The organism is Erwinia sp. QL-Z3 (assembly GCF_004551645.1).
Taxonomy (GTDB): domain Bacteria; phylum Pseudomonadota; class Gammaproteobacteria; order Enterobacterales; family Enterobacteriaceae; genus Erwinia; species Erwinia billingiae.
The window spans coordinates 1,728,507-1,843,849 of record NZ_CP037950.1 but is presented as its reverse complement, the minus strand read 5'-3'; the positions used below and the strand labels follow the sequence as shown (position 1 = coordinate 1,843,849).

Below are 115,343 nucleotides of genomic sequence, written 5' to 3'. Positions count from 1 at the left end.
TTGATGGCGCCATCGACATTGGCCGTCGAGGTGCCGCTTCCCTGTCCTTCAACCCAGATGCCGAAGTTGCGGGTGCCGCTGGCGGGATCGGCGCCGCCCGCCACGTTGATGGTGCCGGTTGAATTGGCGGATGCCTGATTGCCGTTGGTGGCGACGACTTTCACCCCGGTGGAGTTAATGCCGTTGAGGTTAAGCGTGCCGGCGTTATTGATGTTGCCGCCGAGGCCGGCGTTGACGATCGACATGCCGATATTTTCACGCGGCACCGTCGAGGCCGCGCCGTTAACGCTGATGGTCCCGTTGTTGACCATGCGGGTGCTGTTGCCGCCGGTGGCCAGCATCCCGGCCGCATTCTGCACTTTGCTGCCAATCACAATGTTACCGTCATTGGTGGCCGTGCCGCCCGCGCTGACCGAAATACCGCTGGTGGTGCCGCTCTGGTTCATCGCCGTATCGGCCACGCTGTCTGAGGCGCTGTTTTGCGGGCCGCGTCCGATATAAATGGTGCCCTGCGCGTTATTGGTAAACTGCGACGTTGCGCCGACCGCCACGCCGCTGGTGGTGCCGCTGGCGCTGGAACCGTTAACGCCAACGTTGATAATGCCGCTGTTATCGGCGGTGGCGCTGTCGGTCAGGTTTATGGCCGCGGTGTAACCGCCGGCAGGGTTACCGGTGGTGGCAAAGTTAACGATGCCGCCCGGGTTGTTGCTGAAAGTGCCGGTGCCGGCAACGTTCACCCCGTTTGAGTTATAGCCGGTCGAGCCGACGCCCGTGCCGTCAACCCGGTTGAAGAAGCCGCCATTAATCACGCCATTGTTAGTGCCGGTGCTGCTGTTCAGGCTCAGCGCCGCGCTGTCCGATCCCAACGAGCCCTGGCTTGCCACCTTGCCATTATTGACCACGGTGGCACCGTTGGTGGCACGGATAGCGCCGCCGTTGGCCCCCGCCACTTCCAGTCGGGCGGTGGATGCCACGGTGATGGTCGCACCCGCACCCGTCGCATTCAGCACCACGCGGTCGCCAACCGCCTGCGCCACATCATCCAGCGGGTCGTCAGCGGTGATGGCGTAAGCGCTATTCTGATTGGATTTGCTAAAGGCCTTATTGAATTCGGTCAGGTAACTGCTGGTGGCGAGATTACCGGCTTTCAACTCGGTAATCAGCCAGTCGTTGTAGCTTTTTAAGCTGGCCGCATTGGTGACGTTAAATGCCCGGCTGTTGCCATCCAGCGTGGTGACGCTGAACGCGCCGTTGTAAGTTGCCACGTTGGTAACCTGAAATTGCCGGGGCACGGTCGGATCGGCGGCGACGCCGGTGAAAGTAATGCGGTTCTGCGACGTCCAGTTGATTGACGCCGGATCGGCCGTGGAGGTGCTTTCGGCATTGAATAAGGTGGTCTGTTTGGCCGCCATGGTCCAGCTGTTGTTGGCCGAAGTGATGCTGGCACCCGCCTGACCAATATTGACGTCGAGCGCGCCAGCGGTGACGTCAGAGACCCGCGCGTCGATATATTGCCGGTCGCCAACGTTCACCACGTCCGGCACGCTGTTGGCGGCGGTGACCGGAGCCTGATCGACCAGACTGCCGGGATTATACACCTGGAAAGTGGTGTTACCGCCGGTGGTGGGATCGGGAATGGTGATGCCAAAATTCTGCGGGCCGGGATCGAGGCGCGCGGCACCAATCAGCGCCGCCCCCGAGGTAATGCGCGAACTGTTGAGTAAGTCGCCGAGCACCGTCGGCTGCGTCCCGACCAGGCCCGGATCGAATTGCTGAATGCCGGTTAACGATTGCGAAGCGCCATCGGTAATATTCAGCGAACCAACTTTTCCGTCATTCGCCGTCGGATTATAACTATCCAGTACCGCCGCCCAGGCAACGGGCAGTGGAATAAAGACCGCCTGCGCGGCTAATAAACCCATCATTACCGGATTCAGTTTTAACCTCATCGTTTTTCTCCACGCAAAACCCATCACGTGCCTGAAATAAAACAGACACCAGTGTGCTAACCCGGGGAGAAATACTGACAGCAGTAATGCATTTAAAGGTCTTAGCCCCAGCGGTCAACCTGAAATAACAAGGATCGGTCGCCGTCAGGCGACAGAAATACCCCTCACCGCAAGGTGATAACGGGCGTAATTAAATAAGAGAAAGGCTCTTAAAATAAATGGACCTGATGGGTTTCGAAATTAAATTCCCTTTGCGTAGCGCGTCAGATCCAGATATCAGTAGCTATAGATGCAGGCTTTTGTTTACGCAAAAAATAATCCCGTGCGGCCGATTTATTTGACTGAATAAAAACATTGCACGCTAATCATTAACAGGATGAGATTAATTATCACCTGTCGTCTTAAATTTGGATTAAATCGCTATTTTAAAAGCCTTTCGCTTAAAAAATGACTTCTCTGGAATCAGGGAGATGGCGGGCATGGAAAAAAGGAATAACGCATTAATACATTAACGATATGAATTAATCTGCTGCGAAAAAGGGTGTGATTTTTGCGAGGTGGGACAAATCAGATGGATGAAGGCTGGCAGCAGGAAAACCTGCCACCAGCACCAGCGTTAAATCAAGACGTCGAGGCTAAGGTCTTCATTTTAGTCTCGTAGGCAACCGCCTGTTTAGCATCAAACTGGTTCTCCCACTTGGCAATAACCAGCACCGCCAGCGCATTACCGACCACGTTCAGCGCGGTACGCGCCATATCCATGATACGGTCAACACCGGCGATAAAGGCCAGTCCTTCCAGTGGGATACCGACGCTACCCAGCGTGGCCAATAGCACCACAAAGGAGACGCCTGGTACGCCTGCAATGCCCTTTGAGGTCACCATCAGCGTCAGGACCAGCACGATTTCCTGCCCAATCGACAGGTCAATGCCGTACAGCTGGGCGATAAAAATCGCCGCAATGCTCTGGTACAACGTCGAGCCATCGAGGTTAAACGAGTAGCCGGTCGGCACCACAAAACTGGTGATGGATTTCGGCGCGCCGTAGGCTTCCATCTTCTCCATGATGCGCGGCAACACGGTTTCGGAGCTGGAAGTGGAGTATGCCAGGATCAGCTCATCTTTCAGGATGCGCATCAGCGTGGTAATCCGCAGGCCACAGAGTCGGGCCACCGCGCCCAGCACCACAAAGGCGAAGAACAGGATGGCGGCGTACACCAGGATCACCAGCTTCGCCAGCGGCCACAGGGAGGCGAAACCAAAGTTGGCGATGGTCACCGAGATCAGCGCAAACACGCCAATCGGCGCATAACGCATGATCATGTGCGTGACCTTGAACATCGCTTCCGAGGTCGAGCGGAACACCTTCAACAGCGGGTCGCGGTGTTCAGACGGCAGCGAGGAGAGCCCCAGCCCGAACAGCACCGAGAAGAAGATGATCGGCAGCATGTCGCCCTTGGCGATCGCGGCAAAAATATTCTGCGGGATCAACGACAGGATGGTGTTGACCAGGCTGTGCGCCCCGCTCTGCACCTGTGCCGTGGTCGCTTCATATTTAGAGATGTCCACCGTTGCCAGCGTCGACATATCAATGCCGTAGCCAGGTTTAAACACATTCGCCAGGGTAATCCCTACCACGATGGCAATGGTGGTAATCACTTCGAAATAGACGATGGTTTTCACGCCAATGCGTCCGAGTTTTTTTGCATCACCGACGCCAGCAATACCGACAATCAGCGTAGAGATGACGATCGGCACGACGATCATTTTGATCAGGTGAATAAAGATGTCACCGGCCGGGCTGAGAATGTTGGTGATTAACCATTCACGTTCGGATGGCTGATTATGCAATATAGCGCCGACGATGATCCCCAGTACTAACGCCGTCACTATTTGCCAGGCAAGGCTGAATTTTACTTTCATAACTTGTCTTTTTCCTTAACAAAACCCGGTCTCCGCGCGCAGTTGGCGGAATGAATCACTCTCAAGGGGAGTAGGCCGAAGTCGGCTAATTCGCGGATGATGGATGGTTGAAACCTGAATTTCAGGCGCGTGATAAGTACCATTTTCACTGGGTAAATTGCAACCCTCGGCGAGATGTGGCTACTTTATAGCCTGCGGACAGGATAAAGCTCTGAAACAGCCCCACACAAACTAAGCCATTGTTATACTTGGCAATATTTGTTACTGATAAAGCATATCTATGCAATATCGTGCTGTGACCTGAAATAGCCCTGCGGTTCGGTTGTCTACTTTTCACTCAGCCCAGCGGCCTGCGTCGGCGTTTTGACCGACGGAAATAAAGGCAAATTTCGCGTCTCCGGCGGCCGTTTTCGCGCTTTTCATTACCTGTTGTTATGACGTGATCTGTGGCGCAAAAAGCAAACAAAACTCCCCGGCTCGCTTCAATTAACCTTTGATTGACATATCATTAACATCTTCAAGGAGAATAGCCATGAGCCAACAACACCGACATCCTGTTCCCGCCATTATTGCGGAAAACACCCTGATTAATGCCCAGCAGTATGAGTCCATGTACCAGCAGTCCGTGCAGGACCCCGATGCGTTTTGGGGCCAGGAAGGTAAAATTCTCGACTGGATCAAACCCTATACCGCGGTGAAGAACACCTCGTTCGCGCCGGGCAATATCACTATCCGCTGGTTTGAAGACGGCACGCTGAACCTGGCGGCCAACTGTCTGGACCGCCATCTGCACAGTCGCGGTGACCATCCGGCGATTATCTGGGAAGGCGATGATGCCAGCGAAAGCAAAACCCTGACCTTCCGCGAGTTACACCGGGAAGTCTGTCGCTTTGCCAACGTGCTGCTGGAACTCGGCGTGAAGCGCGGCGATGTGGTGGCTATTTATATGCCAATGGTGCCTGAAGCGGCCGTTGCCATGCTCGCCTGCGCCCGCATTGGCGCGGTGCATTCGGTTATTTTTGGCGGCTTCTCACCGGAAGCCGTTGCCGGCCGTATTATCGACTCCAACGCCCGTCTGGTGGTCACCGCCGATGAAGGCGTGCGCGCCGGCCGTTCAATCCCGTTAAAGAAAAATGTCGACGATGCGCTGGCCAATCCTGGGGTGAAATCGATCGCCAACGTGGTGGTGTTCCGCCGCACCGGCAAAGAGGTGGCCTGGGAAAATGGTCGCGATCTCTGGTGGCACGAGCTGGTCAACAAAGCCAGCGCCCACCATCAGCCCGAAGAGATGAACGCGGAAGATCCGCTGTTTATCCTTTATACCTCCGGCTCCACCGGCAAGCCGAAAGGCGTGCTGCATACCACCGGCGGCTATCTGGTGTATGCGGCGACCACCTTCAAATATGTCTTTGATTATCACCCGGATGACGTTTACTGGTGTACCGCTGACGTTGGCTGGATCACCGGCCACAGCTATCTGCTGTATGGCCCGTTAGCCTGTGGTGCGACCACGCTGATGTTTGAAGGGGTGCCAAACTGGCCGAAACCCAGCCGGATGGCCGAAGTGGTCGATAAGCATAAGGTCACCCTGCTGTACACCGCGCCGACCGCCATTCGCGCCCTGATGGCCGAAGGCGACAAGGCGATTGCAGGTACCGATCGCAGCAGCTTGCGCATCATGGGTTCGGTCGGCGAGCCGATTAACCCGGAAGCCTGGGAGTGGTATTACAACAAGATTGGCGACGGCCGTTGCCCGATCGTCGATACCTGGTGGCAGACCGAAACCGGCGGCTTTATGATCACCCCGCTGCCGGGTGCCACCGAGCTGAAAGCCGGTTCGGCGACCAAGCCGTTCTTCGGCGTGCAGCCGGCACTGGTGGACAACGAAGGCAATCCGCAGGAAGGCGCGGGCGAAGGCAATTTGGTAATTGTCGACTCCTGGCCGGGCCAGGCGCGCACGCTGTACGGCGATCACGATCGCTTTGAACAGACCTACTTCTCCACCTTTAAGAACATGTACTTCAGCGGAGACGGTGCCCGTCGCGATGAAGATGGCTACTACTGGATCACCGGTCGCGGGGATGACGTGCTGAACGTCTCAGGCCACCGTCTGGGCACGGCAGAGATTGAGTCGGCGCTGGTGTCGCATCCGAAAATTGCCGAAGCGGCGGTGGTCGGTATTCAGCACAGCATCAAAGGCCAGGCGATTTATGCCTATATCACCCTGAACAGCGGTGAAGAACCGTCAGCAGAGCTGTATGCCGAAGTGCGTAACTGGGTGCGTAAAGAGATTGGCCCAATTGCCACGCCGGACGTGTTGCACTGGACGGATTCACTGCCAAAAACCCGCTCGGGTAAAATTATGCGCCGTATTCTGCGCAAAATTGCCTCCGGCGATACCAGTAATCTTGGCGATACCTCAACCCTGGCCGATCCTGGCGTGGTTGAAAAACTACTTGAAGAGAAACAGTCTATTAAGATGCCTTAAGTCCGGTTAATAGATTTCCTTTATTGATGGGCAGCGTAATAAAAAGTCGTTAATAACGCTGCCCATTATTCCTTTCACTGACCATTACCCTTTTTAAAAAAATAAACCCTGTACTTATACCTCTGGAGACTCTGTGATGAATGAACTTATTTATCAACGGATAGAAAAGAGTGCACGCTTTAAAGAACTGGTGAGAAAACGCCAGGCCTTTGCCACTCTGCTCTCCGTCATCATGCTCATCCTGTACGTCGGTTTTATTCTGTTAATTGCCTTTGCGCCTGGATGGCTGGGCGCGCCTCTGCATGCCGGTACCAACGTGACCCGTGGTATTCCGATTGGTATTGGCCTGATCGTGATCTCTTTCCTGCTGACCGGCGTCTACGTCTGGCGCGCCAACGGTGAATTCGACCGCTTAACCCGTGAACTGCTGAAAGAGGTGAAAGGATGAAGCGCCCTCGTTTATTGCTCTGTCTGGCGGCGCTACTGCCGTTCTCTGCCCTGGCGGCGGATGCGATCACCGGTGCGGTGCAAAAGCAGCCCACCAATTACGAAGCGATCGTGATGTTCCTGATTTTTGTCGCCTTTACGCTGGGGATTACCTACTGGGCGTCGAAACGTACCCGCTCGCGCAGCGATTATTATACCGCCGGCGGTAATATTACCGGCTTCCAGAACGGTCTTGCGATGGCCGGTGACTTTATGTCCGCCGCATCATTTTTGGGTATTTCCGCGCTAGTTTATACCTCCGGGTATGACGGGCTGATCTATTCGCTGGGATTCCTCGTCGGCTGGCCGATCATCCTGTTCCTGATTGCCGAGCGTCTGCGTAACCTGGGGCGCTATACCTTCGCGGACGTGGCGTCCTATCGTCTGAAACAGATGCCAATCCGCACGCTGTCCGCCTGTGGTTCACTGGTGGTGGTGGCGCTGTATCTGATTGCGCAGATGGTGGGCGCTGGCAAGCTGATCCAGCTGCTGTTCGGCCTGGATTATCATGTCGCGGTGGTGCTGGTCGGGATTTTGATGGTGATGTATGTGTTGTTCGGCGGCATGCTGGCCACCACCTGGGTGCAGATTATCAAAGCCGTGCTGCTGCTGTTCGGCGCGTCGTTTATGGCGTTTATGGTAATGAAAACCGTCGGCTTCAGCTTCAATAACCTGTTTACTCAGGCGATGGCGGTGCACCCGAAAGGCGTTGAAATTATGCGTCCTGGCGGGCTGGTTCACGACCCCATCTCCGCGCTGTCGTTGGGGCTGGGACTGATGTTTGGTACCGCTGGCCTGCCGCACATTTTGATGCGTTTCTTCACTGTCAGCGATGCCCGTGAAGCGCGCAAAAGCGTGTTCTATGCCACCGGTTTTATGGGCTATTTCTACTTCCTGACCTTTATTATCGGCTTTGGTGCGATCCTGCTGGTCGGCGCGAATCCGGCGTTTAAGGATGCCAGCGGCGTGCTGATCGGCGGTAACAATATGGCGGCGGTGCATCTGGCTGATGCGGTCGGCGGCAGTCTGTTCCTCGGCTTTATCTCTGCCGTGGCCTTCGCCACCATTCTGGCGGTGGTCGCCGGTCTGACCCTGGCGGGCGCTTCGGCGGTCTCTCATGACCTGTATGCCAGCGTGTTCCGCAAAGGTCAGGCCACCGAGTTGCAGGAGCTGCGGGTGTCGAAAATTACCGTGGTGCTGCTGGGCTTTGTCGCCATCGCGCTGGGGATTATGTTCGAGAAGCAGAACATCGCCTTTATGGTCGGGCTGGCGTTCTCTATCGCGGCGAGCTGTAACTTCCCGATTATCCTGCTGTCGATGTACTGGTCGAAACTGACCACGCGTGGCGCGATGATTGGCGGCTGGCTGGGACTGATTACGGCGGTAATGCTGATGGTGCTGGGTCCGACAATCTGGGTTCAGGTGCTGGGCAATGCCAAAGCGATCTTCCCGTATGAGTATCCGGCGCTATTCTCAATGTTAGCGGCCTTTATCGGCACCTGGCTGTTCTCGATCACCGACAGTTCGGAATCGGGCGCAGAGGAGCGTAAGCGCTTCCAGGCACAGTTTGTACGTTCACAGACGGGTGTCGGGATTGAAGGCGGGAAATCACACTAAACGGGCGTTGAGGGGCGGATCGAACGATCCGCCCTTGCGCATCAGAAGTGAACTGACGCACCGACATAAGGACCATCAGCAATGACGTTGTCTTTACGACCGTCTTTGCCGTTCATGGTCATGTACTTATAGCCCACGCGCACGTCAACCAGCGAGATTGGCTGGAAGCTCACGCCGCCAGAGGCTTCCTGGTAGTTGTCGATATGGCTGGAGAACGCGTCCGGCGAGTAGTAGTACTCACCAAATACGTTGAACATGTGGGTGACCGGCACCTTCACGCCAGCACCGACGGCAACGGCATAGCCATCTTTGCTGTCAGTTGGGTTGGTCGACATCACTTTCGCGGCAGGCGACAGGAACACATCGCCAATCGCGACGTTATAACCCAGACCCAGGCTCTCAACGTTGCCATCATGATCGCTACGCAGCCAGTCACCTGAAAGCGCAAATCCTGGGGAATCGGTGCCCAGACCCAGGTGCAGGTTGGTGTAATCACGACCGACGTCAACGCCGCCATCGATTGCCTGCGCGGATCCTGCCAGCGCCAGAAGCGCCAGTGCGCCTGCGGTAGTTGCCACTGCTTTCATTTTTTATTCTCCTGATGAATTTACTCACACCCTGTACGGGCGGCCTCGCAGAGTAAACCAACTGCCAGCGTATTCCTATGAGACATCACTGACAGAACGCAGAATTTAGTTAACATTACAAAACAGCAGTAACAGGATGTGTCTGTCAGACCGTGGCCCACAGTAAATGGCCAATCGCCGGGGCGATAATCACCGTCACTACGCCAGACAGCATCATCACCAGGCTTGATACCACGCCCTCTTCCTGGCCGATTTCATAGGCGCGGGCGGTGCCGGCACCGTGCGACGCTGCGCCAAATCCGGCCCCTTTCGCCATGCCCTGTTTCACCGCCAGACGGATAAACAGCACGTCGCCCACCGCCATGCCAAACACCCCGGTGATCACCACAAACAGCGCCACCAGGTCCGGCTGCCCACCGAGCTGTTTCGCGGCGGCCAGCGCAAAAGGCGTGGTGATCGATCGCACTGCCAGGCTGCGCTGGATGGCTTCCGGCAGCGTTAACATGCGCGCCAGCCACACCGAGCTGAACACGGCAACTGAGGTGGCGGTGATCACCCCGGCGCTCAGCGACATCCAGTGGCGGCGGATGATCGCCAGGTTTTCATATACCGGTACGGCAAAGGCCAGCGTCGCCGGGCCGAGCAGCCACAGCAGCCAGTGGCTTTCGCCGATATAGTTCTGCCAGGAGATATGGGTGATCACCAGCAGCGCCACCAGCACCATCGGCGTCATCACCAGCGGCATCATCAGCAGTTTATGCCAGCGGCGATACAGCCGTTTGTTGAGGAAGTAGATCGCCAGCGTGGCGATCAGACAGAGTACGCTGACCCGCAGATCATTCATGGTTGCGCGCCTGTTTGCGTTCCGCCAGCCAGATTTCGAAGCGATAAACGCGATCGACCACCAGCGCGGTAGTTGCCAGCACCAGCAGCGTACTGATGCCGATCACCAGCATGATGCGCCAGCCTTCGACGCGCAGCAGTTGCGAGTAGTTGACCACCGCCACCACCGCCGGCACAAAGAACAGCAGCATTTCCGCCAGCAGCCAGCGGGATCCGGCTTTAACCCAGTCCAGCGGCAGCACGCGCAGCATAATCAGCGCCAGCAACAGCAGCATGCCGACGATATTGGCCGGCAGCGGCAGGTGGAGCCAGTCCACCAGTTGCTCAGCCACTAAAAAGAATCCGATATACAGCGCCACCTGTAATGGCACCTGAACACGTTGCAGCCAGCCCGTTCTTTGCGGATGTAATGCTAACGCCATAATGACCTCTCCCCGAGATTGCGAGTGGGTAGTATAAATCGGTAACAAAGAGTGAAAAAAATGACTTAATATTATTCAAACTATGCCATTCAGGAATGTTTATGGACGTCCGAGCCCTGCGTTATTTTGTCGAAGTGGTCCGCCAGCAAAGCTTTACCCGCGCGGCGGAGCAGCTGTTTGTCACCCAGCCGACCATCAGTAAGATGCTGCGCCAGCTGGAAGATGAGTTGGGCTGCACGTTGCTGATCCGCGAAGGTCGCAAGCTGCATCTGACCGATACCGGGCAGGCGGTTTATCAGCGCGGGCTGACCATCCTGCAGGAGTTTAAGCAGCTGGAAGCGGAAATCACCGATATCAATGATTTAAAAACCGGCGAGCTGAGGCTGGGGATCCCGCCGATGGTCGGGATGCAGATTGCCGGTTCGATTTCGGCCTTCCGTCACCGTTATCCCGGCGTGGAGCTGAAGATTTCCGAATTTGGCGGCCTCACCGTGCAGCAGGCGGTGTTGTCCGGCACGTTGGATATCGCGTTGACCGCATTGCCGGTGGCCGATGATTTGCCGCTCAATTCGCTGCCGTTGATGAGTCATCCGTTATGCGTATTGGTGCCGCGCACCAGCGAATGGTTGCGGCGCACGCATATTCCGATTGCGGAGTTAGCCGGGCATCCGATCCTGATTTATAACGAGGAGTTTTCGTTAAACCGGCAGTTAATGAAGGCGTTTCAAAACAGCGGTTTTGCGCCACAGATCGCGGTGCGCAGCGGCCAGTGGGATTTCCTGGCGGCGATGGTGCAGGCGGGCATGGGCGTGGCGATCCTGCCCGAGCCGATTTGCCAGCGTCTGGATAAGAAGCATCTGCTGTGGCTACCGTTAGAGTCGGATTTGGTGTGGAAGCTGGGGTTAATCTGGCGGGAAGGCAGCTATCTGTCGAAAAGCGCGCAGGCATGGATTGCCTGTTGTCGCGAGTTCTGGCCGGGCCAGGCCCCGACGCTGTCGGTTGGGAGATTGAAAGAGTGAAGGGCTAAAGGCTGAAGGGCTTAGGGTCAAAGGCGGTTCGGGGTAAGGCGTCAGCATAGAGCACGTTTTCCGGGACGCCGTAAATCCATCCCTGGAGGCTTGGCTGCGGCATCCCTGCTGCAGACACCCGGCTAACGTGCTCTATGCCGCCACCCACTAACACTGACGTTTTGGATTGGGCCGGTGGACACACAGGTCAAAAAAAATGGGTTTGACGTGTGTGTCCACAATCGACCATTCAACGCTGAAGCTTGAGGGGAAGGGTGAGAGGGGTGATAAGCAAAGCATCGGCGACAGGGATGTCGCCGCTGAGCCCCCAGGGATGGGTTTACGGCGTCTTTGCGTTCACCCCTCTCTCCCTGAGCAAATCACCAGCACACCCAGACGACCTACGCGCTAACAGCAAAAACCCACACTCACCCTACCACCAGCACATCCAGACGACTCACGCTACCAGGCGAAAGCCACCAGCACATCCAGACGACCTGCGCTATTTACTCTTCTTTCTCGATCAGCAGCGTTTCCAGCAGGTCGAGATCGTGCAGTAATTTCTGCATGGTTTCGTTGCTGATTTTCTGCGTGGCGCGCAGGTGATACAGCTCGCCTCGCTCAGCCCGCAGTGCCGTCAGGCGGAAGCGGCGCTCCAGATTCTCGGCGTACAGCGCGCGCTCCAAATCCTCTTTGCCGTCGACGCGGCGGCGCAGATTGCCGGTGACGCGCGAACTGACCTCTTTTACCAGCTCCGGATCGATGTTCTCTTCGGTATCGGCGGCCAGACGCTCTTCCATCTTGTGCAGACTTTCAATCGCCGTGCCGGCCATCACTGCCCGCGCCATCTGCACTTCATGACGATGGGCGGTTTTATCCATGCCTTCAATGCCGCGCAGCAATAATGGCAGCAGAATCACACCCACCAGCAGCGAGAACAGAATCACGCCCGTCGCCAGGAACACCAGCTCGTAACGTGCCGGGAAGGCATCGCCATTGGTCAGGAACAGCGGAATCGACAGCACACCGGCCAGAGTGATCGCTCCGCGCACGCCGGCAAACGAGGCAATCAGCAGCTCACGCGTTGAGTAACTGGTAAACTCCATCGGCTTCTTCTTCAGCAGGCGCTTGCTGATCTGCTGCATCGCCCACAACCAGCTAAAGCGCACGATCATCAGCGCGGCGTAAATCAGCACCACCGACAGCGCCAGCATCCAGAAATCGACGTTAGGATCGGCTTCGGCCAGATTCATCGAGTTGGTGAGGATGTCCGGCAGCTGCAGGCCCAACATCAGGAACACCATGCCGTTAAACACGAATTCCAGCATCTGCCAGACGCTGTTAGCACGCAGACGCATCGCCAGCGGTGCCTGACGGATAATGCCGGAACGGGAAATGGTCATCCCCGCCGCCACCGCCGCGAGGATCCCGGACACGCCGATATGTTCGGCAATCAGGTAAGAGGCAAACGGCAACAGCAACAGCAGCACGGTTTGCGTCGCCGGGTCATCACCGCTCCAGCGGCTGAGCAGACGCAGCGATTTACCGTACAGCCAGCAGATGGCGATACCGGCTAACAGCCCGCCAATCGCGACCTTGAGGAACTCGATGGTGGCCCCGGAGACGGTAAACACCATGGTGCCCATCGCTACCGCGACGGCAAACTTCAGCGACACCAGGCCAGAGGCATCGTTCATCAACGCCTCGCCCTGCAAAATCGCCATGATTTTCTTCGGGATGCGCCCTTCCCCGACAATGCCGGACAACGCCACGGCATCGGTCGGTGACAGCACCGCTGCCAGCGCAAAGGCCGCCAGCAAAGGAATGCCCGGCACCAGCCAGTAAATCAGATAGCCAATCCCGACCACGGTGATCAACACCAGCACCAGCGCCAGCCCGATAATTTCGCGGCCGTGGTTCAGAAACTCACTGGTCGGGGTTTTCCAGCCATCGGCAAACAGCAGCGGCGGGATAAACAGCACCAGGAACAGCTCGGGATCGAAGTCGACGTGCAAACCAAACGTCGGCCAGGCGAGCAAGGCACCCATGGCGATCTGCACCAGCGGCAGTGGGATTTGAAACGGAATGATGCGGGCAGCGACGCCTGAGAGCGACACCATCAGCGTCAAAATGAGGATGGTAAAGAAGATTTCCATGTTGTCCTTATCTGTCTTCCTGCGAAATACACAAATGCCAGTCGGAACGATCGACCTGAGAGAATAGTAAAACAAAAATGCGGTGGGTTTAAAAACAGGAAGTGCGCTATCGGGGGATTAATGCATTTAAAGGCTAAAATCAGGGGCCGACGGGCGGCCCCTGACGGTTTAGATCGCCCAGCCGCCGGCATAGAATGCCACCAGCGCCACCGCGATAATCACCGTGCCGGCGTTCAGCTTGCGCCATTCGCCCGCAAAAATACGGCCAATCACCAGTGAACCGAAGCCCAGCATGATGCCGGTCACGATATTACAGGTCAGCACGATAAACACCGCTGCCAGCAGGCCGGACATCGCATCAACAAAATCGTCAAAATTGATTTTTGATACGTTGCTCAACATCAGCAGGCCGACATACATCAGCGCCGGTGCCGTGGCATAACCCGGCACCAGATAGGCCAGCGGCGACAGGAACAGGATCACCAGGAACAGCAGGCCGACGACGATTGCCGTCAGGCCGGTTTTGCCGCCCGCCGCCGTACCGGCCGCCGATTCGATATACACCGCCGCAGGCGATGCGCCCACCAGACCGGCAAAGATGCTGCTGACCGAGTCGGTGGTCAGTGCCTTGCCGCCGTTGATGATCTGATTGTCTTTGTCCAGCAGGTTAGCCTGCCCGGCAACGGCACGGATGGTGCCGGTGGCGTCGAACACCGCAGTCATCACCAGCGCCAGCACGCTTGGCAGTACCGCAGGCTTCAGCGCACCCAGAATGTCCAGGCTGAACACCAGCGAATGACCATTGGCATCATTCAGGCTTGGCATGGCAAACAGCCCCTGGTACTTCACCGCCGGATCAAAAATCAGCCCGAGAATGGAAATGGCGATAATGGTCAGCAGAATGCCGCCCGGCACGCGCAGCTTTTCCAGACCGAAAATTGCCGCCAGGCCAATCATCGACATCATTACCGGGAACGAGGCGAAATCACCGAGCGCCACAGGCAAGCCCGGCGCAGGGTTTTTGACCACCAGGCCCACGCCGTCCGCGGCGATCAGCAGCAGGAACAGGCCAATCCCAACGCCCGTGCCGTGCGCCACGCCCATCGGCAGATTACGCAGGATCCACGAACGGATGCCGGTGGCGGAGATGATGGTGAACAGGATCCCCATCAGGAACACCGCACCCAGCGCCACCGGCACGCTGATATGCTGTCCCAATACCAGGCTGAAGGCGGTAAAGGCAGTCAGTGAGATCGCGCAACCAATTGCCATCGGCAGATTGGCCCACAGGCCCATGATCAGCGATCCGAAGCCCGCTACCAGACAGGTGGAGACGAAGACCGCCGTCGGCGGAAAACCGGCTTTGCCGAGCATAGACGGCACCACGATCACCGAATAAACCATGGCAAGGAAGGTGGTCAGGCCCGCCAGAATTTCCTGACGGACCGAACTGCCGCGCGCAGAAATGTTAAACCAGCTGTCCAGCGAACCGCCGGGCTGATGAGAAGGAGTCGACATAGTGAAAAATCCCCTGAGATTTCTTATGAGTTATTGATGCGTGACGCATGAAGCTGACTGATTCAACGTTTCACCATCCCAGGACGCACTGTTCACAGACCGCGAAAACCCGTTAGCCGGGCAACGGTCGGAAAAAAGGCAAACGTTTACTACGTCACGCATTAAGCCGCACTATTTTAAAGGCAAACGATTATCCAGCCTTTATCAGTGCATTATCAACTCCTGATCGCACCTATATTTGCAGCAACCTGAAACGCAGGGGCATTTCAGGCAGAAATCCATTCAGTCGAGCTTCACTTCACCACCCTGTTGCAGGGCACGCTGCCAGGCGGCACGGTTTTGCACTTTCGCAAGCCAGGCCTGGATGGCCGGGGAGTTGGCGGCACCGCCTCGCGCGGTCAGCGCCTGGATCGGGAAGCTCATCTGCACGTCGGCAATGCTGAACTGCTTGCCGGCAAACCACGCGTTGCTGGCCAGATGCTGTTCGATAAATTCGCGATGGGTCGCCAGCTGTTTATCCAGATAGCCTTTCTGCACGCCCTTGCCAAAGGCATTGCCAATGGGACGCAGCAGCCACGGCACCGGCGGCTTGCCCATCCGGCTGAAGATCAGCTTCATCACCAGCAGCGGCATTAACGACCCTTCGGCATAATGCAGCCAGTAACGAGACTGCAGGCGCTCGTCCTCATCATTTAGTTTCAGGCGATTTTCTGCGTCATAACGCTCGGCGAGGTATTCAAGGATCGCGCCGGATTCGGCAATCACGCGATTTTCATCGGTGATGACCGGGGATTTACCCAGCGGATGCACTTTTTTCAGCGCGTCCGGGGCCAGCATGGTGCTCTCACGCTGATAGCGTTTGATCTGGTAAGGCACTTCCAGCTCTTCCAGCATCCAGAGCACACGCTGCGATCGGGAGTTATTCAGATGGTGAACGGTGATCATGCTCTAACCTTGTGTTATACGAAGAGTTATCAGTATAGACCTTCCGCCACAGCCTGATGCCGCTCACTCCCGCTAAGACTCCAGCAGGATTGCGCCGGTGCCGCGCTCGCTCAGCCTGTCGTCCGGGTTGCGCAGCGGGCAATCCTGCATTGACAAACAGCCGCAGCCAATGCAACCGTCCAGATCGTCACGCAGCCGGGTTAAGGTTTCGATGCGCCGATCCAACTCCTCGCGCCATTTCTCGGTCAGCACCTTCCACTCTTTCGGCGACATGCGGTTTCCCGCCGGCAGCTGCATCAGATGGTCACCAATGGTGGCCAACGGAATACCGATGCGCTGCGCAATTTTCACGATCGCTACCCGGCGCAGCACGTCGCGGTGATAGCGCCGCTGGTTACCGGCATTGCGGAAGCTGGTGATTAACCCTTTGCTTTCATAGAAGTGCAGCGCAGAGACCGCCACGCCGCAGCGTTGCGCTACGTCGCCTGGGGTCAGTTCTCGCTTGTTGGGGCAGTTGCGACTTTTTTTCATTTAGCTCTTTACCTCAAGTTAACTTGAGGAATTATACTCAGCAGCCATTGAGAAGACGACCAGAAATTATTTCGCCAGGGAGAAGAGCAGCATGCATGACGACATCATCCACACCCTTACCGACTGGATTGAAACCAACCTGGATAAAACCCTGTCGATTGATGAAGTGGCCGCGAAATCGGGCTATTCGAAGTGGCATTTGCAGCGGATGTTCCGCACCGTCACCAAACAGACGTTGGGCGGCTATATTCGTGAGCGTCGGCTGACGCTGGCGGCCGAAGCGCTGAGTCAGACCCAGCGCCCGGTATTTGATATTGCCATGCAGTACGGTTACGACTCGCAGCAGACCTTCTCCCGCGTGTTCCGCCGCCAGTTCTCGCAGACGCCGACCGCCTACCGTCACACCATGCGCCGTCAGTCGCTGACCCGCCAGGTGAGCTACAGCTTCGACTGCAGCGACTTTGCCAGCTCCGCTTACGGCAAAGTGCAGCAGGACAGCAACAGCCCGGCCTGTAACTAGGCCCGGTTACGCATCTTTGGCGCGGCCTGCGGATCCTGTCCCCAGAATGACGGGGAGAAGTACCAGCCGCCGCCCAGTTCCTTGATGTGGTACATCGCCGCATCGGCCTGGGCAATCATCGCCTCACCGGTGCGGTGATTTTTGGCCAGCGCCACGCCAATACTCAGCGATTGCGCCACCGTCTTACCGTCGGTCAACCTGATCGGTTCGCGCATCGCTTCGATGACGTTTTCAGCCATTCTGGCCGCCTGCTCGCCGTTTTCGATGCCCGACAACAGCACCGCAAACTCATCACCGCCCAGACGCGCCACTAAATCATCTTTCCTCAACCTGCCACGCAGGCGATGTGCCGTTTCCGTCAGCACGTTGTCCCCGGCAGCGTGACCATAGGTATCGTTCACCTCTTTAAAGCGGTCAACATCGATAAACAGCACCGCCACCCGATCGGCGGTTTGCGGGTTGTTCATCAGCGTGTGCAACGCCTGCTCAAACGCTGTCCGGTTGGGCAAGCCGGTCAGCGCATCATGCCGTGCCTGATGGGCCAGCGAGTCGTTTTCGCGCTGCAGATGGGTCTGCCAGTCTGACAGCTCATCCAGCAGGCTGTTGAAATCCCCGCTCAGCTTGTTCAGCTCGGCAATCGACGATGACGGCACCCGCAGCGAGAAGGCGCGCCGTCGGCGAACGTCGTGCGCCACCGAGGCAATATTTTGCAGTCCGCTGAGGATCCCCGCGTGCATGCGGTTGGACAGGCACGAGGCCAGCAGCGCGGTCACCAGCAGGCTGCCGCTCAGCCATTTCAACGCCTGGCTTAGATAATGCAGCACCCGGCTGGCATCACCGCTCAACCACACCTGACCAATCACCTTGCCGTTGTGCACGATCGGCACGTTGGCAGGCTGCGGGAAAATCCAGTGGGTGACCAGCTCCCCGGCGCCCTGATGATGTTGCGCCCCGGATGGAGGCCAGTTCACCAGCAGGCGATTACTGGCATCGACAATTCTGGCGTGGCCAAACTCCGCCTTCGCCCCGATTTGCCGCACGATGTCGTTAGCCGCATCCGCATCGCCCGCCAGCACCGCCGGCTGCACGCTGTAGCCGAGGGTGGTGGCCACCAGCTGGAGATTGTTTTCCGCATAGCTGCGCAGGGCAAACATCGACAGCACCGACAGCGAGATACCGCTGAACAACAGCGACACCACGATGATCACCAGATGAATGCGTTGCAGACTTTTTCGTAAGGTCAGCAGCGGTTTTTTAGCCGTTGAATTAGCCTTGTGCACGGAGTGCTTCCACAGAGGTAATGTGGCCCTGTTGGTTGTGCTGGACCCGTAACACGTAGTGGCTACTCAGGATCGCCACGTCATCAGGCGTCAGCGGGCGCTGTTTTGCGTCAGTCGAAAACACAAAGCCTCCTTTATTGTTTTTATTGCTCCGTTACCGCATTTCGCTTTAGCGAATATGGCGTGAGCTGTATTTGAGGTGTAGAGATCCCGCCCTGTGGCAATGGAAGGGAATGAGTTATAAGGATTTTTACCATGAAAAATCCTACAACCCATTGGCGGGTTGTACAACTTTTAAGAGGTCGGATTCATCTCAAAGAGGAAATTTGACTTGAGTCGCGTCAAATAAAAGCTAAGTAAGGTTTAAGTATGGAAAAACCCCGCTAATTGCTAGCAATATCAAGCACCTGTTTTTGCTGAGTTTTCATCAGTGCCGTTGAAAATAAGAGGTGGAACCGGACGATCGGGCTAATCATTTATAATGAGTTTAATTGTCATTTGTCGTCTCAAAATAAAGCTAACTGCTTTAAATTAAAAATAAAATTGATATCGGAGAGTAATTATTTTCCAAAATATAAGGAATTAGGCGCAGTAATATAGCCTGTAAGACGGTTTTCATTCTTTCCCTATACGGATTATTCCCCATATTTTGGAATTAAATTGGTAAACCTCAGTTAATAAAAGGCTTAATGTTCCACTGACAAAAAACTACCATACCAGGCCTAAATTTTGTTCAAATTTTAAAATCGAGTGATATAATGTGACCGTCATCACACTTCTGTGACCTGTTATGTCCGTTCAAGTGAAAAGCAACCTGGCAACTTTTCGTCTGGATCGGTGATGACACCGCCTCTTGTCAGGGCAGTAAATCTCGGAGTTTGAACGATATGGGTACCTTAACCGCTAGCCTGGTATTGATGAGATGGGAACTGGTTAGTGCAGTAATGATGTTTATTGCCAGCACCTTTAACGTGAAGTGCCGTCAGGCCAGCCATAAAGGCATTGCCTTTGTCTTCACCGGCGTGGGTATTGGCATGTCATGCTGGTTCGTTACCGGGCTGTTAGGTATCACTCTGAGTATGGATAACCTGCATAACTTCTGGCACATCACCAAAGATGTGTTTATCGACGTGATGAGCCACACCCCAACTGATTATCCTATGCCCTGAAAACAAACGAGCCGCTGACTCAGAGAGTCAGCGGCTCGTTATTGTATTCGGCGCAATCAAAACTTCTTAAAGGCCACCGGCAGCGGCGTAACGCTTCCTGACGTTGCTGGCAATACGGCTGCTTTGTGTTCCTGCAACCACATATCACCCATCATCTTATCCAGGCCCATATCCAGCCCGGTCACCATGCCTGCACCCGGCGTAAAGGTCAGCTCACCAAAGAAGATTTGCCCTTCGCTGATGTACCAGTCAACGCGAACATAGTCGAAGTCACTGGCCAGCTTTTTGCTCAACTCCAGCGCCTTCTTCAACGTTTCCATATCCCCGCTGATATCCAGTCCGGTATCGCGGATCTTGTAGAAGCACTGCTCCAGGTTGTTGACGTAGAAGTTCATCGACAGCGGTGAGTTGCCACAGCGGTTGTAGATGATCTGCAGCACGTACTCAAAGTTGCCGTCTTTCTTGTTGAACATGTGGAATTTGTAATCGATGGCGGCAAACTTGCCATCACCAACATACTCTTCCACCAGAATGCGCGGCTTAATGTAGCGATAATGAATTTCCCGCGACTGATGCGAGAAATCACAGCGCAACCACTCTTCACACCGGCGCACCAGCAACTGTTTTTGAATACAGTCTGGTTCTTCAAGAAAGATTTCTACCATACCAGAACCGTGGTTCGGTTTAATAACGGTGTTTTTTAAGGATTTAAGCCCCAGCAATGAAATCGGATCGGCCGTTTCATGCAGCAAAGGAATTAAATACTCTTCACCAATTGTTTTTGCTATGTAATCGCGCACTAAAACTTTATCCGAAAGATTCCCATAACGAACATAGTCGCCAGTGACGAATTTGCGGTACAGAATTTTCTCATTAAACAGTTTCGGCTGGCGAATGTTAGGTAACCGCTTAAAAGTGTGAAAATAGTAAACTCGGTCCTGATAAGACCACGGCATTTTCTTGAGCAGGTATAAGACGCCTTTTCTCAATTCTGCTTTGAGTTTTAACATTTTTTACCTCATTTGTATGTTTTGTAGTTAAGTGAGGAAAGCTGTATTTTAAGAATGACGGCATTCTTAAAGAAATAATTCATTACGGTCAGGGAGAGCAGTTCGGTGACCAGAACGCTCCAGGCTGCGCCTGTTAATCCCCAGAAACGGATGAAGAACCAGTTGGTTGCCACGCTAATTACGACCAGCACCACGATCTTGACCAGCAGGTAATTAAAACCACCTTCCTTCACCATGTAGCGGTAAGCTACTGTTCCCATTGCCGAAAAGCAGGTTGCTAACGACAATAACGTAACGAGATTTCCTGATTGTGTGTAGTCATGCCCATAAAGGGTAGTGATGATCTTTTCGCCAAACAGCGCGACGACAAGAAGCATCAAAAAGGAAACTGCCATTACATAGCCATTCAGCCTTGCGGCCAGTTTTACTGCCACATCCGCACGCTCCCTGAAGATCTCAGAAAAGCAGGATGTAATGATCGCTACCGGGATAAAAATCCACGAAGCAGAGATAGTGTTGGCGGCGGTAAACAGCCCCAGCTCATGCGCTGAGCCCACGCCTACCAGGAAAAATTGTGCCAGCTTAACCTGTATTGAGATGAACACGCTGGAGATGGCCAGCGGGAGTCCCGCATGTAACAGGTAGCGCAAATAGCTTCTGTGCTTGCGCTTAGGCGGCGAGCTGATGGTGTTCGCCTGAAGGAACCGGCTGCGCTTGATCATGTACGGCACCAGCGTGACCGCCACGATTGAAAACGACAGCAGCAAAGGACTCAGTTTGAACCAGGCCACCAGAAAGCTGATGCCAAAACTGATGATCATTCCCGTGGCATTCGCCACCGTGTTCATCCGGGACTCTAACCGGGCATTGTTGTAAACGCTGAAGATATCCTGCGTAACAAACATTGCCGACAAGAATGACGCGACCGCAAAAACCAAAAAGTTTTCCCGCATCTCCAGCCAGACGTAAATTAATACCGGCAAAGATAAGACTAACAACAAAACCATTCTCAGCTGTTTGGCCACCGCCATCAGCCGTATTCCTTTTGGCGCACTTTTGCTGATACTTTTAAACAGAATGGTTTCAGTACCGAAAATAGCGATAGTCTGAACAATTGAAAAAAGTGATGCAGAAAATGCTATTTGCCCGAATATTGAGGGGCCAAAGGATTTTGCGACATAGGATGTGACAAATATCACTCCAAATACGGAAACGACCTTTTCCGACATCATCCAGATGGCGTTTGACATTGCGCTGTGTTTCATCGAAGCATCCTTTGTAAAACTAATCACTTATTGCAATAACTCGGCACGTCCATGTCGAAAACGGAAAAGATTAACGCTCAATATACCTGGCGATAAAAATGGACCTAAAATTTATAATACGGACAATTCCTAATCCGCTCGCAATCAAATGCGTTTTTTTGTCTGAGCGCTTCACCGCTGAAAAATAGCCAGGGTAATTACGCGCTTAAATTCATGTAAACCTTTTCACAAGTCACTTTTTGGCGCTAATTATCATGGCACAAATTTCAGGCTGCACATGCGGGAGTATTCTGAATCACATGTTGGCATTGAAGATTTCATGAGACGAATTTATATCAAAAACCTGCATATCGAAAGCTAACTAAGGGGTTTGGAAATAAAATAGGAGAAATCCCATGATGATATTTCTTCATAATCACTTAACTTAATCCCTGCCATTCAAATCGCGCACTTAACGACACTGCTGTGATTTTTGGAATAATCAGATCCACTAATTATTGCAGTCGTTCTCATCACATTATTGTTAAGAAAGGGAAGAGCATTTATGAGAAAGTCACGATATACAGAAGAGCAAATCACCAGTGCCATTAAAGCATCAGAATGCGGTGTAAAGGTGAAAGAGATCTGCGACGAACTGGGTATCTCTGAAGCGACCTTCTATAGCTGGAAGAAGAAATTTGCCGGTTTATCCTCTGAAGAAGGCCGTAAAATCAAAGACCTGGAGGAGAAAGTGCATAACATGGAGCGCGAGCTGCAGACCCTTAACTCCGACAAAGAGATGCTGCAAAGCGTGCTTAAAAACTTCTTTACTACCAATGACAAGCGCCAGGCCGTTAATTACCTTCAGGATACCTTTGATATCGGGACTCGCCGCAGTTGCCGCCTGCTGGATATTAGCCGTAGCGTGTATCATTACCCGTACAACATTGAAAACCATTAATTGAGATCCACAGCACGTTTCTATATTAGACGCAGGACCAAAATAAAATATTCCCAATGCTAATTGAAAAGTACGGTTCGATTTTCTGGAGACGCTTTTTCTTGATGAGTTAATTGTCTGGATTGTCCCCTGTTAGGCTGTATATTTACTAACCACCAGCTAAAAACCCATCTGTTTCAATCCCTTCTGAGCGCATTTATCTTTGAACCCAAAGATAAATGCGCCTTTCCTGACATTAACCTCGCTAACCGGAAGGTCAAAAAACACCCGCCCACCTTCAAATTCCGTTAACATTCTCTTTTAATCAATGGTTCATGGTTTTCATCTTTTGGGCAAAAGTGCATTTCATATGCTACTCACCAATTTGGCTTAAAACCCCGCCTGATGGTGCATCCGTCACGATCAGAGCCAGTCATACTGTAAGAAACCATAAAGTAACACTTAAGATTTACACCCTTTAGGCCTCTGAAGCGTTCGCCAAAGGAATCATAATCACGGATTTTCTAATGTGTTCGCCCTTACCTTTCGCCGATATTAACCTTTAGATGAACTGGAAATTTGAGTTAAGGCTGGTTTGAGAATATAAAAACCGTCTCAAAAAGCGCGCCTTTACCATTAAGAAGCGCCCGTACACTGTCCAAAAAGCGGGTGATTATCATTAACGATTATTCTTATAGCGGAACAATTAGAGACTGTGCCTGGTAAAAGAGTGCGGTGTAACCGCTATTCGGCCTGCGGTATTGTCCTAAAAACACGGTGCGCTTCACAGATTTGACATAATAAACCGCGCATTTGCGGCCAGCCGAGAAAGAAGCTTTACCCGCGGGATTGGTGGGAGAGTGAGCAAAGAAGCAGGCAGGCTATAGCCCGCAGGCAGCCTGAACAAGCGCACCCGTGAACCGGGCTTGAGTCCAATAGCCTCATTAGCGGGCCGTTTATCACCTTGATTTGCCTTAAGTCGTCAGCAAATTAAACGCCGCTTCAACCGACTGCGAACAGGGCCATTCGCGGCCAGGATGTTTACCAAACGTTGAGCGTGATCATGGTTGACTGTCATTTTCATCCCTGGAATGCCGACCATGACCGATACCACACTCGTTCCCCATCAGGAAAACAGCCTGACCTTTTTTCTGTCACTGATCTCCGGAAAAGTTAAGCCGGGCAAGTTGTGGTATGACCCGGAGTATCGCATCAAGTATCTGTTCCGCTCGCTGGCCTGGCCTGTCGCCACCCACAAGATGCTGACGGCGATCACCGAAGAGCCGGTGATGCGCGAGGTTCTGCCGATCCAACACACGCTGCCGAGCAAGATCCACCGCCCTTACCTTTATAATGGCATGCCGATGGCCGCGCGCACCCACGCCATCATCAGCCATTACCAGTATGTGAAGCAGCTGTCCTCCCTGCGCTTGCGCCAGGCGATGCTGACCCAACAGGGCGTGGAGCTGGTGAATTTTGCCGGTAAAAACGGCGAAACCTTTACCGTCACCCTGGCCTGTACCGGCCGGTGCGAACGTGAAGGTGAAGTGAACCTGCTGTTCCGCCGGGATGGCGTGCAGCTGGCGATGCTGACCTTTGCAGTGACAACGGTCGACGGTGAGAAGGTGGCGATGATTGGCGGTATTCAGGGTGCTCATCGCGATACGCCGCATGAGCTGATCCGCGAAGCGACCAAGGCGTGCTATGGCCTATTTCCAAAACGGCTGTTAATGGAAACCCTGACGCTTATCTGTGCCGAGACGGGCGTGACGAAAATTGAGGCGGTCAGCGACAATGGCCACATCTTCCGCAGCCTGCGCTATCGTCTGAAGAAACGCAGCCTGTTCCATGCCAGCTATAATGAGTTTTGGGAAACGCTGAATGCCCAGCCGTCAGGCACCAAGCTCTACTCGTTGCCGCTGAGCTTCCCGAGGAAGCCGCTGGAAGAGATCGCCAGTAAAAAGCGTTCGGAATACCGCAAACGGTACGATCTGTTGGATACGCTGCGTGAGCAATTCAGTCAGGTCATCGCCTGATAGCAGGAAGGTCCAGCCCTGTGCAGAGGTCAGGGCTGCTTATTCTCTTCTTTTTCTACGTCATCGATCTTCCAGATCGCGCCTTTTTTTTGCAGTGTCACCACCAGCAGCTGTTGATCGTTGGGATCGCTACCCAGGGTGACGTCGCCCGTGGCGGTAAGCCCGTTCAGGGTAAAGCGCCCGACGCTGACATGATCGACCCAGGAATCGCTGTAATCCTGATCCTGCAGGAAGAAATCATCGTCCATGCCATCCGGACTTTTGATCAGCACATTGATTTTGCTCAGCAGCTCAGGCGTCACATAGGTGTTGAGCAGCGGATCGTGCTCATCGATGGGACTCTCATCTTTGCTTAACGCTGTCAGATACCAACTGTAAAAACTCTGGCTGACCGCTTCAGGATCGCTGCGGTGTTCTGCCGCCCCAACCTGCCAAGCCATCAGCACGATAACCGGTGCCAGTAACCATCTTTTCATCTAATGCCATCTCTACCCGGGAATGCCAAAATGCCCCGCTAATTTACCCTTTCGCGACAGTATTTGAGCGATTATCTGCGTTATTTTTGGTAAATGTTTATAGCGGATGCGCCGTCAGCCAGCGCGTCATCACCGTGGCCAGCGCTTGCGGCTGTTCCAGCGGCAGCATATGGCCGGAATCTTCAATCACGGTAAGCGTTGCACCGGCAATGTTATCGCGCAGCACTTCGGATTCGCCTAACGTCCGCATCCGATCTTCAGCTGCAGCAATCACCAGGGTTGGGCAGGTTATCTGCGGTAAAAGTGCCGTGTCGCTGTTGCGGGCCATCAGCAGCTGACGACAGTACGCTTCCCTTCCCATCCGCTGGCTCATGGCGAGCACCTGCTGCTGTAATCCTTCATCGCCGGCATGCTTTTCACTGAGCGACAGTGCAATGGCCTTATGGCCAAGACCGCGAAACGCCCCGCTTGCAGACTGGAGCGTTTTCGCCGTCGCCGCCTTAAAGGCCTGAGCCTGTTCACTGTCCTGCTGGCTGGAGGTGGCAATCAGTATCAATTTTTCCACCCTTTCTGGCGCCTGACGGATCATTTCGCGCGCCACAAATCCGCCCATCGAAAAGCCGACCAGCGTGAAGCGCTCGGGTGCCTGTTGCAGCACCCGCGCCGCCATCGCCTCAAGCGAGCTATCCTGCGACAGATCGCCAAATACCAATGGACCAAACGCCGCCAGCTCGTCGGTCATTGCCTGCCATAATCCGGCGTCACACATTACGCCCGGCAGTAAAACCAGTCCCGCCATCTTGTTTTTCCTTTGCTTTTTGCCTGCCCGCAGGATAGCAGGCGACGCTGGTGATGGCGATTGGCTCAGCGGATGCATTGCCGGCGTGAGGGTGGATCCTACTGAAACTCAAATAATTCCCGCGCACGTGCCTTACGGGGCATGCAGAAACCCGACCTTTTGCGCGTTAAGTGAGCGATATAAAAACGATAATATTTTATCGTTATTGGGTGTTTTTCAATAAAATACTATCACTTTACCCACCACTAACAGGCTTCACTCCCCGCTAACCCACATCACCCTTTTCCCTGCGATCTGAGCAGGAAAATAAAGTACGGCGCGCCGATAAAGGTGGTGAGCAGTCCGGCCGGGATTTGGTTGGGGAATAACACCATCCGGCCACACCAGTCGGCCAGCAGCATCAGCAGTGCACCGACGATCGCGGCCATCGCCAGTTGCGGCATCGCGCGGCGGAAACCGAGCATGCGCGCCATATGCGGTGACATCAGCCCGATAAAACTCAACGGGCCGACCGTTAAGGTTGCGCCCGCCGTCAGTATCGAGGCCAGCAACAGAACGATCAGCCGGGAGCGCATCAGCGGTACGCCCAGCGCTCTGACGGTATTGCCGCCCAACGGCATAACGTTCAGCCAGCGACGGCACAACGGCATTAACAGCATCAGTACCAGTGCGAGCACCGCGCTGGCGATGGCCTGCGGCGGCTCGACGCCGTAAGTCGAACCGGAAATCCAGCTCAGCAGGTTACCGAGACGCGGATCGCCGCTGGCCAGTAACAGTGAAATGATGGCAGAAAACAGCGTGCCTAAGGCAATGCCCGCCAGTAACAGGCGCTGGGTGGAGAAATGGCGCCGGCCCGCCACCAGCAAAATGGCCGCCAGGGTGATTGCCGCGCCGCCGCTGCCTGCCACTAACATCGCTGCGAATCCGCCGGCGGGCAGCAGGAACAGAGTGAGCACCACTCCTGACGCCGCGCCGGCGCTGATGCCTAACACTTCCGGGCTGCCCATCACATTGGCGGTAAGTTTCTGTATCAAGGTACCCGCTGCGGCGAGCATCACACCGGCACTCAACGCCGCCAGGGTGCGCGGCCAGCGCCAGGGCCAGACGCGCCAGAGGTCGCCACCCGCCCAATGAATGCCCTGGCTGTCGCGTCCGACCATCAGCACCACCACTACTGTCGCCAGCAGCAGAACGCAGCCACCGGCAATCCCCCCTGCTGGCCGCTGGCGCTCCGCCGGTAACTCGCCATACTGGCCGGAGACCGCAGGCTGGCTGGCGTGTCGCAGGCGCGGTAACAGCCAAAGCAAAACGGGTGCGCCAATCAATGCCGTTGCCGCGCCCGTCGGCACCTCTTGCCAGACGCGCGCCAGCATCACCATCGCCTGATCGGACAGGCACAGCAGCAAGGCCCCTAACACCGGCGCCAGCAGTAGCCGATGCAACAGGCGTCGGGCACCGAGTAATTTGGCCAGCAATGGCGCAAACAGGCCGATAAAGCCGACCACGCCGACGGCATTCACCATAAAGGCGCTCAACACCACCGCCAGCGCCAGCGCGACAAAGCGAGCAGACGACAGCCCCAGCCCTAACTGTTGGGCCACATCATCATCCACACCCAGTAAGGTCAGCGGTCTGACCAGCATCAGCGCCAGCAGCAGGCACGGGATCAGCCTCGGCAGAAGAGACTGTACCGCTGACCAGTCCTGCTGATTGAGCGCCCCGCTGCTCCATAAAAACAGGCTCTGAAGTTCCTGAAAATGGAAGATCGCCAGCAGGCTGTTAAGGGCACTGCAATACAGGCTCAGCACCAGCCCCGCGAGGATCAGGGTGACGGGAGAAAGCTTTTTACCCCAGGCGGTGCCAAACACCACCACGGCAATCACCAGCGCGCCCAGCATCGCGGCACCTTGCTGACCGACAATACCGGCGGGCAACATGCCCAGGCTGGCCAGCGTGACGCCCATTTGCGCGCCGCTGGCGACGCCAAGGGTGGCGGGTTCGGCCAGCGGATTGCGTAACACCTGCTGGAATAAAACGCCGGCCAGCGCCAGCCCCGCGCCAACCAGCAGCGAGATCGCCACGCGAGGCAGGAAGCTGTAATAAAACAGAACCTGTTGGATATCGGCTTTATCAGGATGGAGGATCGCCGCCGCCCACCGATGGTGGGGAAGCAGCTGCTGCGCGTTGCTGAGGCTCAGTATCAGCGTGGCGGCAACCGCCAGCGTCAGCAGGATCAGCGCAAAGGGTGTGCGGTGCGGTTTGCCTGCCCGCCGTGCGTTCAACGTCACCATTGCTTCTCCAGTCCCTGCAGCATGCGGCAAAATTGCATCGCGGTGAGGGTTGCGCCAAAAATCCAGATGGCGGGCACGGTACGCACGCTGTTTTGTCGTACAAAGGGAATCGCCTGCCAGACCGGCGTGGCGCGAATGCGCGTCCTGGCGGCTTCATCGCCATGATCCAGACAAATCGCCCGGCAGGCCGGCAGGCTGGCTAAACGTTCAATCCCCACCGTTGCCGTTCCCCAAAAGCCGTTCTCTCCCTGCCAGGCATTTTTAATCCCCAGTTGCTGCATCACGTTACCAAACAGGCTGGTTTCACCGAGGATCACCGCATGTCTTTCATCAATAAGTGAGAAAACCAGTAACGGCTGATGGCGGTAAGCCGCCAGCTGTTCGCGCGCATCAGCCAGCTGGCGATCGAACCAGGCCAGATGATGTTGCGCAGCCGCCTGGCAATTCAACCGCTGCGCAAGCGTCACCAGCCCTGCCCGCACCGTCTGCAACGGCTGGCCGTGCTCATCGGTGAACGCCACCGCCTGTGCCGGTGAGATAGCGCGTAACTGCGCCTCGCGCGGGCCATAGCCCTGCGAATAGAGGATCAGGTCAGGCTTCAGTTCAGCGATGTACTCAAGATTGGGTTCGGAACGCGTGCCGACATCAATCACGCTGGCGGGTATCGCCGGTTCGCGCACCCACAGCTGGTAATCGCGGGTATCGGCCGCCGCCATCGGGGTGATCCCAAGGGCAAACAGCATTTCCAGCGGCAGCCATTCCAGCGCAATAATGCGCCGGGCAGGCTCAGCCGCCCGAAGCGGAAAGCCCACCAGCAGCGGCGACAGCATCAACGCGGTGACCAGGCGGCGACGCGGTCTGTCGATGCTGGCTGACGTGCCCGGCGCTACGCTATCAGAAGGCATAGGAGAGATTGACGGAGTAGTTGCGTTCATCGCCATACACCGCGTAGTCGCTCAGCCAGGAGTAATAGGTGCGATCGAAGACATTGTTGACGTTGGCCTGCACCGCCAGCTGTTTGGTCAGCTGGTAACGGGCAAACAGATCAACCAGCGGATAGCTGCTTTGATAGACGCGCGTCGTTTCGCCATCCGGCCCGGTGGCGTCCTGGAAGGTCTTGTTCTGCCAGTTTACGCCGCCACCGATGGTCAATTCGAACAGCATCGGCAGCTGATAACGGCTGAACAGTTTGAGCTGCGTTTGCGGCATATTGCTGTTTAAGCGTGCGCCGGTATCGTCCCTGGCCACATAGCGCGTCGCGCCGAAGGTCAGCTGCAGATTGTCGGTCACCGCACCATTGATTTCGAACTCAGCACCCTTACTTACCGTGCCCTGCGCGGCATAATAGGCCTGCTCGCTGCTGTCATTGACGAAATTGGAGCCATCGGCCTGGCCCACGTTCTCCTGCTCGATGCGGAAGATGGCGAAGGTGGCCGTCAGACGCCCGTTCATCCAGTCAGATTTCAGGCCGGTTTCGTAGTTCTTTCCGGTCACCGGCGAGAGGTAAGTGCCGTTGCGATCGCGATAGGTCTGCGGCTGGAAGATCGAGGTGTAGCTGGCGTAGGCGGACAGAGAGTCGTTGATGTCATACACCAGGCCCGCATACGGCGTGAGGTTGTTTTTATGCACGTCGCCGCTGGAGCCGATGGTGCTCCACTGGGTGTAACGGCTGCCTAAAATCAGCGACAGCGGATCGGCCAGTGAAAAACGCGCGGCGATATAGCCCGCTTTCTGACGAACGGTGTCGTCCAGGTTCTGATACCAGTCGCCCCACTCCGGTTCGGCGACGTTGCCGTCCCAGTTACTGCCAAAGCTGCCCATTTGATCGCTGTCGACCGGACCATCCGCGCTGTAGGTGGTATTGCGCTGACGGCTGTAACTTATGCCGGTGATCAGCTCATGCTGGCGGCCAAACAGGTTGAATGGTCCGCTGGCATAGGCGTCAACGGATTCAAGCTTACGCGTTCCCCGATCCTTACTGCCAAAGCCGGTGGTGCCTTCGCCCGTCGTGGCATCCGGGAAACCTTCGATATACAGCAAGGCATCGTTAAAGGTCTCTTCGGCATGGGTGCCATTGACCCGGAAGCTCCAGCCGTTATCAAAATCATGGCGAATATTGGCGAAGACCTTGCGCGAGTTGATGTCGTAATGCGTCCAGTCGGTCGAGGTGCTGGTATTGCGGGTGTAATGGGTTTTCACCCCGTTGCTGTACCAGGTTGGCAAGCCGCCCCAGGTCGGGTCGCTGGTGTTGGTTTGCTGATAGTCGTAGCCCAGCGACAGCGTGGTGTTTTCAGTCAGATCGGCATCGACCACGCCGTAGAGGAATTTCTTGGTTTTGTGGTAGCGATCCAGCTGCCCGTCCTGATCCTGATAGCCCGCCACCACACGGCCGCGCACGGTGCCCGCCTCGTTTAAGGGACCGGAGACATCCGCCACATAACGCTGCTTGTTCCAGCTGCCGTAGCTGGCGCTGACGTTGCCGGTAAATTCACGGCTGTCCGCCTGCTTACGCACCATATTGACGGATGCCGCCGGGTTTCCGGCACCGGTCATCAGGCCGGTAGCACCACGGACCACTTCGATGCGGTCATAAATCGCCGTGTCTTCTGCCGCATCGCCAAAGTTCCAGGTATCGCTAACCGAGCTGGGAATATCATCGTAGGTGTAGCTGCTGATCATAAATCCGCGGGAGAAGTAAGATGCGCGCTCGCTGTCGATCACTTCCGTCGAAATACCGGTGGTGTTATTTAACACATCGCCGACCGACTGCAGGTTCTGGTCCTGCATACGCTGTTTGGTCACCACGCTGAGCGACTGGGGCACATCGCGTGGCGTCAGCAGCATTTTGGTGCCGGCGGTGGTGGTTTTTACGCTGTAATCCTGCTGCTCGTCGGCAGAATCGTCCACCGTTGCGCCAACCACCATATCCTGCTGAGTGGGGGATGGAGCAGAAGAGGTTTTGGCCGGGGTTACGGCGGCATTTGCTGCCGGAGCAGCGCTGTTACTGTCGGCGGCCTGCACCAGCGCAGGGTTTACCAGCACCAACATCGCCAGTGCCGAGAGTGAAAAATTGACGCGTGTTTTATTCTCAGGCGCGCGTGATTGCGGCCCTTTTTCCCTGCCAAATGAAGACATAACCGTATCCCATAGAATTTTATTATTGGAAGCTGAGGCTTCTTTTTTGTCTTTCTACGCCGGTGCAGCTTGCCACTGTTATCCGGCTGAACTCACATCAGGTGCGATGCGCACGAAATGAGAATGTGAATAGTAATCATTTGGCTTCAAGGAATCTTGCAAAGGTTCACTGCGATTACGTAACAGAATGTAAGGCGAGGGAAAGCAGAGGGATACGGGGAGAAAGCTGGTCGCGCAGGCATAAAAAAACCCCGCCGGAGCGGGGTTTTTATGGGAGGTTCAACGACATTCTGAAATCAGAATGGGATATCGTCGTCGAAGTCCATTGGTGGCTCGTTGTTAGCCGGCGCGCTGTTCTGCTGTGGCTGAGCCTGCGGACGTGCCTGCTGGCCGCCGCTGAACTGGTTGCCGCCACTCTGTGGCTGCTGTGGCTGACCCCAGCCGTTGTTGCTGCCCTGGCCGCCGCCGCCAGCCGGTGCGCCTGCACCGCCGCCCTGACGTCCACCCAGCATCTGCATGGTGCCGCCAACGTTGACGACCACTTCGGTGGTGTACTTCTCAACGCCAGCCTGGTCAGTCCATTTGCGGGTCTGCAGTGCGCCTTCGATATACACCTGAGAACCTTTACGCAGGTACTCTGCCGCGACTTCCGCCAGTTTGCCAAACAGCACAACGCGGTGCCATTCGGTTTTTTCTTTGGTTTCGCCGGTTTGCTTGTCACGCCAGCTTTCGGACGTGGCCAGCGTGATGTTGGCAACGGCGCCGCCATTAGGCATGTAGCGGACTTCCGGATCTTGACCCAGGTTGCCCACCAGGATCACTTTGTTTACGCCTCTGCTGGCCATGTTCGAGTCTCCGATAATTGTTCTGCTTTAAGTCTAAGCCGGAAATTCTAACATGCCACTCCCTGAGATCCTACTTTCAGATCCGGATCTCAAAGGCCTTTATCACGCTTGCGCCGTTGCAGATTGCGGCCTGAGCAGGATCGAGATTTTTTACGGTCCTGTCGCAGCCTGCAACAGGATCCTGCTGAGTGCTTTCGGCAAAACACTGGATATCCAATCAGGTTATTTTGTGCCATAATTACAGGCTTAATTCTGGCCATGCCGGACCGGCATGGTGAGATCTGTGTTAATCCGGGAATTGTGAATGGATAAGATCGAAGTACGGGGTGCACGCACCCATAATTTGAAAAATATCAACCTGACCATCCCGCGCGACAAACTGATCGTTGTCACCGGCTTGTCAGGTTCCGGTAAGTCCTCGCTGGCGTTTGATACGCTGTACGCCGAGGGGCAACGCCGCTATGTAGAATCCCTGTCAGCCTATGCGCGCCAGTTTCTCTCGCTGATGGAGAAACCGGATGTCGATCATATCGAAGGTTTGTCGCCAGCCATTTCGATCGAACAGAAATCCACCTCACACACCCCGCGTTCCACCGTGGGCACCATCACTGAAATTCATGACTACCTGCGCCTGCTGTTTGCCCGCGTCGGCGAGCCGCGCTGCCCGGATCATGACATTCCGCTGGCGGCACAGACCGTCAGCCAGATGGTGGAGAACGTGCTGGCGCTGCCAGAAGGCCGCCGGCTGATGCTGCTGGCGCCGATCGTGAAAGAGCGTAAGGGCGAGCACACTAAAACGCTGGAAAATCTGGCCTCGCAGGGCTATATCCGCGCCCGTATCGATGGGGAAGTGTGCGATCTTTCCGATCCGCCGAAGCTGGAACTGCAAAAGAAACACACCATTGAAGTGGTCGTCGATCGCTTTAAGGTGCGTGAAGATCTGCAGCAGCGGCTGGCTGAATCGTTCGAAACGGCGCTGGAGCTCTCCGGTGGCACCGCCGTGGTGGCGGATATGGACGATGAAAAAGCGGAAGAGCTGGTGTTCTCCGCGAACTTCGCCTGTCCGGTCTGTGGCTACAGCATGACCGAACTCGAACCGCGCCTGTTCTCCTTTAACAACCCGGCCGGTGCCTGCCCAACCTGTGATGGCCTGGGCGTGCAGCAGTATTTCGATCCTGACCGGGTGGTACAGAATCCTGAGCTGTCGCTGGCGGGCGGCGCAATCCGTGGTTGGGATCGCCGTAACTTCTATTACTTCCAGATGCTGCGCTCGCTGGCGGAGCACCTGAAATTTGATATCGAATCGCCGTTTGAGTCGCTGGAAGATCATGCCCGTCAGGTGATCCTGTTCGGCTCCGGTAAAGAGACCATCGAGTTTAAGTACATCAACGATCGCGGCGACACCTCGGTGCGTCGCCATCCGTTTGAAGGCGTGCTGCACAATATGGAGCGCCGCTATAAAGAGACTGAATCTTCCGCCGTGCGCGAAGATCTGGCGAAATTTATCAGCAACCGCTCCTGCACCAGCTGCCACGGCACCCGTTTGAAGCGCGAAGCGCGCCACGTGTTTGTTGAAAACACCACGCTGCCGACCATTTCCGATATGAGCATCGGTCATGCGATGGAGTTCTTCCAGAACATGAAGCTGAGCGGTCAGCGTGCGCAGATTGCCGAAAAAGTGCTGAAAGAGATTGGCGACCGCCTGAAATTCCTGGTCAACGTCGGTCTGAACTACCTTTCGATGTCACGCTCCGCCGACACGCTGTCCGGTGGTGAAGCGCAGCGTATCCGTCTGGCAAGCCAGATTGGTGCGGGCCTGGTCGGCGTAATGTACGTGCTGGATGAGCCGTCAATCGGTCTGCATCAGCGCGATAACGAACGCCTGCTGGAAACGCTGGTGCATCTGCGCGACCTCGGTAATACGGTGATTGTGGTTGAGCATGATGAAGATGCGATCCGCGCCGCAGACCACGTGATTGATATCGGGCCTGGTGCCGGTGTGCATGGCGGCCAGGTGGTGGCGGAAGGCACCGTTGATGACATTATGGCGGTGGAGGAATCTCTGACCGGTCAGTACCTTAGCGGCAAGCGCGGTATCGCCATCCCGAAAGAACGCGTGAAGGCCGATCCGAGTAAAGTGCTGAAGCTGACCGGCGCGAAGGGCAACAACCTGAAGGATGTGACGCTGTCGCTGCCGGTCGGGTTATTCAGCTGCATTACTGGCGTCTCCGGTTCCGGTAAATCCCCGCTGATCAACGATACGCTGTTCCCGATTGCCCAGCGTCAGCTGAACGGTGCGACCATCGCCGAAGCGGCACCGTATCGCGATATCACCGGCATGGAAAACTTCGATAAGGTTATCGATATCGACCAGAGCCCGATCGGCCGCACGCCGCGCTCGAACCCGGCTACCTACACCGGTATTTTCACCCCGGTGCGTGAACTGTTTGCCGGCGTGCCGGAATCCCGTACGCGCGGGTACACGCCTGGACGTTTCAGCTTTAACGTCCGCGGCGGCCGCTGCGAAGCCTGTCAGGGCGACGGCGTGATCAAGGTTGAGATGCACTTTTTACCGGACATTTATGTGCCGTGCGACCAGTGCAAAGGCAAGCGCTATAACCGTGAAACGCTGGAAGTGAAGTACAAAGGCAAGAACATCCACGAAGTGCTGGAAATGACCATTGAAGAAGCCCGCGAGTTCTTTGATGCCGTGCCTGCACTGGCGCGTAAGCTGCAAACGCTGATGGACGTCGGCCTGTCTTATATCCGACTGGGCCAGTCGGCGACCACCCTTTCAGGCGGTGAAGCGCAGCGCGTGAAGCTGGCGAGAGAACTCTCCAAGCGCGGTACCGGCCAGACGCTGTATATCCTTGATGAGCCGACCACCGGCTTGCACTTCGCGGATATTCAGCAGTTGCTGGAAGTGCTGCATCAGCTTCGTGACCAGGGCAACACCATCGTGGTGATTGAGCACAACCTTGATGTGATCAAAACCGCGGACTGGATTGTCGATCTGGGTCCGGAAGGCGGCAGCGGCGGCGGGATGATCCTCGCCTCCGGCACGCCGGAAACGGTCGCAATGTGCAAAGAGTCGCACACCGCACGCTTCCTGAAACCGCTGTTGAATCTGGATTAAGCTACCTGACGTTTATCGCAAGGATAAGCGGGAGATTCAGGACAGTTCGGGCAAAGTGTGAGCAAGGGGCGGATTTCATCGCCCCTTGTTTTTTTCGCCGCCGTCCGCCGGGCGGATGACAGTTTTATTTGATTTACATGAAGAAATAAACTCCACACTCAGCAACAAATTAGCGCTCTTTTCCCCTTCGTTTTGCCGCTTCAGAGCAAATCCTGCAGGATCAGGCAAGATTTAGACAGGTTCCGGCATACCCCCTTTGCCAATAGCTAACTATCCTTAATGGGCTCGACTCCCTACACCGATTCTGCCAGCACGGTCTGTCAGAACATCCTCTAAGCAATAAGTTCTAAACACTTTCAATGACTGGAGACACCATGAATATTACGCATGCTTATGCCGCACAGGACGCCAAATCAAAGCTGGCTCCGTTTGAGTTCCAGCCGCGCGAACTGCGTGAACACGATGTCCAGATTGAAGTTATGTTCTGTGGCGTCTGCCACTCGGATCTGCATCAGGCCCGTAACGAGTGGAAAAACACCATTTTTCCTGTCGTCCCTGGTCATGAAATCGTCGGCCGTGTTACCGCTGTTGGCGGACACACCCATAAATATAAAGTGGGCGATTTAGTTGGCGTTGGCTGTCTGGTTGATTCCTGTCGCGAGTGCGACAGCTGTAAAGAAGACCTGGAGCAGTACTGTGAAAACGGTTTCACCGGCACGTATAACGGCGAAGACCGCATTTCCGGCGACATCACCTACGGCGGTTACTCCACTCAGGTAATCGTTAACGAAGACTTCGTGCTGCGTATTCCTGAGAACCTGGATCCGGCTGGCGCAGCGCCACTGCTGTGTGCGGGCATCACCACCTTCTCGCCTCTGCACCACTGGAAAGTCGGTCCGGGTAAGAAAGTCGGTATCGTTGGTCTCGGCGGCCTGGGTCACATGGGCGTGAAAATTGCCCATGCGATGGGCGCACATGTGGTGCTGTTCACCACTTCGCCCTCTAAAATCGAAGACGGCAAGCGCCTGGGCGCAGATGAAGTGGTCATTTCCAAAGATCCTGAGCAGATGGCGGCGCACACCAACAGCTTCGACTTTATTCTCAACACCGTTGCCGCTCAGCACGATCTGAACCAGTTCATCACCCTGCTGCGTCGCGATGGCACCATGACCCTGGTCGGCGTGCCAGAACATGACCACCCGGCACCCCAGGTGGTTAACCTGGTGTTCAAACGTCGTAGCGTGGCCGGTTCTCTGATCGGTGGCATTAAAGAAACGCAGGAGATGCTGGATTTCTGCGGTAAGCACAACATCACCTCTGATATCGAAATGATCAAGATGGATGAAGTGAACGACGCCTACGAACGTATGCTGAAAAGCGATGTGAAATACCGCTTTGTGATCGACATCGATACCTTACGCAACCAGTAAGGCCGATGAGCACAACCGGCCTCAGATTGTAGTGGCCGGGTAATAAAGAAAGGGCGGAATGATTTCCGCCCTTTTTTGCGTCTGAACCGCCGGACACTCCCTCGCCCGTCAGCTTGCTTCCACATAGGCGGCGCTATGGAAATCAATTTCCCACTTCAGTACCTTGCCATACAGGTCAGACAGCGCGAATTTCTGCTCGGCGCTCAGTTGTGCCGCACAGCGATCCAACTCCGTTTTTAACCAGCTGGCCTGCTGGAAAAATTCCTCTTCCGCGTGCAGCTCAATCCACCGTCGCACATTTTCATCGGATTGCGTTTTCAGGCTGACGCGCTTGCACCAGTGGTAGTACATCCACTCTGCGCCGAACATCAAGGTGATGATCTCTTCATAGCTGCCGCGCTGGGCCACGTTCAGCATGCCGTCGCGAAATCGTCTGACGCCAGGCAGATCGTCCGGATAATAGGCCGGATTGACCTGCCGTTTGGCCAGCACCGTGTCAAACCAGGCGATCTGCGTATCGACCAGCGCATTCAGCACGCCGATCAACCAGCGCTGCTGACGAATATCGGGCGCTTTACTGACGCCCAGCGCGAAGATGGCGATGGCGGTGGCGACAAAGTTACCTTCAAACACCAGGTAGCGATTGAAAACGTCGGCAGACAAAACGTCCTGCTCAATCTCGCAGACAAAGCGATGCTGCTGCATCTCATGCCAGGCTCCCTGATGCTCCCGCAGCAAACGATCGCTGAAGGTTTCCATCTATTCGCCCTCCAACACGGATGCCGCCGCAGCCATAAAATGCTTCACCCGCGCCAGCTCAACCTCATTCCACCAGACGCCATCCACCTTGAGCGCGCTGGCGACGATCACGCCCTGGGTACGCGACAGGATCTGCCCAACGTTATCCGGCGTAACGCCCGATCCCACCAGCAGCGGCAATTCGGTGGCACTGCGGATCTCATCAATTTCGCTCAGCGTGGCGCTGTCGCCGGTGCGCTGACCGGTGGCGATCACCGCATCGGCTTCAAAGAAGTCGACGTCACGGGTCAGTTCCTGAATTGAGCGGTCGGCGACGATGGCATGGCTGCCATGCTTCACGTGGCTGTCGGCAAAGACCTTAATGTGTTCGGCGCGCAGCTGGCTGCGATAGCGCAGCGCTTTGGCCGCCGCACCTTCAATAAAGCCCTCGTTGGCGATGTAGGCGTTGGCCCATTGATTGACGCGGATAAAGTCGGCGCCGCCGGCAAGCGCGGTAGCCAGCGCAGGGATCGCCGCATTTGCCAGCACGTTGATGCCTAACGGCACGTTAAAACGGGTGCGCACCTTTTCGGTGATCACTGCCATCAGCGCCGCGGTTTCCGGGCCGATATCTTCCGGTTTGGAAAAAGGAATATCGCCGTGATTTTCAATTATCAGACCATGAACGCCGCCGGAAACATAATTATCCGCATCGCGTAACGCACGCTCAATAATATCACCGATTGGTTTCCCTCTGTATTTCGGCGTACCGGGAAAAGGGTCGCAATGAATAACACCAATGACCACTTTCTTACGTGAAAAAATAGCTTGTATTGCGTCTGTTTTTCCTGCTGATATAGAAACCATCTTCTTCATCCTGTTCAAGGAAACACTATGCGTGTTTATGTCACCGGGAATATAGCCGTCGATGAAATCTGGTCAATTCCCGATATTCCCACAAAAGGCTCATCCATTCATGGCAATAAAACGTCACAAGATATCGGTGGCAAAGGCGCCAATCAGGCAATATTACTTTCCCGCTGCGGCATAGAAACAACGTTAGTCGCCGCGATCGGAAATGACAGTAATGGCAAGTGGATCAAAGAGCAGATGCTCGCTGAACCGCTGCAACTGTTGCCTGACACGTTATTCCCTTGTCACAGTGATACCTCAATTATTTTCAATAGCGCCGACGGTGATAATGCCATTATCACCACCACCACCGCGGCGGATTCATTATCGCTCACCGGGATTACGCAGGCGCTTTCTGCCGCCCAGCCCGGTGACGTTTTGCTGCAACAGGGTAATTTCTCCGTTGAGAAAACCCGTGGCCTGTTCGCGTTCGCCAAAGCCCGTGGCATGATCACCGTGTTTAACCCTTCACCGGTCAAAGCCGCTTTCGCTGAGCTCTGGTCTCTGGTCGATATCGCCGTCCTTAATCAGCATGAAGCGGCGTTGCTGAAGCCAGAAGGGGTCAAAACGTTAGTGGTCACTCACGGTTCACAGGGCGCGTCGCTCAAAACCCCTGATAACGAAGCGTTTTGTCCCGCAATCCCGGTGACGGCTGTCGACAGTACCGGCGCTGGCGATACCTTTCTGGCAGTGATGCTGGCCTCTGCGTTGCTGCGTCATACAGAGATTGATAAGTTAGCACTTACTCACGCCAGTCAGGCCGCTGCCATCACCGTTAGCCGTGCCGGAACCTACAGCGCGTTCCCCAGCATCAGCGAACTGACCGCCTTACTGCAAAACTAAACTGCAGGGCCCACAGTTTCATGTGGGCCTTCAGCCTTATTTAAACAGCGTGCGATAGGGACCGACATTGTCTTTGGTGACCACGGTTGCCGGCACCAAAATACGCTTCGGTACCGTTTTACCGGCGGTAATCTCATTCAGGGCTTTTAACGCTTCTTCGCCCATCTTCTGCGGATCCTGCTGCAATACCGCCGTGACGTAGCCACCATCAATGCCGCTGATGGCTTTCGCGGTCAGATCCCAGCCAAAGACTTTGATATCTTTCTGGCGACCCTGGTTTTCTACCGCCGCGATCGCGCCAAGCAGCGCCGGTTCACCTATGGCATAAATTGCGGTGATATCCGGGTTACCGGTGATCAGGTTTTCCGCCGCGGTCATCGCGTTGTCCTGAATATTCTGGCCATCGACCACGTCCGCAACGGTAATCTGTTTATTGCTTTTAATCGTCTCTTCAAAGCCTTTCTGACGGTCATTCTGAATAGCCGAGTTCAGCGCACCGACGATGCCGACGCGTGCCTTACCACCCATGTCTTTTTTAACGTAATCAACGAAGTATCGGCCAAGGATTTTGCCTCCTTCGATGTTGTCCACGCCCACCTGCGCGGCCTGAGGACCGTCTGGCAGCACGGCATCAATGGCGATCACCGGGATTTTCGCCGCTGCGGCTTCTTTAATTGCCGGCATAATACCGTTCACATCAATCGCATCGACTAATATGCCCTTCACGCCCTGCTGAATATAGTTTTCGATGGCATCATTCTGAGCAACGGGATTATCCGTGGCGTTAAAGATCACCAGATCTTTGCCGCTGGCTTTCGCCGCGTCTTGCGCACCTTTATTCATCAGGTTGAAAAACAACGCCTGCTGATTAATCTGCACTAATGCATAAGTCGGTGCTGCTGCCAGCGCCGAGGTCATATAACTGCCAGAAGCCAGTAAAACGGTTGCCAGGGCTACAATTCGCAATTTTCCGGTGTTAAAAACCATCATCATGATCCTCAATGGGAGTAAATCTCTACCTCGGCGTAAAATACACCGGGCGGAATTATGGATGGCAGGGCAAATAGTAGCGTGATGGCGTAAACACCCGGTAGAAATGGGGCGTTAAGGTGAAACCGTGAAAAAAACATTTAGGCAGCCGGTCCATTTCGGTGCAGGGATAAAATGTCTCTTAAACGGGTGGGAATCTCTTCCCGGGTCATGCAGGTAAACTGCCTATTACAATTCTCTCTGGCCGTTTTTTTGTCAAGCGCTATTTTTGCCAGCGCGAATTGCAGCGAAAAGGGTATAACAGCGGCGCTTAACTATGTTACAGATACCCTTCTTTTTCTGATGTGGCCGGCATGATGATTAAAAAACGCGTTTTGCTCTCCGATGTGGCATCCCATGCGGGACTGTCGAAAGCGACGGTTTCCCGCTATCTGAACAACAGTATTGTGCTGCCACAAGAGACCATTGCGCGCATTGAATCCGCGATTGCCGAGCTGGATTATCGCGGGAACAGCCTCGCCCGCCGGCTGAGTAAAGGCGGCAGCGAAACGCTCGGCCTGGTGCTGCCGGATATTACCAACCCCTTCTTTGCCGAACTGGCCGATGCGGCGGAAGAAGCCGCTTTCGAACACGGTTACAGCCTGGTGCTGTGCATCACCCGTAACAATCCCGAAAAAGAGACGCAGTTTATTCGCTGGCTGGATACCTGCCAGGTTGATGGCCTGCTGTTTACCACTAACCGCCCGGATAACGGCCTGTTATGTCGTGAGATCCAGCGCCATCAGCGCATTGTCCTGCTGGATGAAGATATCCCCGGCAGCAAGGTGCCGAAGGTGTTTGCCGACAACGTTCAGGGTGGCTTTATCGCCACCCAACAGCTGATTGCCGCTGGCCACCAGCAGATCGCCTTTATCGGCGGGCCCGATGAGCTGATGAGCGTGCGCGAACGTTACCAGGGTTTTTGCACCGCGCTGGCGCAGGCCGGTTTGCACTGTCCGCCAGAGTGGGTGATGTACGGCGAATATCAGCGCGAGTTCGGTCAGCAGGCGCTGCACACGCTGTTCAGCAAGGCGATCCGCCCGACGGCGATCTTTGCCGCCAGTGATTTTCTGGTGCTCGGTTTGTTAGATGGTCTGCGGGAACTGGGCCTGCGTGCACCAGAAGATTTATCGCTGGTTGGCTTCGATGACGCCAGCTACGCCGATTTCACCCAACCGCGCATTTCCACCATTCGCCAACCCGCACGGGAACTGGGCAGAACCGCGGTCAGCCTGATGCTGCGGCTGCTAAACGGCGAGGAAAATGTCCCTGCCGAAACCCGCCTGCCGGTCACCTGGATTGGACGCGATTCCATTCAATCACGTTAGCCCGGTCCAAAATGGCGCAGTAATCGCACAACTTTGGCGCAAAAACTGTTCAACCCTTTCAGGCGATGAGCCATCTGGTAAACCGGTTTACCGATACATTTAAAATTATCCTATTAGATTACAGCCAATTAGAAATCCTCTCTCCGCCCTCCTCACAAGCCTGGCATGGAAGCTGCTTAGTCATCAGTGGCGAACAAATAGTTAGCGTTTTGTCCCGATGTGCACTGGAGACAGTTCCGCTGTTCAGGTAAACCGGTTTACAAGAAGTAGACCGCGACCAGCGGAACCCTTTTCGGCCATCACCGTCCCGGGTAATCGATGTCTGGCGAGAGGGTTTTCCCTCATAAACGAACTGCGATGGGAGTCAACGATGCAACAGCCACAGCCTGCCAGAGCGCGGGTAGAAATGGTCAATATCACCAAGACCTACGGCGCGATCCGCTCGCTGCGCGGGGTGAACCTCAAGCTGGCGCCGGGTGAAGTGTTGGGCCTGGTGGGTGATAACGGCGCGGGGAAATCCACGCTGACCAACGTGCTTTCCGGCGCGGTGGTGCCCACCAGCGGCGCGATCCGCATTGATGGTGAAGAGATGCACTTTACCAATCCGGCGGACGCCCGCCGGTGTCATATCGAAATGGTTTATCAGGATCTGTCGCTGTGCGACACCGTTGACGTGGCCGGCAATCTGTTTATGGGCCGCGAACCGCTGAAGCATCTGCTGGGCATCCCGTTTCTCGACCAGGCAAAAATGCATGCCGATGCGCGGGAAATGCTGAAAGGATTGGGCATTTCGATTCCGGATACCCGCCTGCTGGTGCGCAATCTCTCCGGCGGTCAGCGCCAGGCGATTGCCATTGCCCGCGCGGCCGCCTTTGAGCCAAAGGTGCTGATCATGGACGAACCGACCGCCGCGCTGGCGGTGGCCGAAGTGGAAGCGGTACTTGAACTGATCCGGCGCGTCAGCGCGCGTGGCGTCAGCGTTATTCTGGTCACCCACCGCTTGCAGGATCTGTTCCTGGTCTGTGACCGCATCATGGTGATGTACGAAGGCACCAACGTGGCGGATCGTCAGGTGGCTGATACCAGCCTCAGCGATATCGTTAACCTGATTGTCGGCGAGAAATTCACCGCACATTCTGCCGCCGCGCACTGAGGTAAACGGGATGAGTATGATCAATTTAAGCGGTACACGCATGATCCGGCATTCACTGCCGCGCCGCCTGCTGCACAGCCATTCTGGCGTGGTCAGTATCGCGCTGTTTTTCATCTTCTGTTGCGTGGTGTTCTCGTTTATCACCAGCAACTTTCTCAGCAGCACCAACTGGCTGAATATCATCCGTCAGAGCGCCCCGCTGCTGATTGTCGCCACCGCGATGACGCTGGTGATCACCACCGGCGGTATCGATCTGTCGGTCGGCTCCACGCTGGCGCTGGTTGGCGCGCTGTCGGCCATTGCCCTGAAGAGCTGGGGACTGCCCTGGCCGGTGGTGCTGATTGGCGGCCTGATGCTCGGCGCGCTGGTTGGGGCGATCAACGGCTTCTTTATTGCTTACGAAGGCATTCCCGCCTTTATCGTCACCCTCGCCACGCTGGCGGTGGTGCGCGGGGTGGCGCTGCTGATCACCCAGGGCTATTCGATTCCAATTCCGGCTGACAGCCCGTTTACCTTGATGGGCCGCGCGTGGGTTGTCGGCATTCCGATGCCGGCGCTGATTGGCATCGTGGTGCTGATTGTCGGTCATATCGTGCTGAATCATATGCGCTTTGGCCGTTACGTCACCGCCATTGGTGCCAACACCGAAGGCGCACGCCGCAGCGGGATCAACACCAAAGCGGTAACGATGCGCGTCTATATGATCAGCGGCATGGCGGCGGCACTGGCCGGGATGATTATCACCGCGCGTCTGGGCAGCGGTTCCTCAAACCAGGGCGAAGGCTTTGAATTGCAGGTGATTGCCGCGGTGGTGCTGGGCAGTACCAGCCTGTTTGGTGGCTTTGGCACCATTATCGGCACGCTGCTGGGTGCTCTGTCGATTGCCATCATTCAGAACGGTTTGATCCTGTCGCATATCTCGCCGTTTTATACCCAGATTGCCACCGGCACCATCATCCTGCTGGCGATTTGGCTGAACACCCGCATTCTTAACCCGGCGCGCGCGCCCTCGAAAGGATAGCTGATGAAAGGGTCTATTTTTCGCCATGCCGATCCCCTGCCCGTTGGGGTGAGCAGTGGCCATGTGATGACCGTATTGGGGCCGATGCCGCTGAGTGAGATGGGCGTGACGCTGATGCACGAACACATTCTGCTGGATGCGTCCGGCAAGTGGGTGGCGCCCTGCTGCTGTAGCGATCGTCATGTGGCCGAGATGCCGGTCAAAATTGAAAATCTGGGCGAGCTGTCGCTTAACCCGTTGATGAGCCGCGATAACTGCCAGCTGTTTGATGTCGATGTCGCCATCGAGGAGCTGATGAAGTACCGCGCGCTGGGCGGCCAGACGGTGATCGACCCGACCAACATTGGCATCGGCCGCGATCCCAAAGCGTTGCAACGCATTTCCCGACTGACCGGGCTGAATATCGTGATGGGCACCGGCCTGTATCTGGAGCCTTCGCATCCCGAATGGGTGAAGACTATCTCCGTCGAACAGCTGACCGAAAAGCTGATTTACGATGTCGGCGGCGCGGACGAAAAGCCGGAGGTGATTGCCGGTCTGATTGGCGAAATCGGCGTTTCCAGCCGCTTTACCGCCGATGAAGAGAAGTCGTTGCGGGCCGCCGGCCGGGCCAGCGCGGCAACGGGCGTGCCGATTGAGGTGCACCTGCCGGGTTGGGAACGACTGGGCCATAAGGTGCTGGATATTCTGGAACAGGAAGGCGCCGATCTGCGTCATACGGTGCTGTGCCATATGAACCCCAGTTTTGCTGACAAACGTTATCAGCGTGAACTGGCGCAGCGCGGGGCGTTTCTGGAATACGACATGATCGGCATGAGCTACTACTACGCCGATGAGTCTGCGCAGTCGCCTTCTGATGAAGAGAATGCGCGGGCGATCCGCGAGCTGATCGATGACGGCTATATTCAGCAAATTCTGCTGTCGCAGGATGTTTTTCTGAAAACCATGCTGACCCGCTACGGCGGCCACGGTTACGGCTACATCCTTAAACATTTCGTTCCCCGTCTGCGCCGCCATGGCGTCAGTGGTGAGCAGCTTGAAACATTAATGATTGCTAACCCGCAGCGCGTATTTGGCGGGTAAAGGGAGAGAATAATGCCAAAGAAAATTCTGCTGGTCGGTGAATCCTGGACCAGCACCTCGACACACGTTAAGGGCTTCGACCAGTTCGCCACGGCAACCTGGCACAACGGTGCCACCGATTTTCTTACCGCGCTGGCGGACAGCGATTACGCCATCACGCATATGCCGGCCCATGAAGCGCCGGTGAGTTTTCCGCTGACGCTGGCAGGCTTACAGGAGTGGGATGCGATTATCCTTTCCGATATCGGTGCCAATACGCTGTTGCTGCATCCCGATACCTGGCTGAAAAGCCAGCGCACGCCGAATCGTCTGGCGTTGATCCACGATTACGTCGCCGCCGGCGGCAGCCTGATGATGATTGGCGGCTATTACAGTTTCCAGGGGATCAACGGTGGCGCGCGCTACCGCAACACCGCGGTGGAAAAGGTGCTGCCGGTTCGCTGCCTGGCCTGGGATGACCGGATTGAATCGCCGGAAGGCATTTATCCGGAGATCAAAGAGTCACACGCGGTGTTCAACGATATTTCGGGCGACTGGCCGTGGCTGCTGGGCTACAACGAAGTGGAGATGCATCCGGAAGGCACGCTGCTGGCGACCATTGCGGGCACTGAGCATCCTCTGGTCGCGGTGCGCGAATATCAACAAGGCCGCTCGTTAGTCTGGACCAGCGATATGTCTGCGCACTGGCTGCCGACGGAGTTTGCCGCCTGGCCGGGCTATCGTCAGCTGTGGGTCAACTGTCTGGACTGGCTGACGGAGAAGGCATAATGGCCGTGGCTGACCTGCTGTCCCCACCTGAGGAGTCCGGCGCATGACCGATCGAACGCTTCAGCTTGCCCAGCGCCTGCTGGGCTTCGATACCATTAATCCGCCGGGCAACGAAGCGGCCTGCATGGCCTTTTTTGCCGGCTGGCTGGAGGACAATGGCTTTGAGGTGACGCTCAGCGGGTTCGGTGAGGATCGCGTGAACCTGATCGCGCGGATCGTCGGCGAAACCGCCGGCGATCCGCTGGGCTTCACCGGCCATCTCGATACCGTGCCGTTGGGCAATCAACGCTGGCAGCACGATCCTTTTGGATCGTCGATCGACGGGGATCGTCTGTACGGTCGTGGCGCCAGTGATATGAAAGCGGCCGTGGCGGCTTTTGCCGTGGCCTGCGTGGACAATCTGGCGGCGATCCGCCAGGGTTCAGGCGTGGTACTGCTGATCACCGGCGGAGAAGAAACCGGCTGTGACGGCGCGAAAGCGCTGATTTCGGCTGGCGATCTGCCGGCGGTGGGCGCATTGATCGTCGGTGAACCCACGGCAAACTACCCGGTGATTGGGCATAAAGGCGCGTTGTGGTTACGGTGCGAAACGCAGGGCAAAACGGCGCACGGCGCGATGCCGGAGCTGGGGATCAACGCCATTTATCTGGCGGCGGAAGCATTAGGCAAGATCCAGAGTTTTACGCCTGGCGCGCCTCATCCACTGATGAAGAAGCCGACGATTAACGTTGGCCGCATCCAGGGCGGGCTGAATATTAATTCGGTGCCGGATCGCACGCAGTTTGATGTGGATATTCGTACCGCACCCAATCTGCAGCACGCCACCATCCGTCAGAACCTTACCACCACGCTGGGCGAAAAGGTGATGGTGTCCACGCTGGTCGATCTGCCTGCGGTGCTGAGTGAAGAGGATAACCGCTGGATTGCCGGCGTGTATCGGCGTTGTCAGCCGCTGCACGACCAGCCGATTGAGGCGAAAATCGTCCCCTACTTTACCGATGCATCGTTGCTGTTGCCGGCAATGGGCAATCCGCCGTGCATTATTTTGGGGCCAGGAGAGCCGACCATGGCACATCAGACCGATGAGTATTGCCTGCTGAGCCGCCTTGCCGAAGCGGAAAGGCTGTATGGCCAGCTGATAGTTGACTGGCAAAACGGCTGAATATTAATGGGCGCCGCGGGTATCCAGCGCTTTTTGCAGCGAGGCATCGACCAGATAATAGATCTGCGAATCCTTTAAGGTGCCATCCAGCAAGACGGTGCTCCAGTGCGACTTATTCAGATGGTCGCTGGGACGGACGTCGGTATGCGCTTCACGCAGTAAATCGGCCAGCGCCGGTGTGGCTTTCAACGCCACGGCCGGTCGGCCATCCACCTCATGCACCAGCGCAAACAGCACATCATCCACTTTAATTTGCGTCGCTTTCCAGTCGCTGTGCACGCTTTGCTCCGCGCCTGGCTTATCCATACAGTAGGACAGAAGATCCGATACGTTCATCTTTTACATTCTCCTTTCAGCCTGGCAATGTTGTCGGTTTTTTGCCCGGCGTTGGTAGGTGAGTATAGGCGATCTGGCGTATCTGACGACTTATTCGCCTTGCAGCGTGGCAACAATCTGCCGAGATCCGCCCTGCACGCGGTGCTCACCGAGCCAGATCCCCTGCCACGTGCCAAGCAGCAAACGCCCACGACTGATGGGCAATAGCAGCGACGTGCCTAACAGCGACGACTTGATATGCGCGGGCATGTCATCTGCCCCCTCATAATCGTGTTTGTAAGGCGCGTTTTCCGGCACGGCGCGCAGGAAATGCTGTTCCATATCGCTGCGCACCGTTGGGTCGCAATTCTCATTCAGGGTCAAAGACGCGGAGGTGTGTTGTAGCAGCAGATGAAGCAGCCCAACCTGCACGTCGCTTAAGCGCCGCAGCTCGTCGACGATCTCTTCGGTAACCAGATGAAATCCACGGGATTTGGGGCTTAAGGTAATCGTCTGCTGATACCACATTGTCTTGTTCCTTTAACTCAATGAGTGCGGGCGTGCAGTTACATTACTGCAGCCATGGCTTCGGCCACCTGGTGAACGTTTTGGCTGTTCAGCCCGGCGACACACATGCGGCCGCTGGCGATCAGGTAGACGCCGAACTCTTCACGCAGGCGATCGACCTGTGCTGCGCTCAGGCCGGTGTAGCTGAACATGCCACGCTGCTTCAGCAGGTAGTCGAAGCTTTTACCCGGCATCGCCTGGGTCAACGCGTCGACCAGCGCCTGACGCATAGAGGAGATACGCACGCGCATCTCTTCCACTTCGGCCAGCCAGCTGGCTTTCAGTTCAGCATCGTTCAGCACGCAGGACACCACCTGGGCACCGAAGTTGGGTGGGCTGGAGTAGTTGCGACGTACGGTCGCTTTCAGCTGGCCCAACACGCGAGAGGCTTCTTCCGCATCATCACAGACCACTGACAGGCCGCCAACGCGCTCACCGTACAGCGAGAAGATTTTAGAGAAGGAGTTGCTGACCAGCGCCGGCAAGCCTGCGGCGGCAATAACGCGGATGGCGTAGGCATCTTCTTCCATTCCGGCACCAAAGCCCTGATAGGCGATGTCGAGGAACGGGATCAGATCGCGGGTTTTCAGCACTTCGGTCACGCTGTCCCACTGGGCGTTTGTCAGGTCGGCACCGGTCGGGTTGTGGCAGCACGGGTGCAGCAACACGATGGTCTGCGCGGGCAAGGTGTTCAGCTTGGCCATGAACTGGTCAAACTTCACGCCGTTGGTCGCTTCGTCGTACCACGGATAGGTGCTGACTTCGAATCCGGCACCGCTGAAGATCGCCACATGGTTATCCCAGGTCGGATCGCTGACGCACACAGACGAGCCAGGGAAGTAGGTTTTCAGAAAATCTGCACCGACTTTCAGCGCGCCAGAGCCGCCCACCGTCTGGATGGTGGCGATGCGGCCGGCTTTCAGCGCCGGGTGATCCTGCCCAAACAGTAACGGAGCCACCGCGCTACGGTAAGGTGGCAGGCCATCCATCGGCAGGTACACCGAGGCATTCTGTGCCTGGGCCGTCAGACGCGCTTCCGCCTCCGCCACGGCTTTCAGCTGTGGGATCACACCGTGGCCGTCATAATACAGGCCGATGCTCAGGTTCACCTTTTGCGGTCGGGTATCCTGCTTGAACGTCTCCATCAGGGAGAGAATTGGATCGCCAGCGTAGGCATCAACGTTTTGAAACACGGTGCAGATCTCCATTAAGTGGTGTGGTGCTGTAGGTTAACAACTTATCAGACGTAATAGCGGCCAGGGCGATGGTTCATGGCAATGATCAGATTGAGGATCAGCGCGCCAACGATTGAAGCGGCCAGCATCGGCATGGAAACCACAAATAACGACGCCAGTACCACGCAGGTATCGACGCCCATTTGCAGCTTCCCGGCACGAATACCGTACCGATCCTGCAGCCATAACGCCAGAATATTGATGCCGCCGAGGCTGGCTTTATGGCGAAACAACACTATAAACCCAATTCCCATTATCACGTTACCGAACAGTGTGGCGTAAAAGGGATCCAACGCGGAAAAGTGGATGAAAAGCGGATGTAAATGGGTGAACAGCGACACCAGCCCGACCGCGCAGAAGGTTTTCAGGGTGAATGCCCAGCCCATGCGGCTTGCCGCCAGCCAGTAGAACGGCAGATTGATTACAAAGAAGGCCACGCCGAAAGAGGTGTGCGTCAGGTAACTGATCAGGAAGGCGATGCCCGCAGTACTGCCGGTTAACGCGCCAGCGGTTTTCAGCAGCGTAATGCCAAAGGAGACCAGCAGCGTACCAAACAGGATCGCCAGCGCATCTTCAACCAGGGTGTGGGGGACTTTTGTGGGGGAAACGACATTATCCATGGTGCTGATTCTCAGAGAAATAGTCTCTGGGTATAACAAAAATCGCACCAATCCGGCAGTAAAGACGACTGCCGGATGGTGCCAGCGAATTATCCCATTGAATACAAGGCGCTTTACTACTTATTTTCGTGCATGAAAGACGGGCTACTCCGTCAGATCACGCACTCGAATTCTTTTTCCTACACGCTTCACGCATCAACACCGCGTTTCATGCACTAACACGATCCACCCGCGCACTGTTTTGGTGCGCTCAGCCCTCAGGCGGGAGTCATCACGCCGTTCTCTTTCAAACGGGTTAACACCACGGACGTTTTGACATGAGATACGCTTTGGTGACCGGCAACCAGCTGGCTGATTAAGGCACTGAGCCCGGCCAAATCCTTCACCGCCACCTTCAGTAAATAGTCGGCATCGCCAGTGGTTTTATAGGCATCGACAATCGCTGACTGCTCGGCAACCATGCTGTGGAAGCTGTCAACGTAGTCTGAAGTATGGTTAATCAGGCGCACTTCAATCAGCCCAATCATGCCTAAACCAACGGCATCCGGCGACAGCCGCGCGTGGTATCCCAGAATCAAGCCCGCCTGCTCAAGGTTGATGCGGCGGCGTGAGCACTGTGAGGCAGAAAGCCCCACCAGATCGCTCAGTTCCTGATTGGTCAGACGACCATTAGTTTCAAGTAAAGTCAGTATCTTAAGGTCGAAATCATCTATCTGGGTCATTATCGATCCGGGCGGCTAATCAGGGACGCTACCCAGACAGATAACCGCATTCTTCGCCTGGTTGTCCAACACTATTTTCTGATGGATAGGCCAGGCGATGCACATTTCGTGCATGACGGGTTATTCGTCGTCGTATTGCGGGCCAGCGTAGTTATCAAAACGCGACCACTGACCGTTAAAGGTCAGGCGCACCGTGCCGATCGGGCCGTTACGCTGTTTACCCAGAATGATTTCCGCAATGCCTTTCTGATCGCTGTTTTCGTGGTAGACCTCATCACGGTAGATAAACATGATTAAGTCGGCATCCTGCTCGATGGAGCCTGATTCACGCAGGTCGGAGTTGACCGGGCGCTTATCGGCACGCTGCTCCAGCGAGCGGTTAAGCTGCGACAGCGCCACCACCGGCACCTGAAGCTCTTTCGCCAGCGCCTTAAGGGAACGGGAGATTTCGGCAATTTCTAACGTACGGTTGTCAGAAAGCGACGGCACGCGCATCAGCTGAAGGTAATCGATCATGATCATGCTCAGGCCGCCGTGTTCGCGGAAGATGCGGCGGGCACGGGAGCGGACTTCCGTCGGCGTCAGGCCCGAGGAGTCATCGATAAACATGTTCTTTTTCTCCAGCAGAATGCCCATGGTGCTGGAGATACGCGCCCAATCCTCATCATCGAGCTGGCCGGTACGGATACGGGTCTGATCGACGCGGGAAAGTGACGCCAGCATACGCATCATGATCTGTTCGCCGGGCATCTCCAGACTGAAAATCAGCACCGGTTTGTCCTGCAGCATCGCGGCGTTTTCACACAGGTTCATGGCGAAGGTGGTTTTACCCATCGCCGGACGTGCCGCGACGATAATCAGATCCGAACGCTGCAGACCGGCGGTCTTCTTATTCAGATCCTGATAGCCGGTATCCACGCCGGTCACACCATCGTGCGGCGTCTGATACAGCGATTCGATCCTGGCGATCGTCGCCTCAAGGATCTGATCGACACTCTTCGGGCCGGTATCTTTATTGGCACGGCTTTCGGCGATCTGGAACACGCGAGATTCCGCCAGATCGAGCAGATCTTCGCTGGTGCGTCCCTGCGGATCGTAACCCGCATCGGCAATTTCATTCGCCACCGAGATCATCTCACGCACCACCGCACGTTCGCGCACGATATCCGCATAGGCACCGATGTTCGCCGCACTTGGGGTGTTTTTCGACAGTTCGGCCAGATAGGCGAATCCGCCAACCAGATTCAGCTCATTTTTGGTTTCCAGCGATTCAGACAGGGTGATCAAATCGATGGGTTTGCCCAGTTCCAGCAGGCGCTGCATTTCGCTGAAGATCATCCGGTGCGGGCGGCTGAAGAAGTCCAGCGCGACCACGCGTTCGGAGACGTTATCCCAGCGTTCGTTATCCAGCATTAACCCGCCCAACACGGACTGTTCCGCTTCAAGAGAATGCGGCGGCAACTTCAGCCCTTCCATCTGCCGGTCGCGCGGTTCACGGTTTTCGTTGGATTTGTTGGTGGGTTTATTTCCTGCCATAGTGATGCAATACCGAAGAGTGTGGGGACGGGCAAGTATACCCGTTTGGGATGCTGTCGTCCTCCCTCAATACAGCGGAATCAACAGGAGTGAGCATGGCAAAACGTATACAAATCAGCCAGCATGGCGGACCGGAAGTGATGCAACTGATTGATGTCGCGATCCCTGAGCCAGCGGCCGGGGAAGTGGTGGTAGAGAATAAAGCGATCGGCATTAACTACATCGATACCTATATGCGCACCGGCCTGTATCCGGCGGCATTGCCTTCTGGCCTGGGCACGGAAGCGGCTGGCGTGGTCAAGAGCGTGGGTGACGGCGTGACGGCGGTTAAGCCGGGCGATCGCGTGGTGTATGCGCAGTCGGCGTTGGGTGCCTACAGCGAGTTCCATGCGGTGCATGTCGATAAGCTGGCGTTAATTCCGGACAACATCTCCTTTGAGCAGGCCGCCGCCTCGTTCCTGAAAGGGCTGACGGTTCACTATCTGCTGCGCCAGACCTATGTGGTACAACCGGGCGAGATTTTCCTGTTCCAGGCCGCGGCGGGCGGCGTCGGTCTGATTGCCTGCCAGTGGGCGAAAGCCTTGGGCGCACATCTGATCGGCACGGCGGGTTCGGCTGAGAAAGCGCAGCGTGCGAAAGAGGCCGGTGCCTGGGCGACCATTAACTACCGCGAAGAAGACATCGCCAAACGCGTCAGCGAGTTAACCGACGGCAAGAAGGTGCGGGTGGTTTACGATTCGGTCGGCAAAGATACCTGGGAAGCGTCGCTGGACTGTCTGCAACGGCGTGGATTGATGGTCAGCTTTGGTAACTCGTCCGGCCCGGTCAGCGGCGTGAATCTGGCAATCCTCAACCAGAAAGGCTCGTTATACGTCACCCGCCCTTCCCTGAATGGCTACGTCACCAACCGCGATGCGTTAACCAGCGCCAGCAATGAGCTGTTTTCGCTGATTGGCAGCGGAGCGATTAATGTCGATGTGCCGGAGCAGCAGAAGTTTGCCCTGAAGGATGCGCAGCAGGCGCACAAAACGCTGGAGAGTCGGGCTACGCAAGGCTCAAGCCTGCTGATCCCCTGATCGTCGGTTGCGGTAATTTTCCCGATCGCCAGATGCAAACAGGGCTTCCCGTAGGAAGCCCCTTTTTTCTTTTTTTTAGTTCGCGCTGGTTGTAGGGTCAGAGCGATGAATTCGTGTCAATTCAGTGAAAACATCCTGGCAGAATTCATAAGTAAATAATATGTTTAATTGCTGATTCGTCTATGCAATATGCCATCTTGTGATCCAGTGCGCATTCTTTACGGTAATTTACCGTCTAACACGTTGATATTACCGGGATAACCAACGGTCCAGTTTCGAGTTCGGTTTTTTATACGCGCGATAAATCCATACCGCCACCACCGCCAACGCCAGCCAAGGCAACAATTTTATAACAATCGCCAGCATGCCGCCAAAGAACATCACCACGGTAGCGACGACCAGCGCGGCGATAATGCCGAGCACGGAAATACCGGTCAGCAGCAGCATGACAAAGAAGCCAAGCACAAATAAGATTTCCATCAGGTTCGCTCCAGGGAAAAGATTCCTCAGAGACTATTACAAGAAGCGTGCCAGGATTGGGATTGGAATAAGTGATTGAATTGACTGAGATGGAATAAACAGCGGTGAAGTGCACCTGGTGAAATTGATGACTAATTGGTGAAGCGGTGACGATAATCGCACAGTTCAAACCGTCGCGGCTTGACCTGTGCGTTCATCCTGGTGCTGACGCTTAAACCGCGGCCGGGATTTTATCCGCCACCAGCGCCAACGCCTGCTCAACCGTTTCGATATTGGCTCCCGGCTTATGGGCATTCTCGCTCAGGTGACGTCGCCACTGGCGCGCGCCCGGAATGCCCTGGAACAGGCCCAACATATGGCGCGTGATGTGGCCAAGATAGGTGCCGTTCGCCAGTTCAGCCTCAATGTACGGGTACATTGCCCGCACAACGGCCACCGGATCCGGGGCGGGCAACTCGCTGCCAAACAGTTCGCGATCGACCTGCGCCAGCAGCCCAGGATTCTGATACGCCTCACGGCCCATCATCACGCCATCGACGTGCTGCAAATGCACTTTGGCTTCTGCCAGCGACTTGATGCCGCCATTGATCGACATCGTCAGATGCGGGAAATCACGCTTCAGCTGATAGACGCGTTCGTAATCCAGTGGCGGGATTTCGCGGTTCTCTTTCGGGCTCAGCCCCGACAGCCAGGCCTTGCGGGCATGAATGATAAAGCTGTCGCAACCGCCCTGCTCGGACACCTGACGGATAAACTCACAAAGGAATTCATAGCTGTCCTGCTCGTCGATGCCGATGCGGGTTTTCACCGTCACCGGGATCGACACCTGGTCGCGCATCGCTTTAATGCCATCGGCGACCAGCGCCGGTTCGCCCATCAGGCAGGCACCGAAGCGGCCGTTCTGCACACGATCCGACGGACAGCCGACGTTCAGATTGATTTCGTTGTAGCCTCGCGCTTCCGCCTGCTTTGCGCATTCGGCCAGCGCCGCAGCGTCATAGCCGCCCAGCTGCAGGGCAACAGGCTGTTCTGCCTGATTCCACGCCAGATAATCGCCTTTGCCGTGCACAATGGCACCGGTGGTAACCATCTCGGTGTACAGCAGGGAATGACGCGTTAACTGACGCAGGAAATAACGGCAATGACGGTCGGTCCAGTCAAGCATCGGGGCAACGGAAAAACGGTGTGCAGGTAAAATCTGGGTCATAAAGCGCGCAAACTCGGTGTGATTAACAAATGACGATAATGTGCGCAATGATAACACGCCTGTCGACGGAGACACACCTTCAGCACGCGGGCTAACGCATTATCGCGGGCATTGCCGTCGTTAACCGCTGCGACGGTGAGAGGAAATACAGGGCGGAAGAGGATCCCGCCCTGTTGTTAACCCTTCAGGCTGAGGCAGCCCGAAGCATCAGAAGGTGAAGTTCAGCTGGGCAACCGCACCCCAGGTTCTGTCGTCGCCTTTCATACCGGCCAGATCCAGATGCACCTTGCCAAACGGTGACAGGCCAAAACCGGCGGTGTAAACGTTGGTGTCGTTGGACTTCATATCGGCACGGTAACCGGCACGCAGCTGTAACCAGCTCAGCAGACGGTACTCGGCACCCACGCCCGCATACTGGCTTTCTTCCTGCGTTTTGAAGCCTTTGGTTGGCGTTACGTCAACGTCCAGCGCTGCGGTCAGTCGCTCAGTATGGAAAGACACGCCGGGCGTGACGATTGGGCTGATCTGGTAGGTATCTTTGTAGCCGTTCACTTCTTTGGTATCGATATCGCGCGAAATAAGGTTCTGCGCGCTCAGACCCAGCGTCCAGTTGTCGCCAATATCGGTGGCGGCACCGGCATCAAGGTTGAAGCCACTGTTGGTGTTTTTGTAACGACCGTTGGTGAAATCTGATTTGTCGTAGTTATAAACCGAGGCGCTGTAGTTATACAGGTAGGTTTTCTGCAGCTTTGGCGTGACGCCAAAGGAAACCGGATGGCCTGCGATATTGAACTCGTGCGCAACCGCCACACCGTAATCATAAACAATCGCGCCACGGCCAAGGCCAGCCGACGTCAGCTTGTTCTGATCGCCCGGGAAGGGGATTCGGGTGCCATTTGCGACTTCATCCAGGTAATCGATATCGCTTTGGGTGACATCTGCCGTAACGTGCGCGGTGCCGTAGGCCTTGGTCACGAAAGCGAATGGCAGCGTTTCATTGGGAATGGTTACCGCAAACGCTGCGCCCGCCGTGCCGTGGGCCTGATTCCCCTTGATACCCTGCAGCTGACTGGATAAGTCACCGGCCGCTGACTGCACTTTTGCAAAATCGGCAAAGCTGGTGATGCTTTTGGCTATGTCCTGATAACGGTCGACGCTGTCAGTCAGGTCATCAACTTTATCCACCAGATTGTTTTTATCCGTCACCTGCAGACCGGCCGCCGGAAGGATCACGCTGACCGTGTCATCCGGTTTTGCTTTGGTCATCAACGCGGGGTTAGCCAGCACTGCCGTGCCGTAAGTAGAGGAAGCCACACCCGTCCCACCCATGGCGTCATTGCGGGCATCGTAATAGTTGCCAGCGGCTAACGCGCTAAGGGGGGCCAGAAACACTATGGGAAAAACTGCAGGACGGGAAAAACTGTTCAACTTACGGATTAATTTCGCCATTTTACCTAGAACCCACCGTGACAAAGAGGAAAACGCCTGTTCAGGCGTGAAGATTTCTGCTGCCTGAATAATGGACACAAAGGCAACATTTCATTGCTGTGAAGTAAGTAACAATGGTGGGGCTTATCTGCTCATTGGCTGTTTGTTTATCTGTTATCAGGCTAATCAATAAGCATTTTGATCCCGTCATTTAAGGCCAGGATCGCTGTAACACCCAGTAAAAAGGTAGTCAGTAACGTTACAGCCTGCAAATTACATTAATAGAGTTTTATAGAAATTTTATGGCACGGTTTGAAACGCTTAAACCAATCAGCATCGCTAACTGTTTTCCCTTGAGGGAAATACCACTCATTTTAAGAGTTTTTTCAGTCTGTTAAACGGCAACAGCCGGCGGATTGACGCGTTAAGGCGGGATTCGGCGATTTTCGGTGGACGTGATAACATAACAAACTGATCTGACCTGAGGGGAAAGTTATGAACGTAAGCAGTCCTGAAAAAATCCTGTCGCAGGCTGAAGCCCTGTGCCAGCAACGCAACGTCAGACTGACGCCTCAGCGTATGGAAGTATTGCGGCTGATGAGCCAGCACCATGGGGCGATCAGCGCCTATGACCTGCTGGATCTGCTGCGGGCAAGCGAGCCTCAGGCGAAGCCGCCAACGGTTTATCGCGCGCTGGATTTTCTGCTTGAACAGGGATTTGTGCACCGCGTTGAGTCCACCAACAGCTACGTGGTCTGCCATCATTTTGAACAGCCTTCTCACACTTCTGCGATGCTGATTTGCGATCGCTGCGGGTCAGTTGCAGAGCAACAGGCTGAAGGGGTGGAAAACATTTTGAAAATGCTGGCCCTGACCTCGGGATTCGCACTGGCTAACAGTGTTATTGAAGCTCATGGGTTGTGCCGGGGTTGTGTGGAAGTTGAAGCCTGTACGCATCAGGATGCATGCCAGCACGATCATACTGTCACCAGCAAGAAGCGTGGCAAGTAGAGCGTTATCGCAGGGTAAGTTCTGAAGTAAAGAAGGGGGAGTGCTGGGGGATTAAGTGGCACTGTCCTTGTGCCGGGGTAGGAGCATCGTCCTGAAACTAAATCTTGTCAGAGATTTTGCTGCCAATCAGAAACGGTGGTTATTGTGGGTTTCCCACTCACCGAGTTCCTTCTCTGCTTGCTCTTTGCCATATCCGTAGCGTTCCTGAATCTTGCCTACAAGCTGATCGCGTTTACCTTCGACGACGGTCAGGTCGTCATCAGTCAGCTTGCCCCATTTTTCTTTAAATTTACCTTTCAACTGTTTCCAGTTACCGCTGGCTTCGTCTTTGTTCATCTTATAACTCCTCAACCTTAGGTTCACAGCTTTAGGGATTTCGTCTTTGCAGACCACACAGCAGCAACATAAAACGCTGCTTAACTGCTTAACGTACAGATAATTGTAGTAGATGATGGCGAGTTTGCCCGTAATGGCGAAAGATAAAGCCACATTTTTAGCTAAAAGTGACAACGAAAAGTGAAAAAAGGCAGGGAGATCAGCAGATAACGAAGCGGCAGGCGGGTGTAACGAATTATTTCAGCCCGCAAACCAGCTGTTGTGGCGCCAGTGCCTGCGCCAGATGAGCCACAACGTCAGCCCACGCAGCAGCAGGAACACGGTAACGGCCAGCCACAGACCATGGTTGCCTAACGCCGGCACGGTGAACAGCGTTGCGCCGTAGCCCAGTGCCGCAATCAGCATGCCGTTGCGCATTTCACTGGCGCGCGTGGCACCAATAAACATGCCATCCAGCAGATAACACCAGACACCGCAGACCGGCAGGACAATCTGCCAGAACAGATAGTTGTCAGCCTGCTGCTGCAGTTCGGGGATTGAGGTCAGTAAGGCAACAATATGCGTTCCGGCCAGGCCATAAAAAATTGAAAAGGCCAGCGCCACCAGGCCTGCCTGGCGACAGGCCGCGTGCCAAATCAGCAGCAACCTTTTTGCGTCCTTTGCCCCATAGGCTTCGCCGGAGCAGGCTTCTACCGCATAGGCAAAGCCGTCCAGCGCGTAAGCGGTGAAGGTCAGGAACATCAACAATACGGCGTTGACGGCGACGACCTCACTGCCCAGCCGCGCACCCAATATCGTCAGCGAAACAAAGCACAGTTGCAGCAGTAAAGAGCGCAACATAATGTCCCGATTCAGCCGCAGCAGCCGGCCGAAATTGCCCTGCCAGGCGGTTTTCAGCATCGGCAGCGAAATGCCCCGCAGCTTCAGCACCCGCCAGACCATCACCAGCCCAATCGCCAGCGTGACGTATTCTGCAATCGCCGTGGCCGCCGCCGCACCCTGCACGCCCCAGCCCAGCCCCATCACGAACCACAGATCCAGCACGATGTTGACCAGGTTTCCGACAACCAGCAGGATCACCGGCGCACGGGCATACTGTACGCCCAGCAGCCAGCCCAGTAATACCAGGTTGGCCAGCGTCGCAGGTGCACTTAACCAGCGGATATTCATAAACAGGGCGGCCTGATGCAGCACGGCAGGATCGCCACCCACGACAGAGAGCGCCAGGTGGTTAAGCGGGGATTTCAGCAGAATAAACAGCAGGCCAGCCGCCAGGGCAATCAGTAGCGGCTGCATCAGTGCGCGGGCCAGCGCCGGTTTATCACCCGCACCAAAGGCCTGCGCGGTTAATCCGGTGGTGCTCATCCGCAGGAACAGCAGCAGCATAAACAGGAAGCTGGTCGCGGTAGTGCCCACGGCAACGCCGCCGAGGTAGGAAGGACTGTCAAGGTGACCAATGACCGCGGTATCCACCAGGCCCAGTAAGGGCACGGAGATATTCGACAGGATCATTGGCAGCGCCAGCCGCCAGAGTTGGTTATCTGAGGGAGAAAATAATCGCATGGTCATCCACTGTGCGACTGGCTTAAAAGCATCACGGAAGCTGAATATGCCAGTCAATAAGGCATACAGCTTACCAAAAGAGAAACGCGCCGCAAAAGCAGCGCGTTAAGGTCAGGCGTTTACAGCCAGTTGCCGTTGCGGATTACGCCGACGGCCAGACCTTCAATCGACAGGGTCTGCAAGCGCAGATCGACCACGATCGGTTGGAATTCGCCGTTTTCAGGCAGCAGATGCACGATATTGCCCTGCTTCTTGAGGCGCTTTACCGTCACCTCGTCGTCAATGCGCGCAACCACGACCTGGCCGTTACGCACATCCTGAGTCTTATGCACAGCCAACAGATCGCCGTCCATAATCCCGATATCTTTCATCGACATGCCGCTAACACGCAGCAGGAAGTCGGCGCCCGGCTTGAACAGTTCAGGATCCCCCTTGTAGTGGCCTTCAATGTGCTCTTCCGCCAGCAAAGGTTCACCTGCGGCGACACGGCCAATCAGCGGCAACCCTTCCTCTTCTTCCATCATCAGACGGATACCGCGAGACGCGCCGGAAACAATCTCGATCACGCCTTTACGTGCCAGCGCTTTGAGATGCTCTTCAGCCGCATTCGGGGAACGGAAACCGAGCTGTGCAGCGATTTCTGCCCGCGTCGGTGGCATGCCGGTCTGGTTAATGTGGTCGCGTATCAGGTCATAAACCTGCTGCTGCCTTGCAGTTAGTGCTTTCATCCCGCCCCCTGGTTGTTTATACAGTCAGCTGTGAGTATATACAGGTATTTGTGCGTTGAAAACCTAAAGATGTGGAAAAAACAGCAGTTTGTCAGATTATGGAAAGCGCGCCGCAATCAGGGAATTAGCAGCATTACCCAGACGAAAACAGCGAGTAGTATCGTCAGCAACACGGCAGCGGAGCCCATATCTTTGGCGCGACCCGATAAAGGATGCATCTCGCTGCCAATGCGGTCGACCACCGCTTCCAGCGCGCTGTTAAGGATTTCAACAATGATCACCAACATCACGGACCCAATCAGCAGCACCCGGGTGACGGCGTCCACATCCAGCCAGCACGCCACAATCACCGCGACAATGCCGGCCACCGCTTCCTGGCGAAAAGCCGCTTCGTTTTGCCAGGCGGCGCGTATTCCTTTCCAGGAATAACCGGCGGCATTAATGATACGAGTCAATCCGGTGACGTTATTTGCCATAATCAGGGAACCCTTTGAGATGTTTAACGTCAATGTCTGGGTGGCGCACATTTTGCAACACCACAGATCTCACTGGCGCTTTCTGGTATGCTTGCGGCGCTTTGCTAACAAGAGGCTTCATGGTATCTATGTCAGGTTGGCGTAACTTATATTATAACTTATTGAATTTACCAGTAAAATTCCTGGTAAAAAGTAAAGCGATTCCCGCCGAGCCGGTTTCCGAGCTGGCGCTGGATACATCGCGCCCTATTATGTATGTGCTGCCTTATGATTCAAAGGCCGATCTGCTGGCGTTGCGTGAGCAATGCCGTAAACAGGATCTGCCCGATCCTTTAGATCCGCTGGAAATCGACGGTACGGTTTTGCCACGTCATGTGTTTATCCATGACGGCCCACGCGTATTCCCCTATTTCGTGCCTAACGTTGAATCGGTAAAACTGTTCCACGAATACCTCGATTTGCACCGCAGCAACCCGCTGCTGGACGTGCAGATGGTGCCGGTATCCGTGATGTTTGGCCGTGCACCAGGCCGCGAAGTGCAGGGCGACGATCAGCCTCATCTGCGCGTGTTGAACGGCATCCAAAAATTCTTTGCCGTGCTGTGGTTAGGCCGTGACAGCTTTGTCCGCTTCTCACCGATGGTTTCCCTGCGCCGCATGGCAACGGAACACGGCACCGACAAAATCATTGCGCAGAAGCTGGCGCGCGTGGCACGCATGCACTTTGCCCGTCAGCGCCTGGCGGCCATTGGCCCGCGTTTGCCGGTGCGTCAGGACCTGTTTAATAAACTGCTGCAGTCCAAAGCCATCGCTAAAGCGGTGGAAGACGAAGCGCGCAGCAAGAAAATCTCCCATGAAAAAGCCCAGCAGAACGCCGTTGAGCTGATGGAAGAGATCGCCGCCGACTTCTCTTATGAAGCCATCCGTCTGACGGACCGCATCATGGGCTGGACGTGGAGCAAGCTATATCAGGGCATCAACGTCAACGGCGGCGAGCGCGTGCGTCAGCTGGCGCAAGACGGCCACGAGATCGTCTACGTGCCCTGCCACCGTAGTCATATGGACTACCTGCTGCTCTCTTATGTGCTGTATCACCAGGGTCTGGTGCCACCGCACATTGCCGCCGGTATCAACTTGAACTTCTGGCCTGCGGGCCCGATTTTCCGCCGTCTGGGCGCATTCTTTATCCGCCGAACCTTCAAGGGTAACAAGCTCTACTCAACGGTATTCCGTGAATATCTCGGCGAGCTGTTCACCCGGGGTTACTCGGTAGAATACTTTGTCGAAGGCGGTCGTTCCCGTACCGGTCGTCTGCTTGACCCGAAAACCGGCACGCTGTCGATGACAATTCAGGCGATGCTGCGCGGCGGTAACCGCCCTATCACACTGGTGCCGATCTATATCGGTTATGAGCACGTGATGGAAGTGGGAACCTACGCCAAAGAGTTACGTGGTGCGACGAAAGAAAAAGAAGGGTTTATGCAGATGGTGCGCGGACTGCGCAAGCTGCGTAACCTCGGCCAGGGGTATGTGAACTTCGGGGAGCCGCTGCCGCTGGTGACCTACCTGAACAAGCATGTGCCTGAGTGGCGTGATGCCATCGACCCCATTGAAGCCCAGCGTCCAGCCTGGCTGACGCCTGCGGTGAATGACATCGCGCAGCGCGTGATGGTGCGTATCAACAACGCCGGTGCGGCCAATGCCATGAACCTGTGCGTTACCGCCCTGCTCGCATCGCGCCAGCGCTCGCTGACCCGTGAACAGTTGACCGAGCAGCTGGCGTGCTACGTTCAGTTGCTGCGTAACGTGCCGTATTCGCCGGACTCGACCGTGCCGGATATGACGCCAGAAGCACTGCTGAACCATGCGTTAAGCATGAACAAGTTCGATATTGAGCAGGATAACATTGGCGAAATCATCGTACTGCCGCGCGAGCAGGCCGTGCTGATGACCTACTATCGCAACAACGTTCACCATATGCTGGTGATGCCGTCGCTGATCGCGGTGATCCTGTCGCATTACCGCGAACTGAGCCGGGCCGAACTGCTGCGTCAGATCAGCGTGATTTACCCGATGCTGAAGAGCGAGCTGTTCCTGCACTGGAATAAAGAAGATCTGCCTGCCGTGCTGGATTCGCTGGTGAGCGAGATGGCGCGTCAGGGCCTGCTGACGGCCGATGACCAGACGCTGCGTCTGAGCCCGGCACGCTTCCCAACGCTGCAACTGCTGGCGGCGGGTGTGCGTGAAACGCTGCAGCGTTATGCCATCACCTTCTCTATCCTCAGCGCGAATCCGTCGATCAACCGCGGTACGCTGGAAAAAGAGAGCCGGACCATGGCTCAGCGCCTGTCGGTACTGCACGGTATCAACTCGCCGGAGTTCTTCGACAAAGCGGTGTTCTCTTCACTGGTGCTGACCCTGCGTGATGAAGGTTATATCAGTGATACCGGCGATGCGCAGGTAGAACAGACGCACAGGGTCTATCAGATGCTGGCTGACCTGATCACTCAGGAAGTGCGAATGACGATTGAAAGTGCGGGACCGCACGAGTAAGCGTCAGGGCATAAAAAAAGGGTCGATGAGCAATCATCGACCCTTTTTTATTGGCATCACTCAGAGCCAGCCAGAGAATGGCGCCGTGCTGAGGGCAATCCCCAGGAACAACACCAAACCAACGTAGTTGTTGTTCAGGAAAGCCTGGAAACAGGGATCGCGTTCGCGGGCTGAGATCAGCTTCTGCTGATGCACGAACAGCGCGCCAGCCACCAGAATGGACCAGTAGAATGCGCCGCCCAGCTGCATGCGCCAGCCAATCACCGCCATCAATACCAGCGTCGCCAGCTGCAACAAACCCACGATCAGCTTATCGAAACGTCCAAACAGAATGGCGGTGGATTTGACGCCAATCTTCAGGTCATCATCGCGATCGACCATCGCATACAGCGTGTCATAAGCCACCGTCCAGCAGATATTCGCGGCGAACAGCAGCCAGCAGGTCAGCGGCACGGTTTCACTGACCGCCGCCCAACCCATCGGGATAGCCCAGCCAAACGCCGCGCCCAGCACCACCTGCGGCAGATGGGTGTAGCGCTTCATAAAGGGATAGACCCACGCCAGCGCCAGCCCACCAAACGACAGCCAGATGGTCATCGCGTTCATGGTCAGAACCAGACAGAACGACACCAGCACCAGTCCGGCAAACAGCAGCTTGGCCTCTTTTGAGGTCACCGCGCCGCTCGGCAATGGTCGCGACTGGGTGCGCTTTACATGACCATCGATCTTACGGTCGGCAAAGTCGTTGACCACGCAGCCCGCGGCACGCATGAAAAAGACCCCCAGCACAAAGACGATCAGGATATTCAACGGCGGGATCTGCATTCCCGCCAGCCACAGCGCCCAGAAGGTCGGCCACATCAGCAGCAGCGAACCAATCGGCTTATCAATACGCATCAGGCGGCTGTAGGCCCGGAATTTACTCATTGGCAGACTTCTCTCCACGTTACTCATCTCCGGTACCGGTTAGCGAGGCATACAGCGGCGCAGGCGGTAAAAATAGCTCGGTCAGCAATAACGGCTTGCCGGAAAGGCGCAGCAAAGAGCGACGTCCCCACAGCTCGCCACTCTTGCCCGGCTCGATAAAATCCCGCGTCAGCGTGGAAGAGGCAAACAGGTAACGGCCCAGCGGGCGCGTGCCAAGCTGCTGCAACATCTGCTCAGGCCCGTTCAGGGGGGATTCCGGTACGATGGTCCGCCCGGCAAGCCAGGGTTCGCCATCGCCGCACAGCAGAATTTCACGCAGCCAGTAGCGGGACTCATGCGGCAGCAACGCCACGTCGTCACCGACCTCTTCTGCGGTAATAAAACCTTCCTGCACCACTTTTACCGTCACTTGCTGGCAGTGGCGCTCAAAACGTTGGGTCATGGAGTCTTCTTCCATCAACCAGTCCAGCAGCGGGGCTGAAAGCAAGGGTGATGAAGCTGGCAGCCAGTCGAGGGCGCGCAATTGCACCAGCGCGTTATCAGCCATTCGGCTTCTCCGGGCAAAAATTTTGGTGCCACAGTGTAACGCAGAGGCTGGGAGAGAACACAGATTGCTGGAGGAAATAGTGCGGATTTCAGGTCGGTAAAGGAAGAGGTTGGCGCGCCTGGGACGGCGCGCCGACATGTTATTCGCGTTTCAGCCGGTTACTGTTTGCCAGCCACAGCGTGACCACCAGGATCAGAATGGCAATGGAGTAGGCCAGCGTATCCACCGGGTTTTTGTGATCGACAATGATCAACCGGATGATCGCCGTGATACCGATATAGACAAAATAGCGCAGCGGGAAGTGATAACCCGACTGGAAGTATTTGACTATTAAGGCAATAAACTCGAAGTAAAGGAAGTAAATCACTATGCCATCGATCAACAGATAAGAAGACGTCTGTTCGCCGGTGTTCAGCAACACGTTGGCCAGATGGAAGGTCTCCTTGCCAAGAAAGATCGCCAGAATAGCGGCCAGGACGATCAGCCCTATATTCAGCACCATCTGTAACAACCAGGCAATACGCGTCGCGGTAATCATGCAAAAACCCTCAAAAGTCACTGTTATCCGTCAGGATAATCCTGACAGTGACAATATGCTTTAGTGTGAGCGGGTTCACAAGTTTTGCTTGATGCCGGAGAGATAAGCGGGCGACACCGCCGCCCACAGGCGGAGGCGGTGTCGCGGCTATTTTTAGCGGAAATCGATATCGCGGTCGGTGGTCATATCATACAGCTGGTACTTACGGCCCAGCATCTGACCGCCATCACGCGTCAGCGGCGTCCAGTTAACCTGTGCACGGCCACGGGTTGGTGAGGCGGTGAACAGATCCATCGGAATTGAGATATAGAAGCCTTTGGTGAAGTCGCCTTCGCCATACTCTTCGGCCGACACGTTAGTTTTGGTGGCATAAGCGCCAACGATCACGCCGCTGTCGAACTGGCGGGAGACATCAATCGTCGCCCCTTTATCTTCTGCCAGATACTGACCTACGCTCGCCTTCACCAACACCTGGTTGTTGAAGAACGACGGACGCCAGTAAGCCGTCAGGTTACCGACCTTCGCGTTGTAGTCGGTAAACTGCATCATGTTGTCCCAGTCACGCTGCTTCACGTAGTTGGCATCAACACCAAACGCCCAGTCAGAATCCAGCGGACGGTACAGCACTTCGCCACCCACACCGCCGTACATGGTTTCCAGATAACCGCCGTAAACCTGGCCGTAGAAACCATTGCCCAGCGCATGCATGTAGTTCGCTTGCAGGTTGTTAACGTAGACGTTGTTTTCAACATAGTCGCGAATATGGGTACGCACGCGCGGCAATGAGGAATCGCTCGGCGCACCGTTATAGTTGAACTTGTCGTAGTTATTCGCCAGGTTGCCAAACACGCTGCCATCAATCAACAGGTGCTTCGTCAGCCAGTAGTTACCGTTCGCCATCACGCCAACCTGATACAGGTAGAAGCTTTCCGGTCCACCCACAGACTGATTCAGTACCGGTGCCAGGCTGTAGTTAAAGTCATCGGCATCGATGTAATAACCCTGCTCGGTATGACCCGGATCGACCGGCTCCACGCGTTTCTGATCCAGCGGCTGCTCTTTGCCCAGCGGATAGCCTTCAAGCTGCTGACGCAGGCTGGCGACGTTAGTTTCCGTGGTCACCTGCGGCATACGGCTGCGGTTTTCGGTCACTTTCAGCGTATCAATGTTGGCTGGCAGGTTGTTCATCAGGATCACGTTGGCACGATCGACGCCTTCCTGGGTATTGCGGTACTTGCTCTGCTGGCCAGTGGCATACATGGTATTGCCCTGTACCTGAATGTTTGGCGCATCCAGACCGGCATTGTATTTCAGGTCGGTCAGCTGGCCAGCAACGGTGGTCTGCTCAAGGAATTCGCCCTGCGGACGCGGCTGATAGGCCGGTTTCGCCGAATCGATCGAGGCGGTATGCAGATCGTTGAAGTTAGTACGCAGCGTAAAGCCAGCCATAAAGGTATTGCCGCGCTCATAGCTGACGTTCACATCCGCCCAGTCGGTAATACGATAAATGGCGCCGACGTTAACTTTGCTTTTCTGCTCAATCTTGCCGGCAAAGTCGTCCTGGTAATCATTCCCTTCGTATTCTGCTTTCAGGCGCAGCGGCTGCCATGGCGTCTGGTATTCCACCCCACCAAAGAACGCGGCCGGGCCTTTGAACATGTCTTTGCCGTTAACCGAACCGGCGGTGCCGTTGCTGCCAGAGCGATAGCAATAGCTGCTGTCGGCTTCACAGAATGGGTTCTTCACCGTGCCGCTGTTGCCGAGGTAGCCGAAGCCCAGTCCGAGGGTGAAATCAAACGGTCCCCACGCCTTAGTGCCGACCAGGTATTCACTGTCGAACAGGCCGGTACCGCCAAGGTCACGCGCCCCGACCGAGACTTCAGGTAGCCAGTAGCCTTCCTGCCAGAGACGGGCTTTCAAATCGAAGGCTTTGTCTTTGTAGGTTTGGGTGCCACTGAAGCTCTCAACCGCACTGTACTCGCGCGTTTTCACGTCGGTATAGCGGATGGTCGCTTCCAGCCACGGGAACAACTGCACCGAGGAGGAGTAGAAACGGTACTGATCGTTATAGCGGTAGTTCAGGCTGAATTCGCCGTCTTTCGCCATACGCGCAGTGGGAACCTGTAACAGACCGACGCCGCCAAAATCTGACTGCGAAGGCCCTACCGGATCGGGATACGTCGCTGCCTGAACCTGGCAGGCACAGGCAACGGAAACAGCTATCAGGCTGAGAAGATAGGTTTTTTTCATCAGTCAGGGATCCGGTGCGTCAGAACAGAAACAATCTGCTGGTTGAGGTCTTCATCGTCGCCAGGCAACGTCCATGAGGAAAAGCCACGGTACACAATGCTGCCCACTTCAGGCTCCACGTGGCGGCGATTCCAGTAGGCGACAGGAACGTCACTCACTTCGCCATTCGGCGCAATCAGCACCACGAAGTTACGTTCGCCCCCGGACAAACGGTCATGATCCTGCAAATACTCCACCACGCTGCGGCCCGGTGCCCACGGGGTTTTACCGCTGTTGGCCAGCACGCCAGCCAGCGTAATGCTGGTCGGTTTTAGCAGCGTATAAACGCTGTAATCCCCTTCCAGACGGCGATTCTGTGCCGGACGCATCCGCACCCAGTCCGGATCGAGATTGGCCAGTTGACGGCCAGTGACTTTCACTGCCGACACCTGCTGCCAGACGTTATCGACCACTGCAGCCTGTTCGCTATCGCCATCGGCGTGAAGTTGATTGCTCCAGGCTTTCAGCCGCGCCAGCACCTGCTGCTGCTGCTGAATCGCCGCCGCGGTGGCCAGTTTTTCGGCAATCACCGTTCCCGGCCACCAGGTTTTATCCATCAATGCCGGGCTGCTGACCAACTGCGCCAGGTTCTGTGCATGGCTGACAATCGAGGTCTGCGTCTGGCCAGGGGAATAGACCGTCACCTGGCTTTCTGCAGACACGTTGAGCGAAACGCAGGCTGAAATTCCTGCGAGAAGGAGGGTTATTTTTTTCATGATTTCGCAGGCTTCAGGATGGTGGTTTCGAGAGGGAAATAGTCGCCCCCCAGCGTTTGCTGTGACTGGCGAACCTGGCCGGAAGTGGTATCAATCCAGAAGGTGTTAGTCCAGGATTTTCCCTCGGCAGGCAGCTCAACCTCTTCCTGCCAGACGCGGCAGGCGACGGTGTTACCGCCAAGCGTCAGCACCTGATCTTTCAGGCGGCTGAAGCGTGAGGTCGCCGTTGCCGAGCGGAATTTACCGGCTTCCGTCCAGCTCAGCGTGCGGGTCCAGCTTGCGCCTTCGGTCAACGACAGCGGGGCGGTCAGCGGATCCTGTTGCAGGTTGTTCACCTCCAGCAGGTTGTCGCTTAACCCGAGGGTTTTCACCACGCGGCCATGCTGAGTCACCACCATCGACTGGTCGCGGGTGATCCATTTTTGTTGACCGTTTTCATCGAAGCCCAGCACCACGAAGATCTGCTGCCCGTTATTCACGCGCAGGTACATGCTGGCATAAGGCAAACTTTCTATTTGCTCATCAGAAACCTGAACATCGTCCGGCCCGAGCAGAGCGAGTTTTACCGTCTCTCCCAGCCCTTTTTGTGTTTGTGTACAGGCCTGGAGAAGCAGGCATAAAAGCAGCAGTGGTAGGTAGCGCACCTGTGTGTGTCCCTGAACAAAGTCTGACAATGTCAAAAAATAACCACACGAGCGTGTGGTTATGAGTAATTTACCGCACTTAACGCGTGGTACTGGTCGTGGTCGTGGTGGTGGTGCCGGTATTAGAACCGTTTCCGCCACTCGATGCTGCCAGAGCAACACCAACCAGTGCGCCAAGCGCACCAATACCCACCGCAGTGGTGGTTCCTGCGGAAAGGGTTCCCGCTGAGGCACCCGCCGCGGCGCCAGCTTCTTCAGGCGCAGCGAACGCGGCTGAAGCACTTGCTAAGTACACTATGGCTGCAGCAGCACATAAGACTTTTTTCATAACATTTCCCTTCATTAAATGAATGGATACTTCACCTGAAGGGTTTCAGGCGCGTTCAGTATAAGGCAATAAATGACCAGAATTGAGGGGGGTCGCCTTCGATTCAGCGGGCGATTTCTGATGTCTAAAATAAGCACGTTTCGGCTGCTCAAGGCAACATTTGACTAATTAATTCAATATATTGGAATTTATGACTGATTTAACCCTGCTTGTTAGTACCATTCGCTGACAATAGCCTTTAGCATGGCGAATTCACTGGGAAAAGCGCCTCGGGCCGCTTTTAATGAACTAAAGGATTTATTTTCAATAAGTTAACAGGCGTTAAGGGCAGTTAAGTAGCCTAATGGGCGCTATGGCTTTAGGATTTATCTTGGCGGGATTCGGACAATAATGGGTGATTTTAAGAATATCCTCAGCCTCATAACGCTGACTTTATTCATCTTTGGGGGTATTTCAGCACGAGCAGCCGCCTGATTTCCGCGCTAAGCGGTGGCATGCTGGGATCGCGCAGAAAACAGGGTGATGTCAACCAGGTCCAAAAGTAGCTAAAGGCGGTCCTGATGCCGGACGGGATAGCTGAAAAAACAAAGGGCTGGCGCATTGGCACCAGCCCCTTTATGCAGGACGGTTAACGGCTAGACGCCGCTTAGCCGCGCCAGTTTTTATAACGGTTAATCAGCCCGTTAGTTGAACTGTCGTGGCTGCTGACCTGCTCGCTACCCGACAATTCTGGCAGGATACGGTTCGCCAGCTGTTTGCCAAGCTCAACGCCCCACTGATCGAAGGTGAAGATGTTGAGAATCGCGCCCTGAGTGAAGATTTTGTGTTCGTACAGCGCAATCAACGCACCCAGGCTGAACGGCGTGATATCACGCAGCAGGATGGAGTTGGTTGGGCGGTTACCTTCAAACACTTTGAACGGCACGATGTGCTCGACCGACTGCGCATCTTTACCTGCGTCGGTGAACTCTTTCTCGACCACATCGCGTGACTTACCAAACGCCAGCGCTTCAGTCTGTGCAAAGAAGTTCGACAGCAGCTTGGCATGGTGATCGCCCAGCTTGTTGTGGGTGATGGCAGGGGCGATAAAGTCGCAAGGAACCAGCTTGGTGCCCTGGTGGATCAGCTGATAGAACGCGTGCTGACCGTTGGTGCCCGGTTCGCCCCAGATGATTGGGCCGGTTTCATAAGAGACCGGTGCGCCGTTACGGTCAACGTTCTTGCCGTTTGACTCCATGTTGCCCTGCTGGAAATAGGCAGAGAAACGGTGCATATACTGGTCATACGGCAGGATCGCTTCGGTTTCAGCACCGAAGAAGTTGTTATACCAGATGCCGATCAGCGCCAGGATCACCGGCAGGTTCTGCTCTGCGGGTGTGGTAGAGAAGTGTTTGTCCATGGCGTGTGCGCCACTGAGCAGCTTCTCAAAGTTGTCGAAACCGACCGACAGAATGATCGACAGGCCAATCGCCGACCACAGTGAATAACGTCCGCCAACCCAGTCCCAGAATTCGAACATGTTGTCGGTATCAATCCCGAACTCACCGACCGCTTTACCGTTGGTTGAGAGCGCAGCAAAGTGCTTCGCGACGTGCTGCTCATCGCCAGCGGTTTTCAGGAACCAGTCACGCGCGCTGTGGGCGTTGGTCATGGTTTCCTGGGTGGTGAAGGTTTTTGACGCCACCAGGAACAGGGTGGTTTCAGGATCCAGATCCTTCACGGTTTCCGCGATATGCGTGCCATCAACGTTGGACACAAAGTGCATATTCAGGTGATTCTTGTACGGGCGCAGCGCCTCGGTGACCATAAATGGCCCCAGGTCAGACCCGCCGATACCAATGTTCACCACGTCGGTGATGGGCTTGCCGGTGTAGCCTTTCCAGTCGCCGCTGATGATGCGTTCAGAGAAGGATTTCATCTTCTCCAGCACCGCGTTCACTTCCGGCATCACGTCTTTACCGTCGACCACGATCGGCGTGTTGCTGCGGTTGCGCAGCGCAACATGCAGCACGGCACGATCTTCAGTGCGGTTGATTTTTTCGCCGGAGAACATCGACTTAATTGCGCCCTGCAGATCGGTCTCTTTAGCAAGAGCCTGCAGTTTTGCGAGGGTGTCACTGGTGATGCGGTTTTTGGAGTAGTCCACCAGCATCAGATCGTCGAAGGTGGCAGAGAAGGTCGCAAAGCGATTGCTGTCTTTCGCAAACAACTCTGAGATCTGAACGTCTTTCATCTCTTCAAAATGCTGCTGCAGCGCCTGCCAGGCAGCAGTTTGTGTCGGATTGATATTTTTCATAACAACACACTCTTTTTATTTAAGAACCGTAAATCAGACCGGACGCCATGTTACCCGAGGTGCCGTTTCGGCTTCCCTCTTCCTGCAACAGGTTGCAACTATCATAAAGGCAGGATTTTCCCACCTTTTTGTCCGGGGCTATTTATAATTCAGTCGGCGGTCAGCTTGTCCGCTCAGCGTTTCAGTATGACTATTCTTGCTGTCGAAAGGAAAAATTTTATGGAGTTATCCGCCCCACTGCTGTTGGTTATCATGGGATTAAGTTCGCTGGTAGCCCAGTGGCTGGCCTGGTTGCTACGGCTGCCCGCCATTTTGCCCCTGCTCGTTTTCGGCATTGTCCTGGGGCCGTTGTGCCATGTTTTGCAGCCGGATGCGCTGTTTGGCACCCTGCTGTTCCCCTTTGTCTCACTTTCTGTCGCCATCATTTTGTTCGAAGGTGCGTTAACGCTTCGCTTCGATGAAATTCGCGGGTTGGGCAACGTGGTCCGCAATCTGGTTACCGTCGGCATGTTAATCACCTTCCTGGTGATCAGCGTCGCCTGCTGGGCGTTGCTGGATTTCCCGCCCGAGCTGGCGGCGTTAGTCGGTTCCGTCACCGTGGTGACCGGCCCAACGGTGATCGCGCCGTTGATGCGCGTAGTTCGGCCAAATAAAGCCATTAACCAGGTTTTACGCTGGGAAGGCATCGTCATCGATCCGGTCGGCGCTATCTTCACGCTTCTGGTGTTTGAATTCATTGTGCTGCGTCAGAAAGCTGAATCGTTAACGCACTTGTTCTGGACCTTAGGCCAGACCGCTGCGGTGGGCCTGATTGCCGGCGTGGTATTTGGCTGGCTGCTGGGCGTGGCCCTGAAGCGGGTCTGGCTGCCGGGCTATCTGCAGAACTTCGCGGTGCTGGCGGTGATGCTGACCGCGTTTGGCCTGTCGAACGCGCTGGCGGATGAATCGGGGCTGCTGACGGTCACGGTGATGGGGATTTGGCTGGCTAATATGCGCGACGTCGATCTGACCGAGATCATCGCCTTCAAGGAAGAGTTATCCGCGCTGCTGATTTCCGGGCTGTTTATCATTCTGGCGGCGCGACTGGATTTGATGGCGCTGCTGTCGATGGGCTGGCCGTTAGTGGCGGTGCTGCTGATTGTGCAGTTTGTTGCCCGTCCGCTCTGTATTGCCGTCTCGACCTGGGGATCGTCACTGCCGATGCGGGACAGGCTGATGCTGAGCTGGATTTCGCCACGCGGGATTGTGGCGGCGGCGGTCAGCTCGCTGTTTGCACTGACGCTGGAAAAAACCGGCTTTGCTGGCGCAGACAAGCTGGTGACCGTGGTGTTCGCGGTGATTATCGGCACCGTGGTGCTGCAAAGCCTGACCAGCTCCCTGCTGGCGAGAATGCTTAAGGTGCAGCAGCGTGAACCGCGCGGCGTGCTGATTATTGGCGCCAACAGCGTGGCCAGAACCCTGGCGGCGGCGCTGAAGAAACTGGATATTCCGGTGCTGGTGACCGACAGCAGCTGGGAATACTATCGCCTCGCCCGCATGGAGGGGATCCCGGCCTACTATGGTAATGCCTGGTCGGAACATGCGGAGAACTTCCTCGATCTCAGCGAAACCTCGCAGGTTCTGGCGCTGTCGCCCAACCGCCACCAGAATGCGCTGGCGGTGTACCACTTCAGCCATCTGTTTGGCGAGAAAAAGGTCGCCGCGGTCCGCTCCGGTGCGGCACTGCGTGCGAAACGTGACAGCGAAAGCCCGCGCTTCCGCCGCCATGAAGTGCTGTTCGGTCATGAGCAGACCTATGCCCGCCTGAGCAGCCTGCTGTCACAGGGCGCGATCATCAAAGCAACCCGACTGAACGAGAATTTCGGCTGGCTGGAATACCTTGAGAAAAACCAGGGCGTGATCCCGTTGTTTGTGCAAAATGAGGCCGGCATTCTGAGTCCAGTGCAGGGTGAAGAGACGCCCGCGCTGCCCTGTACCCTGATTGCGCTGGTGCAAAATGAAAATTCCTCAGACGGCAGAGATTGACAGCAGCGCCATAAACCGATATTTCTAGTCCGCTTGTTGCGCATCTGATGCGCAAGCCAGAAGAGGCGCGTCGCCCAGGCAGTGTGTTGGAGGAACCGAATCCGCAGAAAACACATCATGGGGTGCGACGCCGAGGTACTCTCCCCGCGGAAGGGAGCGTATCGACCGCAGGGGCTGAATCCTCTGGGTTGTCACCAGCATCGTTCGTAAACCGGGCGATCAATATTTACCGTTTTGGCGCAGTTACAGGCGACGTCAGACCCGGTAGGTATACAAGGTGGGGCGCTTCTGGGTGATTCGTAGTTCATCCCTTTTCTACGTCTGCCCCGTTTCTGCTCCTCCCTTGTACCAAGCTGATGGAAACTTATCCTGACACGAGGTATGTCAACAACTATGTCCCAATCCCTGATCGTGGCCAAATTTGGCGGCACCAGCGTTGCCGATTTTACTGCCATGAACCGCAGCGCCGATGTGGTGCTGGCCGATCCCAACACGCGCCTGGTGGTCCTTTCCGCCTCTGCGGGTGTGACTAACCTGCTGGTGTCTCTGGCTGAAGGCCAGGAGCAGGAGCAGCGGGCTTACCAGCTCGATGAGATCCGCCGTATCCAGTACGCCATCGTCGACCAGTTATCGCAGCCTGAAGTGATCCGCGACGAAGTGGACCGCGTGCTGGAAAACATCACCATGCTGTCTGAGGCGGCCTCCCTGGCGACCTCGACTGCGCTGACCGATGAACTGGTCAGCCACGGTGAACTGCTCTCCTCGCTGTTATTCGTCGAAGTGCTGCGCCAGCGTAATGTCGCCTCGCAGTGGTTTGACGTGCGCAAGGTGATGCGCACTGACGATCGCTTTGGCCGTGCCGAGCCCGATGTCGCCCAGCTGGCCGAACTGACGCAAACGCAACTCGCCCCGAAGCTGGCGGAAGCGCTGATCGTGACGCAAGGTTTTATCGGCAGCGAAGCCAAAGGCCGCACCACGACCCTTGGTCGTGGCGGCAGTGATTACACCGCGGCGCTGTTAGGCGAGGCGCTGCATGCCAGCCGCATCGATATCTGGACTGATGTACCGGGGATTTACACCACCGATCCGCGCGTGGTGCCGACCGCCAAACGCATTGATGAGATCACCTTCGAAGAAGCGGCCGAAATGGCCACCTTCGGCGCCAAGGTTCTGCACCCGGCCACCTTGCTGCCTGCAGTCCGCAGCGATATCCCGGTGTTTGTGGGCTCGAGCAAGGATCCTGCTGCCGGCGGCACGCGCGTCTGCAATGAAACCCAGAACCCACCGCTGTTCCGCGCGCTGGCGCTGCGTCGTAAACAGACGTTGCTGACCCTGCATAGCCTGAACATGCTGCACTCTCGCGGCTTCCTGGTGGAAGTGTTCACCATCCTGGCGCGCCACAATATTTCGGTGGATCTGATCACCACCTCCGAAGTGAGCATCGCGCTGACGCTGGACACCACCGGCTCAACCTCGACCGGGGACAGCCTGTTAACCCAGGCGTTGCTGACCGAACTCTCTTCCCTTTGCCGGGTGGAAGTCGAAGAGGATCTGGCACTGGTGGCGATCATCGGTAACAAACTGTCGCAGGCCTGTGGCGTGGGCAAAGAAGTGTTTGGCGTGCTTGAGCCGTTTAACCTTCGCCTGATCTGTTATGGCGCCAGCAGCTATAACCTGTGCTTCCTGGTGCCCGGCAGCGACGCCGAGCAGGTGGTGCAGACGCTTCATCACAATCTGTTTGAATAGTTTTACTAAACCGGGCCTGGCCCGGTTTTTTTCGCCATCGGAAAAAAGGAAGTCTGGCTATGCTCGCCTTTGTTACCCGACTGTTCCCGTTATGGGCAGTCCTGCTCTCTGTTGCCGCCTATTACACCCCGACCACCTTTCTCGCGATTGGTCCGTGGGTGACGTATCTGCTGATGCTGATCATGTTCGGCATGGGCGTGACGCTCAATATTGGTGATTTTAAACGTGTACTGACCCGCCCTGCACCGGTGATTGCCGGGACCTTCCTGCATTATCTGGTGATGCCGCTCGCGGCATGGGGCCTGGCAAAATTGTTCCATATGCCGCCTGACCTGTCTGCCGGGATGATCCTGGTGGGCAGCGTGGCCAGCGGCACGGCATCCAACGTGATGATTTATCTGGCGAAAGGCGATGTGGCCCTTTCCGTTACCATCTCGTCCGTGTCGGCGCTGGTTGGCGTGTTCGCCACGCCACTGCTGACCAAGCTGTATGTCGATACCCATATTCAGGTGGATGTGGTCGGCATGCTGCTGAGCATCGTGAAGATTGTGGTGGTGCCGATCGGCATTGGCCTGATTGTTCACCACACCATGAACGGTCTGGTAAAGCGCGTTGAGCCATACCTGCCGGCCTTCTCGATGGTCTGTATTTTGCTGATTATCAGTGCCGTGGTTGCCGGCAGTCAGGGCTTTATCGGCTCGGTAGGGCTGGTGGTGATTGCTGCGGTGATCCTGCATAACGCCATTGGTTTGTTAGGCGGTTACTGGGGCGGGAAGCTGTTTGGCTTTGATGAATCCCCCTGCCGTACGCTGGCGCTGGAAGTGGGTATGCAGAACTCGGGCCTGGCGGCCACGTTAGGCAAGCTGTACTTCTCGCCACTGGCGGCACTGCCGGGCGCGCTGTTCTCGGTCTGGCACAACCTGTCCGGTTCTCTGCTTGCCGGTTACTGGTCCGGCAAGCCGATCAAAAAGAAATAAGCCTGTTTCCCCCGCCGCCAGGCGGGGGACGTTTCCTCAGTCGTCGTCCCTGTCATCATCCGGTTGTTCAAGCACGTTATACGCCACGGCACAGAACAGCGAATTCAACCGCTTCATATCCCCCAACAATCCCAGATGCAGTGAGCTGGTTTCGATGCTCTGCACGTTATGCTGATGCAGGCGATTCACATGCTTGTGGGAGTAACGGCGGTTAGTAATGCGGAAACGGTGCTTTGAGCGACGCAGGCGCTTGGCGCTGGTCACGTCCTGCGATAAAAACACCGACAGGCCCAGCCGCAGATTGCCGGAAAGCTGTTCAATCAGCGCATCCAGCTCTTTCATCCCCTCTTCGGAGAAGGCGCGGCGCGCGGTCAGCGATTTGTCAGCCACATCGCCACTCATCCTTTCCAGAATATCGCCGGCCATCTCCAGGTTTAACGCCATCTCGATGATTTCAGCCCAGCGGCGCGAATCTTCCTCGGGCAGATCCTCTTTCGGCATCTGCGCCAGATAGAGTTTGATCGCGGTGTACAGCACATCCACATCATCATCCAGCTTGCGGATTTCACGTTCTTCCCGCAGTTCGCCATGCACCACTTTGCTGAAGGTGGCCAGCATCTGCTCCAGCACATCGCCCATGCGCAGCGTCTCGCGCGAGGCATTAGCCAGTGCCAGCGCCGGCGTATCCAGCGCGCTGGCGTCCAGATGACGGGGTTTCAGGCGCAGATCGGTTTCCGGCTCATCGCGGATTAACGCGGTACACAGCCGGGCCATGGCATCGGCAAACGGCACCATAATCAGGCAGCGGATCAGGTTGTAGAAAACATGGAAGAAGATCACCAGTTCTTCATCGTTCACCGGCAATTTTTGCAGCCACTCTGCCAGCAGATCGATAAACGGCAGCACCAGCAGCGAACCGATAAACTTGAAGATCAGACTGCCGAGGGCAACGCGTTTTCCGGCGGCATTCGAGCCGCTGTTATTGAGCATCGCCAGCAATCCGCTGCCCAGATTGGCACCGATCACCAGACACAGCGCCACCTTGAACGAGATAACGCCGGTCGCCGTCAGCGTGGCGGTGATCAGCACCGCCGCGAGACTGGAGTAACTGATGATGGCGAAGACGGCACCAATCAGCGCATCCAGCATTACGTCGCCGGTTAGCGAGGAGAACAGCACCTTAACGCCAGAAGCCTGGGTGATTGGCGTCGCCGCGGCCACAATCAGCTGCAGCGCCAGCAGGATCAGCCCAAGGCCAATACTGGCGCGCCCAAGCTGCCCGGCGCGCGTTTGTTTGCGCCCGAGGAAAAAGACCACGCCAAAGAAGATAAACAGCGGCGACAGCCAGGAGAGATCAAAGGTCAGGATCCGCGCCATCAGCGCAGTTCCGACGTCGGCACCGAGGATTATCACCAGCGCAGGCGTCAGCCCGACCAGTTCCTGTGCCACAAACGACGTGACCAATAACGTGGTGGCATTGCTGCTCTGGACCAGCGCGGTCACGCCAATCCCGGCAACAAAGGCCATTGGTTTTTTCGACACGCTGCGGCTGAGCACGCGGCGTAAATCCGCGCCATAGACACGCATAATGCCGGTACGGACAATGTGCGTTCCCCAGATCAGCAACGCGACAGCAGAAAGCAAATTAAGCAGGGTTAACACCGATATCGACCTCACAACTTCTCAAACTAAACGGACTGAGAGCGGATTTCTCCGCCCAGCTTACCGCAGTAAGTTTAGTCGAGTTACTGAAAAAATCTGTTTAATCAGCGTGATATATCCGCAAAATCAGGCCACTTCCCGCAGCGTAAGCTTGTCCAGATGCAGGCCAACCTGATGGCCCGCCGCATGCAGATCCGCCACCGAACGGTTAAGCACATCGACAAAAAGCTCAACCTCACGCGCTTTTACGCGGTAACGGATGACGTTACCCAGCAGGCTGTGGCTGAGGATTTCAGCCGGGATCCCCTGCTCCGGTGCGCAGAAGGCTACCGATTCCGGTCGCAACGCGACCTGACTGGTGTAGGTCTCGCCGGTCAGGCGCGAAGCCTGTTCGGCACTCAGCAGGTTATAGTTACCAATAAAACCGGCGGCAAACAGATTTACCGGCTGGGTGTAGAGCGATTCGGCGTTGCCATTCTGCACAATTTTGCCTTTGTTCATCAGCACGATGCGGTCAGAAAGCGTCAGCGCCTCTTCCTGATCGTGGGTGACAAACAGGGTGGTGAGATTGAGCTCTTTCTGGATGCGGCGGATCTGGTCGCGCAGATGGCGACGAATGCGCGCATCCAGCGCGGACAGCGGTTCATCCAGCAGCAACAGGCGCGGCCGGGTCACTAACGAACGGGCCAGCGCGACACGCTGACACTGCCCACCGGAAAGCTGATGCGGATAGCGTTTAGCGTAGTCATTCAGCTCCACCAGCTCCAGCACTTCACCGACCCGGCGCTGAATGTCGGCGGCGGTGCATTTCTGCATTTTCAGGCCAAAGGCGACGTTGCGTTCGACGGTCATATTCGGGAACAACGCATAGCTCTGGAACACCATGCCAATCGAGCGCTTTTGTGGAGTCAGCGGCACGATGTCCTGGCCCTGAAGAAGAATTTGCCCGCTGTCGACCGAGGTCAGGCCAGCCAGACAACGCAGCAGCGTCGATTTACCGCAGCCGCTTGGGCCCAGCAGCGTAACGAACTCCCCTTCGCTGGCGGTGAAATCAATGTCCTGAAAAATCGTCGTCGGTCCGTAGCTTTTGTTCAGTTGCGTGACGTGTAAATAAGACATCTTCAGCCTCTCTCGCGGTTCAGGGCATTCGCCAGCCAGGTCACCAGCAGCACAACAAAGAAATAGGAGATCACCAGCGCACTGCTGAAGTGACCGCTGGCATTGCGCACGTTGTAGAGGTAGACCTGCAACGTTTCATAGCTAGTGCCGACCAGCATGTTGGCAAAGACGAATTCGCCAATTAAAAATGAGAAAGAGAGCAGCACGGCAATCAGCGCGCCTTTGCGCAGGTTCGGCAGAACCACCAGCAGTGCCGCTTGCCAGGTGCTGGCACCCAGCAGATTGGCGGCATCGATCAGCTCGCGCATATTGATCGCCTGCATGTTGTTGGAGATCGCCCGGTAGATAAACGGCAGCGCGATAGTGAAATAACAGCCGATCAGGATCCACGGCGTGCCGGTCAGCATCAGCGGCGGTTCGGAATAGAGCTGCAGCAAACCGACCGACGAGACCACCGGCGGCACCGCAAACGGCATCAGGATCAGAATGTTCATCACCGCATCGAGTTTCGGGAAGTAGTAGGCGATCACAAACATCGTCGGCAGTACCAGCACCAGCGAGAAGATCAGCGCGCCGAAGCAGATCAGCAGCGAATGCCCCAGCGCCACCAGGAAGCGCGGATCGCTCCACAGCTGGATCATCCATTTGAAGGTAAAGCCATCCGGCAGGATGGTTGCGCCCCAGCTGGTCGCCAGCGCATATAACAGCGTCGCCACCAGCGGCAACGCCAGGATCAGAAACACCAGCCAGACAACGATCCGGTGCCAGACATATTCCATTTTCGACATGAATCGCCTCCGTTAACGCGCGTTCTGGTAGCTGCGACGCACCAGCCACTGATGAACCACGGTGATCACCGACATCAGCGCCACCAGCACCATCGCCAGCGCACTGCCCATATTCGGATCGAGCGAGATATCGCCCGAAACCAGTGCTGCAATGCGCACCGGGATCACGTTAAAGTTTCCGGTGGTCAGGGCATAAATGGTGGCGTAAGCGCCGAGAGCATTCGCCAGCAGGATCACAAAGGTGCCGAGCAGCGCCGGCGTCAGGATCGGCAATCCGATATGCAGCCAGTAACGCATGCGGCTGGCACCGAGCAACGCGGCGGACTCTTCCCAGTCCTTCTTCAGCCCGTCAAAGGCGGGATACAGCAGCAACAGCCCAAGCGGGATCTGGAACCAGGTGTAGACCACGATCAGGCCGTCGGTGGAGTAGAGTTTGAATCCCTCCAGCAGGCCATATTTGCGCATCAGCAGCGTCAGGCAACCGTTCAGACCCAGCAGGATCACAAAGGCAAACGCCAGCGGCACCCCGGCAAAGTTACTGGTCATATTGGTAAACGACATAAAGAAGCGGTGCAGCTTGCCGCTGCCCAACTGATGCAGGGAATAGCCGCCCACCAGCGCGATCAGCAAGCCATACACGCTCGACCAGATCGAGATATCCAGCGAGAAGCGGATTGCCTGCTGATAAAAGGTCGAGGTGAAAATATCGCGGTAATTTCCCCAGCCCCAGGCTTCGTTCATCTCGCTGTAGAAGCTGTTAATCGCGATCCACACTAAAGGCGCGATCTGAAAAGCGATATAGAACAGCGCAAAGGGCAGCAGGCACAGCAGCGCTATTCCTTTGCCTTTCATCATGCGTTCTCCTGGGTGTTCAGCAGTTCCGGGCATACCGGCTTATCGTGATCGATGCCCAGGATGTCGCACAGCGTGCCGCACAGTTCAGTCTGCAACGGCGCGGCGTCTTTCTGTAACGAGAAGGCGCTGCCGAAAACAAACAGCGGCACCTGCGTTTCTTCCGGCAGGATCCCGCCGTGGCTGCGGTCATCATTCATGCCGTGATCGGCGGTGACCACCACCTGATAGCCTTCCTCCAGCCAGCCCGGCATCCAGTGCGACAGATAGCCATCGGCCATGCGGGCGCGGTTGCGGTATTGCGGCGTGGAGAGGCCAAACTTGTGTCCGGCATCGTCGATGTTCATCGGGTGGATCAGCAGGAAGTCAGGGTTGAAGCGCAGGCGCAGGCTTTCCGCATCCTCGAACAGGTGCGAGTCCGGATAGCCGTCGTCAGAGTAAAAGTGGCCGTACTGAATCGGCAATGAGGCATCTTCAGTGTGGCGATCGCGGGCGGCCTGCCACGGGGAGCGATTGTAGAGTTCGCTGACCCAGTGATAGGCCGCGGCCGCCGTGGTCAGCCCGGCATCGCGCGCATAATGGAAAATACTGCGCTCTTTGCTCAAACGGCTGACACCGTTGTGAATAATGCCGCTTTTCACCGGCGGCACGCCGGTGAGGATGCATTCGTACAAAGGACGGGAGAGCGACGGAAGCTCGCAGGTCATCTGGTAGAACTGCCCGTTCCCCTGCGCGCATTCCGCAAACAGATACCCCATGGCATGTTGCGCCACTTCATAACTCAGGCCGTCCAGCACTACCAGAATCGTTTTCATCCCGAATCCTTATTGCTTCATGTTAACAATGACGTTTTCCTGCCACAGACGCGGCAGCATTTTTGATGCTTTATCCCAGGCTTCAGGATCGGCAATCGGGTGCGCATTTTTGTATTCCGCGTTAGGCAGCAATTTCGCCTGCACGTCCGCTGGCAGCGTCAGATGCTCTGCACGGATTGGACGGGCATAGCCACGCGCCAGGTTGATCTGACCGGCATCGGAGAAGATATATTCGCGCGTCAGTTTGGCGGCGTTCGGGTGCTTGGCGTATTTGTTGATGATGGTGGTGTAGCCAGAAGTGATTGAGCCGTCAGACGGGATAACCACTTCGAACTTGCTCTTATCAATCTGATCGCGGTAGTTCAGGCCATTAAAGTCCCAGACCACGGCAACCTGGATTTCACCCTTCTCAATGTTGGCAATCACCGGATCGGTTACGCCCAGACGGCCTTCTTTCGCCAGGTCACTGAAGAAGCTCAACGCCGGCTTCAGATCTTTCTCGCTACCGCCCATTGCATAGGCAGCTGCCAGCACGCCGTTCGCTGCCTGCGCCGCCACGCCAACGTCACCAATGGTCACAACGTATTTGCCTTTTTTCAGGTCAGCCCAGCTGTGCGGGATGTCTTTAACCTGATCTTTGTTGACGATAAAGGCGATGGTGCCGGTATAGGCCAGCGCCCAGTTACCCTCTTTGTCTTTTGCCCAGGCAGGAACCTGATCCCAGGTGCTGGGCTTGTACGGTTGCGCCAGGCCTTTCTGCACGGCAACCGGGCCGAACGCGGCGCCGACGTCACCGATATCGGCGGTGGCATTGCTCTTTTCAGCGGCAAATTTCGCCAGTTCCTGAGCAGAGGACATGTCGGTATCGCTGTGCTTGATACCGTATTTGCTGCTGATATCGGCCCAGGTGCCTTTCCAGTTAGCCCAGCTGTCAGGCATACCGACACTGTTGACCTGACCTTCCGCTTTCGCGGCTTTCTCCAGTGCAGCAAGGTCGGATTCGGCGGCGTGGGCGGCCGGAAGGGCAAGGAAGATGGCGCTGGCTAACACAGATGCGAACAAAGATTTCATAACTGCTGCTCCAGATGATAAGTTGAGTGGCCTTCTGGACTAGTCCAGCAAGATCCGAGCCAATCTAGCCTGGCGATATGACAGTTTTATGTCAGGGCCTTGTGGGCTGTGGACTAGTCCAACATCTCTGATAGCATTGGAATGTGGGATCTGCGCGAAGATTGTTCTGTTTATGTGCAGCTTCGCACCAAATTGAGGCTTTGATGTGATGAAAGCGTTAACTGTAGATGTCATTTGCCAGACGCTGGCCGCGCGGATCGCCAGCGGTGATTTTGCGGCCAGCGGACGCCTGCCGTCGGAGCGTAGTCTGAGCGAGCAGTTCTCCACCACACGCATCACCCTGCGCGAGGCGCTGGGCCAGTTAGAGTTTCAGGGGATGATTTACCGTGAACTGCGCCGCGGCTGGTTTATCGCGCCTCCCCGGTTAGCTTACGATCCGCTGCTGCGCAGCCACTTCCATGCGATGGCTGAGCAACAGGGCCGAAAAGCCCAAACGGAGGTGCTGGATGCGCAACGCGTTCAGGCCAGTGCCGGACTGGCCCGACAGCTGGGCATGAACGAAGGCGAGGACGTCTATCGCATCCAGCGGCTGCGGCGGATTGATGGCCGCGCGGTGCTGTATGTAGAGCACTACCTGAATCCCCAGTATTTCCCGGACCTGCTGAGCTTTGATCTCACCCGTTCCTTGACCCACCTGTATCAGGAAGAGTACGGCATCAATTACGGACGCGTGGGTTTCACCATGTTACCCGCGCCATTGCCAACCTTTGCCGCGCCGGCGCTGAAAGTGGCATCAGGCAGTCCCGCGCTGTTTATCACCCGCGTTAACCGCGATCAGCACGATCGCATCATCGACTGTGACTACGAATACTGGCGCTATGACGCGCTGTATATTGATGTGCAGGTCAGAGAAGCAGAGCAAACCAGCCGCCAGCCGGCTTGCCCTGAAGAGGAAGGTTAGTCTGCGTCGTAGCCCAAATTCGGTGCCAGCCAGCGTTCAACCTCGCTGACCGCCATGCCTTTGCGGCGGGCGTAGTCTTCAATCTGATCGCGCTGCAGCTGTGCTACCGCGAAGTACTTGCTGTCCGGATGGCTGAAGTACCAGCCTGATACCGCCGCGCCTGGCCACATGGCGAAGGATTCGGTTAGCTTCATTCCGGTGTGCTTCTCCACGTCCAGTAGCGTCCAGATAGTCTCTTTCTCGGTGTGTTCCGGGCAGGCCGGATAACCCGGCGCCGGACGGATGCCCTGATAGTTCTCGCGGATCAGCTCTTCATTACTCAGGTTTTCCGTGGCGGCAAAGCCCCAAATCACCTTACGCACCCGCTCATGCAGGTATTCAGCAAACCCTTCGGCCAGACGGTCTGACAACGCCTTCACCATGATTTTGTTGTAGTCATCATGTTGCGCGTCAAACGCGTCGGCCAGCGCATCTTCCTCCAACCCGCCGGTGACGGCAAAGGCCCCCAGGTAATCGGCCTTACCGCTGGACTTCGGCGCGACAAAATCGGCGAGGCAATAGTTCGGGAAGCCCGTCTTTTCTGTCTGCTGACGTAAGTGATGACTCACTTGCAAAACATGGCTGCGCGACTCGTCCTCATAGATTTCAATATCGTCATCCACGCGGTTAGCCGGGAAAATCCCCACCACGCCACGCGGATTTAAGGATTTATTGGCGCTCAGGTCATCCAGCATCGCGTTGGCATCCGCTAACAGGCGTCTGGCCTCTTCACCGACCACTTCATCTTCCAGAATGCGCGGATATTTACCCGCCAGCGACCAGGTCATAAAGAATGGCGTCCAGTCGATGTAATGTCGCAGGGTTTCGATGTTAGCACTTACTTCGCTTACACCCAGCCTGTGGGCTACGGGTGGCGTGTAGGTTGCCCAGTCAAACGGCAGATCGTTGTCCCTGGCAACCTGCAGGCTGACCGGCGGCGTGCGCGGCTTCTTGCGCCCATGCTGGATCCGCACCGTGTCGTACTCTTTGCGCGTGCGCGCAACAAAGTCATCGCGCTGGGCGGCGGAAAGCAGGGCCGACACCACGCCAACGGTACGCGAGGCATTTTGTACATAGACAACCGGACCACTGTAATTCTGTTCAATCTTCACCGCGGTATGCGCTTTCGAGGTGGTCGCCCCACCGATCAGCAGCGGCAGCGTAAAGCCCTGGCGCTCCATCTCTTTCGCCACGTTGACCATTTCATCCAGCGATGGCGTAATCAGACCGGACAGGCCAATGATGTCGGCGTTATGTTCGCGGGCGGTTTTAAGGATTTTATCGCTCGGCACCATCACGCCCAGGTCGATGATTTCATAGTTATTACATTGCAAAACCACGCCGACAATGTTTTTGCCGATGTCATGCACATCGCCCTTCACCGTCGCCAGCACGATCTTGCCGTTGGTGCTGCCCTTCTCTTTGCTGGCTTCAATATAGGGTTCGAGATAGGCCACCGCCTGCTTCATCACGCGGGCCGATTTCACCACCTGCGGCAGGAACATTTTGCCTTCGCCAAACAGGTCGCCGACCACGTTCATCCCGGCCATTAACGGCCCTTCAATCACCTCGATCGGGCGGCTGGCGTTCTGGCGGGCGGCTTCGGTATCTTCTTCGATAAATTCGGTAATGCCCTTAACCAGCGAGTACTCAAGGCGTTTTTCAACCTCCCAGTTGCGCCATTCGGCCTGCGGTTTGGTGCTGCCTTCGTCGGATTTGGTGCCACGGTATTTTTCGGCAATCTCCAGCAGACGCTCGGTTCCCTGATCGGTGCGGTTCAGCACCACATCTTCCACCGCATGACGCAGGTCTTCGTCCAGGTCGTCGTATATCGCCAGCTGACCGGCGTTAACGATGCCCATATCCATACCGTTACGGATGGCGTAATACAGGAACACCGCGTGGATGGCTTCACGCACCGGTTCGTTGCCGCGGAAGGAGAAGGAAACGTTCGAGACGCCGCCGGAAATCATCGCGTGCGGCAGTTCGCGTTTGATGTCTTCACAGGCGCCAATAAAGTCCATCGCGTAGTTGTTATGCTCTTCAATCCCGGTCGCTACCGCGAAGATATTTGGGTCGAAAATGATGTCTTCTGGCGGGAAACCGACCTCTTCGGTCAGGATTTTGTAGGCCCGACGGCAGATCTCGATTTTACGTTCACGGGTGTCTGCCTGACCGATTTCGTCAAAGGCCATCACCACCATCGCGGCACCATAACGACGTACCAGCCTGGCGTGATGCTTAAAGGCGTCGACGCCCTCTTTCATCGAGATCGAGTTAACGATGCCCTTGCCCTGGATGCACTGCAGGCCTTTTTCAATCACCTCCCATTTTGAGGAGTCGATCATGATCGGCACGCGGGCAATATCCGGCTCGCCGGCGATCAGATTGAGGAAGCGCACCATCGCCGCTTCCGCATCCAGCATCCCTTCGTCCATATTGATATCGATAATCTGCGCGCCGCTTTGTACCTGCTGCAGCGCAACTTCCAGCGCTTCGTTATATTTATCTTCTTTAATCAGACGCTTGAATTTGGCTGAGCCGGTGACGTTGGTGCGTTCGCCGACGTTCACAAACAGCGAGTCGGCGCTGATGGTCAGCGGCTCAAGGCCCGCCAGGCGACAGGCGACCGGCAGCTCAGGCAGCGCACGCGGCGCAACGCCTTCAATCACTTTCGCCATCGCCGCAATATGCTCAGGCGTGGTGCCACAGCAGCCGCCGACAATGTTCAGGAAGCCAGACTGCGCCCATTCGCCGATCTGCTCCGCCATAATCTTCGCATCCAGATCGTATTCACCGAAGGCATTCGGTAAGCCGGCGTTAGGGTGAGCAGTGACGTAGCCTTCGGCTATGCGCGAAAGTTCAGCCACGTACTGACGCAGCTCGTCCGGACCCAGCGCACAGTTCAGGCCAAAGGAGAGCGGCCTGGCATGGCGCAGTGAGTTATAGAACGCTTCCGTCGTCTGGCCAGACAGCGTACGGCCAGACGCATCGGTAATAGTGCCGGAAATCATCAGCGGCAGCGTAATGCCCAGCGCTTCAAATTCGGTTTCTACGGCAAAGATGGCGGCTTTGGCATTCAGGGTGTCGAAAACGGTTTCGATCATGATGATGTCGCAACCGCCTTCCACCAGCGCACGGGTGGATTCGCGGTAGGCGTCCACCAGCTGATTGAAGGTCACGTTGCGGAAAGCAGGATCGTTGACGTCGGGCGATATTGAGCAGGTGCGGTTGGTCGGGCCGAGCACGCCCGCCACGTAGCGCGGGCGATCCGGCGTGCGCGCGGTCCAGTCATCGGCGGCGGCGCGTGCCAGTTTGGCGGCAGCAAAGTTTATTTCTGCCGACAGCGACGCCATATGGTAATCCGCCATGGCGATGGTGGTGGAGTTGAAGGTGTTGGTTTCCAGAATATCGGCACCCGCTTCCAGATAAGCGTGGTGGATCTCGCTGATAATGTCCGGACGGGTCAGCACCAGCAGGTCATTGTTTCCTTTAAGATCGCTTTGCCAGTCGGCAAAACGCTGACCGCGAAAATCGGCCTCGTCCAGCTTATAACTCTGGATCATGGTGCCCATGCCGCCATCAAGCAGCATGATACGTTTCGCCAGCTGCTGCTGCAGTGCTTCAATTCTGTTGCTCACTCTCGCCCCTTCAACGTCTACCCACTGGCAACACGGCCAGCTGAACATACTGGCACAACTTTTGAGCGGGTAAAAGAAATCGACGGTGAGACATTTTCAGGCAAAGCGCTAACACCTCCGACCAGTAAAGCTCACGTTGCATTATTAACCAATAAAACGAAAATGATTTCCACATGGTGAAAATTAAGGAGTCAGATATGGCGACCCCCGTCGTGGTTAAACGCGGTAAAAAACCCCGCGCGGCTGCTGCTCAGCCCGCCCAACCAGCCGGACAGGTTCAGTCACTGACCCGTGGCCTGAAGCTTTTGGAATTTATCGCTGATTCGCACGGCAGCGTGGCGTTAACCGAGCTGGCACAACAGGCCGGCTTGCCCAACTCCACCACGCATCGCCTGCTGACCACCATGCAACAGCAGGGCTTTGTCCGCCAGGTGGGCGATCTGGGGTTGTGGACCATCGGTGCGCATGCCTTTGTGGTCGGCAGCAGCTTTTTACAGAGCCGCAATCTGCTGGCGCTGGTCCATCCGATGCTGCGCCAGCTGATGGAAGACTCCGGCGAAACCGTCAATCTGGCGGTGCTGGACCTGAGCGATCGCCAGGCGGTGATTATTGACCAGGTGCAGTGTACGCAGCTGATGCGGATGTCCGCGCCGATTGGCGGCAAGCTGCCGATGCACGCCTCCGGCGCGGGCAAAGCGTTCCTCGCCAATCTGAATGATGCGCAGGTCAGCGAGCTGCTGCACCGTCAGGGCTTACATCACTACACGCCAAAAACCCTGATGTCGCCGCACAGCTTAAAAGAGAACCTCGCGCAGGTACGCAAAGTGGGCTTCTCCTTCGATGATGAAGAACATGCGCTGGGCCTGCGCTGCGTGGCGGCCTGCATTTATGACGAGCACCACGAACCGTTTGCCGCAATTTCGATTTCCGGCCCGATTTCCAGAGTGACCGATGACCGGGTGACCGAGCTGGGTGCGCTGGTGATAAAAGCCGCGAAAGAGATCACCCGCGAATACGGCGGCGCGCGCTAAACAAAATTTGAACCAGATCACAATTACCGCCGATTCCCCGCTGTTCTGATTGCGTCCTCAGCGCATTCCCCCAACAATGCTAAGGAAAGATGTTACCGGTAACAACGCCAGCGAGCGTCGTGCCTTTGCTATTTTGGAGCTGAGCTATGAGCAATCAACACCACAGAATCTACGTCATCATGGGGGTTTCCGGCAGCGGAAAATCCGCCGTGGCGGCAAGCGTCGCCCGCCAGCTCTCGGCAGGCATGCTGGATGGCGATTTCCTGCATCCCCGCGATAACATTCAGAAAATGGCCTCAGGCGAAGCGTTAAATGACGGCGATCGCGCGCCTTGGCTGACGGCGCTCAACAATGCCGCCTTTGCCATGCAGCGCACTAACAGCGTGTCGATTATCGTCTGCTCCGCGCTGAAAAAGCAGTATCGCGACCGTCTGCGCGCCGGTAACAGCAACCTTTCGTTTGTCTATCTGCATGGCGATTTCCCGGTGATTGAAGCGCGCCTGGCCGCCCGCCGCGGGCATTTCTTCAAAACCCAGATGCTGGTCAGTCAGTTTGCCGCGCTGGAACAGCCGGGCGTCGAAGAGAGTGACGTGAAAATCATCGACATCAATCAACCGTTGGAGCAGGTGATTGCCGCCACGGTTGAGCATATCCAGCTCTTCCAGCCACAGGAAGCCTGCGCATGAACAGCGTTCACCCCGCCATTGCCCGCGTCACACAGCGCATTATCGATCGCTCGGCTGAGACCCGCGCCGCCTATCTGAAGCGTATCGACGCAGCCCAATCCAAAACCGTGCAGCGTGCCAAGCTGGCCTGCGGCAATCTTGCCCATGGCTTTGCCACCTGCCAGCCAGACGATAAGGCATCGCTGAAAAATATGGTGCGCAGCAATATCGCCATCATTACCGCTTACAACGACATGCTCTCCGCCCACCAGCCGTACGAGGTTTACCCGGATAAAATTCGCCGCGCCCTGAATCAGGTCGGTGCCGTGGGTCAGGTGGCGGGCGGCGTGCCCGCGATGTGCGACGGCGTGACGCAGGGCCAGGACGGCATGGAGCTGTCGTTGATGAGCCGCGATATCATCGCCATGTCTTCGGCTGTTGGCCTGTCACACAATATGTTCGATGGCGCGCTGTTCCTTGGCATCTGCGACAAAATCATTCCCGGGTTGGTGATGTCCGCCCTGTCGTTTGGTCATCTGCCGGCGCTGTTTATTCCCGCCGGGCCAATGAGCAGCGGGCTGCCCAATAAAGAAAAGGTCCGCGTTCGCCAGCTGTATGCCGAAGGGAAAGCCGATCGCCATGCGCTGCTGGAAGCGGAAGCCGCCTCCTATCACGGCATTGGCACCTGCACCTTCTACGGTACCGCGAACACCAACCAAATGGTGATGGAAGTGATGGGCATGCATCTGCCGGGTTCGTCATTTATCCATCCCGATACGCCACTGCGCGACGCGCTGACCGATGCCGCTGCCCGCCAGGTCACCCGCCTGACTGAAATGTCCGGCAACTATCTGCCGTTAGGCAAACTGGTTGATGAAAAAGTGGTGGTGAACGGGATTGTGGCGCTGCTGGCGACCGGTGGCTCCACCAACCTGACCATGCATATGGTCGCGATGGCCCGCGCGGCGGGAATACAGATTAACTGGGATGATTTCTCCGACCTTTCCGAAGCTATTCCGCTGCTTTGCCGGATCTATCCCAATGGCCCGGCCGACATTAATCAGTTCCAGGCTTCCGGCGGCGTGGCGCTGCTGGTGCGGGAACTGCTGGCGCACGGCCTGCTGCATGAAGATGTGCATACCGTGGCCGGTTTTGGCTTGCAGCGCTATACCCAGGAACCGTGGCTGGAAAACGGCCAGCTGGCGTGGCGGGACGGCCCGGAAGTATCACTTGATGACAAGGTGATCGCCAGGGTTGCGCAGCCTTTCGAGCAGCATGGCGGCACCAAGGTGCTGCAGGGAAATCTGGGCCGCGCAGTGATGAAAACCTCTGCCGTGCCGGCGGATAACCAGATCATTACCGCGCCTGCGGTGGTGTTTGAAAGCCAGCATGACGTGCTGCCCGCCTTCGAGGCCGGTGAATTAAACAAAGATTGTGTGGTGGTGGTGCGTTTCCAGGGCCCACAGGCCAACGGCATGCCGGAGCTGCATAAGCTGATGCCACCGCTCGGCGTATTGATGGATCGCGGCTTTAAGGTGGCGCTGGTCACCGATGGCCGCTTATCTGGCGCATCTGGCAAGGTGCCTTCCGCCATCCATGTGACGCCTGAGGCCTACACCGGCGGACTGCTGGCGAAAGTGCAAAACGGGGACATCATTCGGGTCAATGGCCGCACTGGCGAGCTGGAACTGCAGGTTGATCCGCAGGTTCTGCATGACCGAATGGCTTATCAGCCTGATTTAAGCGCTGAACATATCGGCTCCGGGCGCGAATTATTTGGCGCGTTGCGTAGTCAGCTTTCCGGTGCCGAACAGGGCGCCTGCTGCATCAAATTTTAACGGAGAATAGGCTAATGAATAACTGGAAAATCAGTGCTGAGCAGATCCTGACCTCAGGTCCGGTGGTCCCGGTCATCGTGATCAATAAGCTGGAGCACGCGGTGCCGCTGGCTAAAGCCTTAGTGGCGGGCGGTGTTCGCGTGCTGGAAGTGACGCTGCGTACCGCCTGCGCCCTTGACGCCATCCGCGCCATTGCCAAAGAAGTCCCGGACGCGATCGTTGGGGCCGGCACGGTGATCAACCCGCAGCAGCTGCGCGAGGTGACCGAAGCGGGCGCGCAGTTCGCCATCAGCCCAGGCCTGACCGAGGATCTTCTGCAGGCCGCAAACGCCGGCACGATCCCGCTGATCCCTGGGATCAGCACCGTGTCCGAGCTGATGCTGGGACTGGATCAGGGTTTGCGTGAGTTTAAATTCTTCCCGGCGGAAGCCAACGGCGGCGTGAAAGCGTTGCAGGCCATCGCTGGTCCATTCCCTCAGGTTCGCTTCTGCCCGACGGGCGGCATTTCACCGGCGAATTACCGTGACTATCTGGCGCTTAACAGCGTGCATTGCATCGGCGGCTCCTGGCTGGTGCCGAATGACGCGCTGGAGAGCGGCGATTACGATCGCATCACCTCGCTGGCACGTGAAGCGGTAGCAGGCGCCTCCGCCTGATCCTCGCGCAGAGCCTGGCTTTCAGTCAGGCTCTGCGGATAGCGCTGGCAGAAGCGCTGCCGGCGGCGATAGGCAAAAACATCCTCAATATGCCCTTCCGCAATACGCTGCTGCAGGTTTTGCCAGAACGCAGCGGTAAATAATTCCCCATGCATCTCATCAAACAGCTGCGCAATCGCCGGATCGGCACAGAGATAGTGGCGAAATTCTTCCGGGAAAACATCTTCAGGCGACACGCTGTACCAGGGTTCATGGCTCAGCTCATCCTCCGGATAGCGCGGCGCGGGGATCTGCCGGAAATTCACCTCGGTCATATAGCTGATCTCGTCGTAATCATAAAACACTACCCGACCGTGACGGGTGACGCCAAAGTTCTTAAAGAGCATATCGCCGGGGAAAATATTGGCGGCGGCCAGCTGTTTAACCGCATTGCCATACTCTTCAATCGCTTCCCGCCGTTGCTGCACATCCGCCTGTTCCAGCCACAGATTCAGCGGTGTCATTTTGCGTTCCAGGTACAAATGGCTGATCACCAGCTTGTCGCCCTGCTGCTGCAATTTTTCCGGGATCTCCTGCTGCAACGCCTGTAACAGCGCAGGGCTGATACGCGCCTTGTCGACGGCGAAGTTTTCAAACTCCTGGGTATCCGCCATGCGTCCAACGCGGTCGTGTTCCTTGACCAGCTGATAGCACGCGCGGACGCGCGCCGGCGTCACTTCTTTTTGTGGCGCAAAGCGGTCTTTGATCACCTTAAAAACCCGGTCATATCCCGGCAGGGTGAACACCAGCATCACCAGTCCCCGCACGCCAGGCGCAATGATAAATTCGTCCTCAGTCGCGCGCATATACTGCAAATACTCGCGGTAACACTCGGTTTTGCCATGCTTCTGGCAACCGATCGCCATATACAGCTCGGCGGTGGTTTTTCCCGGCAGGATTTCGCGCAGCCACTCCACCAGCGCGGCGGGTAGCGGCGCGTAAACCATAAAATAGGCGCGGGCAAAGCCGAATACGATGCTGGCTTCGCGCTTGCGCGTCAGACAGGTATCAATAAACAGTTCGCCCCGATCGCTGCGGTGGAGCGGCAACAGAAAGGCATACACGCCCGACGCCAGATGCAGTTTTGCCACCAGCCAGGCGGCTTTATTGCGGTAGAACAGCTCGTTGGCCACTTCAAGCGATGCGCCAGCCAGCTGCTGCGCACTGAAGTTTTCCTGCAGATGGGCGATCACAAAGCCGATATCCCGCGGGCTGTCCTGCCACGGCAGGCGTAACGGCAGATCGTGCAGCACCCGGCCCAGCAGTGCCTGCCAGTCGCCGTGGGCGTGGAAGGTTTTCGCTAACGGACGCGGAAGGGTGCGAAAGCGTTTCTGCGGCTGTGAGCTGAAGATAAACAGCCGCTCGGGCGTCAGCAGTTGATGCCCAAACAGACGGCAATAGACGGAATTAAAGAAGCTTTCAGCGATTTCAAATCGGGGATAGTCGGGCAGCAGGTCGGTGTAAATCGCCTTCACCCGCAACAGAAAAGCATCGTCATTCACCTGATCACCGGTAATGCAGCGCAATTGCTCCACCACCAGCCCCACATGGCGATCGTACAGATGAATACGGGCTTTCATTGCCGCCTGTACCGCAGGCCAGTCGGCCTGTTCAAAACGGTGCTGGGCCCCGGCAGTCACTTCCAGAAACCGGCCATACTGCGCATCAAATCCCTGCAGGATGGTGTGTGCGATCAGCGTTTCTCGTTGCGTCATGGGGCCCCCGTTGTTCCACTCAGAACTGCTGTTCTTCCGTTGATCCGGTCAGCGCGGTCACTGACGAGACGCCGCCCTGGATGATATTGGTGACGCTGTCAAAATAACCGGTTCCGACTTCCTGCTGATGGGAGGAGAAGGTGTAACCCTGCTCCAGCGCGGCAAACTCCGGCTGCTGCACTTTTTCCACGTAGTGGCGCATCCCTTCCCCTTCGGCATAGCTGCGGGCGAGATCGAACATGTTGAACCACATGCTGTGGATGCCCGCCAGGGTAATAAACTGGAAGCGGTAACCCATTTCACTCAGCGACTGCTGGAAATGCGCGATGGTGTTGTCATCGAGGTTCTTCTTCCAGTTAAACGAAGGCGAGCAGTTATAGGCCAGCAGCTTGCCCGGGAAACGGGCATGAATAGCGTCGGCAAAGCGCTTCGCCAGCGACAAATCCGGCGTCGAAGTTTCGCACCACAGCACATCGGCATAGGGCGCGTAAGCCAGCCCGCGACTGATCGCTTGCTCAATACCGGCATGCGTTTTAAAGAAGCCTTCAGGCGTGCGCTCGCCGGTGATAAATTCGCGGTCATAGTCATCGCAGTCGGAGGTGATTAAGTCGGCGGCATCCGCGTCAGTGCGGGCAATCAGCACCGTTGGCACCGCCATCACATCCGCCGCCAGCCTTGCCGCAACCAGCTTCTGAATCGCTTCCTGGGTGGGCACCAGCACCTTGCCGCCCATATGGCCGCATTTTTTCACCGACGCCAGCTGATCCTCAAAATGCACCCCGCCTGCCCCGGCCTGAATCATCGCCTTCATCAGTTCAAAGGCATTCAGCACGCCGCCAAAGCCCGCTTCTGCATCGGCAACGATCGGCAGGTAATAATCCACATGACGCGCGTCGCCAGGTTCAATCTGATTGGCCCACTGGATCTGATCGGCTCGCTGGAAGGTGTTGTTAATGCGTTCAACCACCGATGGCACCGAGTTGGCCGGGTAGAGCGACTGATCGGGATACATGCTGCCGGCGAGGTTGGCATCCGCCGCCACCTGCCAGCCGGAGAGATACACCGCCTCGATCCCCGCTTTCGCCTGCTGCAGTGCCTGGCCGCCGGTCAGCGCGCCAAGGCTGTTGATATAGCCCTTCTTCGACCCACCGTTCAGCAGATGCCACAGTTTTTCTGCTCCCAGCTGTGCCAGAGTGCAGGCCGGATTAACCGAGCCGCGCAGCCTCACCACCTCTTCCGCTGTGTAAGGACGGGTAATGCCTTCCCAGCGTGCATCGTTCCAGGATTGCGTCAGGTGTTCGATCTGTTGGGTACGAGATGTCATAGCAAATTCTCCGGTCGATCAGTGAAGTAAGCTGTAGCCCGGCAGAGTCAGGAACTCCACCAGTTCAGGTTCAGTGGTGATGCGTTCCATCAGTTCGGCTGCTTCACAGAAGCGCCCCTGAGAGAAGCGTTGGTCGCCAAGCTCTTGCTGGATCACCAGCATCTCTTCGGCCAGCATCTGGCGGAACAGCGCTTCGGTCACCTGCTCACCGCTTTGCAGCGTTTTGCCGTGGCGGATCCACTGCCAGATCGAGGTGCGGGAGATTTCGGCCGTCGCGGCATCTTCCATCAATCCGTACACCGGCACGCAGCCATTGCCGGAGATCCACGCTTCGATGTACTGCACGGCCACGCGAATGTTGGCGCGCATCCCAGCCTCGGTCCTTTCACCGTCACAGGGCGCCAGCAGCTGTTCCGCGGTGATGGCTGCGTCGTCGTCCCGTAGCACGTCCAGCTGATTGGGTTTGTCGCCCAGCACCCGATCGAACACCGCCGTGACCGTATCTGCCAGCCCGGGGTGAGCAATCCAGGTGCCGTCGTGGCCGTTGGTCGCCTCACGCTCTTTATCGGTCTTCACCCGGTTGAGCACCCACTGGTTGCGCTCCTGATCTTTGCTCGGGATAAAGGCCGCCATTCCGCCCATCGCAAACGCGCCCCGGCGGTGACAGGTTCTGATCAGCAGCCGCGAGTAGGCATCGAGGAAGCCTTTTTCCATCGTCACCGACTGGCGATCGGGCAATACGCGGTCCGGGTGATTTTTCAGGGTTTTGATATAGCTGAAGATGTAGTCCCAGCGACCGCAGTTCAGGCCGACGATATGATCGCGCAGGCTGAAAAGGATCTCGTCCATCTGGAAGACCGCCGGCAGCGTCTCGATCAACAGCGTGGCCTTGATCGTGCCGCGTGGCAGATCGAAACGATCCTCAGCAAAACTGAACACCTCGCTCCACCAGGCCGCTTCCTGCCAACTCTGGGTTTTTGGCAGGTAAAAATAGGGACCGCTGCCTTTGGCCAGCAACGCGTCAACGTTGTGGAAAAAGTAGAGCGCGAAATCAAACAGGCTGCCGGGGATAGCGTCACCGCGCCAGGTGACATGTTTCTCAGGCAGGTGCAGACCGCGAACGCGGCACACCAGCACTGCAGGATCCGGCTTCAGTTGGTAGATCTTCCCGGCTTCATTGCAGTAACTGATGGTGCCGTTAACCGCATCACGCAGGTTGATCTGCCCTTCGATCACTTTGTCCCACGAGGGTGCCAGCGAGTCTTCGAAGTCAGCCATAAAAACGTTCACGTTGGCATTCAGCGCATTGATTACCATCTTGCGTTCAACCGGACCGGTGATCTCGACCCGGCGGTTGAGCAGGTCAGCGGGAATGCCGCGAATTTTCCACTCGCTTTGCTTAATGGAATTCGTTTCCGAAATAAATCCTGGCAACTCACCGGCATCATATCGCTGCTGCTGCTGCTTCCTGGCATTCAGTAATTCATTGCGACGCGGGGTGAAGCGCGTCACCAGTTCAGTCAGGAATTCAACTGCCGTATCGGTCAGGATTTGCCGCTCTTTCGGGCCTGATGGGCGCTGGAACGCCAAATCTGTGCTGATAACCTGTTGTGTCATCTCTTCACTCCCAGCCTGGTTGCATTCTCAGAAGGTCGGTTTCGTCATTGGGTGATTTTTAACCCGCAAATCAACATACAATTTTTTAAATTATAAAATCAAAAACTATTTCCATTTTAATGCATAATGTCATTTAACTTATTGAAAAATAATTGTTTAAAGTTTTGTTATTACAGGAAGGGAGTTTCAATGAAGAATTTCAGAGCCGTAGTGATGGGGTAAGTCTCGGAAGATTAACGGGATAAATACTCGGGCGTGACAGATTTCAGGCAATAAAAAAGGGCCAGCCTTTTTCAGAGACTGACCCTTTCTTTGCGACTCGCCGGTTTATTCCAGGCTGGGATTCATATGGCGCAGATCGAACGGCGTGATCTGGTAAACGTAATAGTTCAGCCAGTTTGAAAACAGCAGGTTACCATGACTACGCCAGCTGGCGCGCGGCGTGAGCTGAGGATTATTCTGCGGGAAATAATTATACGGAATATCGGGGTTCAGACCGGCTTCAAAGTCGCGATGAAATTCACCCGACAGGGTCAGTGCATCATACTCAGGATGCCCGGTGACAAATGCCAGCCGCTTGTCTTTACTGGCAAACAGATAGGCGCCGGTTTGTTCCGATTCAGCAAAAATTTCCAGGTCGGTGTAATCCCGCAGTAATTGCGAAGGGAAATCCGCATAGCGCGAATGTGGCGCCAGGAAGTTATCGTCAAAGCCACGGGTTAATAATGCATGAGGATGCAGGATCTGGTGGTCGTAAACGCCTGACAGCTTGGTTTCACGCGTTTGCTTGGGAATGCCATAAAGGATGTTCAATGCCGCCTGAACCGCCCAACAGACAAACAGCGTCGAGGTCACGTGCTCTTTCGCCCAGTGAAGCACGCGCTGGATCTGCGGCCAGTAGGCCACATCATTAAAATCAACCAGCCCCAACGGCGCGCCGGTGACAATCAGGCCATCGTAGTTGTCATGCTGAATGTCTTCAAAGTTGCAGTAGAAGTTGTTCAGGTGCTCCATTGGCGTGTTGCGGGTTTCACGGCTGTCGATGCGCAGCAGCTGGATATCAATTTGTAGCGGCGAGTTGGAAAGCAGGCGGAGAAACTGATTCTCTGTCTCAATCTTTTTCGGCATCAGATTCAGTACCAGCACTTTCAACGGACGGATTTCCTGCGTGCTGGCCCGGGTAGAGGTCATCACAAAGACATTCTCGTTACGCAGAAAATTCACTGCTGGTAGTTCATCGGGTACCCTGATTGGCATAACCTTGCTTCCTCATTTATCCATTCATACGTTTAGACATCCAGACAGCCGAAGATAGCGTGATGCCCGCTGAATGTCGAGGCTTCATGCTTTAGTTGAAAATGTTTCATCTCCGGTCGCCAAACATTTCGACAAAGGGCAGCGTCACCGCCGCGTCGGTGCTGGCATGTCGATAGAGCAGCCAGGTACGGCTCTTAACCGACTCCCCGCCAACCGCTATCGGCGTGCGGCAAAGCGTGGGTGCCAGCGGTTGATAGCTGGAGACGATGGCATAACCCAACCCCCGCTCAACCATCGCCAGACAGACTTCCAGTTTATCGACGTGCATCGCCACGCGCGGCGCCAGCGAGTAATTGGCATTCCACCAACGTTCGATAAGTTTAGTGATATGGCCACCGTGGCTGATCTTTATCTGCGGCAAATGGGGCAGCAGCGCCAGGTCGATCGGCTGCCGGCTAATCAGGTAATAGTCATCTTCATCGATCAGCCTCTTGCCTTCCTTCCAGCCATAGTCGTCTTTGACCACTGCCAGATGCACGTCGCCGCGCTGCAGCTTCAGAAACATCTCCTCACTGAGCCCGCTGACCAGATTGACGCTAATCCCCGGATGCTGTTGGCTAAATTCGGCGAGCAAATCGGGTAACCGGTAGGCGGCGAAATTGCTCGATACGCCCATCTTGAGTTCGCCCTGCTGCGGTCCGTTCAGGCTTTGCAAGGTAGCGCGTAAGAGCTGAAGTTCATCAAGCACCGTTTCAGCATGCTGCGCCAGATAACGCCCCTGCGCCGTGAAGTTAAGGCCTTTACCGCCGGTTTCAAATAGTTGAATGGCCAGCTTGCGCTCGATCTGCCGCAGCCGGTAACTGAGCGCAGGCTGTGAGGTAAACAGCTCTTCCGCAGCGCGCGTAATGTTTTTGTACTGCCAGACAGTACGGATGATTAACCAGTCTTTTTCGTTCATTGCATGCCCATGCGCCTTGTGCCCTGCAACCATAAAATAATTTTTGGCAGAGTGATGCAAGCCATAAAAAACTACAATTGGGAATTGCGCATAAAAAAGCCTATACCATTATAACGCACTGGTTTTTCAGTATTTAACTGCACCTAATTGGGGAATCACTATGTCTGAACGCACCAACAGCGCGCAGAAAGATAAAATTATTTATGCGGCTGAACAACTCAGCCCGGCAATGAACGATTTGGCGCTGAGCCTGCATCAGCACCCGGAACTGAGCTTTGCAGAACATCGCTCTGCGGCAGAATTGATCAAGCCGTTGCGCGAGGCTGGCTTCAGCATTGAAACCGGCACCGGCGGGCTGGAAACGGCTTTTCGCGCCAGCTGGAAACAGGGCACCGGCGGCCCGACTATCGCTTTTCTGGCGGAGTATGACGCGCTGCCCGAACTTGGTCATGCCTGCGGTCATAACCTGATTGGCACCGCCTCGGTTGCTGCCGCGCTGGCTCTGAAGGCCGCGAACGTTGAGTTCAATGGCTGCATAGAAGTGATTGGCACACCTGCCGAGGAAGATGGCGGCGGCAAGATCATCATGGTTGAGAAAGGCGTCTTTGATGATGTCGATGCGGCGATGATGTTCCATCCCAGGGAGCGCAACATGGTATTGCGTGGTGCCCTTGCCTGTCATGACTCCACGTTTAAATTCTTTGGTAAACCGGCCCACGCGGCTTCCGCGCCGCAGCAAGGGATCAGTGCGCTTGATGCGGTGATCCATACCTTCAACGCAATCAACGCGTTGCGCCAGTTCTTTACCGATGATGTCCGTGTGCATGGGATAATTACTCACGGCGGCAGCGCGGCAAATATCGTTCCCGCTTATGCTGAAGCCAAGTTTATCCTGCGAGCGGCGACGGTGGGTGGCCTGAGTGAAGTGCGCCGAAAAGTGTATGCCGCAGTGAATGGCGCCGCTGAAATGACCGGCGCACGGGTAGAGATCGAAGAGGGGCTGATTTACGCCGAGCGGAATAATAATCTGGCGCTGGCGGCCAACTTTACCGATAACCTGGCGCTGCTTGGCGTGGAAAGCTACGACCCACCCAAAAGTGGCGGCGTAGGGTCTTCCGATATTGGCAACGTCAGCCAGGTCACGGCAGCAATACACCCTTATCTGCGCATTGGTGACGTCACCCCGCATACGCCTGAGTTTGCGGCTGCGGCCGGATCGGCTGTCGGACTCCGTGCCATGTTAACGGCGGCGAAAGCATTGGCAATGACGGCGTATGACCTTTGCCACGATGAAGCCCAGCTGGCGGCGGTTAAAAATGAATTTACTCAGTGGCATACCCAAAAATTACTGGATGGAGAGAAGCAATGATCAACGTATCCCGTGCTCTGACGCTGGTCACGCTCGCCCTGTGCTGCTCTTCCGCCATCGCGGCCGAGGGTACCTTACGCGTCGCGGCCGATCTGGCTTATCCGCCGTTTCAATATCGCGATGTGAACGGCAAACCTGCCGGCTTTGAGATCGATATTACTAACGCAGTGTGTAAAGCGATTGCGGTGAAATGTGACTATGTCGTCAGCAGCTTTGATGCAGAGATCCCTTCGCTGATGGCGAAAAAAGTGGACTTCATTTCACCGCTTGGCGCGACCATTAAACGTAAGAAATCCATTGATTTCAGTGACTTTATTTATCATGTACCTTCACAATTAGTGGCACGTAAAGGCACTAATTTGCAGCCCACTGCAGAGTCGCTGCAGGGTAAATCGATTGCTGTTCAGCAGGGTTCCATTCAGGAAATGTACGCCAATAAGTATTGGGCACCCCAGGGTGTGGAGATCAAAACCTATCCGGATCAGGATGTGATTTATCAGGATCTGGCTGCAGGACGGCTCGATGGGGCTTTAAGCCCGGCGGTGGCCATTACATTTGGTTTCCTGCAGAAGCCTGAAGGCAAAGACTTTGCCTTGACCGGCCCGGAAGTGCGTGACGATCTGCTTTACAGCATTGGTTCTGCTTACGGAGTGCGCAAAGGGGATGAGAAAACGCAGCAAATGTTGAATCAAGGGCTGGCGAAGATCATGGCCGATGGCACCTGGCAGACGATCAAGCAGCACTATTTTGGCGATATTGAGATGAAAGTGACGCGCACGGAGGCGAAATAGTCCGATTAATTAAGTTGGGATAGGGTAAAAAATGAACTGGATAAGGCGTCGTGCGGCAGCACGGCGTCTTTTTTGTCTGGTTTTGGGGTGGTTTGGGATGGTTTGGGATGGTTTGGGGGTTTTGAGGTGTTTTGGGGTAGTTTGGGATTTTAGTGGCGGGTTTTGGCCGTTATCAGGCGGGTTTCGTCTTCTCACGCACACAAAAAAGCCCCATGCTTTCGCATGAGGCTTGTCTGCTTAATTGATGCCTGGCAGTTCCCTACTCTCGCATGGGGAGACCCCACACTACCATCGGCGCTACGGCGTTTCACTTCTGAGTTCGGCATGGGGTCAGGTGGGACCACCGCGCTAAAGCCGCCAGGCAAATTCTGTTATTCACGCCGCCATAAGGCCGCGCAAATTTATCCGGTTCAAGCTGAAAATATCTGTTCGTGTCTCTCAGACACCACCAGAACGCTTCTGGTGTTGTAAGGTTAAGCCTCACGGGTCATTAGTACCGGTTAGCTCAACGCATCGCTGCGCTTACACACCCGGCCTATCAACGTCGTAGTCTTCAACGTCCCTTCAGGGGCCTTAAAGGCCCAGGGAAGATTCATCTCGAGGCAAGTTTCGCGCTTAGATGCTTTCAGCGCTTATCTTTTCCGCACTTAGCTACCGGGCAATGCCATTGGCATGACAACCCGAACACCAGTGGTGCGTTCACTCCGGTCCTCTCGTACTAGGAGCAACCCCTCTCAATCTTCCAGCGCCCACGGCAGATAGGGACCGAACTGTCTCACGACGTTCTAAACCCAGCTCGCGTACCACTTTAAACGGCGAACAGCCGTACCCTTGGGACCTACTTCAGCCCCAGGATGTGATGAGCCGACATCGAGGTGCCAAACACCGCCGTCGATATGAACTCTTGGGCGGTATCAGCCTGTTATCCCCGGAGTACCTTTTATCCGTTGAGCGATGGCCCTTCCATTCAGAACCACCGGATCACTATGACCTGCTTTCGCACCTGCTCGAGCCGTCACTCTCGCAGTCAAGCTAGCTTATGCCATTGCACTAACCTCACGATGTCCGACCGTGATTAGCTAACCTTCGTGCTCCTCCGTTACTCTTTAGGAGGAGACCGCCCCAGTCAAACTACCCACCAGACACTGTCCCCACGCCGGATTACGGCGCCAGGTTAGAACATCAAACGTTAAAGGGTGGTATTTCAAGGTTGGCTCCACGCAGACTGGCGTCCACGCTTCAAAGCCTCCCACCTATCCTACACATCAAGGTTCAATATTCAGTGTCAAGCTATAGTAAAGGTTCACGGGGTCTTTCCGTCTTGCCGCGGGTACACTGCATCTTCACAGCGAGTTCAATTTCACTGAGTCTCGGGTGGAGACAGCCTGGCCATCATTACGCCATTCGTGCAGGTCGGAACTTACCCGACAAGGAATTTCGCTACCTTAGGACCGTTATAGTTACGGCCGCCGTTTACCGGGGCTTCGATCAAGAGCTTCTCCTTGCGGATAACCCCATCAATTAACCTTCCGGCACCGGGCAGGCGTCACACCGTATACGTCCACTTTCGTGTTTGCACAGTGCTGTGTTTTTAATAAACAGTTGCAGCCAGCTGGTATCTTCGACTGGCTTCAGCTCCGGGAGCAAGTCCCTTCACCTACGCGCCAGCGTGCCTTCTCCCGAAGTTACGGCACCATTTTGCCTAGTTCCTTCACCCGAGTTCTCTCAAGCGCCTTGGTATTCTCTACCTGACCACCTGTGTCGGTTTGGGGTACGATTCCGTGTTACCTGATGCTTAGAGGCTTTTCCTGGAAGCAGGGCATTTGTTACTTCAGCACCGTAGTGCCTCGTCATCACACCTCAGCGTTAAAAAGAGTCCGGATTTACCTAAACTCTCCGCCTACATGCTTAAACCGGGACAACCGTCGCCCGGCTAACATAGCCTTCTCCGTCCCCCCTTCGCAGTAACACCGAGTACAGGAATATTAACCTGTTTCCCATCGACTACGCCTTTCGGCCTCGCCTTAGGGGTCGACTCACCCTGCCCCGATTAACGTTGGACAGGAACCCTTGGTCTTCCGGCGAGCGGGCTTTTCACCCGCTTTATCGTTACTTATGTCAGCATTCGCACTTCTGATACCTCCAGCAGACCTCACAGTCCACCTTCGACGGCTTACAGAACGCTCCCCTACCCAACAACGCATAAGCGTCGCTGCCGCAGCTTCGGTGCATGGTTTAGCCCCGTTACATCTTCCGCGCAGGCCGACTCGACCAGTGAGCTATTACGCTTTCTTTAAATGATGGCTGCTTCTAAGCCAACATCCTGGCTGTCTGTGCCTTCCCACATCGTTTCCCACTTAACCATGACTTTGGGACCTTAGCTGGCGGTCTGGGTTGTTTCCCTCTTCACGACGGACGTTAGCACCCGCCGTGTGTCTCCCGTGATAACATTCTTCGGTATTCGCAGTTTGCATCGGGTTGGTAAGCCGGGATGGCCCCCTAGCCGAAACAGTGCTCTACCCCCGAAGATGAGTTCACGAGGCGCTACCTAAATAGCTTTCGGGGAGAACCAGCTATCTCCCGGTTTGATTGGCCTTTCACCCCCAGCCACAAGTCATCCGCTAATTTTTCAACATTAGTCGGTTCGGTCCTCCAGTTAGTGTTACCCAACCTTCAACCTGCCCATGGCTAGATCACCGGGTTTCGGGTCTATACCCTGCAACTTAACGCCCAGTTAAGACTCGGTTTCCCTTCGGCTCCCCTATACGGTTAACCTTGCTACAGAATATAAGTCGCTGACCCATTATACAAAAGGTACGCAGTCACACCACGAAGGTGCTCCCACTGCTTGTACGTACACGGTTTCAGGTTCTGTTTCACTCCCCTCGCCGGGGTTCTTTTCGCCTTTCCCTCACGGTACTGGTTCACTATCGGTCAGTCAGGAGTATTTAGCCTTGGAGGATGGTCCCCCCATATTCAGACAGGATGTCACGTGTCCCGCCCTACTCATCGAACTCACAATAAGTGCATTTTTGTGTACGGGAGTATCACCCTGTACCCTGCGACTTTCCAGACGCTTCCACTAATGCACAAACTGATTCAGGTTCTGGGCTGTTCCCCGTTCGCTCGCCGCTACTGGGGGAATCTCGGTTGATTTCTTTTCCTCTGGGTACTTAGATGTTTCAGTTCCCCAGGTTCGCCTTGCAACACTATGTATTCATGTTGCAATGATGCACCAAAGTGCACCGGGTTTCCCCATTCGGGTATCGTCGGTTATTGCGGTTCATATCACCTTACCGACGCTTATCGCAGATTAGCACGCCCTTCATCGCCTCTGACTGCCTAGGCATCCACCGTGTACGCTTAGTCACTTAACCTCACAACCCACAAGCGTCCCGAAAGACACATTGCTGTTGTAAGCATTTGAGAGACTCGAACATATCGTTAATTTCATTCTTATTACGGAGAATGAAAACGACATGTCGTTTCAATTTTCAGCTTGTTCCGGATTGTTAAAGAGCAAATATCTCAAACGTGACTCGTCCTTGCGGAGAGAATCAGTTTTGAGATACGGGTTGATAATGTCTTTCACTCATTATCAGGAGATGGCGTCCCCAAGGGGATTCGAACCCCTGTTACAGCCGTGAAAGGGCAGTGTCCTGGGCCTCTAGACGATGGGGACTCTGTTACTGTTGCTCATTACGTTTTCTATCAGACAATCTGTTGTGGACACTACGCGGGAGAGTATCTTCAGGTAAGGAGGTGATCCAACCGCAGGTTCCCCTACGGTTACCTTGTTACGACTTCACCCCAGTCATGAATCACAAAGTGGTAAGCGCCCTCCCGAAGGTTAAGCTACCTACTTCTTTTGCAACCCACTCCCATGGTGTGACGGGCGGTGTGTACAAGGCCCGGGAACGTATTCACCGTAGCATTCTGATCTACGATTACTAGCGATTCCGACTTCACGGAGTCGAGTTGCAGACTCCGATCCGGACTACGACGCACTTTGTGAGGTCCGCTTGCTCTCGCGAGTTCGCTTCTCTTTGTATGCGCCATTGTAGCACGTGTGTAGCCCTGGCCGTAAGGGCCATGATGACTTGACGTCATCCCCACCTTCCTCCGGTTTGTCACCGGCAGTCTCCTTTGAGTTCCCGACATTACTCGCTGGCAACAAAGGATAAGGGTTGCGCTCGTTGCGGGACTTAACCCAACATTTCACAACACGAGCTGACGACAGCCATGCAGCACCTGTCTCACGGTTCCCGAAGGCACTAAGGCATCTCTGCCGAATTCCGTGGATGTCAAGGCCAGGTAAGGTTCTTCGCGTTGCATCGAATTAAACCACATGCTCCACCGCTTGTGCGGGCCCCCGTCAATTCATTTGAGTTTTAACCTTGCGGCCGTACTCCCCAGGCGGTCGACTTAACGCGTTAGCTCCGGAAGCCACGCCTCAAGGGCACAACCTCCAAGTCGACATCGTTTACGGCGTGGACTACCAGGGTATCTAATCCTGTTTGCTCCCCACGCTTTCGCACCTGAGCGTCAGTCTTTGTCCAGGGGGCCGCCTTCGCCACCGGTATTCCTCCAGATCTCTACGCATTTCACCGCTACACCTGGAATTCTACCCCCCTCTACAAGACTCTAGCCTGCCAGTTTCAAATGCAGTTCCCAGGTTAAGCCCGGGGATTTCACATCTGACTTGACAGACCGCCTGCGTGCGCTTTACGCCCAGTAATTCCGATTAACGCTTGCACCCTCCGTATTACCGCGGCTGCTGGCACGGAGTTAGCCGGTGCTTCTTCTGCGGGTAACGTCAATCGACAAGGTTATTAACCTTATCGCCTTCCTCCCCGCTGAAAGTACTTTACAACCCGAAGGCCTTCTTCATACACGCGGCATGGCTGCATCAGGCTTGCGCCCATTGTGCAATATTCCCCACTGCTGCCTCCCGTAGGAGTCTGGACCGTGTCTCAGTTCCAGTGTGGCTGGTCATCCTCTCAGACCAGCTAGGGATCGTCGCCTAGGTGAGCCATTACCCCACCTACTAGCTAATCCCATCTGGGCACATCCGATGGTGTGAGGCCCGAAGGTCCCCCACTTTGGTCCGAAGACGTTATGCGGTATTAGCTACCGTTTCCAGTAGTTATCCCCCTCCATCAGGCAGTTTCCCAGACATTACTCACCCGTCCGCCACTCGTCACCCGAGAGCAAGCTCTCTGTGCTACCGTTCGACTTGCATGTGTTAGGCCTGCCGCCAGCGTTCAATCTGAGCCATGATCAAACTCTTCAATTAAAAGTTCGATTTGCTGAAACAAGTTCAGCGATGCTCAAGTGTAAAACGTCATAATGAATTTCATTATGTGTTCACTCTCAAGGCTTGATATTTTTTTGCGCCTTGCGGCGCTGATATCAATCCTGCGAGTGCCCACACAGATTGTCTGATAAATTGTTAAAGAGCGTTGCGGTAAGTGCCTTGGCGCCTTACTGCGAGGTGGCGTATATTACGCTTTCCTCCTTCAGAGTCAACTTCTTTTTGGGAAGTTTTTCTCCGGCGATTCAGCTTCCTGAATCTCTCAACCCGATGACTCGTAAGTCGTTGTGCCGTGTTGATGGAGTCGCATTATAGGGAGTTCTCGCACCCTGACAACCCCTAAATTGCGAAAAACAGACCGTTCGCTGCAATCCACAGCAAAAGGGCTGTTTATACGCAGTTATGCACAATCTTATCCACATTCGTCAGCGCCCGTTAAATTAGACAAGCACCACGCAAACGTTTTCGCTACAATGCCCCCGAAAAAAACTGCCGCTGTTAAGGGCGTTACCTGAGGCTGAATTCACTCTTCTTCTATATAGAGGAAGAAAATGGCTAAGCTTGAGGTAACGATCTTATCGATGCGAACCAAAGCCAAGGGATAAACCTCATGCAACAACCTCGTCCTGTACGCCGCGCGCTTCTGAGCGTGTCTGACAAAGCCGGCATTCTCGAATTTGCTCAGGCGCTGACTCAGCGCGGCGTCGAGCTCCTCTCCACTGGCGGTACTGCTCGCCTGCTGGCAGACGCGGGCCTGCCTGTTACTGAAGTGTCCGACTACACCGGTTTCCCGGAAATGATGGATGGACGCGTCAAAACCCTGCACCCGAAAGTGCATGGCGGCATCTTAGGACGCCGCGGACAGGATGATGCCATCATGCAGGAGCACAGCATCTCTCCTATCGACATGGTAGTCGTTAACCTTTATCCGTTCGCCCAGACCGTTGCCCGTGAAGGTTGCTCGCTGGAAGATGCGGTTGAGAATATCGATATCGGCGGGCCAACCATGGTGCGCTCAGCGGCGAAGAACCACAAAGACGTGGCGATTGTCGTTAAGAGCAGCGACTACCAGGCAATCGTTGCCGAGATGGATGCCAACCAGAACTCTCTGACGCTGGCCACCCGTTTCGACCTGGCAATTAAAGCCTTCGAACACACCGCCGCCTACGACAGCATGATTGCCAACTATTTTGGCAGCATGGTGCCGGCGTACCATGGTGAAACCAGCGAACCGGCTGGCCGCTTCCCCCGCACGCTGAACCTGAACTTCATTAAGAAGCAGGATATGCGCTACGGCGAAAACAGCCATCAGGATGCGGCCTTCTATATAGAAGAGAATGTCACAGAGGCATCCGTGGCCACCGCGCAACAGCTTCAGGGCAAAGCCCTCTCTTATAACAACATCGCAGATACTGATGCCGCGCTGGAATGTGTGAAAGAGTTCACCGAGGCAGCCTGCGTGATCGTCAAGCATGCGAACCCGTGTGGCGTGGCTGTTGGTGGTTCAATCCTCGATGCCTACGAGCGTGCTTACAAAACCGATCCAACCTCCGCGTTTGGCGGCATCATTGCGTTCAACCGCGAGCTGGACGAAGCCACTGCTCAGGCGATCATCAGCCGTCAGTTCGTCGAAGTGATCATCGCGCCATCCGCTAGCGAAGCCGCCCTGAAGATTACCGCCGCCAAACAGAACGTTCGCGTGCTGACCTGCGGTCAGTGGCAGGAGCGTCAGACCGCGCTGGATTTCAAACGCGTCAACGGTGGCCTGCTGGTGCAGGATCGCGATCTCGGCATGGTGAATGAAAGCCAGCTGCGTGTGGTCAGCAAGCGCCAGCCAACCGAGCAGGAACTGCGTGACGCGCTGTTCTGCTGGAAAGTGGCCAAGTTCGTTAAGTCCAATGCCATCGTGTATGCCCGTGACAATATGACCATCGGCATAGGTGCAGGCCAGATGAGCCGCGTCTACTCAGCGAAAATTGCCGGTATTAAAGCCAGCGATGAAGGACTGGAAGTCAAGGGTTCGGCCATGGCGTCTGATGCGTTCTTCCCGTTCCGCGATGGTATCGATGCCGCAGCGGCTGCTGGCGTGAGCTGTGTTATCCAGCCTGGTGGCTCGATTCGTGATGACGAAGTGATTGCCGCCGCCGACGAACACGGCCTGGCGATGATCTTCACCGACATGCGCCATTTCCGCCATTAATTACGGAGCAGACTGAACAATGAAAATTTTAGTGATTGGTAATGGCGGACGCGAACATGCGCTGGCCTGGAAAGCGTCGCAGTCGCCACTGGCAGAAACCGTGTTTGTTGCCCCGGGCAACGCCGGAACGGCACTTGAACCTGCTTTGCAGAACGTCGACATCAGCGCCACCGATATTCCCGCGCTGCTGAGCTTCGCCCAGAGTGAAAATATCGGCCTGACCATCGTCGGTCCGGAAACGCCGTTAGTGATGGGCGTGGTTGATGCTTTCCGTGCTGCTGGCCTGAAGATTTTTGGCCCAACGCAGGCTGCTGCCCAGCTTGAAGGTTCAAAAGCCTTCACCAAAGATTTCCTGGCTCGCCACAAGATCCCAAGCGCTGAGTACCAGAACTTTACTGAAGTGGAGCCCGCTCTGGCTTACACCCGAAGTAAAGGTGCGCCAATCGTGATCAAGGCCGACGGTCTGGCCGCCGGTAAAGGCGTGATAGTGGCGATGACCCTGCAGGAAGCAGAAGACGCGATTCAGGATATGCTGGCAGGAAACGCCTTTGGCGATGCCGGACACCGCATCGTGGTAGAAGAGTTCCTTGACGGCGAGGAAGCCAGCTTCATCGTGATGGTCGACGGCGAGAACGTGCTGCCGATGGCCACCAGCCAGGATCACAAACGTGTCGGCAATGCGGATACCGGTCCTAATACCGGCGGCATGGGTGCTTACTCTCCGGCTCCGGTCGTGACCGATGAAATCCACCAGCGCGTGATGGATGAAGTGATCTGGCCAACCGTGCGTGGCATGGCCGCCGAAGGCAACGTTTATACCGGCTTCCTCTACGCTGGCCTGATGATCGATCAGAGCGGTCAGCCGAAAGTGATCGAATTTAACTGCCGCTTTGGCGATCCGGAAACTCAACCGATCATGCTGCGTCTGCAGTCGGATCTGGTGGATCTGTGCCTGGCTGCCGTGGACGGCAAGCTGAATACCAAAGACTCGGTGTGGGATCCTCGTCCTTCTCTGGGCGTGGTGCTGGCTGCTGGCGGCTATCCTGGCGATTACGCTACCGGCGATCAGATCCACGGCTTACCGCTGGAAGAGACGCCGAATGGCAAAGTCTTCCATGCGGGGACCAAGATGCAGGACGATTTGGTGGTCACCAACGGCGGACGTGTGCTTTGCGTGACCGCGCTGGGCGAAGATGTTGCCGCGGCTCAGAAACACGCTTATGAACTGGCTAAGCATATCTCCTGGAACGGCAGCTTCTGCCGCAGCGATATCGGCTATCGTGCGATTGGTCGTAAGTAGTTAAGTCATGCTGACGGGGCAAGCTGATTGCCCCGTTATTAAAAGTCCGCTTCTTTCGGTTCCGACAGGCACTGATCTTCCGCAGAAACCAGAATCAGCTGCGTCCCTTTTGGCGCTTCCAGCCATGAAATACTCACCGGTTTACCTGACTCGCGCTGATGCTGAGTGATGTAATGCATAAAGAAGCTATCAAAGGTCGGTTTTTCCTCACCGCCCTGGCATAGCGTCACGGTGCCTGAAGGTGACCAGTGCCCCTGCTTCAGCCATACCCGCCCATCTATCAGGTCGTCACTGATTTTCAACATCCGCCCTGCATCAAACTGATACAACGCTATCGCATCTGCTGAGAGCGCTTCTCGTCGTCCGTCCAGCTGGCGTTGCATAAAGCTCAGATTTCCGTCCTGATCAAAACGCAGCGTGACGCTTTCAGGATGGTCACCTTTAGTCTTCCTTTCAATCGACACCAGCTTGTCTGCCTGCCACTGATAATCCGTGGTCTCGCTCGTGGTTTCATTGAAAGGGGTATAGATGGTGACCAGATGGCTGGAATGCTGATGGCTGTCTTTACGCCAAATCCTCACGGTTCCGCGATCGGCCAGATAACCACTGGCGGTAAAGTCAGGAACTTTCGGGGTTGAACTGCATCCTGCCAGCGTCAGCAGCATCAGGAACAGTGCAGAAGTCGTTATTGGGTTTCGTATCATGGTGTGATTATCACACATTGCAGAAGGGTTTGCCGCAGCCTGGTTGGCGAAAGCAGAGGGATCTCAACGGAGAGCGTCAACAAAAGGGGCTCGACGCCCCCCTGTTTAAACTCTTCACTGTCAAATTATGACTTAACAGCGTCTTTCAGTGCTTTACCAGAAACAAATGCCGGTACGTTAGCAGCAGCAATTTTGATTTCTTTACCAGTCTGCGGGTTGCGGCCAGTACGCTCAGCACGGTGGTTAACTTTAAAGGTACCAAAACCAACCAGTTGTACAGCATCACCTTCTTTCAGAGACTCAGTAATCGCCGCCAGGGTGGATTCCAGTGCAGCTTTAGCCTGGGTCTTAGACAGGTCCGCTTTGTCCGCAATTACATCAATCAGTTGAGTCTTGTTCATAAGTTATCCTTACAGTGTATTTATCGCTTGCTAAGTATCGAGTGCGAGGGAAAAACCAGTTTCTGGCACTCTCCTGCATACACGCACCGATAGCCACATTTTTCAGCCCCCCAAATGTAGACCAGACAGGGGGCGAATGTGAAGCCTTTAGGCGCTACAAATCAGGCCTGAAGTCACGTTTTATCGCCTTACTGCTGAAAATTTATACCGATGTTACTGATCCCGGCTTCTTTGAGGTCAGATCGCAGTCCTTTGATGAGGTCAAGATCCCTCTCTTCGCAGGCGCTGAGCAGGCGAAAAATCTCCCACTGGATATCCCATTCCTCTTCAACAGCAGGATTCTCTTTTAGCTCTTCATCGGTCATTTCGCGTTCGGCCTGGGTCATTTCCAGCATCGCGACGCTGGTGATCGACGCTTCACTTACCGCAATGGCATGCGCCAGAGTTTCACCGCTCAGACGCGAATGCAGTAATTCGCTTAATGCCACGCAGGCATCGATAGCCGGGTAGACGCCGTACAGATCGTAATCCTCTGCGGCCGGGATCGCTTCTTCAAACTTTTCCAGCTGCGAGTCAAAATTCACTTTGGCGTCTTTAATCACCAGCGTTTCCCAAATCAAATCGAGAATACGGCGGTAAATCTGACTGTCGCCAAAGCCTGTCTGCTGGCAAAACGCCCAGTAGTTGGGGTACATGCGTTCACACAGGCAGGCCATAAAAGTAACGTGCTGCCAGCTTTCCAGTTTCTCAAGCCGCAGATGAATGGGATTACGTAACATGTTCGGATCTCTTAAAGATAAGTGCGCGGCCTGCAGTGTAACCGAAAAGGTGACGGCTCACACCGTTAACCCCTCTGTTGCCAGCGCAGGAAAGCGGGCCGTTGGGAAGCGACGGCATCTGCCCAGCGCGTGGGTTCAGGCAGGCGATAACCTTTCAGGCAGCTCTCCACCAGGCTCAATGCGGTAGCCGGGCTCATGCGATGGCCAGGCGAGATAAAAAGCGGATTACAGCGGATTTTACTGCGCAGGACAAAACCGATCTGCTCGCCTTTGTCCATTAATGGCTGGCTGGCGCCCGGCTCATCGGCGAGCGGTTCGAAGGTGCCACACAGCCGACTTTTTGCTACGCCCAGCGTCGGCACACCCACCAGCAGGCCAAAGTGGCTGGCAACGCCCAGGCGACGCGGATGGGCAATGCCCTGCCCATCGACCATTAACAGGTCAGGGCGATGCTCCAGCTGCTGCCAGGCGGCCATCAACGCGGGATATTCACGGAAGGAGAGATAACCGGGGATATAGGGCATGGTGGTGGCGATGCGCGCAACACGATGCTCCACTAACTGGAGCGAAGGATATTCCAGAATAACCAGGGCGGCGCGGGTTATCTCACCGCCCTGCTCAAACCCGACATCGGCACCACCAATGTAACGGGGCGGCATTACCTCAAAATCATCTTCACGTATCACCTCAGCGGCACGCGCAAGCTGTTCCTGTTTTAATGCCTGAATATCCATGCTTAGTCCTGATGGTATGGGCGAGACAACGTGTGGACTGCCTCGACAAACACGCCTGCGTGCTCTGGCGGCACATCCTGATGGATGCCGTGACCCAGATTGAACACGTGACCGCTGCCATTTCCGTAGCCTGCAAGGATAGTTGCTACTTCCTGCTCGATACGGGCAGGCGCGGCATACAACATGGAAGGGTCCATATTGCCCTGCAGCGCGACCTTATCGCCTACACGGCGGCGTGCATCGCCAATATCTGTCGTCCAGTCCAGCCCCAGCGCATCACAGCCGGTCGCCGCCATTGCTTCCAGCCACTGTCCGCCACCCTTGGTGAACATGGTAACCGGTACGCGACGTCCGTCGTTTTCACGCTGCAGGCCATCAATGATTTTGTGCATGTAGTGAAGGGAGAACTCAAGGTAGTCACGCCCCGTCAACACGCCGCCCCAGGTATCAAAGATCATCACCGACTGTGCGCCGGCGCGGATTTGCGCATTGAGGTACAGGGTGACGCTGTCAGCCAGCTTATCCAGCATCAAATGCAGAGTGGCCGGCTCGGCATACATCATCTTTTTCAGTTTGGTGAAGGCCTTGCTGCTGCCGCCTTCCACCATATAGGTCGCCAAGGTCCACGGGCTGCCGGTGAAACCGATCAGCGGAACCTCGCCGTTCAGATTCTTACGGATGGTGCGCACGGCATTCATCACATAACCCAGTTCCTGTTCAGGATCGGGGATTGGCAGCTTTTCAACGTCTGCACGACAGGTAACCGGTGAAGAGAAACGCGGACCCTCACCCGTTTCAAAATAGAGGCCTAAGCCCATCGCATCTGGAATGGTCAGGATATCGGAGAACAGGATCGCCGCGTCCAGGTTATAGCGACGCAGCGGTTGCAGCGTAACTTCACACGCCAGTCCGGCATTTTTGCACAGCGACATAAAATCACCGGCTACCGCGCGAGTCGCTTTGTACTCAGGCAAATAACGCCCGGCCTGGCGCATCATCCCCACTGGCGTCACATCTACCGGCTGGCGCAACAGGGCGCGCAAATAACGATCGTTCTTCAGTTCACTCATTTTTAAAAGCTCTCTAGGCACACATGCATGCGCGTAGTGTAACATTTATTGGAAATGGCGCTGCCACAGCGTCACAAAAATTGAGCGATCGTCGGGCGGCTGAGAGCGGAAGACAGGATGGGATCACCAACCGGGCGGTGAATCTCCCGCCCGGTTGGGTGGCTGAATGCGAATATCAAACCCTTATTTAGCGGCTTTATCACTCCGCTCTTTATTCATATTTTTCCCAGGCACTGGCGGCACTAACTCAGATATTTCTGGCTTTGCCATCACCGCGGTCGAGGCTTTATCTGGCAGCCTGTTTTCATCAAGCACATGAGAGTTTCCAATAAAGACCCCGCCTTTCTCAATAGAGAAATCCTCGGCATAAACATCCCCTTCAATTCGGCCACGGGAAAGAATCGTGACTGACTTCGCGTAACAGCATCCTTTAAGCAAACCATTTACGACAACTTTCAAAGAGGACACCTTGCCATTCACTTTCCCTTCTTGACCGATCTGCACCGTTTTCTTACTGACAATATCGCCAACGATTTGACCATTTATCGAAATATTAGCTTCATTAATTATTTCACCCGTCAATTTACTGCCTGATGAAATGCGGGTTTCTTTCGCCTTCGCGCTCTCATCAGCCAGCTCCAGCGCGGCCTTCGGTGCCTGCGGCGAGGCGGTATCGACTGAGCCGTTCACTGGCGAGTCTGTTTCTTTCTTATTGAAGTTAAACATATTGGGATCCATCCTTTTAGCGAGAGTTAATAAAACGAATATTAAATAACAGCCGATCGTCACCCTCAGGCAACAATCAAAGAATTTATATTGCGGGAAGAGGTAACAACAAAGAGAAAGAATCCATAAGAACCACAGGCCCCATAAGTAATGTTCTTTCCTGAACCTTTCCATGGCATCATTCCCTGATGTTATTAACATGACATTAATATTAATGCAGTATGGCAGACAAAATCAGAAAAATAAAATACGTGATGCTGCACGATTAAGCACAGTAGTTTATTTAAAAAAATGAAATACGATGATTAAACACCCGAGCGGGTTCAGCAAAAGCCGGCAAAGGGTGAATTTGCCGGTCTGGATACTTACTCAGCCTCTTCCCGGCAAAGCACCACGGTATCCTCAATCAGGCGACGGGCGACCGTTCCAGGAGGAGGAAGCTGCGGTAAGGCATCAAAGCGATACCAACCCGCATCCAGTAGCTCTTTGGGATCGATGACAATCTCGCCACTGTCGTAATCGGCCATAAAAGCCATCATCAACGACTGGGGGAACGGCCAGGGTTGAGAGGAGACGTAACGCAAGTTTTTCACCCTCAGCCCGCTCTCTTCCATCACTTCCCGCGCGACGGTTTGTTCCAGCGTTTCGCCGACTTCAACAAAACCGGCCAGCACCGTGTAAATGCCATTACGGTGTTTGGTATGCTGGGCGAGCAGGATCTCTTCCCCACGGCGAATTGCCACAATGATGCAGGGCGCGATTTGCGGGTAATATCGCTGTCGACAATGGCGGCACAGGCAGGCAAGTTCCGTTTTGCTGTGGTGCATTTCATGGCCGCAGTAACCGCACCACTTATGCGAGCGATAGAACTCCGCCAGCTGGATCCCTTTACCCGCCAGCTGGAACAGGCCCACGTCCAGATCGAGGATCTGACGCAAGGATCCCATGCCCTCTTGACGGTTCTCACAGATCAGCCAGACGGGATCGCCCTGCCACTCGCCGATTTGTGATCCGTGCGATCCTGTCAGGCTTAATTCTTGCGCGCTACCGAACGGTAATTGACCTTTCGGTAGCCAAAGTTTATGTTCATGACTGACAACCCACCAGCCAACGTCTACGCTTGAAATCTCACGTTGCATAAAATTGCTCATCCTCAGCTTTACAGACTTTCTGAAATACTGGATTGGGGCGAAATAGTAATAATTACACTCATGGAGTCACTCATGCTTAACCAGTTAGAAGTTCTGACCGCGCGCGTCGGCGGATGTAGCGACCTGGTAGACTTTTGTCTACGCTCCCGCAGGCAGTTGTTGATTGCCTATTATCGTCTGGTTGGCATCAAGCCTAACAAGGAATCGCTCACTACGCTCGATGAAAACGCGCTGGACAACTTCTGTCAGGGATTGGTGGATTACCTTTCCACCGGGCATTTCACCGTTTATCAACGCTTTATTCAGGAGATGGAAGGCAGCGAGCAGTTGGCTAAAGCCGCGCTGATCTACCCTTCCCTGCAGGCAAACACCGAGATGATCATGAAGGTGTATGATACCCATCTCGAGAAGGCTATCGATCACGATAACTGTCTCGAATTCCAGAATGCTTTGTCCTCAGTGGGCGAAGCGCTGGAAGCGCGTTTCACGCTTGAAGACCGCTTTATTCAGCTGGCGCTGGAAAAAACGGCTGACAAGCCTGAGGCGGCTAATGAGAGTGCGCTAGCCCGTCCGGCGTAAACGTTATCAGATTGTAAACCCCTTGTAGTTTCAAAAAAGCCCCTTTATGCTGAAAGGGCACTATGTGGCGAGGCCAGTCCTGCCACGATTGTTTTGCTGGTGCTGTCTGCCAGCAAAATTCTTCTTGTCGGAGTGCCCTTAGGGGCTGAGACCGTTAATTCGGGATCCGCGGAACCTGATCAGGTTAGTACCTGCGAAGGGAACAAGAGTAAATCTTCAGTGACGGTGTGGATCCGACCATTTTCACACCCTGCGCTTACTCCTCCGAACTCCAGGCAAGCAAATTCCCTTTTTTCAGGAACGAGCTATGTCTACCCGTGATAAAAGACCGACCCGCCGCAAACAGCGCGCAGAAGCCCAGCAGTTTATCGACTCCCTTCAGGGCACCGCTTTCCCCAATTCTAAACGCATCTGGCTGAACGGTTCGCGCGAGGATATTCGCGTGCCGATGCGTGAAATCCAGCTCAGTCCG

General features: G+C 55.6%; 96 protein-coding genes, 1 tRNA gene, 3 rRNA genes and 2 riboswitches (2 of these 102 cut by a window edge). Of the genes, 34 read left to right on the top strand and 66 right to left on the bottom strand.

All coding sequences use genetic code 11. The annotated features are described in order from the left end of the window. Both E2F51_RS09085 and gltP read right to left on the bottom strand, forming a co-directional pair. On the bottom strand, positions 1–1,949 hold the beginning of the coding sequence (locus E2F51_RS09085; protein ID WP_134823256.1) for an autotransporter outer membrane beta-barrel domain-containing protein. 4,207 nt of this gene lie to the left of the window's left edge; only the first 1,949 of its 6,156 coding nucleotides appear in the window; its start codon is at positions 1,947–1,949; the stop codon falls past the left edge of the window. Positions 1,950–2,570: 621 nt separating this feature from the next. Then, on the bottom strand, positions 2,571–3,872 hold the full coding sequence (gltP, locus tag E2F51_RS09080; RefSeq protein ID WP_134823255.1) for a glutamate/aspartate:proton symporter GltP: 1,302 nt from the start codon (positions 3,870–3,872) through the stop codon (positions 2,571–2,573). Between the two features lie 532 nt (positions 3,873–4,404). Between gltP and acs the strand changes: the two genes are divergently transcribed. From acs to actP, 3 genes are all read left to right on the top strand, one after another. Next, a complete protein-coding gene (acs, locus tag E2F51_RS09075; RefSeq protein ID WP_134823254.1) occupies positions 4,405–6,360 on the top strand; it encodes an acetate--CoA ligase in 1,956 nt (651 codons plus the stop codon). Positions 6,361–6,496: 136 nt separating this feature from the next. Further along, positions 6,497–6,808: a DUF485 domain-containing protein gene (locus E2F51_RS09070; RefSeq protein ID WP_013200401.1), complete on the top strand. Its 312-nt coding sequence runs from the start codon at positions 6,497–6,499 to the stop codon at positions 6,806–6,808. Beyond that, positions 6,805–8,463: a cation/acetate symporter ActP gene (actP, locus tag E2F51_RS09065; protein ID WP_134823253.1), complete on the top strand. Its 1,659-nt coding sequence runs from the start codon at positions 6,805–6,807 to the stop codon at positions 8,461–8,463. The genes E2F51_RS09070 and actP overlap by 4 nt, the downstream gene beginning before the upstream one ends. A 41-nt stretch (positions 8,464–8,504) precedes the next feature. Here the strand turns inward: actP and E2F51_RS09060 are convergent, their stop codons facing one another. The 3 genes from E2F51_RS09060 to E2F51_RS09050 all read right to left on the bottom strand — a co-directional run bounded on the left by E2F51_RS09060 (position 8,505) and on the right by E2F51_RS09050 (position 10,315). Continuing rightward, positions 8,505–9,050, bottom strand: coding sequence for a YfaZ family outer membrane protein (locus E2F51_RS09060; protein ID WP_134823252.1), 546 nt, complete (start codon positions 9,048–9,050; stop codon positions 8,505–8,507). A gap of 145 nt (positions 9,051–9,195) precedes the next feature. After that, complete coding sequence (locus E2F51_RS09055) at positions 9,196–9,894, bottom strand: LrgB family protein (RefSeq protein ID WP_013200398.1); 699 nt, start codon at positions 9,892–9,894, stop codon at positions 9,196–9,198. Beyond that, a complete protein-coding gene (locus E2F51_RS09050) occupies positions 9,887–10,315 on the bottom strand; it encodes a CidA/LrgA family protein (protein ID WP_134823251.1) in 429 nt (142 codons plus the stop codon). Before E2F51_RS09050 ends, E2F51_RS09055 begins: the two co-directional genes overlap by 8 nt. A gap of 101 nt (positions 10,316–10,416) precedes the next feature. On the opposite strand from E2F51_RS09050, the gene E2F51_RS09045 reads away from it, so the two are divergent. Then, positions 10,417–11,334: a LysR family transcriptional regulator gene (locus tag E2F51_RS09045; protein WP_013200396.1), complete on the top strand. Its 918-nt coding sequence runs from the start codon at positions 10,417–10,419 to the stop codon at positions 11,332–11,334. Between the two features lie 494 nt (positions 11,335–11,828). Here the strand turns inward: E2F51_RS09045 and E2F51_RS09040 are convergent, their stop codons facing one another. The 4 genes from E2F51_RS09040 to soxR all read right to left on the bottom strand — a co-directional run bounded on the left by E2F51_RS09040 (position 11,829) and on the right by soxR (position 16,472). Next, positions 11,829–13,478 (bottom strand): Na+/H+ antiporter, encoded by a 1,650-nt coding sequence (locus E2F51_RS09040; protein ID WP_013200395.1) that lies wholly within the window; start codon positions 13,476–13,478, stop codon positions 11,829–11,831. A gap of 168 nt (positions 13,479–13,646) precedes the next feature. Further along, complete coding sequence (locus E2F51_RS09035; RefSeq protein WP_134823250.1) at positions 13,647–14,996, bottom strand: NCS2 family permease; 1,350 nt, start codon at positions 14,994–14,996, stop codon at positions 13,647–13,649. A 282-nt stretch (positions 14,997–15,278) separates the two neighbouring features. Beyond that, complete coding sequence (locus E2F51_RS09030) at positions 15,279–15,941, bottom strand: glutathione S-transferase family protein (protein ID WP_134823249.1); 663 nt, start codon at positions 15,939–15,941, stop codon at positions 15,279–15,281. 72 nt (positions 15,942–16,013) lie between these two features. Continuing rightward, a complete protein-coding gene (gene soxR, locus E2F51_RS09025; protein WP_013200392.1) occupies positions 16,014–16,472 on the bottom strand; it encodes a redox-sensitive transcriptional activator SoxR in 459 nt (152 codons plus the stop codon). 91 nt (positions 16,473–16,563) lie between these two features. Here soxR and soxS point away from each other — a divergent pair, with 91 nt between their 5' ends. Then, entirely contained in the window at positions 16,564–16,992 is a 429-nt protein-coding gene (gene soxS, locus E2F51_RS09020) for a superoxide response transcriptional regulator SoxS (RefSeq protein WP_013200391.1), read from the top strand. Here soxS and E2F51_RS09015 read toward each other — a convergent pair. Next, positions 16,989–18,272 carry a diguanylate cyclase domain-containing protein gene (locus tag E2F51_RS09015; protein WP_134823248.1) on the bottom strand — a complete coding sequence of 428 codons (1,284 nt, stop codon included), beginning with the start codon at positions 18,270–18,272 and terminating at the stop codon, positions 16,989–16,991. The genes soxS and E2F51_RS09015 overlap by 4 nt on opposite strands. Beyond that, positions 18,259–18,396: a hypothetical protein gene (locus E2F51_RS23805; protein ID WP_167738393.1), complete on the bottom strand. Its 138-nt coding sequence runs from the start codon at positions 18,394–18,396 to the stop codon at positions 18,259–18,261. The genes E2F51_RS09015 and E2F51_RS23805 overlap by 14 nt, the downstream gene beginning before the upstream one ends. A gap of 763 nt (positions 18,397–19,159) precedes the next feature. Here E2F51_RS23805 and E2F51_RS09010 point away from each other — a divergent pair. Beyond that, positions 19,160–19,441, top strand: a complete 282-nt coding sequence (locus E2F51_RS09010; protein ID WP_013200389.1) for a YjcB family protein — start codon at positions 19,160–19,162, stop codon at positions 19,439–19,441. A gap of 56 nt (positions 19,442–19,497) precedes the next feature. On the opposite strand, the gene E2F51_RS09005 is transcribed toward E2F51_RS09010, so the two are convergent. Both E2F51_RS09005 and E2F51_RS09000 read right to left on the bottom strand, forming a co-directional pair. Further along, entirely contained in the window at positions 19,498–20,451 is a 954-nt protein-coding gene (locus E2F51_RS09005; protein ID WP_013200388.1) for an ATP-grasp fold amidoligase family protein, read from the bottom strand. 8 nt (positions 20,452–20,459) lie between these two features. Then, the gene (locus tag E2F51_RS09000; RefSeq protein WP_013200387.1) at positions 20,460–21,716 is read right to left on the bottom strand and encodes a polysaccharide biosynthesis C-terminal domain-containing protein; all 1,257 of its coding nucleotides are present in this window, start codon (positions 21,714–21,716) and stop codon (positions 20,460–20,462) included. Between the two features lie 544 nt (positions 21,717–22,260). Here E2F51_RS09000 and E2F51_RS08995 point away from each other — a divergent pair. Further along, positions 22,261–22,656: a transposase gene (locus E2F51_RS08995; RefSeq protein WP_041691865.1), complete on the top strand. Its 396-nt coding sequence runs from the start codon at positions 22,261–22,263 to the stop codon at positions 22,654–22,656. A 1,079-nt stretch (positions 22,657–23,735) separates the two neighbouring features. After that, positions 23,736–24,671 carry a VirK/YbjX family protein gene (locus E2F51_RS08990; RefSeq protein WP_134823247.1) on the top strand — a complete coding sequence of 312 codons (936 nt, stop codon included), beginning with the start codon at positions 23,736–23,738 and terminating at the stop codon, positions 24,669–24,671. A gap of 29 nt (positions 24,672–24,700) precedes the next feature. On the opposite strand, the gene E2F51_RS08985 is transcribed toward E2F51_RS08990, so the two are convergent. The 6 genes from E2F51_RS08985 to ssb1 form a co-directional block, all read right to left on the bottom strand. Continuing rightward, positions 24,701–25,147: a DUF3828 domain-containing protein gene (locus tag E2F51_RS08985; RefSeq protein ID WP_134823246.1), complete on the bottom strand. Its 447-nt coding sequence runs from the start codon at positions 25,145–25,147 to the stop codon at positions 24,701–24,703. Positions 25,148–25,244: 97 nt separating this feature from the next. After that, positions 25,245–25,946: an alpha/beta fold hydrolase gene (locus tag E2F51_RS08980; RefSeq protein WP_134823245.1), complete on the bottom strand. Its 702-nt coding sequence runs from the start codon at positions 25,944–25,946 to the stop codon at positions 25,245–25,247. A gap of 275 nt (positions 25,947–26,221) precedes the next feature. After that, positions 26,222–28,237, bottom strand: a complete 2,016-nt coding sequence (gene fhuB, locus E2F51_RS08975; RefSeq protein WP_134823244.1) for a Fe(3+)-hydroxamate ABC transporter permease FhuB — start codon at positions 28,235–28,237, stop codon at positions 26,222–26,224. Beyond that, entirely contained in the window at positions 28,231–29,142 is a 912-nt protein-coding gene (gene fhuD, locus E2F51_RS08970; RefSeq protein WP_134824848.1) for a Fe(3+)-hydroxamate ABC transporter substrate-binding protein FhuD, read from the bottom strand. The genes fhuB and fhuD overlap by 7 nt, the downstream gene beginning before the upstream one ends. Continuing rightward, on the bottom strand, positions 29,132–31,372 hold the full coding sequence (gene fhuE / locus E2F51_RS08965) for a ferric-rhodotorulic acid/ferric-coprogen receptor FhuE (RefSeq protein ID WP_134823243.1): 2,241 nt from the start codon (positions 31,370–31,372) through the stop codon (positions 29,132–29,134). The genes fhuD and fhuE overlap by 11 nt, the downstream gene beginning before the upstream one ends. A gap of 296 nt (positions 31,373–31,668) precedes the next feature. Beyond that, a complete protein-coding gene (gene ssb1 / locus E2F51_RS08960; RefSeq protein ID WP_013200372.1) occupies positions 31,669–32,217 on the bottom strand; it encodes a single-stranded DNA-binding protein SSB1 in 549 nt (182 codons plus the stop codon). 304 nt (positions 32,218–32,521) lie between these two features. On the opposite strand from ssb1, the gene uvrA reads away from it, so the two are divergent. Further along, positions 32,522–35,353 (top strand): excinuclease ABC subunit UvrA, encoded by a 2,832-nt coding sequence (gene uvrA / locus E2F51_RS08955; protein WP_134823242.1) that lies wholly within the window; start codon positions 32,522–32,524, stop codon positions 35,351–35,353. 374 nt (positions 35,354–35,727) lie between these two features. Beyond that, positions 35,728–36,783, top strand: coding sequence for an NAD(P)-dependent alcohol dehydrogenase (locus tag E2F51_RS08950; RefSeq protein WP_013200370.1), 1,056 nt, complete (start codon positions 35,728–35,730; stop codon positions 36,781–36,783). Between the two features lie 108 nt (positions 36,784–36,891). On the opposite strand, the gene E2F51_RS08945 is transcribed toward E2F51_RS08950, so the two are convergent. Together E2F51_RS08945 and E2F51_RS08940 are read right to left on the bottom strand one after the other, a co-directional pair. Beyond that, entirely contained in the window at positions 36,892–37,542 is a 651-nt protein-coding gene (locus tag E2F51_RS08945; protein ID WP_134823241.1) for a TenA family protein, read from the bottom strand. After that, positions 37,543–38,388, bottom strand: a complete 846-nt coding sequence (locus E2F51_RS08940) for a BtpA/SgcQ family protein (RefSeq protein WP_134823240.1) — start codon at positions 38,386–38,388, stop codon at positions 37,543–37,545. Positions 38,389–38,415: 27 nt separating this feature from the next. Between E2F51_RS08940 and E2F51_RS08935 the strand changes: the two genes are divergently transcribed. Further along, on the top strand, positions 38,416–39,276 hold the full coding sequence (locus tag E2F51_RS08935) for a ribokinase (RefSeq protein ID WP_134823239.1): 861 nt from the start codon (positions 38,416–38,418) through the stop codon (positions 39,274–39,276). 36 nt (positions 39,277–39,312) lie between these two features. On the opposite strand, the gene E2F51_RS08930 is transcribed toward E2F51_RS08935, so the two are convergent. Beyond that, positions 39,313–40,266, bottom strand: a complete 954-nt coding sequence (locus tag E2F51_RS08930) for a substrate-binding domain-containing protein (RefSeq protein ID WP_134824847.1) — start codon at positions 40,264–40,266, stop codon at positions 39,313–39,315. Between the two features lie 353 nt (positions 40,267–40,619). On the opposite strand from E2F51_RS08930, the gene E2F51_RS08925 reads away from it, so the two are divergent. From E2F51_RS08925 to E2F51_RS08900, 6 genes are all read left to right on the top strand, one after another. Further along, positions 40,620–41,633 carry a LacI family DNA-binding transcriptional regulator gene (locus E2F51_RS08925; protein ID WP_167738392.1) on the top strand — a complete coding sequence of 338 codons (1,014 nt, stop codon included), beginning with the start codon at positions 40,620–40,622 and terminating at the stop codon, positions 41,631–41,633. A 406-nt stretch (positions 41,634–42,039) separates the two neighbouring features. Further along, the gene (locus E2F51_RS08920; RefSeq protein WP_167738437.1) at positions 42,040–42,786 is read left to right on the top strand and encodes an ATP-binding cassette domain-containing protein; all 747 of its coding nucleotides are present in this window, start codon (positions 42,040–42,042) and stop codon (positions 42,784–42,786) included. A gap of 19 nt (positions 42,787–42,805) precedes the next feature. Further along, entirely contained in the window at positions 42,806–43,807 is a 1,002-nt protein-coding gene (locus E2F51_RS08915; RefSeq protein ID WP_162096477.1) for an ABC transporter permease, read from the top strand. A 3-nt stretch (positions 43,808–43,810) separates the two neighbouring features. After that, positions 43,811–44,890, top strand: a complete 1,080-nt coding sequence (locus tag E2F51_RS08910; RefSeq protein WP_134823237.1) for a phosphotriesterase — start codon at positions 43,811–43,813, stop codon at positions 44,888–44,890. Between the two features lie 12 nt (positions 44,891–44,902). Further along, the gene (locus tag E2F51_RS08905; protein ID WP_134823236.1) at positions 44,903–45,658 is read left to right on the top strand and encodes a glutamine amidotransferase; all 756 of its coding nucleotides are present in this window, start codon (positions 44,903–44,905) and stop codon (positions 45,656–45,658) included. 43 nt (positions 45,659–45,701) lie between these two features. Further along, the gene (locus E2F51_RS08900; protein WP_134823235.1) at positions 45,702–46,820 is read left to right on the top strand and encodes a M20 family metallopeptidase; all 1,119 of its coding nucleotides are present in this window, start codon (positions 45,702–45,704) and stop codon (positions 46,818–46,820) included. A gap of 3 nt (positions 46,821–46,823) precedes the next feature. Here the strand turns inward: E2F51_RS08900 and E2F51_RS08895 are convergent, their stop codons facing one another. From E2F51_RS08895 to dnaB, 6 genes are all read right to left on the bottom strand, one after another. After that, complete coding sequence (locus E2F51_RS08895) at positions 46,824–47,156, bottom strand: MmcQ/YjbR family DNA-binding protein (RefSeq protein ID WP_013200359.1); 333 nt, start codon at positions 47,154–47,156, stop codon at positions 46,824–46,826. 90 nt (positions 47,157–47,246) lie between these two features. Then, positions 47,247–47,663: a secondary thiamine-phosphate synthase enzyme YjbQ gene (locus tag E2F51_RS08890; protein ID WP_106381887.1), complete on the bottom strand. Its 417-nt coding sequence runs from the start codon at positions 47,661–47,663 to the stop codon at positions 47,247–47,249. A gap of 38 nt (positions 47,664–47,701) precedes the next feature. Further along, a complete protein-coding gene (locus E2F51_RS08885; protein WP_013200357.1) occupies positions 47,702–48,895 on the bottom strand; it encodes an amino acid aminotransferase in 1,194 nt (397 codons plus the stop codon). A 47-nt stretch (positions 48,896–48,942) separates the two neighbouring features. Beyond that, positions 48,943–49,557 (bottom strand): YitT family protein, encoded by a 615-nt coding sequence (locus E2F51_RS08880; RefSeq protein WP_013200356.1) that lies wholly within the window; start codon positions 49,555–49,557, stop codon positions 48,943–48,945. A gap of 257 nt (positions 49,558–49,814) precedes the next feature. Beyond that, entirely contained in the window at positions 49,815–50,279 is a 465-nt protein-coding gene (locus tag E2F51_RS08875; RefSeq protein WP_013200355.1) for an Lrp/AsnC family transcriptional regulator, read from the bottom strand. Between the two features lie 120 nt (positions 50,280–50,399). Further along, positions 50,400–51,815, bottom strand: coding sequence for a replicative DNA helicase (dnaB, locus tag E2F51_RS08870; protein ID WP_013200354.1), 1,416 nt, complete (start codon positions 51,813–51,815; stop codon positions 50,400–50,402). Between the two features lie 95 nt (positions 51,816–51,910). Here dnaB and E2F51_RS08865 point away from each other — a divergent pair, with 95 nt between their 5' ends. Beyond that, on the top strand, positions 51,911–52,891 hold the full coding sequence (locus E2F51_RS08865) for a quinone oxidoreductase (protein WP_134823234.1): 981 nt from the start codon (positions 51,911–51,913) through the stop codon (positions 52,889–52,891). 249 nt (positions 52,892–53,140) lie between these two features. Here E2F51_RS08865 and pspG read toward each other — a convergent pair whose 3' ends face one another. From pspG to E2F51_RS08850, 3 genes are all read right to left on the bottom strand, one after another. Further along, positions 53,141–53,371: an envelope stress response protein PspG gene (gene pspG, locus E2F51_RS08860; RefSeq protein ID WP_013200352.1), complete on the bottom strand. Its 231-nt coding sequence runs from the start codon at positions 53,369–53,371 to the stop codon at positions 53,141–53,143. Between the two features lie 211 nt (positions 53,372–53,582). Further along, complete coding sequence (gene dusA, locus E2F51_RS08855) at positions 53,583–54,578, bottom strand: tRNA dihydrouridine(20/20a) synthase DusA (RefSeq protein WP_013200351.1); 996 nt, start codon at positions 54,576–54,578, stop codon at positions 53,583–53,585. Positions 54,579–54,785: 207 nt separating this feature from the next. After that, positions 54,786–56,027: a conjugal transfer protein TraF gene (locus E2F51_RS08850; protein WP_134823233.1), complete on the bottom strand. Its 1,242-nt coding sequence runs from the start codon at positions 56,025–56,027 to the stop codon at positions 54,786–54,788. A 474-nt stretch (positions 56,028–56,501) separates the two neighbouring features. On the opposite strand from E2F51_RS08850, the gene zur reads away from it, so the two are divergent. Then, positions 56,502–57,017 (top strand): zinc uptake transcriptional repressor Zur, encoded by a 516-nt coding sequence (gene zur / locus E2F51_RS08845; RefSeq protein WP_134823232.1) that lies wholly within the window; start codon positions 56,502–56,504, stop codon positions 57,015–57,017. Between the two features lie 126 nt (positions 57,018–57,143). Here zur and E2F51_RS08840 read toward each other — a convergent pair whose 3' ends face one another. The 4 genes from E2F51_RS08840 to E2F51_RS08825 form a co-directional block, all read right to left on the bottom strand. Continuing rightward, positions 57,144–57,353 (bottom strand): CsbD family protein, encoded by a 210-nt coding sequence (locus E2F51_RS08840; protein WP_013200348.1) that lies wholly within the window; start codon positions 57,351–57,353, stop codon positions 57,144–57,146. A 240-nt stretch (positions 57,354–57,593) separates the two neighbouring features. Then, positions 57,594–58,916 carry an MATE family efflux transporter DinF gene (dinF, locus tag E2F51_RS08835; RefSeq protein WP_134823231.1) on the bottom strand — a complete coding sequence of 441 codons (1,323 nt, stop codon included), beginning with the start codon at positions 58,914–58,916 and terminating at the stop codon, positions 57,594–57,596. A gap of 119 nt (positions 58,917–59,035) precedes the next feature. Then, entirely contained in the window at positions 59,036–59,644 is a 609-nt protein-coding gene (gene lexA, locus E2F51_RS08830) for a transcriptional repressor LexA (protein ID WP_134823230.1), read from the bottom strand. A 116-nt stretch (positions 59,645–59,760) separates the two neighbouring features. Continuing rightward, the gene (locus tag E2F51_RS08825) at positions 59,761–60,120 is read right to left on the bottom strand and encodes a diacylglycerol kinase (RefSeq protein WP_013200345.1); all 360 of its coding nucleotides are present in this window, start codon (positions 60,118–60,120) and stop codon (positions 59,761–59,763) included. A 128-nt stretch (positions 60,121–60,248) separates the two neighbouring features. Between E2F51_RS08825 and plsB the strand changes: the two genes are divergently transcribed. Then, the gene (plsB, locus tag E2F51_RS08820) at positions 60,249–62,672 is read left to right on the top strand and encodes a glycerol-3-phosphate 1-O-acyltransferase PlsB (protein WP_013200344.1); all 2,424 of its coding nucleotides are present in this window, start codon (positions 60,249–60,251) and stop codon (positions 62,670–62,672) included. Between the two features lie 60 nt (positions 62,673–62,732). Here plsB and ubiA read toward each other — a convergent pair whose 3' ends face one another. The 8 genes from ubiA to pgi form a co-directional block, all read right to left on the bottom strand. Further along, positions 62,733–63,617 (bottom strand): 4-hydroxybenzoate octaprenyltransferase, encoded by an 885-nt coding sequence (gene ubiA / locus E2F51_RS08815; protein WP_041692188.1) that lies wholly within the window; start codon positions 63,615–63,617, stop codon positions 62,733–62,735. Between the two features lies 1 nt (position 63,618). Continuing rightward, positions 63,619–64,146, bottom strand: a complete 528-nt coding sequence (gene ubiC, locus E2F51_RS08810; RefSeq protein ID WP_134823229.1) for a chorismate lyase — start codon at positions 64,144–64,146, stop codon at positions 63,619–63,621. 139 nt (positions 64,147–64,285) lie between these two features. Further along, positions 64,286–64,684 carry a phosphate-starvation-inducible protein PsiE gene (gene psiE, locus E2F51_RS08805; RefSeq protein ID WP_013200341.1) on the bottom strand — a complete coding sequence of 133 codons (399 nt, stop codon included), beginning with the start codon at positions 64,682–64,684 and terminating at the stop codon, positions 64,286–64,288. Positions 64,685–64,837: 153 nt separating this feature from the next. Next, entirely contained in the window at positions 64,838–66,934 is a 2,097-nt protein-coding gene (locus E2F51_RS08800; RefSeq protein ID WP_134823228.1) for a YjbH domain-containing protein, read from the bottom strand. Beyond that, positions 66,934–67,689: a capsule biosynthesis GfcC D2 domain-containing protein gene (locus E2F51_RS08795; protein ID WP_134823227.1), complete on the bottom strand. Its 756-nt coding sequence runs from the start codon at positions 67,687–67,689 to the stop codon at positions 66,934–66,936. The genes E2F51_RS08800 and E2F51_RS08795 overlap by 1 nt, the downstream gene beginning before the upstream one ends. Further along, positions 67,686–68,333: a YjbF family lipoprotein gene (locus E2F51_RS08790; RefSeq protein WP_013200338.1), complete on the bottom strand. Its 648-nt coding sequence runs from the start codon at positions 68,331–68,333 to the stop codon at positions 67,686–67,688. Before E2F51_RS08790 ends, E2F51_RS08795 begins: the two co-directional genes overlap by 4 nt. Before the next feature lie 79 nt (positions 68,334–68,412). Then, the gene (gene yjbE / locus E2F51_RS08785) at positions 68,413–68,661 is read right to left on the bottom strand and encodes an exopolysaccharide production protein YjbE (protein ID WP_041691859.1); all 249 of its coding nucleotides are present in this window, start codon (positions 68,659–68,661) and stop codon (positions 68,413–68,415) included. A gap of 646 nt (positions 68,662–69,307) precedes the next feature. Further along, a complete protein-coding gene (gene pgi, locus E2F51_RS08780; RefSeq protein ID WP_134823226.1) occupies positions 69,308–70,957 on the bottom strand; it encodes a glucose-6-phosphate isomerase in 1,650 nt (549 codons plus the stop codon). A gap of 219 nt (positions 70,958–71,176) precedes the next feature. Between pgi and E2F51_RS08775 the strand changes: the two genes are divergently transcribed. The 3 genes from E2F51_RS08775 (at position 71,177) to panS (ending at position 75,705) form a co-directional block, all read left to right on the top strand. Continuing rightward, complete coding sequence (locus tag E2F51_RS08775) at positions 71,177–72,982, top strand: sodium:proton antiporter (protein WP_134823225.1); 1,806 nt, start codon at positions 71,177–71,179, stop codon at positions 72,980–72,982. 52 nt (positions 72,983–73,034) lie between these two features. After that, positions 73,035–73,278: riboswitch (Lysine riboswitch) on the top strand. 97 nt (positions 73,279–73,375) lie between these two features. Continuing rightward, the gene (gene lysC, locus E2F51_RS08770) at positions 73,376–74,728 is read left to right on the top strand and encodes a lysine-sensitive aspartokinase 3 (protein ID WP_134823224.1); all 1,353 of its coding nucleotides are present in this window, start codon (positions 73,376–73,378) and stop codon (positions 74,726–74,728) included. Positions 74,729–74,787: 59 nt separating this feature from the next. Then, on the top strand, positions 74,788–75,705 hold the full coding sequence (gene panS, locus E2F51_RS08765; protein ID WP_134823223.1) for a ketopantoate/pantoate/pantothenate transporter PanS: 918 nt from the start codon (positions 74,788–74,790) through the stop codon (positions 75,703–75,705). Between the two features lie 36 nt (positions 75,706–75,741). Here panS and E2F51_RS08760 read toward each other — a convergent pair whose 3' ends face one another. The 6 genes from E2F51_RS08760 to E2F51_RS08735 form a co-directional block, all read right to left on the bottom strand. Beyond that, positions 75,742–77,367 carry a Na/Pi cotransporter family protein gene (locus E2F51_RS08760; protein ID WP_134823222.1) on the bottom strand — a complete coding sequence of 542 codons (1,626 nt, stop codon included), beginning with the start codon at positions 77,365–77,367 and terminating at the stop codon, positions 75,742–75,744. A 126-nt stretch (positions 77,368–77,493) separates the two neighbouring features. After that, positions 77,494–78,486 carry an ABC transporter ATP-binding protein gene (locus E2F51_RS08755; protein WP_134823221.1) on the bottom strand — a complete coding sequence of 331 codons (993 nt, stop codon included), beginning with the start codon at positions 78,484–78,486 and terminating at the stop codon, positions 77,494–77,496. A 2-nt stretch (positions 78,487–78,488) separates the two neighbouring features. After that, complete coding sequence (locus E2F51_RS08750; protein ID WP_013200331.1) at positions 78,489–79,274, bottom strand: ABC transporter permease; 786 nt, start codon at positions 79,272–79,274, stop codon at positions 78,489–78,491. Positions 79,275–79,286: 12 nt separating this feature from the next. Continuing rightward, on the bottom strand, positions 79,287–80,126 hold the full coding sequence (locus tag E2F51_RS08745; protein WP_013200330.1) for an ABC transporter permease subunit: 840 nt from the start codon (positions 80,124–80,126) through the stop codon (positions 79,287–79,289). Continuing rightward, positions 80,126–80,941, bottom strand: a complete 816-nt coding sequence (locus E2F51_RS08740) for an alkaline phosphatase family protein (RefSeq protein WP_134823220.1) — start codon at positions 80,939–80,941, stop codon at positions 80,126–80,128. The genes E2F51_RS08745 and E2F51_RS08740 overlap by 1 nt, the downstream gene beginning before the upstream one ends. Positions 80,942–80,950: 9 nt before the next feature. Further along, positions 80,951–82,012, bottom strand: coding sequence for an ABC transporter substrate-binding protein (locus tag E2F51_RS08735; protein WP_013200328.1), 1,062 nt, complete (start codon positions 82,010–82,012; stop codon positions 80,951–80,953). 208 nt (positions 82,013–82,220) lie between these two features. Between E2F51_RS08735 and E2F51_RS08730 the strand changes: the two genes are divergently transcribed. Then, positions 82,221–82,973: a UTRA domain-containing protein gene (locus E2F51_RS08730; protein WP_013200327.1), complete on the top strand. Its 753-nt coding sequence runs from the start codon at positions 82,221–82,223 to the stop codon at positions 82,971–82,973. Here E2F51_RS08730 and metH read toward each other — a convergent pair. Then, positions 82,970–86,653, bottom strand: coding sequence for a methionine synthase (gene metH / locus E2F51_RS08725; RefSeq protein ID WP_134823219.1), 3,684 nt, complete (start codon positions 86,651–86,653; stop codon positions 82,970–82,972). The two genes, E2F51_RS08730 and metH, sit on opposite strands and share 4 nt — an antisense overlap. A gap of 197 nt (positions 86,654–86,850) precedes the next feature. On the opposite strand from metH, the gene iclR reads away from it, so the two are divergent. From iclR to E2F51_RS08705, 4 genes are all read left to right on the top strand, one after another. Then, a complete protein-coding gene (iclR, locus tag E2F51_RS08720; protein WP_106381870.1) occupies positions 86,851–87,684 on the top strand; it encodes a glyoxylate bypass operon transcriptional repressor IclR in 834 nt (277 codons plus the stop codon). Positions 87,685–87,830: 146 nt separating this feature from the next. After that, complete coding sequence (gntK, locus tag E2F51_RS08715; RefSeq protein ID WP_134823218.1) at positions 87,831–88,370, top strand: gluconokinase; 540 nt, start codon at positions 87,831–87,833, stop codon at positions 88,368–88,370. Then, positions 88,367–90,187, top strand: coding sequence for a phosphogluconate dehydratase (gene edd / locus E2F51_RS08710; RefSeq protein WP_134823217.1), 1,821 nt, complete (start codon positions 88,367–88,369; stop codon positions 90,185–90,187). Before gntK ends, edd begins: the two co-directional genes overlap by 4 nt. A 14-nt stretch (positions 90,188–90,201) precedes the next feature. Continuing rightward, positions 90,202–90,843, top strand: coding sequence for a bifunctional 4-hydroxy-2-oxoglutarate aldolase/2-dehydro-3-deoxy-phosphogluconate aldolase (locus E2F51_RS08705; protein WP_041691858.1), 642 nt, complete (start codon positions 90,202–90,204; stop codon positions 90,841–90,843). Here E2F51_RS08705 and aceK read toward each other — a convergent pair. The 5 genes from aceK to E2F51_RS08680 form a co-directional block, all read right to left on the bottom strand. Continuing rightward, positions 90,789–92,597, bottom strand: a complete 1,809-nt coding sequence (aceK, locus tag E2F51_RS08700; RefSeq protein ID WP_134823216.1) for a bifunctional isocitrate dehydrogenase kinase/phosphatase — start codon at positions 92,595–92,597, stop codon at positions 90,789–90,791. The genes E2F51_RS08705 and aceK overlap by 55 nt on opposite strands. A gap of 19 nt (positions 92,598–92,616) precedes the next feature. Then, the gene (gene aceA / locus E2F51_RS08695) at positions 92,617–93,921 is read right to left on the bottom strand and encodes an isocitrate lyase (protein WP_134823215.1); all 1,305 of its coding nucleotides are present in this window, start codon (positions 93,919–93,921) and stop codon (positions 92,617–92,619) included. A gap of 18 nt (positions 93,922–93,939) precedes the next feature. After that, positions 93,940–95,538: a malate synthase A gene (gene aceB, locus E2F51_RS08690; RefSeq protein ID WP_134823214.1), complete on the bottom strand. Its 1,599-nt coding sequence runs from the start codon at positions 95,536–95,538 to the stop codon at positions 93,940–93,942. Between the two features lie 327 nt (positions 95,539–95,865). After that, positions 95,866–96,795 (bottom strand): homoserine O-succinyltransferase, encoded by a 930-nt coding sequence (gene metA / locus E2F51_RS08685; RefSeq protein WP_013200319.1) that lies wholly within the window; start codon positions 96,793–96,795, stop codon positions 95,866–95,868. Positions 96,796–96,901: 106 nt separating this feature from the next. Beyond that, complete coding sequence (locus tag E2F51_RS08680; protein ID WP_134823213.1) at positions 96,902–97,753, bottom strand: LysR family transcriptional regulator; 852 nt, start codon at positions 97,751–97,753, stop codon at positions 96,902–96,904. Positions 97,754–97,913: 160 nt separating this feature from the next. Between E2F51_RS08680 and E2F51_RS08675 the strand changes: the two genes are divergently transcribed. Continuing rightward, positions 97,914–99,122, top strand: coding sequence for a M20 family metallopeptidase (locus tag E2F51_RS08675; RefSeq protein ID WP_013200317.1), 1,209 nt, complete (start codon positions 97,914–97,916; stop codon positions 99,120–99,122). Beyond that, a complete protein-coding gene (locus E2F51_RS08670; protein WP_134823212.1) occupies positions 99,119–99,913 on the top strand; it encodes a transporter substrate-binding domain-containing protein in 795 nt (264 codons plus the stop codon). Before E2F51_RS08675 ends, E2F51_RS08670 begins: the two co-directional genes overlap by 4 nt. A gap of 246 nt (positions 99,914–100,159) precedes the next feature. Here the strand turns inward: E2F51_RS08670 and rrf are convergent. The 4 genes from rrf to E2F51_RS08650 form a co-directional block, all read right to left on the bottom strand. Then, a 5S ribosomal RNA gene (gene rrf / locus E2F51_RS08665) occupies positions 100,160–100,275 on the bottom strand. A 107-nt stretch (positions 100,276–100,382) separates the two neighbouring features. Beyond that, a 23S ribosomal RNA gene (locus E2F51_RS08660) occupies positions 100,383–103,290 on the bottom strand. A gap of 229 nt (positions 103,291–103,519) precedes the next feature. Further along, a tRNA-Glu gene (locus E2F51_RS08655) sits at positions 103,520–103,595 on the bottom strand. A gap of 73 nt (positions 103,596–103,668) precedes the next feature. Further along, positions 103,669–105,209: ribosomal RNA gene (locus tag E2F51_RS08650) — 16S ribosomal RNA — on the bottom strand. The 16S, 23S and 5S rRNA genes sit together here with 1 tRNA gene alongside, the layout of an rRNA operon. 628 nt (positions 105,210–105,837) lie before the next feature. On the opposite strand from E2F51_RS08650, the gene purH reads away from it, so the two are divergent. Together purH and purD are read left to right on the top strand one after the other, a co-directional pair. After that, positions 105,838–107,427, top strand: coding sequence for a bifunctional phosphoribosylaminoimidazolecarboxamide formyltransferase/IMP cyclohydrolase (gene purH / locus E2F51_RS08645; protein WP_013200315.1), 1,590 nt, complete (start codon positions 105,838–105,840; stop codon positions 107,425–107,427). A gap of 19 nt (positions 107,428–107,446) precedes the next feature. Beyond that, positions 107,447–108,727: a phosphoribosylamine--glycine ligase gene (gene purD, locus E2F51_RS08640; RefSeq protein WP_013200314.1), complete on the top strand. Its 1,281-nt coding sequence runs from the start codon at positions 107,447–107,449 to the stop codon at positions 108,725–108,727. A gap of 38 nt (positions 108,728–108,765) precedes the next feature. Here purD and E2F51_RS08635 read toward each other — a convergent pair whose 3' ends face one another. The 7 genes from E2F51_RS08635 to nudC all read right to left on the bottom strand — a co-directional run bounded on the left by E2F51_RS08635 (position 108,766) and on the right by nudC (position 114,280). Then, positions 108,766–109,431 carry a DUF1481 domain-containing protein gene (locus E2F51_RS08635; RefSeq protein ID WP_041692185.1) on the bottom strand — a complete coding sequence of 222 codons (666 nt, stop codon included), beginning with the start codon at positions 109,429–109,431 and terminating at the stop codon, positions 108,766–108,768. Positions 109,432–109,556: 125 nt separating this feature from the next. Continuing rightward, positions 109,557–109,832 carry a nucleoid-associated protein HU-alpha gene (gene hupA / locus E2F51_RS08630; RefSeq protein ID WP_013200312.1) on the bottom strand — a complete coding sequence of 92 codons (276 nt, stop codon included), beginning with the start codon at positions 109,830–109,832 and terminating at the stop codon, positions 109,557–109,559. Between the two features lie 188 nt (positions 109,833–110,020). Next, positions 110,021–110,611 carry a YjaG family protein gene (locus E2F51_RS08625; protein WP_013200311.1) on the bottom strand — a complete coding sequence of 197 codons (591 nt, stop codon included), beginning with the start codon at positions 110,609–110,611 and terminating at the stop codon, positions 110,021–110,023. Positions 110,612–110,676: 65 nt separating this feature from the next. Further along, on the bottom strand, positions 110,677–111,345 hold the full coding sequence (gene nfi, locus E2F51_RS08620) for a deoxyribonuclease V (RefSeq protein ID WP_134823211.1): 669 nt from the start codon (positions 111,343–111,345) through the stop codon (positions 110,677–110,679). 2 nt (positions 111,346–111,347) lie between these two features. Beyond that, positions 111,348–112,415 (bottom strand): uroporphyrinogen decarboxylase, encoded by a 1,068-nt coding sequence (gene hemE / locus E2F51_RS08615; protein WP_134823210.1) that lies wholly within the window; start codon positions 112,413–112,415, stop codon positions 111,348–111,350. 183 nt (positions 112,416–112,598) lie between these two features. Beyond that, the gene (locus E2F51_RS08610) at positions 112,599–113,141 is read right to left on the bottom strand and encodes a polymer-forming cytoskeletal protein (protein ID WP_167738391.1); all 543 of its coding nucleotides are present in this window, start codon (positions 113,139–113,141) and stop codon (positions 112,599–112,601) included. 365 nt (positions 113,142–113,506) lie between these two features. Beyond that, positions 113,507–114,280 carry an NAD(+) diphosphatase gene (gene nudC / locus E2F51_RS08605; RefSeq protein ID WP_134823208.1) on the bottom strand — a complete coding sequence of 258 codons (774 nt, stop codon included), beginning with the start codon at positions 114,278–114,280 and terminating at the stop codon, positions 113,507–113,509. Positions 114,281–114,364: 84 nt separating this feature from the next. Here nudC and rsd point away from each other — a divergent pair, with 84 nt between their 5' ends. Both rsd and thiC read left to right on the top strand, forming a co-directional pair. Beyond that, complete coding sequence (gene rsd / locus E2F51_RS08600; RefSeq protein WP_134823207.1) at positions 114,365–114,871, top strand: sigma D regulator; 507 nt, start codon at positions 114,365–114,367, stop codon at positions 114,869–114,871. A gap of 118 nt (positions 114,872–114,989) precedes the next feature. Next, a riboswitch (TPP riboswitch) is annotated at positions 114,990–115,090 on the top strand. An 88-nt stretch (positions 115,091–115,178) separates the two neighbouring features. Then, on the top strand, positions 115,179–115,343 hold the 5' portion of the coding sequence (gene thiC / locus E2F51_RS08595; RefSeq protein WP_134823206.1) for a phosphomethylpyrimidine synthase ThiC. Its footprint extends 1,770 nt past the window's final position; 165 of the gene's 1,935 nt are visible here — the first part of the coding sequence; it begins with the start codon at positions 115,179–115,181; its stop codon lies beyond the right edge, outside the window.

Bases quoted from the DNA above. Each gene is read 5' to 3' on its own strand.
- gltP (WP_134823255.1), bottom strand. From the start codon at position 3,872: ATGAAAGTAAAATTCAGCCTTGCCTGGCAAATAGTGACGGCGTTAGTA.
- acs (WP_134823254.1), top strand. From the start codon at position 4,405: ATGAGCCAACAACACCGACATCCTGTTCCCGCCATTATTGCGGAAAAC.
- E2F51_RS09070 (WP_013200401.1), top strand. From the start codon at position 6,497: ATGAATGAACTTATTTATCAACGGATAGAAAAGAGTGCACGCTTTAAA.
- actP (WP_134823253.1), top strand. From the start codon at position 6,805: ATGAAGCGCCCTCGTTTATTGCTCTGTCTGGCGGCGCTACTGCCGTTC.
- E2F51_RS09060 (WP_134823252.1), bottom strand. From the start codon at position 9,050: ATGAAAGCAGTGGCAACTACCGCAGGCGCACTGGCGCTTCTGGCGCTG.
- E2F51_RS09055 (WP_013200398.1), bottom strand. From the start codon at position 9,894: ATGAATGATCTGCGGGTCAGCGTACTCTGTCTGATCGCCACGCTGGCG.
- E2F51_RS09050 (WP_134823251.1), bottom strand. From the start codon at position 10,315: ATGGCGTTAGCATTACATCCGCAAAGAACGGGCTGGCTGCAACGTGTT.
- E2F51_RS09045 (WP_013200396.1), top strand. From the start codon at position 10,417: ATGGACGTCCGAGCCCTGCGTTATTTTGTCGAAGTGGTCCGCCAGCAA.
- E2F51_RS09040 (WP_013200395.1), bottom strand. From the start codon at position 13,478: ATGGAAATCTTCTTTACCATCCTCATTTTGACGCTGATGGTGTCGCTC.
- E2F51_RS09035 (WP_134823250.1), bottom strand. From the start codon at position 14,996: ATGTCGACTCCTTCTCATCAGCCCGGCGGTTCGCTGGACAGCTGGTTT.
- E2F51_RS09030 (WP_134823249.1), bottom strand. From the start codon at position 15,941: ATGATCACCGTTCACCATCTGAATAACTCCCGATCGCAGCGTGTGCTC.
- soxR (WP_013200392.1), bottom strand. From the start codon at position 16,472: ATGAAAAAAAGTCGCAACTGCCCCAACAAGCGAGAACTGACCCCAGGC.
- soxS (WP_013200391.1), top strand. From the start codon at position 16,564: ATGCATGACGACATCATCCACACCCTTACCGACTGGATTGAAACCAAC.
- E2F51_RS09010 (WP_013200389.1), top strand. From the start codon at position 19,160: ATGGGTACCTTAACCGCTAGCCTGGTATTGATGAGATGGGAACTGGTT.
- E2F51_RS09005 (WP_013200388.1), bottom strand. From the start codon at position 20,451: ATGTTAAAACTCAAAGCAGAATTGAGAAAAGGCGTCTTATACCTGCTC.
- E2F51_RS09000 (WP_013200387.1), bottom strand. From the start codon at position 21,716: ATGAAACACAGCGCAATGTCAAACGCCATCTGGATGATGTCGGAAAAG.
- E2F51_RS08995 (WP_041691865.1), top strand. From the start codon at position 22,261: ATGAGAAAGTCACGATATACAGAAGAGCAAATCACCAGTGCCATTAAA.
- E2F51_RS08990 (WP_134823247.1), top strand. From the start codon at position 23,736: ATGACCGATACCACACTCGTTCCCCATCAGGAAAACAGCCTGACCTTT.
- E2F51_RS08985 (WP_134823246.1), bottom strand. From the start codon at position 25,147: ATGAAAAGATGGTTACTGGCACCGGTTATCGTGCTGATGGCTTGGCAG.
- E2F51_RS08980 (WP_134823245.1), bottom strand. From the start codon at position 25,946: ATGGCGGGACTGGTTTTACTGCCGGGCGTAATGTGTGACGCCGGATTA.
- fhuB (WP_134823244.1), bottom strand. From the start codon at position 28,237: ATGGTGACGTTGAACGCACGGCGGGCAGGCAAACCGCACCGCACACCC.
- fhuD (WP_134824848.1), bottom strand. From the start codon at position 29,142: ATGCCTTCTGATAGCGTAGCGCCGGGCACGTCAGCCAGCATCGACAGA.
- fhuE (WP_134823243.1), bottom strand. From the start codon at position 31,372: ATGTCTTCATTTGGCAGGGAAAAAGGGCCGCAATCACGCGCGCCTGAG.
- ssb1 (WP_013200372.1), bottom strand. From the start codon at position 32,217: ATGGCCAGCAGAGGCGTAAACAAAGTGATCCTGGTGGGCAACCTGGGT.
- uvrA (WP_134823242.1), top strand. From the start codon at position 32,522: ATGGATAAGATCGAAGTACGGGGTGCACGCACCCATAATTTGAAAAAT.
- E2F51_RS08950 (WP_013200370.1), top strand. From the start codon at position 35,728: ATGAATATTACGCATGCTTATGCCGCACAGGACGCCAAATCAAAGCTG.
- E2F51_RS08945 (WP_134823241.1), bottom strand. From the start codon at position 37,542: ATGGAAACCTTCAGCGATCGTTTGCTGCGGGAGCATCAGGGAGCCTGG.
- E2F51_RS08940 (WP_134823240.1), bottom strand. From the start codon at position 38,388: ATGGTTTCTATATCAGCAGGAAAAACAGACGCAATACAAGCTATTTTT.
- E2F51_RS08935 (WP_134823239.1), top strand. From the start codon at position 38,416: ATGCGTGTTTATGTCACCGGGAATATAGCCGTCGATGAAATCTGGTCA.
- E2F51_RS08930 (WP_134824847.1), bottom strand. From the start codon at position 40,266: ATGATGGTTTTTAACACCGGAAAATTGCGAATTGTAGCCCTGGCAACC.
- E2F51_RS08925 (WP_167738392.1), top strand. From the start codon at position 40,620: ATGATGATTAAAAAACGCGTTTTGCTCTCCGATGTGGCATCCCATGCG.
- E2F51_RS08920 (WP_167738437.1), top strand. From the start codon at position 42,040: ATGGTCAATATCACCAAGACCTACGGCGCGATCCGCTCGCTGCGCGGG.
- E2F51_RS08910 (WP_134823237.1), top strand. From the start codon at position 43,811: ATGAAAGGGTCTATTTTTCGCCATGCCGATCCCCTGCCCGTTGGGGTG.
- E2F51_RS08905 (WP_134823236.1), top strand. From the start codon at position 44,903: ATGCCAAAGAAAATTCTGCTGGTCGGTGAATCCTGGACCAGCACCTCG.
- E2F51_RS08900 (WP_134823235.1), top strand. From the start codon at position 45,702: ATGACCGATCGAACGCTTCAGCTTGCCCAGCGCCTGCTGGGCTTCGAT.
- E2F51_RS08895 (WP_013200359.1), bottom strand. From the start codon at position 47,156: ATGAACGTATCGGATCTTCTGTCCTACTGTATGGATAAGCCAGGCGCG.
- E2F51_RS08890 (WP_106381887.1), bottom strand. From the start codon at position 47,663: ATGTGGTATCAGCAGACGATTACCTTAAGCCCCAAATCCCGTGGATTT.
- E2F51_RS08880 (WP_013200356.1), bottom strand. From the start codon at position 49,557: ATGGATAATGTCGTTTCCCCCACAAAAGTCCCCCACACCCTGGTTGAA.
- E2F51_RS08875 (WP_013200355.1), bottom strand. From the start codon at position 50,279: ATGACCCAGATAGATGATTTCGACCTTAAGATACTGACTTTACTTGAA.
- dnaB (WP_013200354.1), bottom strand. From the start codon at position 51,815: ATGGCAGGAAATAAACCCACCAACAAATCCAACGAAAACCGTGAACCG.
- E2F51_RS08865 (WP_134823234.1), top strand. From the start codon at position 51,911: ATGGCAAAACGTATACAAATCAGCCAGCATGGCGGACCGGAAGTGATG.
- pspG (WP_013200352.1), bottom strand. From the start codon at position 53,371: ATGGAAATCTTATTTGTGCTTGGCTTCTTTGTCATGCTGCTGCTGACC.
- dusA (WP_013200351.1), bottom strand. From the start codon at position 54,578: ATGACCCAGATTTTACCTGCACACCGTTTTTCCGTTGCCCCGATGCTT.
- E2F51_RS08850 (WP_134823233.1), bottom strand. From the start codon at position 56,027: ATGGCGAAATTAATCCGTAAGTTGAACAGTTTTTCCCGTCCTGCAGTT.
- zur (WP_134823232.1), top strand. From the start codon at position 56,502: ATGAACGTAAGCAGTCCTGAAAAAATCCTGTCGCAGGCTGAAGCCCTG.
- E2F51_RS08840 (WP_013200348.1), bottom strand. From the start codon at position 57,353: ATGAACAAAGACGAAGCCAGCGGTAACTGGAAACAGTTGAAAGGTAAA.
- dinF (WP_134823231.1), bottom strand. From the start codon at position 58,916: ATGCGATTATTTTCTCCCTCAGATAACCAACTCTGGCGGCTGGCGCTG.
- lexA (WP_134823230.1), bottom strand. From the start codon at position 59,644: ATGAAAGCACTAACTGCAAGGCAGCAGCAGGTTTATGACCTGATACGC.
- E2F51_RS08825 (WP_013200345.1), bottom strand. From the start codon at position 60,120: ATGGCAAATAACGTCACCGGATTGACTCGTATCATTAATGCCGCCGGT.
- plsB (WP_013200344.1), top strand. From the start codon at position 60,249: ATGTCAGGTTGGCGTAACTTATATTATAACTTATTGAATTTACCAGTA.
- ubiC (WP_134823229.1), bottom strand. From the start codon at position 64,146: ATGGCTGATAACGCGCTGGTGCAATTGCGCGCCCTCGACTGGCTGCCA.
- psiE (WP_013200341.1), bottom strand. From the start codon at position 64,684: ATGATTACCGCGACGCGTATTGCCTGGTTGTTACAGATGGTGCTGAAT.
- E2F51_RS08800 (WP_134823228.1), bottom strand. From the start codon at position 66,934: ATGAAAAAAACCTATCTTCTCAGCCTGATAGCTGTTTCCGTTGCCTGT.
- E2F51_RS08795 (WP_134823227.1), bottom strand. From the start codon at position 67,689: ATGAAAAAAATAACCCTCCTTCTCGCAGGAATTTCAGCCTGCGTTTCG.
- yjbE (WP_041691859.1), bottom strand. From the start codon at position 68,661: ATGAAAAAAGTCTTATGTGCTGCTGCAGCCATAGTGTACTTAGCAAGT.
- pgi (WP_134823226.1), bottom strand. From the start codon at position 70,957: ATGAAAAATATCAATCCGACACAAACTGCTGCCTGGCAGGCGCTGCAG.
- E2F51_RS08775 (WP_134823225.1), top strand. From the start codon at position 71,177: ATGGAGTTATCCGCCCCACTGCTGTTGGTTATCATGGGATTAAGTTCG.
- lysC (WP_134823224.1), top strand. From the start codon at position 73,376: ATGTCCCAATCCCTGATCGTGGCCAAATTTGGCGGCACCAGCGTTGCC.
- panS (WP_134823223.1), top strand. From the start codon at position 74,788: ATGCTCGCCTTTGTTACCCGACTGTTCCCGTTATGGGCAGTCCTGCTC.
- E2F51_RS08755 (WP_134823221.1), bottom strand. From the start codon at position 78,486: ATGTCTTATTTACACGTCACGCAACTGAACAAAAGCTACGGACCGACG.
- E2F51_RS08750 (WP_013200331.1), bottom strand. From the start codon at position 79,274: ATGTCGAAAATGGAATATGTCTGGCACCGGATCGTTGTCTGGCTGGTG.
- E2F51_RS08745 (WP_013200330.1), bottom strand. From the start codon at position 80,126: ATGAAAGGCAAAGGAATAGCGCTGCTGTGCCTGCTGCCCTTTGCGCTG.
- E2F51_RS08740 (WP_134823220.1), bottom strand. From the start codon at position 80,941: ATGAAAACGATTCTGGTAGTGCTGGACGGCCTGAGTTATGAAGTGGCG.
- E2F51_RS08735 (WP_013200328.1), bottom strand. From the start codon at position 82,012: ATGAAATCTTTGTTCGCATCTGTGTTAGCCAGCGCCATCTTCCTTGCC.
- E2F51_RS08730 (WP_013200327.1), top strand. From the start codon at position 82,221: ATGAAAGCGTTAACTGTAGATGTCATTTGCCAGACGCTGGCCGCGCGG.
- iclR (WP_106381870.1), top strand. From the start codon at position 86,851: ATGGCGACCCCCGTCGTGGTTAAACGCGGTAAAAAACCCCGCGCGGCT.
- gntK (WP_134823218.1), top strand. From the start codon at position 87,831: ATGAGCAATCAACACCACAGAATCTACGTCATCATGGGGGTTTCCGGC.
- edd (WP_134823217.1), top strand. From the start codon at position 88,367: ATGAACAGCGTTCACCCCGCCATTGCCCGCGTCACACAGCGCATTATC.
- E2F51_RS08705 (WP_041691858.1), top strand. From the start codon at position 90,202: ATGAATAACTGGAAAATCAGTGCTGAGCAGATCCTGACCTCAGGTCCG.
- aceK (WP_134823216.1), bottom strand. From the start codon at position 92,597: ATGACGCAACGAGAAACGCTGATCGCACACACCATCCTGCAGGGATTT.
- aceA (WP_134823215.1), bottom strand. From the start codon at position 93,921: ATGACATCTCGTACCCAACAGATCGAACACCTGACGCAATCCTGGAAC.
- aceB (WP_134823214.1), bottom strand. From the start codon at position 95,538: ATGACACAACAGGTTATCAGCACAGATTTGGCGTTCCAGCGCCCATCA.
- metA (WP_013200319.1), bottom strand. From the start codon at position 96,795: ATGCCAATCAGGGTACCCGATGAACTACCAGCAGTGAATTTTCTGCGT.
- E2F51_RS08680 (WP_134823213.1), bottom strand. From the start codon at position 97,753: ATGAACGAAAAAGACTGGTTAATCATCCGTACTGTCTGGCAGTACAAA.
- E2F51_RS08675 (WP_013200317.1), top strand. From the start codon at position 97,914: ATGTCTGAACGCACCAACAGCGCGCAGAAAGATAAAATTATTTATGCG.
- E2F51_RS08670 (WP_134823212.1), top strand. From the start codon at position 99,119: ATGATCAACGTATCCCGTGCTCTGACGCTGGTCACGCTCGCCCTGTGC.
- purH (WP_013200315.1), top strand. From the start codon at position 105,838: ATGCAACAACCTCGTCCTGTACGCCGCGCGCTTCTGAGCGTGTCTGAC.
- purD (WP_013200314.1), top strand. From the start codon at position 107,447: ATGAAAATTTTAGTGATTGGTAATGGCGGACGCGAACATGCGCTGGCC.
- E2F51_RS08635 (WP_041692185.1), bottom strand. From the start codon at position 109,431: ATGATACGAAACCCAATAACGACTTCTGCACTGTTCCTGATGCTGCTG.
- hupA (WP_013200312.1), bottom strand. From the start codon at position 109,832: ATGAACAAGACTCAACTGATTGATGTAATTGCGGACAAAGCGGACCTG.
- E2F51_RS08625 (WP_013200311.1), bottom strand. From the start codon at position 110,611: ATGTTACGTAATCCCATTCATCTGCGGCTTGAGAAACTGGAAAGCTGG.
- nfi (WP_134823211.1), bottom strand. From the start codon at position 111,345: ATGGATATTCAGGCATTAAAACAGGAACAGCTTGCGCGTGCCGCTGAG.
- hemE (WP_134823210.1), bottom strand. From the start codon at position 112,415: ATGAGTGAACTGAAGAACGATCGTTATTTGCGCGCCCTGTTGCGCCAG.
- E2F51_RS08610 (WP_167738391.1), bottom strand. From the start codon at position 113,141: ATGTTTAACTTCAATAAGAAAGAAACAGACTCGCCAGTGAACGGCTCA.
- nudC (WP_134823208.1), bottom strand. From the start codon at position 114,280: ATGCAACGTGAGATTTCAAGCGTAGACGTTGGCTGGTGGGTTGTCAGT.
- rsd (WP_134823207.1), top strand. From the start codon at position 114,365: ATGCTTAACCAGTTAGAAGTTCTGACCGCGCGCGTCGGCGGATGTAGC.